The following is a 115,343-nucleotide window of genomic DNA, read 5'->3' as shown; positions in this document are numbered from 1 at the left end:
AGAAACAATTGAAAAGGAAACTTGACTATCGATTTCTATAATTTTCAACTTTTCTTTGATCTTATCTCTGATTTGACTGACCTCTTGTACGAAGTTCTGAACACTCTCCCTCAATATACTTATTTGAGATAAAGCTTCCCTCCTCTTTCTTATTCCATAGTAAATCAGAAACCCTATAGCAATTAAAGATAAAGGAACATCATAATAGATGAGACTACCCATCATGAAATAAAGGATAATATCTATTATAGCAATGGCTATAGAAATGATTGAAGTGAAATAAATTATTTGCACGTAAATACTCTCATTTCTTCTCAGCTCCCTATATAATCTCTTCTCTTCATCTTTTTTATAAGCCTCAGACTGATTTTTCAACCATCGTGCCCAATCCTTATCAGCTGTTACTAGGACTGTATTAACTCCACTCGCTGCTCTAGTCAGTATTTCGGAAGCGGCTTCTTGATCAATACCATATGTAACTATTAAAATAGAAGAAGTAGCAGAGGCTAGCATACTCTTTATAGTCTCTAACAATCTACTGCTTTCCTCGAATTTGACACTCATATAATATATTGTGTGCAAAGAGTTTTTAAGGTATGATCTCAGTTGAATCAAGTAACGGATTATAATACAAATCACTAAGTCTTATATTGCCATCTCTGATAAGCTTTTCAATTTCTGGTATTATTGAGAGTACCGTACGAAGATATTCCTTGTTAACTTCATCAACAACTTTAAATCCCTCCTCACCCCAGTATCTTTCCTTTTGTGCATATAAGCATCTCCCACCACAATATCGTTTAAACTCGCATCTCTTGCAATCATCTGGTAATGGATCCTCTAAGAGCCTATACCCTAAATTTACGTTACCCAATTCAGCCCATTTTTCCCTTACCGCTATTGGACAAGAAAGTATTCTCCCATCTGGAGTAACTGTAACTGAGGAATATCCTGCACCACATGGAGAACCCTTATACCCCTCAAAGAAATGAGCACTAATTACACCTAATATGGGTATTATTTTAACAACCCTTCCCTTCCTTAGTTCTGAAAGGAAATACTCAGTCAGCCGTTTTATCCCATGCAAGTACGAAAAAGACCAACTTTTAAAATCCCATTCCTCACTCCATATTACATCTAATTGCCAATGTACCTTATCAAATAAACCTAAATCTATTAAATGCATGACATCAGCAAAGATGTCAGTATCTTGTGTAACTGCCATTCTAGCTATAGTTTCAACGCCTAGATCCTTAAGGTATTTCGCTGATCGCAAAACCGCTTTATAAATACCCTTACCCCTATGTTTGTCAGTAGTTTCCTCTCTACCATCTATAGATAACAACGCAACATTAATTTTTCTCCAATATTTTTCAGGAAGAAGTCTTACTGCAATACCATTAGTTTGTATGCCATATCTCTTAGCTCTTACGTTATCTAAAACGGTCATTATAAATTTGTAATTAAGCAATGGCTCCCCACCGTAGAATATTATTGTGGACTCCATGTCATTCTCTACCAGTCTTTTAAGTAAATTGATATCATATTTAACACCATAAGGTACAACATTAGCCGGAAAAGAACCTCCACAATAATCACATTTAAGGTTACATTTTCCCGTAGTCATTACAAGCCATAGCATAGTATACCAAAAGTGGACACGTTTTTATATGCTTTTTATATAACTTAGAGTAATCTTAGATGCAATTTCCTCTTGTGCCTTTTTCACACTGTAGTATAATTTCAGCATATGATAAATCGCTCTGATATGAGAGTCCAATGAAGTATGATTTAAGGGTCTAGATATGCGTATTTTAATAATCAAGGAGTTATCATCTAATTGTGCATATTGGAAGCCGAAGCTGAATATCAACGAGTTTATAATATCTATTCCGGTTAAATAATCTAATATTAATGAAGGGACTTCTATACTATTATCGTTTATTCTTAAATCTAACCTATCAATCCATTTTTCTGGTGTGTAGAGAACTTCTTTAAGTTTGCCAACTGAGGGGAGCTGGATGGAAAATGAAGATAATATATCATCTTTAAGATCATAAACAGGATATATTAAAATACCGTAATCAGCAAACTCTTTTACAATATACTTTTCATTGGCTTTATCTTTTACGATTGACCACTCGTCCCTTTCCTCTTCTATGGTAAAGTGTTCTAGCTCATGCCTGAATGAATAAATATTTAGGTAAATTTCCACTGAGGTACTCTGCATATATTATATTATCAGAAGTGGTCCTTATATCATCTATCTATAGCACTCGACCTCATCATCTCAGCGTCACACCTCCAATCATCAATCTTTAGGGGTAGAACATCAGCATCATCTTTGTATCTTTCACTTCTCCCTTAAAGGTTTTACTATATATCTTTTACCCCTCCAATAGACCTCTCTCCTATTCCAGTTAAACACCACAAGAAATAACGCATAAGGTATTGCTACTATAGTCATAAGTGACGCAATTAGCGCTTGTTTAGGATATTTCGCTCCTCTAATTACATTCTTAACTATCCATAGTAAATAGGGGGTAAAGGTAATTATATTGAGATAAACGAGAGAGTAAATTAGAATTAAAGTGAAAAACGTTCCTGCTACCAAATACGCCTTTGCTCCTCTAGGCGAGTAAGCTAAAATAGTAATTATCTGTCGAGATGACCATCTTATGAGACTATCCTCGTCATAAACATTAAGGGGAATTGCGCTCATAACGAAACCTATTTTACCACCTCTTCTCTTAATTATCCTAGTCAATGTGCAATCGTCACACCATTCTTTAGAAAGCTCGTCTAGAACTTCATTATCAAAGAATTCCCTTCTTAGCGCCATTGAACCTCCCCATAAAAATCTAGAGCTCTGAAGTGATTGAGATTCAAAACCTAAGGTCCAAAATCCAGCTCTTATAAGATTGCTTAAGGTGATTCTAGAAGGGGAAGGCCAAGAAAACGTAGTAGTTGCTTCATATTTATCTAATGGTGAAATTAAGTTTCTAAGCCAATATCTAGGATACCATGTATCTGAATCTGCGAAAACTATAACATCATTAGAGGCCCTTAAAAGACCTGAAATCTGGGCCCTAATTTTCCCACTACATGAATCACAATTGAAATCTGAGTAAACGATCTTGACGTTGTACTTTTTTAGAACATTTTCCACCTCATCTCCCTTATCTACAACGTATATTACCTCATAAGGATATGGGTAATCTTGCGAAAGCAAAGACTCTATGTTCCTTTCTAATCCAGTATCTATGCCCTTTATTGGAACTATTATTGATACTTTACCTATGAAGCTTCCTTTCACTGTCTTCCACATTTTGATTTCGTTATATGTCTGCAGAATTATTAACATGTCAGCCCCAAATACAAGAAGGTAAAGTATTAAATCATAATATTCCATTAGTATCGAGTGATACAGTAAGGTATTTAAGCATTGAGGATAAGTAATACTGTGTACTCGGTACTACTGAATCCTAGCAATACGGAAATTTATTCCTTCTTAACAGAGAGAATTTATAGAGAACTCGTAGTAATCTTCGCTACATGTAAGGTGAATTATAAGGGAAGAGCTGAATCAGTAGCCTCGGAATCTCCTAGGTTAATAATATTGAAACCGGATGGCACAGTGATAATACATGAAAGTGTGAAAAGGGAACCGTTAAACTGGCAACCACCAGGGACTAAAATAGAGATAATGAATGATTATCCATTGAAGATAGTAGCTCAAAGAAAAAGACCAAAAGAAGTAATAGAGATAGATTTGAAAGAAGTATTTTACATAACGTCAGCTGAAGTAAAGGATGGAGATTTCGTGATTAAAGGAAGAGAGATTGACATAGTAAATACTATTATTCAAAATCCCAGTATGATCGAAGAAGGATTTATCCCATTAACCAGAGAGTATAATACACCTTATGGGAAAATAGATCTGGTGGGGTTAGATAAAAAAGGTAATTTCGTAATAATTGAAGTAAAGAGAAGTAAAGCTCAACTGAGTGCAGTCTCACAATTATATAGATACTACTTACACATAAGAGAAACAAAAGAAGAAAAGGTAAGAGGGATACTCGTAGCACCGGATTTAACTACTCATGCAAGAGAACTATTACAAAAATTAGGTCTTGAGTTTATCAGATACGACATACAGAAGTATTCTGGTTACTGAGATAATCGTTGTTTAAGATAATCTATAACTTCCGTATATTTTGCATTGAGCGTCCTATAATCCCTCAAGAATTTAGAGAATCCGTTCATGTCAACCTGAAAACTTATACAATCATTAGAAAACAAAAAAGAATCCGATTCGTAGGTGTTGGATAAGGCTAAAATAGCCTTAATACAGCCCTTTTCATTTCCTAGTATTAATTTCAACTTCTTTACTACATCAAATTGAGATGAATGCTTTGCAAAGTCATTAGTCAAATGGATTAGAAAATAATCTAAACCATAATCTAAACAGCTTAACAATGAGAAATTAAGATTAAATATTGCTTCTAGGTTATCATTTAGAATTTTCACTGGAATATTATACATTATAGCCAGGTTGTTTATCTCATTTGACATATTTCCCTTGATATTACTAATCGTATTAGAAATGTGCACTCTGGCATCATGATCCTTCAAAACTCTTAAGTTATGCATATCAATTAGCCTATTACCATCATATGATATTCTAATATTATCTGATGAAAATAACGATAAATTATATTTTCCGTTAAAGAGATTAAAGGACATGGAATAATTAGAAACATTAATTTCAATCTTTATGCTCCCATTCTTGACACACTCCATAAGAAAACTGGTATCTCTTATCCAGCTCATTTTTAGTACACCGTAGGGTCTTTCCTTAAAGAGGCCTCCCAGAAGCCTATCTCGAACCTTACAGAATCTACAAATATACTTAGAAGACCTTCAGTAATATTTACCTCGTTTAAGGCATCAAGAATAGCCTCAACTCTCTTCTTATATTCATTTGAAGCATAAAATGAGGCCCACGTTTTATAGAGCTGGTGAGGGGACTCAACTACATAATCACCAATTATACTGTATCCAAACATACATGGAGTCCATGCAACCAAAAATTTATTCCAATCTAGATTAGCATAGTAGTATAGATGTCTCGTATAGGCGTAATTTATTAGATTGTATCTAGTTTTAACTATCTCATCTCTAGAAATACTCAACTCAGAATAAAGCTTACTATGAATTTCTAACCCCTTATCCCGAGTGGAAAAAACTAAATTAAGTACCTTAGTAACTTTATCAATAGGACCTTTACTTGAGGCAATCAGCAATGCCCTTAGCATGTCCTCTACGTATTTTCCATCCTGTATTAGGTAATATCTAAAGATATCTAATGGAAGAGATCCATCTCTCATCTTAAGTACGAATTCGTGTTTAACATACCTATTCCATAATTCTCCTACGCTTTCAATCAAATTTTCAACATTACTCATTATAGACACCTATTTTAGCCTTGCACCACCGTGAGCTGGTATTACCACACCATCTACCCAATCTGATTCATCAGTTAAAAGCCAAATAATAATCCTAGCGAAATCCTCTGGAGGTGCCATATCATCACCCAATTTTCTAAACTTTTTCCAATTTCTTTCAGGTTCAAATTCTCCGCTTATGGTAGTTGGAGCAATACCGTTAACCCTAATTCCCCTCCCTAATAATTCAGAGGCTAAAATCTCGACCTCCTTAGCCAGGCCAGCTTTAGCTACTGCATAAGATAATTGATCAGGAGAAGCCTTGCCAATACCACTCATTGATGATACTAAGACTACACTAGAGCCTTCCTTAAGAAACCTTAGAGATGAATTGATCACATAAAGAGGAATCTTTATTTGATTAGTTAACATCTCTTCTAATCCGCTAAAATTATCTATTGTGTCCTCAACATACCCACCAACAGTAACCACTAAATGGTCTATTCCGTTAAGGAGAGATGCGCACTTATCTATGACATTCCTAGCACCGTCAGTACTAGAGACGTCACCAGCTACATAATGGATATTACCATACTTACTTAGAGTCTCTTTCATTCTCTTTAGCTTGTTCTCATTCCTCGAATTTATGCAAACTTGTGCACCCTCTTTTAATGCGAAATAGGCAGTGGCGTAACCTAAACCCTCGCTTACACCTATAATAGCTACTTTCTTATTGTCTAACCTTCCCATACATAAAAAATGTTAAAGCTTAGTTTTAAGTAATTGTTTAATCTTTTCCTCTTCACTTACTGGCATACTACACGTATTGCCTATACAAACATATGCTCTACTCTTTCCCGCATTATATTTTATCATAGCCCTTATTACTGAACTAACGTAATCAGTTCTACTGTCATCTACCCTTTCAACTAATTTAAAGGGATAATAGGTAAGTAACGCAGTTCTATGCAATCTTTCAGCTAGTCCGTCCTTTTCATCAACCACTACGATATGAGCCATACCATTAATGTAACTCGAGATAGTATTAACTATCCCAGCAATAAATTGAGAATTTTCAGCAGTTAGAGAGGGAATTAGAGGTTTAATTTTCCCTTCATCAACTTTAAACTCATCAGATAATAGAGATAATTTGAATAATGCCCTAATATACATTGAATTTGCAGACTCATTAGGCATGTCAGTGAAATTATTAGGCTTAATATCTCCAATATTCCTACCAAGTTCAATTGCCAAATCATAATACCTTTCTTCACTTAATACCTCGTATGCGGAGATACTTGCTAAAAGTGCTGCAGCATAATCTTCTGGTAATCCAGCTTTTCCACCATCTAACCTCCTGCTAACGCTTTTTCCTAACTTACTCAGAACAAGCTTAGCCTCCTCAATACCCTTGTTTAAAATTAATGAGGAAAACAGTATAGATTCAGTAAGCTTTGCGTTAGGATAAGTGTATGTACTATCATCTCTATATGGCATTTTCCTATTTTGCTCTCTATACGTCAATAGTTTGGCCCTTATCTCACTTACCTTCTCTATTATCTCATTTACTTGTAAACCAGTTACCTTAGATAGCTCCCTAAGTTCAGTTGTTCTCAATAGAACTTTCCTGCCCTCAACTTCTACAGTATTCTTTAGGTCGAATACCCTTATCGCAATACCGTAATCATTTCCTAACGCACCTTTAAGCTCATCCTCAGTCCACGTATAGTACTTACCCTCCATACCTTCACTATCTGCATCTAAGCTATTAGCAAAACCTTTCCCATCCATGTATAGTTCTCTTAAAACAAAATCTACTGAATTTCTTAAGGCATCGAGAATTTCTATGTCATTAGTTGCCGTATAATAAGTAAAATAATCGTAAATCAATTCGGCATTATCTATAAGTAGTTTCTCAAAATGAGGTAACTTCCATTCTCTATCAACAGTATATCTATGAAATCCTCCACCAACTTGATCAAAAATCCCGCCATAATACATTTTCCTTAAGGTGAATAGACCAAGTTTTTTACCTAAGTCATCTCCCCTAGTAGCACTGTAGTTAAGGAATAGTAAATCCACAAAAGGATGGGGAAATTTAGCGCCAAACCCTAATCCACCATATTCAATGTCAAAATAGGATGTTATATAGGAAAACGCGTCATCTAGAACACTTGAACTCAGAACTCCACCACTATTCCTAGCAATTAGCATATTAGGGTCTATTGAAGATGAGAATATTTGATTTCTGTCTTCTCTCCATATTCTCAAAATCTCTAACAATAATTTCTTAAAGCCTATTCTTCCATACTTATCTTCTGGAGGAAAGTAAGTTCCACCAAAGAAGACCTTTCCCTCGGGTGTCATGAATATGGTTAGAGGCCACCCAGACTCACCTGTTATGGCCATGGCTGCGTTTTGTAGAAGTCTATCCAGATCGGGCATTTCATCTCGATCAACCTTAACTGGAATGAAATTTTCATTAACTATCTTAACTATTTCTGGGTTTGAATAGGTATCTTCATCCATGACGTTACACCAATGGCACCAAGCAGCACCTACATCAATAAGTATCGGCTTATCCTCCCTTTTCGCAATTTCAAATATTTCGTTAGACCAGGTATACCAATTTATTGGATGATTTACCGCTTTCCTCAAATAACCGCTTTGAGAATTCCTTAATCTCTCATTCATTCTAATATTTTTAGTAACGAGTTCACATTTAAAAGTTGTTATCAAACATTAGTATCTTGGTCTTTTCTAGAATATATTTTATATAATACGAAAAATCCTATTGCAAACAAACTAAGTCCTACTTCTGTGTAATTTACTATAGGTTTAACAGAACCAGACTTTAGAAGAATACTAGAATTACCAAAAAACGCTGTAATTGTTGAGTTACCATTAACCGTGTACCAAATAGTCATGGTATTACCACCGTTTGACCAATTAAGAAGATCTCCACTAGCCTCAAGAAGAACGTTAGACCCATTATATAATTTAACCACAGAAGAGTTCCTAACTGCAATAATAGTACCATTATTTAATTCAATATAAACTGTACCCTTTCCAACTACATCAACTTTCAAAAAGGCATAACTAGGAATAACGATTACTGTGAGGTTGAATTCAGAGTAATTGGACAGATTAACGTTTAATTCATTAGTATTATTGCCATTAATAAGCATAGAATAGGAATAGGGGGCTAAAACAAAAGCTTGAATCCTTAAATTTGAACTATTTACGTTTAGAGTTTGATTGGAAGAAACCAATTTGACACCATGGGAGTCAGAAAACAGTAATGTAACCGGAAAGGGACTTAAAATTTTTACATTAACTACGTATGCGTTACTAATAATATTTAGCGTAAATACCAATACTGTAAACAATATAAGGATTTCTGCTCCTTTAGACACAATGATCCGGCGTTTAATATCTAACAGTCAGTGAAGCGTAACTGATAATAGTAACTAAAAATAATGATTATAATGTATGAGGAAACCAACCTTAACTGAAACGTGATGATGGGTTGTTTCCCTGATATACTATAATATGAACGTGAGATTTTCGTTAACTAAAATGTAGAGAAATAAACTTGCCAATAAGGTATTATTATAAATGAAGTTATAACCCGATAGTAATACCAATACCAGGAAAAATGAAGATAATACTAGGTATACCTGACTTGAAAATCCCAGTTTGGACGTTTAAACAACCATTAATGGTTAACCAATTAAACTGGAATAATCTATCTTGGGAAAATGAGACATGGGTAGACTCTGGAGGATATCAAATAATGGTAAAAGGTATAAAGGTTGAAATAGAAAAAGTGGTTGAGAAATATAAAATTTTAGATGCTACACAATACATGAGCCTCGATATACCGTCAAACCCTTGTCATAAACCTTCAGAATTAAATTACAAATACTTCGAGTATCTGTACGGGGTTTTTGATAAGAAAATAGTACCAGTTATACACGCTTATGATGTAGAATCAATAAAGAAGTCCATAGACTTCTATTCCAAATATACTGATCTAGTGGCATTCGGTGGAATTATACCTCCTACCCTCAATAAAAGTGGAAACAAAAAACTCGCAGTTACAATATATCATCTAGTGAGAAAATTATGGAAAGGAAAAATTCACGTATTGGGAGCTGGATCACCATTCATGAGAAAAGTCTACTTTAACGCTAATAGTGTAGATACCTCAACCTATAGAATCAAGGGAATACATGGCATGGTGATTATACCCGGCAAAGGAGAAAGATACGTTGGTGAAAGAAAAATAGTTTGGGGCACTAGGAGAGCGAGTGAAGAGGAATTAGAGAATTTATTATCATTCTTAGATAGGACAAACTATCCGTTTCCAATCAGACTTGATAATTGGGTAGATAGAAGTCTAATTAATGCTTGGGTACTCTTAAATTCAGAATATGAGATTAACAATCCATTAATAGAGTATTCTAAAAAGCTAGATAGTTTCCCAGAAGATGAGATAGAGGAAGAGGTAAATGAGCTCTGCATGCGAGCGACTATATGAATATCTAAAGCCTGATTTTACTAGAATATCTAAAAAAGATAATACGGATGATTTATTCAGACACCCGGTAGTAATGAGATGGCATCATTATTTCCTGGAAAATTGGAATTCGGACAAGGAAATTGGATTGCTATTGCCTTGTACAGTAGTTAAGCCTTATTCATTATCACCAACCCACAAAATAGCCTATGCTACATTAAACAAATATAATTTAGAAGAAAAAGTGCAAGTCTATTCAGTATCGGAACCAATGCTTTTAGTGCCTAAAGAATTAGAGGAATGCTATCCCTTTAATAATTACGATTACCCGCCGAGACTTATGAGTAAAGAGGAGAAAGAAGAGTTTATAATGTTATTAACGAAACCCCTCATAAAAGTAAGTATGTTACACAAGAGATTAATAGGTATACTACCTAGGCATCACTACGAAATAGTCAAAAGGGCAGCTGAAATCTCAAATTTAAAAGTAACAATTTACCCATATGGTAGATTAGCCTTCAAAACCATAGCTAATGTGATAACAAGCATTTCATCATAATTCCAGTAGCTTAATCGTTTAAAAACGTTCTTAAATAATGTTAAATGTTGATGGAAAAGGGAGAGATCATAGGAATAGTACTGCAGAAGAGCGAAGCAAATGAATTGCAAGGGCTAATTAGAGCTGACGAAGAAATAAACATAGGGCAATTGTTATTAATTGATGATTCTGAGAAACTTTCGCTAGTCAGGGTTGAGAATTATGAATTTCTGAACGAGTTCTTTGACGAAAGGGGGGATATAGCTAAGTCAATACTAAAAGAACCATCGATATACGAGATTCTAGATATGAATACAATAATAAAGGCTACTTTGCACTTAATAAAAAAATATGATCATAACACTACTCCTAAACCGGGTTCTTTCGTAAGAAGACTACCAGAAATAAAGAGTGAAAAAGACCTACTTTCATTTTATGGTATAAAAAACAAGAAAGGATTAATTGAGTACGGCGCTTTAGCGGGTTCTGAAATACCATTATTATTAGACCTTAATGCGATAACGATGCATGTAGGAGTTTTTGGAGAGACAGGGAGTGGAAAAAGCTATAATATGAGATATTTAATCAAGCTTCTATCCAACATAAAAATAGGAGATAAGATCACAGCCTTACCGATGATTGTAATTGATGCGAATGGAGACTATATAGATTTAGCTTCGACAAATCTAGACATCGTATCTAAGGGAAGGGGCTGGATAAAAAGGTATATACTAAAGGATCCTAAGGAACAAAATGACATTAAACTCACAATAGATTTGTCCATATTCACTCCTAGAGAATTATCAGAATTCATTATGTCTCTAAAATACGGAGAAGCTTCCTATAACACCTTGCAACTAAATTTCCTAGAGCAAGTGCTAGCAAATCACGATAGTAAGGAATACAATACCCTTCTAGGAACTGCAATAGGAATTGAGAACCTAAGAAATGAGATCCTTACTATGGCTCAAAATAAAGATATAGGAATAACAACAAGCACGGCCAGAGGAATTGCGAGTGCACTAGAAATATTCAAAAACAAGGTGATTAGCAGACTACAACTTGTCAACTCTTCTGCATCTTTAACTGAAAATACACTAGAAGTGATTTGGAGGAATAGAGGTTTAGCAATAATAGACTTCTCTGCTGAGGGTTCACCGGGTATAGACGTCCTTACAAAACAGCTTATCGTGAGTTACATAACCAGATTGATCTTCAATTATCTCACAAAATCCAAATATAACGGCAATCAAAGGTTCTTGGGATTTGTAATAGAAGAGGCACAAAACTACATACCTTCTGTTGATTATCCAGTAAACGCCAACTTGACAAAAGACGTATTAGTAACATTGGCAACCCAAGGAAGAAAATTTGGGGCTTCTTTAATTCTCGTAAGTCAAAGACCGGCATTTATAGATAAATACGTATTGTCGATGATTAACACCTTCTTCTTTCATAGAATATATCACGAAGATGTAAGATATGTGATGTCTGCTTCGGGAGGTTTACCAGAATCGTTGACTAGGAATTTGACATCATTAGAGACTGGACACATAATAATAAGTGGGCTTATGTCAATAATGAAAAGTCCAGCATTGGTAAGAATACCGTGGGATGCTAGGTTGGGATCATACGCTGGAAACGTGGAAAGAATTGATTTAATTTTAAGCGAAGGGTGAAAATGTGAGTTGTTACAAGAGAATAAGTGAGACTGCCTCTGACTCGTCTTACATCTATCAAATTTTCTCTTGCATTAGCGAAAACCCATTATACATTAATAGACTGAGATTTTTCAAGCAGGTTAAGGATGAGATAGACAGGATATCTAAGACTAAACAATCCCCAGAAATAATATCCCTTGTAGCCGATTGGGGTCAAGGAAAAAGCACATTCCTTGACATTATTGAGGAATACGCCAAAAGCAAAAATATTAACGTAATAAAAGTACCTTTTGTAGAACTTTTAAGTAAAACTGAGGACTTATTAACGTTCAGAAATAACGTATATCTTATTGATGAGGTAGAGAGTTCTGTAGATTACTTTGCAGAATATCAAAGCGAGATAAAGGATTTTTGGAGTAAGGTAAAGGAATTAGCTAACTCAACCGGAAATTCAATAGTATATCTTTCCATGACTCCTAGCGCATATTCTAAAATATTTGGAACTGGTGGATTAATTTATAACCTATTTTCAGAGACATACCCTTCGCTCTTAGAAAGAATAAGGAAAGTTAGTATAGAAAATCCATCTAAATTAGAGTTTCTATTGATGTTAAAATGCATGCTAAATATGGCTAACGTAAAGGACTTCAAAATACTCCAATACATGGATTTGCCGTACTGGGTAATAGACCAAGAAAGAAGAAAATACGTAAGGTTCTTCAACGATATATTGTGTGATAATCTTCCTAATATAGATAGAATTTTTAATGAACTAGCCAGATCAGAGAAAGGAATTAGCCTAAATTCAGAAGGGGAGACCATTAAGCTAGATACATTAACGAAAATAGAGAACGAATTGGACTCTCAAGAATCAAGTAAGTTATATAAAGTGCTAATGAGTAGAATATTCACTGACGAAAAACTAATCATAAAACAATTAGAAGGTCATGTAGCGAAGGGAGTACTAATACCATACCTAAAATGGATTGAGATATTCCCTAAAGGACAAGAATACGTAGAGGACTTCCTTTTAACATACTATCAAGATGACTTTCACGTATTTATATCTGATAATATAGAAAGTGTAGTGTACGAAAGTATAGATACAAGCAAATTAAAGGAGAATATTAAAAAACTAACACTATTCAGTAAAACTGAAGCCTATGCATTATCTTGGAACTTCTTTGAGAGCGTAGCGAATACGAATATAGGAGGACTAGTAGTAGAGTTCAAGTCTAGGGAAATACGAGATAAAGCTCTACAGTTCGTAAATACATATATTACAGATAGAGAGAAGGAACTTGAATCACTAGAATATTTTATGGAGGTTCTAGGAATAAAAATAGATAGTGTTAACAGAACCAGAGACTACATAAGGTTTTTAAAAATCGTCGAGAGAAATGACAAAATTACAATCATTTTAGCAAAACCGTCTAACGAGGATGAAATTAGGAGTCTAATAAAAGAGATTAAAGAAAGCGATGATATAATTCACGGACTTATTCTAATAGAGCCTCAAATAGGAAAGGAAGAATTGTCGAAAACTTTAGACGAACTATCAATACCTTTGATAGAACTAAAAATCACCACACCAAAGAAAAGACAGTTATTATATTTACTATTCTCTAAGATCTATGGGCAAAGTAGAATTAGGCTGGATTCCATAGAACTAAGACTAGGTGACTTGAAAAATTCGATATCCTCTCTACTGCTAAAAATAAGAGATAACCTTAATTTGAAACAACTTCCAATACCTAAAAATAAGAGATTAATACAATCGTTCAATTGGATAATATTTTACCCTTCAATTAAGATGGCAAACGCTGATGAAGTGTTCGACAAAGTAAATGACATCATTAATGAGAAATTCAGAATGTATGGAAGTAAGCAATTCCATTTAGAGGATATAGAAACATCAAACACATTTATTGAAGACGTTGTTACTTACTTCTATAATAATTATATAATAAAGATAAGAGCTAATTACATAGATTTCGAAGACTTAGCTGGAGACTCGTTATCCTCATTTTCTAAGCTATTTGCGGGACTTATTAGACAAAAATACAAACAAGAAGCGGAGGATGTTATATTTAATTATATAATGTACTATGTAAACCCACAGGATATAAAAAGAAAGGATAACAAAAATAATCCTTTAGCCTTCGCTTACCAAATTTTTAATCCTGATAAAAAAATTGGACAAAATCCCACTTTAGATTTCCTAGTTTATTCTTCAATAGTTAGTGGTGAAGTCGCCAAGTATTTAAATAAAGATTCAATTTATATGAAAATAAATGACCAGATACGAAAAATAAAGGAAAAACTAGATAATCCATACTCAACTTATGGATACTTCATAACTGCTAAAAAGAGGGGAGCAGCAGTAAGGAGTCTTGAAGAAATGAGAGAAGTTATAGAAACATATGAGAAATCTTGCACTGAAAATAAGGATATAAGGCTATGTTATGATTACCTCTACCTATCGAATATTTATCTGGAATTATTAAGAGAGACCGAGAAATCAGTAATTGAAACGGACAAGATCGTGGAGGAAATCTCTAAGAAATTAGAAGTTGTGGAAAAGGCTAAGAGATATGTTAAGATAAACGAGAAAATAGAGGAAATAGAGAAAGTACGTGAGATAGTTCGAGAACTTAAAGACAACTTCAAAATACACATGGATAAGTTGGCGAAAAGAATTCAAGAGATAAATGAAAGGGGAGAAACGGAATCTTTCAAAAGATACCTTGATTATTTACTTGCTACAATTCATGTTGAAGACAACTCGAATCTTTATTTCATATTATTCAAATTACTGAAAGAGACACTAAATGGCGTAGCAATCGTTGGGGAAGAGTTAAAAGGAACAATAGTAGATGAAATTACATCATTAAGTAAGGTAGGTATTCAATTAAATAATATTGAGACGATTGTAAATGAGTTGGAAAAGATAAGTCCAGAATTACCTAAGTTGAGGGAAAACGTGGAGAGAAACACGCAAAAGATAACGCAATTGATTCAAGAAATAAAGGAGGTTCTAGAAGAACATGGATTTAGCTGAGTTTATAGAAAAATTGACCCAATATAAGCAGAATTTGGACGTAGAAAAGCTTAGAGAAGAAGATAGAAAAATTACTGAGATGATAGAGGAATTAGAGGTATCTAAACAAAGTCTGAAGGAGTCTCTAAAGAAATTAAGGAGCTTAGAGAAGAAGATAAACGAATTAAATAAATATGAAGATAATCTTGAGGAAATTAAAGCAGATATAGAGAGGCTAGTTAAGCTCAATTCCGCCGAAGAGATAATCAGATACGTAGAGAAGGTAAAAGGGAAAATTGACAGCTTAGAAAAGGATGTAGAACAAGATCTGAATAAGATAATAGACGATAAGATTAAGAACATCGAGGAAATAAATGATAGACTAAAATTGTATGCGAAAATTTTGTATCACTTTCTTAAAATTCAGAAAGATGTAAAAACTTTTAGTATACCTAAGGAGAAATCACTTTCTAAGCTAAATGAAGTCGAAATACAAGCTAAACAACACCTCAATGAACTGTACGAGATTATCGTTAACGAGTTAGGAAAATTAAATCTAAACGAGAATGAGATTAACATACTGATAATACTAATAGACAAAGGCGAAATAAAGATTAGTAAAGATAATTTAGAAGAGGCTATTAAGGTTATGAAAATGCTTGTAGAGAGAAATATTTCGATAAAGGTGAAAGTTTGAATATTAATGAGATAATCAAAAAGGTAAATGAGCTAGCTACCAAGGATGTTGATGAGAGAGGAAAGATAAACATGGCAACTAACTTGATTTTTGACGATATTACATCAAATAATTCGGAATTAAAAATAGGAATACTTGACGAGATTATAAATTCTGACCACATAGCATGTGCAGTAGATGGAAGTAAATATGAAATAGAGCTAAGTGATGTAACTCTTATCCTAGCTAGAGCTGTGAAGATCTTAGGGAAAAAGAAGGATAAAAAGAGTGTTCCGTCTGAGATAGCTGAAGATTTCAAAATAATAGAGAATTACTACGATAAGAACGTAATATCCAATAAATCCATTCTATTTATGCTTAGTTTAGAAACTGGTTTAATTGAGAAGTGTGAGGATTGTGACGTGATATTTATCGATGGACCTATAGTGGATCCTCCCACATATTATGAAGAGGACGTTGAGATAGAAAATATCTTATCGCTGGATAAGTTAGCACTATATCGTTCCACAGTACTTAGAAGATTAAAGGGTAAGAACAAATTAATCATGGGAATAGTAAAGAACTTCTCCCATAGAATATTGATTAAGGAATTTTTAAATAGTTATCCGGCACTGATTAAAGCAAGGGAGAATTACATAATATCTAATATTATATATAAATATAGACTCGAAAAGTCTGAGTTTAATAAACCAATCTTTCTAGGATGGATAAATTGGGACTCGTTAATAAATAATCAGATAATATTAGATGATCTAAAGGGGATCTTAAAGGCTTATAATCAATATAAAAATGTGTTTAACGATTCACTCTCCATATACTCTATCTATTACCAGTATAACATAACATCACCAATAGCTAGAATAGATGTGTTAGTTGAAAAGGAACCTGACTTCACGCCAATTAAATATTTGAACACATGGGCTATGCAAGGTGTTAGAGAAGTTACGTTATTGAATAAATTAGCTGACGAACTTTCGGAAATAAATTCACAAGATGCAAAAAAATACGCATTACTATTTAACCTAGCTAGAGAAAACTATTTGGATATAAACGATAAGTTAGCGGAATTAATGATGAGAAAGACTTAGATGATAGATGAAGACTCCTAGTCCAGCTGACTATTTGGTTTCAGTTTGTAACTTTTTTGAAAGAGTTGATAAAGCAGCACTAGTACCTAGAGTAGGGTATATTTCATTTCCTGCAGGAACTACTATTATTAAACCTCCTCTTTGTGAAATGTCTGATAATGTTTCCAAAAACCTCAACTGTAATGCTGATGGATTATCCTTGTAATAAGCAGATGCATCAGCTAAAATACTTGCAGCTTGCCTTTCACCTTCACTTAGTATTACCTTTGCTCTTCTTAATCTCTCTGCCTCAGCTTGCTTCGCCATAGCAGATAGCAAATCTTGAGATAATCTAATATCTCTTATAGTTACAGCAGTGACTTTAATTCCCCACCCTTCAGTCGTAACATCTAAAATTTCTTGTATCCTCTTATTGATCTCTTCCCTTTTACTTAATAGCTCATCTAATTCCATTTGTCCAACAATATCCCTCAATGATGTCTGAGCTAAATTTAGTACTGCTACATTATAGTTGTAAACGCTTAATACTGCTTTTTGTGGGTCAACCACTTTATAATACACTACTGCGTCTACACTTACAGTAACGTTATCTCTAGTTAAGATAGTTTGAGGTGGAACCTCAACAGTATTTACTCTTAGATCTACTATCAATGGTCTATCAACAAATGGTATAAGGAATATGATTCCAGGGCCTTTTACTCTCAAAAATCTCCCTAATCTCAATACAACAGCTCTCTCCCATTCTCTGACTACTCTAAATGACATGGCAATAAATATAATTATTATAATGATTAGAAATACTATGCCTACTATGTCTCCTACATTAATTGCCAAATCTTACTACCTCCAAATATATAACTATAATTTGAACCTTATTAATATTGCTGAAATAACCATACCTATTACAAAAGCTAAGATGTAAAGTATAATATACAAGTTGACACCAAATTGGGGAGGGCTTGAAGTAGTGGAAGTTAACGTGGTAGTAGTTATGGAAGTCTCCTGCTTTGACAATATAGACTTTATACCCTTCTTAAAGGAATTTTGGGCAGAGTTAAGGAAATTCAATAAATCTTGGTAGTATGAATGAAACTTGCTAGAAAGCGAATTAAGGATTGGTGAGGAAAAATAATATGCCGAAGATAGCGTAAAGTTGCCCGGAAAATAAACTACGTAAAACGAGTAATTATTATTAGGAAATACCGCAATTCCAGAGGAGTTTGTTAGTGCAGAAGATACTACTGAAGGAGGAAATCCAGTTTCTAAATAAACCGCTTGCCCAGACAATGACTTATTACTTATTGACAATTTCACAGTTATTCTATCACTAGTCTGATTAACCAAAACGTGGGGAGGGATTGGCCATAATACTGAAGGAACGTTAAGCCCACTTGTCTCAATTGCCATAGGCGAGAATACACTAGGAAAAGTGGAGTATATCTTAACCCCAAATGCCGCCTCTGCAGTATCAAATCCAATAGAGTAAGCATTGGGTACAATACTTAAACTATTGCCATTGAAATAATACAAATTGGCTATGCTACTCACGTTCATAAAAACCACACTACCACCACCTGGTCCTCCCCAAACTAACTCTAGATCATTTGGCAACCCTAGTAATGAAAGACCGCCTAACTGGAATAAGCCTATTAGGGGATATCTGAAGTAAATCCCTCTTTCCCCATTTATATCATATCCAAAGTCTAATGTAGAATTAACTATTTCCATAAATAGACTTATGGAAAGGGGTAAGTTTACCTTGAACGTTGGACCTTGATAACAAATTACACCAAGGCCTTGATATACTATCGAATTTCCTGTGGTATTACTAAAGGGGCCGGAAAGATTCCAAAGATTTACTATCAGTGTAGCATAAAAGGTATTATTTGATATTTGATGAAATAGGATTACATTTTGTGCCCAATACTTTCCCAATACCATAGCGTTTAATTGAAGAGATGCGTTCCCCGTAGTGAAATATTCTCCTCCCGGTAAGTATGAGCTACCTATATTTAAATATGAAATATTGATCCTACCCATAACAAAATCTGTATAGATCACTGTATTCAAAGGATAACTGGTTACTCCAGAAGGAAAAGCCAGAGAAGAGGGTTGTGAAATGGTATGTATTGTCAAGGGCATTGATAATGGCAACAATAGAATTATTATGAGCAGAACCTTATACATCACAAATATATACCAATTAAGCTAATAAAAAATCTGTGGCACACCCAGTAGCAATCACCTTGATAATTATCGCAGTTTTAATCGCAATTTTAGTCGTTACTGGTTACATCTCTGACCCTATAATAGATATTCCTACGTTAGCCCTACTAGGTTTCTTAACATATCGGGTTATTAACGTTGTTATAAAAACTAGAGGAAGAAACTTATACTCCTATGAGGGAAAAATTGGAAAAGCAGTTGACGATATAAAATCTGGACAAGAAGGGTATGTAATAGTAGAGGGTGAGTATTGGCGAGCCTTAGCTCTAGAGGATATAAAGAAAAACGAAGATATAGTAGTTGTGAAAAGAGAGGGAATGAAACTAATGGTAAGAAAGAAGGTGAGTGACATTGAAACCAGTAGAGTATAAAAAATTGATAGATATGCTTACTAGAAGAGGTTTTGACGTTAGGGAAAACGGAGAAGAATTGCTAGCAATATTTTACCCCCCAACGATAGAAGAAGCAGGAGGGGAAGGAGAGATGCCAAACCAACGATACTATGTTATAAAGTTTAAGATAAGAAATGGATTAGCATACTACGATTCTACAACGCTTATGGAAAACGATAATCCCATAAAAGTTTTAAACATAGATGAAGTTGAACTTTGGTTAGAGTCATTTTTAGGTGAATAGTTATGTACCTATTCGTATATGGAAGTTTAAGATATGGTTTCGAGCTAAATCATCTAGTAGCTAAATCAAGGTTTATAGGCTTAGGTTATATAGAAGGTTATGAAATGTACGATTTAGGAAATTACCCAGGTGTAATTAAAGGTGATGGTATAGTTTGGGGAGAAGTTTATGAGATAGATGAAAATCTAATTAAATTACTTGATGAGGTAGAGGATTATAAAGGATCCGCAGATGACTTATATGTAAGAGAAAAAACTAGGGTATATTTTGATCAGAAAAGAAAATATTACTTAGATAATGTATATTTTTACAGATACAACAGAGAAATAGCTAACGATATGGAGAAAATAGAAGACGGTGATTACTCAGCGTGGAGCGGAATGCCCATAATTGTGAACTATTTTGCATATGCTGAAAATACTAATGAGAAGATTTTACGTCAGCGTGGAGTTGACATAATGTTAAGTGAAATTCCAGCCTATATGAAAGGCTATAGGCTGATATTTAACATACCTTGCAAATACGGTTATTGCGCAAACCTAATAGAAGACGAAAACGGCGTAATATGTGGATATTTGCAAAAGGTATTTCTTCATACTTTAAACTCCTTAGATAAAGCTGAACAACACCTAATAAAGTATATTAGAGAAGTTGTGAAAGTTTACGATAGAAATGGGAAGGAGTATTTTGCATATGCCTACGTCTCTAGCCACAAAGAGGATAGAGAGAAACCAAGCGAAGAGTACCTAAAAATAATTAGAGAAGGGCTAATGAGAGGATGGGGAAATGAGTGTGTAAGCACTGGATTATATGATGAGCCTGGCGTATCTTGACTGATGAAGAACGAACTCGGTTCTGATGATTACTTTCAGACTGTAGCCTAAGAGTAAATTCAATCTTAAGTTAAGAACGTACCAAACCTTTGTCTTATTACATGATTGTTTGTAACTGGTTAACCGTAATGAAGTGTGCAAGATCGTATAAAATGCTTATTTTACCAAAAAGATTAATTGATATATTAAGTGAGAGTATGAGCCTAAAAGAAGCTTATACCCAATATAAAAACAGGAACTTAAATTACGCATTAAAATTATTAGATGAGTTAATCACACAGGATCCAAATCTAAAGGAAGCTTACTCCCTAAAAGGGAAAATACTCTTTGAATTAGGGAAACTACAAGAGGCTTACGAGAATTTTCAGAAGGCCGAAGATAAAATTGGAATGGCAAAAGTACTCATAGCTCAAGGACTTTATAGAGATGCACTAACATATTTAGATGATAATTCGAAGGAGTCTAGTAAACTAAGAGGACTGATTTATTTAAAATTGGAAAATTACGAAAAAGCCCTAGATGAGATTAAGACTATAGAAGATGAGGATCCTTTAGTATATAAGATAAGGGGGATCTCGGAACTTAAATTAGGTAGATATAATGATGCAATAATTGACTTAAGTTTTGCAATTGAGAAATATCCTACTGACGCTGAATTGTACTTTTATAGGGCTTTGGCTCAAAGAGGATTAGGAAACTATAAGGAAGCAGAAAGTGATTTGGAAATGGCAATTAATCTAAACCCATACTATGCAGAAGTATACTTTAGTTTAGGAGAATTAAAGGAAAGTAGGGGATTATTACAAGAAGCAGTGGATATGTACTCTAAAACAATCAATATCAATCCATTATATAGAAGTGCATACGTAAGGAGAGCTAAATCTCTAATGAAATTAGGAAGGGAAGATGAAGCCTATGCTGATATTCGAAAAGCTAACGAGCTGGATAGCTCTTAAAGTTAAATACCTTAATAGTGTATAATATACACGATGAAGTGTTCAACGAAGTCAATAAGGGAAATAAGAGGTTTCTCATTTCTTGTACCTAACTGTGAGTCAAATCTCCTTCGAGAGAAATTCGAAAGTTTTAGAAAGTTAGCTAATGAAGAAAACAAAACCTATATTATAAGAATAGCTGATTCAAATTATTTCAAATTTGAAGTACTCATGCTTCCTAATTCACTTACATTACTCACAATATCCACTGTAAGAGGGACAAATAACATAAATCTAAGAGATTTTGAAATGGTAGATGAATTACAAACTCTGGCATGTTGTGCATATCAAAAAGAGGAATTGAAAACTGCTACATCAAACTTCTTGTCACCTACAGCACAGATTGCAGAGGCAGAGGTTGTAGACTTAATTAGTACAGATGAGGAATTTGAATGTCAAACTGAGTGCAATAACGTTTCTTGGAATGAAATAAAATTACCAGAATCCACTGAGGGAAAATGGACAACTACGGAATTAGCTTCTACGGGAAGACTCTACTTAAAGGCATTATCTGGACAAGCCAAATTCTTAACAATATCAACTGAAAGACCACAGAACTCGATAAAGTTTACAAGTATGGAGAGATTAGGAGCTCTATGCTGTTTCCTAACTGAGTTAAAACGAAAGTTAAATGAATGTCCAGCACTAAAAGAAGTTTTACAGCCCTATTTGCAAGCAGAGACAGGACGGAAAAGGAGGAAAAGATGAGCGAAAAAGTAACTCCGATATTCAGCTTAGGAAATTTCGTTATGGATAAGTTAGGTAACGTAACACAATACACTTTTTTCTATTATTATGACCCTGAAAATTATTACGCAAGTCTAACAAGAGAAATGGTGAATAAAGAAATAGAGGTAGTTAAGCGAAACATGCAGAGTTTTTTAGATGAGGAAAAGATAATAATAAACGATAGATTAACAAGAGCTAAAGTAGTTAGTACAGACATTTTCCTTTTAGATATAACCCATCCCGTTATTGAGTTTATAATAACATTTAGGGGAAAAGTAAGGAAAGGATTAAACGTTTATGAAAACTTCTATGAGGAGGAGGTTACGGAGTATCCATATGAAGTAATATGGAGATTTCCTGGAAAAATACTAAACGTTAAAATGAAAGGGCAGATCAGTATGTTAGAAAACTTCCTAAAAATCAAAGTAAATAAAGGAGTTAAGGTTGGCGGAAGAGAACGTATTGAGTTCTTTCTAACTTCTTGAAATCTTGATAAGTATGGTTAATGGACCAATGCACAAAAACGCTATTGTCATTTAACATGTCAATTCGTATTATAAATTGCTAGTTTTCATTTTGTAAAGTTCATCAATTTTTATAGCTAATTTATAGTCAAGATCTGTTAATCCTCCCACATCATGGGTTGTTAACTCCACTATTACTTTATTATAATAGACACAAACATCAGGGTGATGATCTAAAGCATCGGCTGATGGTTGTATATCTTTCAAGAAATCTATTGATTGCTTAAAATCCTTAAACTTGAATTCCTTCTTAATCTTCTTTTCATCCTCTAATATTAACCAGCCGTTACTTTTAAGTTCCTCTAGTTCTTTCGACGAAATCCCAACCATAAAAAATATAAGTAAATGAGAGTTAAAAAATAGCTTGTTATAAAGAATCACTTAATTTCTGCTAAGAATTTCTTTACTAAAGCTATAACTAGAGGAATTAATGCTATCGCAAAAGCTATCGCTAGACCCCATGATAAAGCGTATATTATTGATGTAACGTTTCCGAAGGGTTCAACTATTATGGCTATTGCAATTAGTAGTATAATTATATACAATATTAATCTGCCATAATTTGCCACATAGGCTAGGTCTGGATTAGAGTTCGCAAAGGGAACTAGCACTTTATCAATCAGGGCATATGCTGCGTATAATATTACTGCACCTAATATTACTGCATAAAAGACATAAGGATCAACATAGGGTATAACACTAAAAATTGCTAAGGCTGCAGCAACAGTTATGATTGCGGCATATAGACCAAACCTCAGAACGTTAAATATGGCAGTTATTAAGTCATCTTGAGATTTAGCTCCTATTTGCCTCTGCATGTAATCAACTAAAATATTAACTAGAGTTAAGCCTATGGTAAGGAGTACTATAGCCCCAGCTAACTTAGGCAAATAATTAGCTATCTGTTGAACATATCCAGAAGCTGCTCCTAGTTGTAGAAAAGAAAGAGCTATTGACAGTGCAATTAATATGATTAACGCCTTCACTGTACCTGCTATTATGTCAACGCTAGCTCTAACGTGTTCTTCTCTAAAAATCCTACCTAAGAATGCCCTAATGGAATACGATACTATATTAGCTATTATATAACCTATTAATAGTATTATTACAAACACTATTATAGAAGGTATTGCGTCAATAATACTAGTCGCTATCCCAGATAACGCTTGGGAAACCGATGTTTGAGCCGATACTATTATCACAGCTATCACTATTCTATATCTATAGAGAATAGTTTATTTAAGACTATCTTAAAGTAAAACGTACATATAAGGACATGTTTAATAATCAGTAATAATCTTTTCTATTTTGTCAATAATATTGGATAACTTCTTTTCTTCCTCTTTTAATTGTGTTAATCTTCTTCTTAATTCCTCTCCCCTTGAAAGTTTTTCCTTAATATCACTAGCAAATTTGCCAATGTATTTGCTTCTTAGTTTACCATCCTCCCAATACCTTAAGTAATAGTAGACATTTCCGTTAATCGTCTTTACCTCAAGATGTCCGTTTGGTAATTCTTCTAATTCTTTTTCAACTTCCTCAATTTCCTTTCTTAGTTCATACAATCTTTCTTCTAGCCTCTTAATTTTCTCCCACATCATCAAAATCACCAATACTTATACTATCTTCAAAAGTCTCATTAAGTGCCCTTAACACCTTCTCCTTATCTTCCACTAAAGCGTACTTCTTGACTCCACCAGCTCTACCCCTATTAACTATCCTTATCTTAACTATCCCAAACATATCCAATTCTGATATTATGTCTGAAAATCTTCTATACGACAAAGGTTTTTGTTTAAATTTATTACAAAGATCAGTATACATTTTGTGAGCAGACATCACGTCTTCTGACTCTATTAGACTTCTTAAAGCCAATTTATAATGAAAAGGAAGGGCTTTTACGGCCTCTATAAGCCTCTCTTGTTCATAATCTACGATCGCCTTATCTACGTGCTCTTTTTTAATCATGCCCCCACCAGAAGCTAGCTGAGCTGCTCTAAAAAGTAAATTGACTGCCTTTCTTGCATCACCATGTTCTTTAGCAGAGATAGCTGCGATATAACCTAGTATATCATCATCATAGGTACCTTTTATTAAACCATATTCTGCGTACTTTGAAAGGATAAATTTCAGTTGTTCTGCGTCATATGGTTTAAAGATAACTGAAGGACCTAAGGATGATAAAACTCTAGGCTCCATATAGTCACGAACATTTATGTCATTACTAATCATTATAACTGATATATTAGCATCAGACCTAAGCAGTTGATAAAGTACTATATCTCCCCCTCTTCTCTTAACCAGTGTGTCAACCTCGTCAAGATATATTATGGCCTTTATGTTCCTAGTACCATTTTTTATCTTATCAATGTACTCACCTAGATTAATACCATGCTTAGGGACTGAAAAACCAGTCAATTTGCCTGCTAAGGATGATAATACTGCCTGTGGTGTTCCACCGACTTCTCTACAATTAACATATGCTTGTTTTACATCCTTATATTCCTCATCCTCATTCTTAACCTCCTCAATCTCGTTATATATGTATTTACTCACGAAGGTCTTCCCAGTACCGGTTAAGCCAAGAAATAAGTTCGAAAACTTGACCTCATTCTTAACGAAATACCTAATGGCTATTGCAGCATCCCTTAATATATCCTCTCTGAACGGAATTTCCTTAAATACAGATAACGGATCGATAAAGACCTTAGGGTTTTTTATAACTTCACCCTTACCACCTTTCAGTGTTTCCCTTATCACATACACTTCTAATGTTTCTACTGTTAAACCTGTTTCCTATGACCGTATTGGTAATATCTAGAGCACAGGTTATATCAATATTACTTCAAAATCGAGGTTTTAACCATTTTGTATAATTTATAGAATGAAAATAACATGTAAGTAATCAATAAAATAAAAATAGCAAAAAGAAGCAATAAAATAGATTGGAAGAACAACGAAACAACTTGTAACGTAGGCAAGTACTCGATTAAAAAATAAGGATATAATTGTAGCAATGCTATGATAAATGCGAGTTTACCTGATCCGAAAGAGATCCTAGCAATAAGATACAGTAAATACGATGTTGAAAAAGAAACTGCCAGGGTAGACTTTATAAACGTACGCCTAATAACCGTGGCCACATACATAGGTTAAAAAAGTTACTTATTAATCTTTTCAAAACTGTTAGAATCTTAACAGTATAGAATCTAAAAATAATTTGCTCTCATTGCGAGGTAATATAACCGTATAGAAGCGATTAGCGTCATTTAGGTAGTCATTTTCTGGAAAATTTTAGTTAATAGTGATATTTAACTCCCCAGTTATACAGTAAATTTCTGACGTTCTCTGTACTCGACATACCCTATAAGCAACTCAAGTAATACGTTTGCATATAGTAGTACTATTTATAAAGAGACACACTGTTAATTTCCTCTGAATCATTGCGATCAAGGAAAAGAAAAAGAAAGATATTTGTATAATTTAGATTAAGCAAAAGGAAATGATTTTCATTGGAAACAGAGGAAATTCACAGAGAGACAAATAAAGAAATTAGGGTATGAAAGTGATGTAGAAACAGAGGAAATTTACTGTAAAAATTAAGATAATGTATCGATTATCGATATTAGTTCATCAGTATATTCAGTTGTCGATAATGCCTTTACACCCATAAATCTGGCCAGATCTTGTGTAACCTTCTTTTGCTTTATGGACTCCATAATTGCAGAATCTATTAAGTCAGCAGCTTTATCCCATCCCATAAATCTCAACATTAATTCTCCACCTTTTATTATTCCCGTGGGATTGGCAACGTTCTTACCAGCGTATTTGGGTGCTGTACCATGTATCGCCTCAAACATGCCTCCAGTATCACCTATATTTGCACCACCTAACATTCCAATATTTCCTACCAATGCTCCTGCTGCATCTGATATGTAATCTCCATTTACGTTGGGAGCCAATATTATGTCGTATTCGTCCGGCCTGATAATTATCTGTTGGAACATATTATCAGCTATCCTGTCATTTATTATAACTCTCCCAGAGGGAGGTACTCCATTATAGTTCTTTGTTATCTCTTCTTCAGTAATAACATAATCTCTGAACTCTTTTGTAGCGACTTCATATGACCATTCTCTAAATGCCCCTTCAGTGTATTTCATTACGTTACCTTTATGCATTATCGTAACTTTCTTTCGTTTATGGTCTATAGCGTACTTTATGGCCATTCTTGCAATTCTTTGTGTCTTAAACTTGCTGATAACTTTTATACCAATTCCAGTATCGTCTTCTACATCTACTCCTAGCTCTTTTTTGAGAAACTCTCTAATTTTTTTAGCTTGTTCACTATCGTAAGGATACTCTATTCCTCTGTATAAATCATCAGTATTTTCCCTAAATATTATCATGTCAATCTTATCTGCGTTCTTAATGGGGCTCTCTATTCCTGGAATGTATTTTACTGGTCTTATATTCGCGTAAAGGTCTAACATTAATCTGATTGCAACGTTGATAGATTTCCATCCCTTGCCTATTGGCGTTTCTAAGGGCCCCTTTAACAAGACCCTATACTTCTCTATCAATTCCTCCGTCTCTTTAGGAAATCTATTTCCAGTTAGTTTTTCCGCCTTGTCTCCAGCTAGAGCTTCTACCCACTTAATTTCCCTACTAGATCCATAAGCTTTTTCTACCGCTTTGTCTATGACCTTCATGGCAGCTTGTGTTATTTCTGGTCCTATTCCATCTCCTTCAACGTACAGAATTATTGGCTTGTTGGGTACAATCCATTTTCCATTTTCAAATTTAATTACTTCTCCATCTTCTGGTATCTTTTGCATCAAAGTCTAACTCTACTATAGAAATTTAAAATCATTGCTGACATTTCGGCATTAAAGGGTAGTTTATTCTGATCTTTCACCAACAGTTTCAAGGTTCCCATGAAGTGAGGTTTTCCAACTCATTCTTGGTTTTTAACCGGGGAGTTAAATAGCCTTTGCAGTTTGGAAAAAACTATATACACTCAGAAACCATCTTACTTTAATGACCTGGAGTATATTTTTAATAATTTTAGCCTTAAGTGGTATCGTTCTACCATTGACTATAACCAATGTAAATAATCAACAAATCTCCACATTATCTCCAAACTATTACTTAACTGTAGCTATAATTTTTCCACCTAATAATTTGCCCCTTTTACAACAGTACGTTCAAGAACATGTGGTATTAAATCAGAGCCAAGTTGAGAAGCTTTTCATTCCGTCTGAGGAAATATCAAAAACCTTATCTCAGTTAAGGCAATCAAACATATCTGCAGTAAGTTATATGAACGTAATATTAGCTAGCGGAACTGTTTCCCAATTAGAAAAAGTACTAAATGGAAAATTCTATGTTTATGAATTCAATGGAAAGAAATTCTATGAATTTTCGGGGTCGCCAGTTATTTCCAACGCTGTTGTAATAGGAACCAACGTTACTTCACTAATTCTAAATAAGCCCACAACGCTTTACAACACTACACAAGCAGTAGCATATAACGCCTTAGCGCCTAGTCAATTACTTAATGCCTATAACATTACTTGGTTACATATCCATAATATAACTGGAAAAGGCACTGCTATAGGAGTATTGGACTTTTACGGTGATCCGTACATTCAGCAACAATTAGAAGAATTTGATAAACAGTACAATATTTCTAATCCTCCATTCTTTAAAGTTGTTCCCATAGGGGCTTATAATCCTAATGATGGTATAACAACAGGTTGGGCAATGGAGATCTCATTAGATGTTGAGTATGCACATATTATAGCTCCCGATGCTGGAATTGTTTTATACGTTGCTAATCCAAATATTCCTCTTCCTGCCATTATAGCATATATAGTTCAACAAAATGAGGTAAATGTCGTATCACAAAGTTTTGGTATTCCAGAACTTTACGTAGATTTAGGGCTAATTCCTCTTTCATATGTCAACTCGTTAATGTACGAATATTGGCTGGGCGAAGTAGAGGGAATTACTTTCACGGCTGCGTCTGGTGATGGAGGTGGAAATGGTTATAATTACTTCTTAGCTCCTCAAGGTTCCGTAATATTTCCAGCTTCAATGCCTTACGTTTTAGCAGTAGGTGGTTCATCTGTTTACATCTCTGGAAATAAGAGTATTGAGACTGCGTGGAGCGGTGAAAGTGTTCTAGGGGCTTCTACTGGTGGATATAGTACACTGTTCCCAGCCCCCTGGTATCAAGGCGGTAGTGGTTTCAGATTAGTTCCTGATGTTGTAGCTGATGCCAATCCGTATACTGGCGCTTTTATCTTATATTACTATAACCAAACTTACCTAGTTGGAGGTACGTCGCTAGCTACGCCAATAGTTAGCGGAATTATTGACTTAATGACACAGGATTATGGTAGACTAGGATTTGTAAATCCTTATCTTTATGAGCTAAGAAATACAAGTGCATTAATACCTATAAGGTTTGGATATAATACGCCATATTATGTTAACTCCTCTGAGCTGAACCCTGTAACTGGTTTAGGGTCAATAAATGCTGGTTATTTATATCAATTATTACCTAAAGTAATGCACTCCCCTACTATCGCTGTTGCAGTTCATAATATTACATATTTAGATGGGGAAGTCGTTAAAATAGTTGCTAATATTACTGGAATAAGACCTTCAAGTGTAATTGGGATGGTTTATAATGGTAGTTCTATTGTTCAGCAGTTCTCATTGTCGTTTAATGGAACTTATTGGGTTGGTGAGTTTGTTGCAAGTGGAAGTGGTATACAAGAGGTAATAGTAAAAGCGGGTAATTTAGATGGTGCTACTTACGTTACTGTTGGTTATCAAGCTCAATTCATCTTTCCCCCAATTGCATTATTCCCAGAACCTGAATCCGTTCCTATAGTAGTTCAACTCATTTATCCTAATGGTTCTTTAGTGAAGAACCCTCCGAATCTTACTGCTATAATATATAAATATGATCAGATAGACAACAAGATGTCAATTGTTTCAAGCGTTCAACTGCAAAGAACTCCAGTGATAAACCTTTCCGTTTTAGGTATACAAGTAGAATTGGGTTATCTTACTGGGGTATATCAGTTACCAAGTACAACTATAAGTGGTGTCTACTTTATTAAAATACCGAATGTATTTGGTTTTGATGAATTCGTGAGCGGAATATATATTCTTGATGCAGTGTATCCCCCAATATTTACAAATCCAGTTGTAGTTTCTCCTGGTCAAAACGTTACCATACTTGCTGAAGCTTTAGCAATAGGATCTCCCAACGTTACGGTAAGTTTCTATAACGTATCCGGTGATGAAGTTTACTCCATACCCGTAAATGCAGTTACTTATCAAAATACACTAATATATATAACCCAAATTACCTTACCAAAATTGAAGCCGGGATATTATTATGTTGTAACTAAGGCAATTTACAACGCTTCTAACTTTACTGCAGAAGGCATAGGTGTGACTCAAATTTACATGTCCCCTTACTCACTTAATGTTAAGGTTAGAATAATACCTAATACTAGTATCGTATACCAAAATCAACGGATTTACGTAATAGCTAATATTACTTATCCTAACGGTACAGAAGTCAAGTATGGCTCATTTTCTGCGATTATTGTTCCTTCTTATCTTGCTAGCCAGTTTGATAACTTACAACTGCAATATAGCGTTCCTCTAACATACTTTAACGGCAGTTGGATTGGACAACTGCAAATCCCCAGCGGATCTTCTTCTAACTCTTTAGGGTATTCTACTTATGGGATATCTGGTTATTGGTATGTTTACGTGGAAGGGATATCAGCGGATGGGATTCCTACGAGTTTCCCTGCCACACTAAACGTTAATACCTTATCCATAAATCCAATATCACCTTCCGGTCAATTCGTTGTCTTGCCATATGTTTATGTACATGTATTCAATGGTACTATAGCCTTCAATGAGTTCATAGATAATGCTGTAATAGTTGGGCATAATGCCACGTTTGTTAATAGTATAATACGTAATCTAATAGTTGAAAATGGTTCGGTTACCTTAATCAATTCTAGGGCATTAAATGTAAGTTTAGTTAATTCTCAAATAATAAATATAAATAGCACTATAGGTAGTAACGTAAACTACATCACAACAATTGGTAATAATTTCGCCAAAGCAAGGTATCAAAGTTTAGGCAATAATTCAATTTTGGTTATAGGTGTTGTATTAGATATTATAACGATCTTCATTTTAATCCTAATAAGGGTAAGAAGAAAGAAATTCATTTAACTCCAGTTATCATTCCGGCCCATTGATTTTGATCATACATGAGATATTGAACATGAAGATAGATCTTTTTCCTCCCTGTCTTCGTCTTTAAGGTTATAGGATATATGAAATAGTAGACATCTCCTTCAGCCTCTATTTCAGCCTTTTCTGGAAATTCCACTGAGTATTTGTACTGGTTTGCAATATCCTCTATTTTTACCGTTAATCTAGCTATGATATCCTTTATTGATTCTCCATAAATTGGCTCAAAGCTCAGTGCTTTTAATTCTTTCTTGAACGCAGTGATACTTTCACTGTATCTTCTCTTTTTCTGTTGTTCTTTTCCTCTTGTTGTCACGTATTATCTTTATGCCGAAATAGTATATAAACCTAAAAGTAATTAAGTGTAGTAATAATAAGTTGGAAAAGTTCTCTTACTTTTCGTTGGTATTCACTGCTTACTTCTTGTTCTTTTATTGCCTTACTTCCTTCCTCTTCAACTATTTTTATTGTCTCTGAAATCGTATTACTTATGAGAGTATAATCAAAATGAAGTGTTTTTGACGCAGCTAAATAATATATATATGGTATAACATAGTCTACAAATTCATTTACTCTTTCAGATAACTGAAATGCCCTTACAGCGTTCTCTCTTTTGACGTTCTTAGCCCAAGGATATTTTACCTTTATTTCTTCCATTAATTTGCTATCATACGCAATATCATTAATTATTTCTGAATCACTAGCTTTCATCTCCTCTCTTCTTTTATTAGTTAAGTCATTTATGAATGGCGAAAAATCTACCTTAACAAAATCTAAACTCAACGCCGTGGGATAATCTGTAAAATTATTGGACAGAGAGTACTTTTTAATTTCTTCATATACGTACTCCACATTTTTCTCCAAAATATCATATTTGATTGGTCTATCAATTAATTTCGAAGACATCCCATAGATTGCTATTATATCTGACCATATTAGGGCTTCAAATGCTTGGTTTAATTGAATATTTCTTATTAATATAAGTTTTTTACTTAAATATTTTCTAGGCCATTCCCTAAGCTTATGAAGAATAGGAGGCTTTGAATAGTATAAACTTTCAAAGTAACCACCATTAAATAGTCTATAAACTTTTATCGCGGCCTCCCGATCAATTCCTAACTTCTCAGCAAATGTAATAAAATTCATAGAGTAGAATAAGAAAGTATAAGTAAAAAGAGTTACCTTTTATCAATATATCCTTTCTCGACCAAGAGTTCAGCTGCTAATATCCCTCCTCCAGCAGCCCCCCTTACAGTGTTGTGAATTACTGATACTAACCTAATAGTTCTCCTATTTATTTGGCTTAATCTTCCCACTACCACACTCATTCCAGGTGGATCCCCTGCCCACCTATCGAAATATACTTGAGGTCTCGCATCTTGATTAGTTAAAAGGATTGGTTTATCTGGGGCAGTTGGTAATTTTAATTTCTGCGGTTCTCCTCTGAACGAATCTAGGGTCTCTATGATGTTTTCTACACTAACATCTTCTTTAAAAGTGACGTAAATTACCTCATAGTGGCCATGAATTGTTGCTATTCTATGAGTTGTTGCACCTAATGACAGATCATTATCGTCATTCACCATCCTTTTCGTCTCACTTAAAATCCTACTAATCTCCTTAACCGTCTTATTATCGTAGTTGTCACCTAAAGGTAATACATTATCTACAACATCTAGCGAAGGTATTCCAGGGTAGCCAGCACCAGACAACGATTGAATAGTTGTTATCAAGCTACTATCTATTCTGAAGTTCATGTATATTGGTGCTAATGGAATTGCAGCTCCTTGGGCAGTACATAATGGTGTAGTAACTATAAATCCCCTCCAATCGCGCCTTTCCCTTTGCTTATCAATAAGTGATATCGTGTGGGGGTTTATTTCAGGTATCAACAATGGTACGTCAGGATCAAATCTATGGTCTGGAGAATTACTAATTACTGGGAACCCGTGCTTTGCGAATTCCTCTTCTACTGGGCCAGCAGCACCTTGCGGTAAGGGGGAAAATATAATATCCACATCATCCATTAATTTTGGGTCAGTTGGTTTTACTTCCATGTCAGCTATTTCCTTTGGAACTTGACCTACAGTTTGCCATCTTACAACTTCTTCATACGGTTTACCTACCGAACCTTTTCCGGCCAGATATCCCACTTTGATGTATGGATGACTCGCTAACATTCTAACGTATTCTATTCCAACTAACCCTGTTGACCCTAAAATTGCTGCTTTAAGTGTTCTCCTCATTTTTACTCATATAAAATATAGAGTTACTGGAATATAAGCTTATTTTAAAAGTATAAGTTATAGGATTTTGGAGCCAATTATATAATAAAATGAATGTGAATCTAAAGCAATTAAATATTTCGGTAGGGGCCATTCAAGTTTCCATTGCAAATTCACTATATTTCAAAAATTATGACGAATTTAATTGGGTAATAACGGTTTATAAAGGGAATACATGCTTAATCGTGTTAACACTTTTATATTTATATCACTCATAAATTACAATTCGCAATGTATCCTTGAATCGCCCTTCTTAAATCATTTTGAAGAACTTTAAAACAATTTCGAAGATCGATGCCACAGAATCTTCTCTCTTCTTTTTAGCTAACTCTGCGAACATTTCTGAAAAATAGTGTTCTATGAGCGGCATATCAGTAATCCTTAAAACCCCTACGGCCCTCTTATTGTAAAGGTTAGAGATTGTGTAAAAAGCACTGAGTTCCATGTCTATTGTAGAAACACCCACATTTTTCAAATAATTTAGAAATTCTATGGTCTCAGAATAGAAGAACATAACGGTCGCGTGAAGGCCAGAATGTACTTTAACCTTTGTCTTAGTAGCATAATCGTAAACCTCTTTCCAAATGTCTTCATCAGCTTTTGGTGTAGCTACCGATGGGTTTGCGTAAAAGGAACTCACGTTTTCAAACGGGATAAGATATTTAGGTATATTTATATCCCCCGTTATAATTTCCTCAGAAAGTGATCCAGCAAGCCCGGTAAATAATAGGTCTTTGATATTCTCTAAACTTATTAATAGTCTTAACCTATCTGTGAACTCTATCAACCCCCTACCAATAAAGGCTATTAATCCCTTATTCTTACCCTTCTCTAATAGTAAGTTTCCCCCAAAGGGTTTAAGCAGCATGTCTTTTGGTTCCAGTTTTCTAATCGAAATTCCGAGTTTCTTAAGGTTCTCTTCAAAGTCCTTTGGAAATAGCGTTATGAGAGGTAAAGGTGTAACAACTATCCTCTCTGGTACTTCCTCCTCTTCTTCTATCCCTATTTCTTCTCTTAAAGCCTTCTTTCTGAGCTCTTTATTTTCAAATATTTCACCATAAACCATTAACAAAATATAGGCTTTAAGTATTTAATAAAATTTACCATTATTTTTGAATTTTTATCGATTAAACTGAGGAGTTTAACAATAAGAAACGCTTCGTTATCTACTGATTACTATATCAATATATTTTTTATAAATTAGTTTCTTCTTCTTTCATGAACGTTTTACGTTTCTAAAAAATAATCCAGAAACGTTTTTGAGATCTGGTTGTCGGGGTTCAGATCTCCGCGGCGGCACTAATTCTTTATGAATAGATCACTTGAAGACGTAGAGAGCTTAATCCTAGTGCTGATTAAGAGCAGTCGCTGTTCAGCTATCACTTTCTCTTAAAATTATTTAGATATCATATTAAGTATTAACCATTGAATTTTGAATATAATATTATGATGTTATCTACTAGAACCTTTTAGATTGATCAAGAGTTAGAAAGGCGTTTAAGATAAGTATACTTAAAGAAATATGGTCGAAATATTTAAAGCCAATATTGTAGGATTACTAGATGTCGAAATAGTGTAGTCATTAAGCTATAAATTTGATAGAATAGTTAATTGCATATGATTTTTAGAGCTAGTATAACTTATTAGTTTATAAATCATAGTTTAGCAGGGCTTATACCCTCACCCCTTAAGACTTTTTACCCTCTCCGAAACGGTATCTATAAGTCTCAATCTTACTCTTCAAATTATCAACCAACATTTTAGTCTCAAAACTCACACTCTTTCCCTTCATAGCCTCTTCAGCCCTTGCCAAGTACTCCTTAGCCCTCAAGTAGAGATCCTTGTTGTTATAAGCTACAGCGTTTTGCAGATACATCATACCAAGCATGGCCAACTGTTTAATATATTCCTCGCCCTTTGTAAACTTAAGCCTAGCTTCAAAACTCTTAATGTACTTCTCGTCAATAGGTTGTCCACTATCCGGTAAGATTGTAATGGATACCCTCTTCATAAAGGGAGTAATAAGACCACGACTTTGGAGATATCGCTTAAAGTAAGTAGCCGAAACAATAGATACTAATATAGGAATAATCGTACTAAGAGTATTGGCCAGTGTTAAATTATGTAATATATAGTAAGGGATAGAAAACGATAGTACTACAGCAATTACTGTAGGCAAACATATAAATAGTAATGCTTAAACCGAGCCATTTAAAAAAGGATAATCTATCTCCTTCCATAACCTCTCCCTTAGTTAGCTTTGTTTATAATACTTAAAAATTCACTAACAACATAAACCAGCTTTCTGCACAGATATTCGCCACCTAGTCCACAAGCAGTTGCTACTCCTAATGAGATAATAAGTTGGAACAATTCATCACAAGAAGGCACACATATCACTACACAAACAACATAAATAATAGGATCCTCAATAAATATTAAGCAAGCTGATCCACAAGCTTCATCACATGCCACACTTTCAGCTACACCTTCAGCTAACATTCAGTACAATATTGAAACTAGTACTTGGTATATTTCACATTCTATCGGATTCGAATCTTTACCTTCTTCACTCTTTTGCTGTAAAGGGTAGGGTTGGTACAGCTTATCTGGTATTAGCACCTCCTTACTCTCTATCCTTTTAGTCTTGGTTCCACAACAGATATACCTTCCTTAATTAGAAGCCTATGTTTGTCCCCTCTTTCCTAAATACTTCACCTTAAAACTCCTCAAGTTACTCTCAGAACCATAATTTATTCTATAACTTATTCTCGTGTTCTCCAAAAGGATCACCCTCTATTAACTAGCTCCACTGAATTTTCTTTGATGGAGCGTTTTCATACTCTATTAACGTCACTCCTTGTCTAAAAATTCGCTTATCACCTTTCTTCTCTTCATAATGCAACAATTTAATACTCTTAGGCTTTAAACTCTGAGGTGTATTATAATTGAGAATTTTTAAAAAAGTTAACTATAATCAGACAATCACTAATTGCTTAATTTTTAATTTCAAACTAACTAGTAATTCTGAGAAGAGTATTAACATTTTATTCTTATGAAATTGGAATTTAATACAAGTGATTTCTTAACCCAACACAGAGATATTAGTGGCCTTGACAAGGACTCAAACTAAGAATACTCTAAGATAATAAAGAAGACTAAGCTGGATGCAAAGATCGTGATAATCAGCCACCTGAATAATAATTTAGGTTATTGAGGAATGGTAGTAGAAATTTTTTACGTAAGAAATTATAATTGAAAGCAGATAATAATAAAGAAATCTCCATATATCTAAAGAAAATTTGTGGTACTCTTACTAAGTTAAAGATCGTTAGCCTTAATAATTAATCTGACGTTTCTGTCGAAGCATATCGTCGTTCTTGAAAAAAGGTCTTCCCTACCTATAATTAGGCTGGGATATATACCCTCACCTAAGTTTACGAAGTCTAAAGGTGCTACTGGTATATGTATCGTGTAATTAAGTTCTTCGAAGCGAAATTTTATGCCATACCTTTCTTTTGGAGTAAGCAGATTGGAAATCATAACTTTATCAACTAAACAGCTTTTTAATGAGGATTTATCAAAGCACCTTAAGAAAGTATCATTTCTAATTATGGAAAACTTACTTCCAGAATCTGGAAGTGCATAAATTAAATAATCTTTACCCAGTTTTGGACACTCCATTTCCACCCTAAGTAAAGGTAAATACGTATCATTAACCTTAACAAATGGTACTTCTATCTCGTTAGGCATTGTTAACTCTCTACATACTTGATAGAAACTAAAATATCGTAAGTCCCTTTACTGTAACCCTTCTTCTCCATGATCCTATCAATCTCTTCTTCAGAATCAGCCTCAGCCACTATCCTCCTATTATAATCTATTGCGTAATATTTCCTCATAACCTTGATGGTAGTAGCCATGTTCTCACATTAAATACGAACTTGCAGAACTATAACTTTTTCTGCTATACTAAGCTCTAATGTTTCAAATTTTTGAACTAGAGATGCTTACGTGTCTGGTTGTTTAGTATTTAAAAGCTTAAATGTATTTTCACTTAGAGAAAGAGGAGAAAAATAAGTGTTAGGAAAAATAATAACAATATTAACTGTAAAAGTTAGTACAATATTGGTTATTTAATCTAAAAGCTCGAATATGACAAAAATCTGTATTTGGCGATATTTTCGAAAATCAAAAAGGAATAATATTTATGTTATAGATAAAATATTATGGTAAGAAGTTCAGAATTTATACGCTAAAAGGGAGGAGAATAAACAAATTAACTGAGGTGCTTAAGTATTTAACGTCTCATATTATGCATATTCTTCCATCATCTAAATTATATTATTAGAGTGAAAATTGACTCTTTAACGTAAAGATTTTAAATCAAACCTATTAATTTAACGAATTAGGCATCTGGTTGTCCGGGGTTCAAATCTCCGCGGTAGCACTAATTAAATTAGGTCATCCACCTTAACTTTTTCTCTAATTATAAAATTTTCAAGATAATAGATGATTATGCCATGAAATTATTTTTGTAAAATGAATTTAGGGTCTAGGGTAAAGGGTGAGGCTTTCAGTTGTAACCGTGTAGGTAAGCGGAAACAAGATTACTTTGAAGGGTTCCTATAGTTAGTTGAAGATTTTGAAACAAGAAAGGGAATTGCAACTGAGATCTTAGTCTTTTAAAGGAAGTCAGTTATCTAAGCTGGTGTAGCTATTATTGTCATTTCCGGATCCATTATGCTGAATTTCTTCCAGGAATATCCTGATAGTACTTCTACTGGCTGTAATCCAGCCTTTTTGAGTAGAGCTAAAATCTCATGAATACTATATAATCTTTGCTTGTAGGTTATCTCTCCTACCTCCTGGTCATTTATGTAATATTTTCTATATATCAATAACCTTGAAGTTTCTTGCTCAAAGTCCACTTTAGAGTAAACTAAATATGGCGGTATATAAGTGTAATATTCATTGGGTCTATTATATATTATATAGTCTCTATTATCTAGGTTAGTTACTAATATTTTCCTAGTACTATTTCTCAACGATTCTAAAATTTTTAGGTCATCTTCTTCAGAATAATACCCTAAACTATTATAGATATTTATCACAAGATCATATTTTTCGTCACCAAGTATTTCCTTTATTTTCCTCATATCTCCTACTATGAATTTTCCGTTTTGAATATTAGCTCTAGCCATCGATATCATTCTTTCTGAAATATCTATTCCAGTAACCTTATAACCCCTATTTGCGAGAAAATATGAAACTCTACCAATTCCACAAGGCACATCAAGAACCTTCTTTTCTAACTTGTACTTATTTACTACTTCATCTATCCAATTAGCCCACTTCTCTCCCTCGTCCCATACCTTTATCATCTCACGAACGTAAAAATCAGATTCAAAGATCTTAATCCATTCATCGCTCATAGGTTTTATAAAGTTAAAAGAGAGTTATTAATGTATGGTTTATCAATTAGCATTCATATTTCTTATATTATTAATTTCAATGCCCCTTTCTCCTCACCAATCCTTCTCTTATAACGTTCAAATAATTTATAATAATGCTTTATATTTATATACATACAATTATACTATATTATCGCTATCTCCTTTAACCTATAACTTTACAATCTATAATACTAATGGAAGCATAGTTTATAATAAGGTCTTCACAATCTCTAACTATTCCCTATTTCCTCCACAACTTCTCATAAACGGAAGCATAATTGAAAATTATACCTTAATTATGAACAAAACAGAAAATAATGTAAACGTCACCATATATAAGGGATTTTTAAATCTTCATGGAAGTGAAATAACATTAACTCTCACATATCATGACAATATACTTTATCAAGCTAATGGTACAAGTCAAAATGTACAATTATACATCTTTCGGACAAATTCTGAGAATGGATCACAGTCTTCAACAATATATAGTTACTTACCACTGATTGTACTTTTTATTGTAATAATCATTGCAGTACTCATCTTGATAAAAATAGGAAAGGTTTAGATTATTAGAGGTAAAATAATTGGTATTACGAGCGTTAGTATTACCCCTGTAATCATTGCGGATAGTGCATACTCTTTTCCCAGAACTTCTACATAAAGTGGAAGCGTGGTATCCATTGCTGTCGCACCTCCCACTGCAATTGCAGATCTAGGTTCAAATTTCAATTTGAGAAGAAAAGGTACTAAAACGTAAGTTAGTTGTTCCCTTAGGAAATTCACGAGAAAAGCTAAGGTACCTAAATATGGATCAGAGCTTACTGCTACCAGTGGTCCAACGTAACTATACCATCCACTAGCCAATGCAATAGCCAATGAAATTGTAAAGTTAGCTATATGTAACATATACATAACTAAGGCTAGTATGATATCTCCAAGAATTGTTATAAATAATGAGATTAAGGAATCTTTACTGCTACTTAGAATTACTTTACGGCTAATATCCTTTCCCATGATATAGCCCAATACTGAGGCTAAAGCATATAGCTCGTAATCTACCATGCTCACTATAGCAGTACCGTTAATATGAAACAATAATCCAAGTATCCATCCTATTACAAACGGTAGCATGTATTTTATTATCGTCTGCCTATTACTGTTGCCTATAATTATCTTTTCTCTATTAGCTTTCATTAGTGATTTCGTAGTATTGAAATGTCTTATGGCTACTCCAGAAAAGTACGTAATAATTATTGATAATATGCCTAGTATTAGTGAACTTATAAGTAAACCAAATATTTGGTTACTCGTAATCTCTTCCCCTGCCCAATATGAGATTGTTGATATTAGAAGTATAACTACGATGTCTACGATTTTCTCAACTCCTTTTACATATTTTATTTTACCTATAAGTAAAAAGATTAGATATAGTATTATGAAAAATATTGAACTACTGTTCAAAGTTTTCTCAGTTATCTTTTTGCTATTTCCTCCTCTAAATACTTTTCAACTATTTTATAATTCTTTGACACCGCATAAAAACATTTTGTTTTATCTCTATTAATGTTTACTAATCCGAATTTCTCTAAAATTTCTAAATGATATTTTACTGTAGAATAGTTCAATCCTAGTTTTTTAGACAATTCATAAGCTGTTTGGGGTTTATTTTTCAATTCATCTAATATCTTTTTCCTTGTATCCCATCCCTTGTTTTGGAAGATCTCGTCTAATCTTAGTAGCATATATTAAAAATTGAAGGGAGTGATAAAACCCTACGCCTTAGAACAAGTGTTCTAATCTCTTTTTACACCAGATAAAATGAATTTCGCTGTAAGTAAAACGAGAGGAATTACAAAAAGTTCTGATAGAGTGAGGGATAATATTAGATTTAGTATAAGCAATGCCTTTATTAAACTGTTCATATGTAAAATAACGTGATAGTGGTTAATAAATTTAAAATTTAAAACTAAGGTGCTTGGTAATACTTCTAATAAATAATAGAACCAATAATAGTATCATTGCTAGTGTACCAAATGCATAAAAATCATTATGAAGACCTAACAGGAATAATATTAATAACGGTATCGGTATAAAAATTCTTGCAAAAGGATATCCATCTATGAACGCGCCTGCTAAGGCTGCGGGAATAAGCGCTACTGGATAGAAAATGGCTACAATGAGCAGAATTATAATTATAAGTAAGAGTAAGAGATTTAGATTAAATCTTTGAGAAATCATACCCAATAATGAATATCGTTTATACAGTTATAAAAGTTATAGTTTATCAAGAATTGAATGAAACTCCCTTATATGATCCCTATAACTGCTAAAGAACCTAGCCCTAAGCAACTCATTCTCAGTGATCTCCACAACTCCCCTATCCTCATAAAATAGCTTTAGTTTAAGTTTTACATCACCTAATGGAGAAACTACTCTAGATCCTCCCCAAAAGTATTCCTCTTCTTGACTACCTACAACGTTTGTGAAAACAGTCCAAACAGTATTCATTAATGAGTGAGCCTTCAAAAGTGAATCCCAACTCTCCTCTATTGCCAAGTTTTCTCTTAGTTTTCGCATTGGTGATGCTGAGGGTATAAAAATTGCGTCAGCTCCCATAAGCGATAGTGCCTCTATTGGCTCTGGATGCCACGCATCTTCACAAATTACTACACCAAATTTTAAGTCTCTATACTCGAAAATTTTCAAATCTTTAAGTGGGTCTCCTCTTTGGAAGTATCTTCTCTCCTCAAATAATCCATATGTTGGAAGATAAAACTTATATATATAATCTAATTTCCCATTAATTATAACTGCCGCTGAGTTTCTTAATATTCCTTTCCTAACTTCCTTTATTGTTCCAAATACGGCACACTTGTTAACTTTCTCTGCTATTTTACGTGTAGCCTCCTCTGCATCCTTATATATCTCATATGTCAGATCTTTTATGATGTAACCAGTTAAGGAGAGTTCTGGAAAGATTACACAATCTGCAGTAGTGGTCTCTATGATCTCTAAATGTTTCTTATAGTTTCTATACACATCTCCGGGGTAAGATCTTATTTGAGCTAATTCCACTTTTATGCCCATCTTCTAGGAAACCTCCAATCCGAGTTTATGGCTCTTCCACTTAATCTAAATATCTCTGGGGGTAGTCTTTTGTGCTGAGAGATTTTAACTAGTCTATCAACTTTTTTAATAGTATCTATAGGAATTCCTAACATTTTCACTATTTCATCTTCACTTCTCATTTCGTCAAATCTTAAGTATAATATCGAATCTATTGTTTCGTAATCAATTCCTAATTCGCCTTCAGCGGTTTGTCCTTCCCATAAGGCTGGGGAGCTTGGTTTTGTGACTATCCTTTCCGGTAATTCCAAACATTTTCCTAACATTCTAACCTGTGTCTTGTACAAATCACCTATTGGTAAAACATCAACACCTCCATCCCCATACTTTGTGAAGTATCCCAATAATAGTTCGCTCTTATCTCCAGTTCCTACCACCAAGTAATCTAACATTTGCGCATATGCGTAAAGTATTATCATCCTAACTCTAGCTTTTATGTTGCCTATTATGTATTTGTTATCTGTTTCTATTTTATTTGAGAATAAGCTCACAATTTCGTCTATATTAATTAATTTGTACTTATTTTGTGCGTTGAGGAATTTTATCATTTCGAAGGAGTCTTCCAAATCTATCTTTGGCGTTGAAGAGGAAGGCATGAGAAGTATGAAGAAATTATCAGTAGCTTTAGCAAGAAGCGTTGCAGTTACTGCTGAGTCCACTCCTCCACTTACCCCTATTACTCCTCCTTTCTTATTGCTAAATTCAAGATACTCCCTTATCCTTTCCACAATATAGTTAGTAACAGCTTCACAATCTATTGTGAGCGATTTTCTGATATATTCATGCATTACCATTATGAGAATATTTGTTGAGCAAATATTTAACGTATAATACCATCTGAATTTAGAGAATTTAGAAAAGGCCATGGAAGAAGTTAATCTAGGCTACTTAATATGTAATTCAAAATCTCGTACTTTATCGAATCCCTATTTTCAACGGTAATTACGTAGGTTCTTCCTCCCATGGGTTTTTGTGTCCTATGTAACACTGCAATCAAAGGTTTTTGATTATTTAGAATAGTCTCAATTAATTTCTTTATTGTAGGTATTTTTAACTCCATTGGTCCAATTTCGTCTATCGCTAAAACATCTGCCTTATTAACGTTAGACAATGTAATCTCAGTTATTCTTTTAGCACTATCTTCTAAAACTGTATACTTCCCTATTTTTACTCTTCCAGGCGCGTTTTCTTTAGCCAACCAGTCTCCTTCATTGGTAGTTATATCTACTATTCTAAAACCTATTCTTCTTCCATTCTCTCTCACCTCTGGGCAATAAAATCCAGCAACTTTGTAATTATTCTCACTTAATTTATTAATTAAAAAGAGTAATATTGTAGTTTTCCCAACACCGGGGTTACCAGTTATAAATACCCTTAAAGCCTTCTTCGACTCTTCTGACATCAATTATATCAGCGACTCTACTGATTTATCTTTATTTATCACTTATTTTAGATATTCGTAATCCAGATAAAGTTATAGCTGGCTAATGCCTTACATTTAGATTTAAATGAATATATATGTCACTCTTAATCCTATCACATAGAACTTATGCGGGGGGACCTTTTAAGGTATGGAGAAGTTTTGAGCTAAATATCTCTCTATATGATGGGAGAACTGTTTTCGAATGACAACATTATTATAATGAGGTTTGGAGTAAAACTTACCTAAGAAATAGGGAGAATTAGCTGGTAGTGGATGAAGTATTGCTATTGAGCTTGGAAAAGGTTTTTCTACCATAATCCTAATAAAAGTATCTGTATTAACAAATTTAAGTAGGATGGGATAAGTGGGGCTATTAGAAGTATACTCAAATCCTGAAAAACCAGAGATTCTATGCTCTCTAATTGACGATAAGGGTAACAGAAAGGAGATAATGTTAATAAAACTACAAGATAATGGCGTCCATATATATAAGACTGAGGAACACTATATATTACCACCAATTCCTCAAATAGATTCTCTCATTAAGGATGTAATAGAGGAAGTAGCGGAGGAACTAAAGGTAGATTCAATAGTTTACAATTACGGAAATATTGACACCAATTCAGAGACTCTACGATTAAGTAAAGAATGGTTCGATATGGAAAGATTAGCCTTAGCTTCTTCAAAGCATGTAGCGCTATCTAGCGATGTTAATTCTAGAGTAATAGTGGGCGTTGTCAAATTTCCTAACAACGCTTACGCAGCCACTGTATTAAGGAGTGAGGATTCCTTTCCTATACTTCAAATATTTATTGACATGTCGTATAATCCTCCAATAATTAAGAAATACAACGAGTTAGGCCAAGTTGTTGAATCGAGGAGAGAAAAAATAGAGAACTTCGAAGACTACTTAAAGTCTTCGATAAACGAAGAGGAATATACTTTGATTTATAGGGAGTTTGTAGAATATAATCTATTACCAGCAGAAAATCCTATACAAAATGGTAAAACTATTTACGCAGGCTGTATCTTCAAATACCTTATAGGGTTTAACGTGGGAAAGAAGCCCAGCTCAGTCAAAAAACACAAATTAGCCAGCTTGCTTAGGGCAATAATGTACTTAGATAGAATTTCCAATAGTGTTGGGGTAGATATTATTGTTGGCAATCCATCTCCTATTTCTAACCTACCTTTATCCATAGATAAGTTGAAAAATAAGGTTGAAAGTAGAGTAACTAAGAAATATGGGTTAAGTTCTATTCACTATAGTGGAGTTAGCTCAGATGTAGTAAAGGATGTTAATGCTTCATCTAAGGATATATTAAGCATTATACCCATAGCTTTTATAATACTTGCTGATTCAAAGAAAAAATTTGAAGAGTATGTTGAAAGAATAATAAATGGTCCTACGGCAGATGGTTTAGATTTACTTGATGAATACGTTAGACAGAATTTATCCAACAACTTTATAGCTTATTTGGCAAATTTGGAAGAAGTATTAATATTGTATAATGACATTATTCAAGACTTAGAGGATAATGAGCCAAAATAGTTTAGCATACTTTTACATTTCCTCAATAAAGCTTTCAAATAGATGGTGGAGTAGTAGTAGAGAAGAGAGAAGGGATATAATAAATGAGATAGAATCTGTGGAATCACAGTTTAGGAATAATCTAATTTCACTAAAAAGATATATCTCTCTTAGGAATGATAGTGATATTATTTATTGGGTAACTTCCTCCGATACGTCAAAATTATTAGAATTTAAATATACTTTACTTTCTAAAATAAGGGATTTAGGTTATGAATCATTATCCTTATTTTCCATATATAGGTCGTCGCCATATACAAGAGGCAATTTTGACATTAAGAAGGTTCTCTCATTAGAGCCTTTAAGGTATTTTGTAGCATATCCAATGAAAAAGGACGTAGAATGGTATCTTCTACCTTTTGAAGAAAGGGAAAAAATCATGAAAGAGCATATTGAAACTGCTAGGACTCATCCAAAGAACAAGGGAATTAGGTCATATACCACTTACTCCTTTGGGGTAGGCGATTACGAGTTCGTTGTAGTTTATGAGATTCCTGAGCTAGAGAATTGGGTTGAAGTGGTAGAGGCTCTCAGAGAAGTCAAGGCAAGAAAATGGATAACAAAAGAAGAACCAATAATAGTTGGAGAACTGAAAGGCTTAGATCTATTTTTAATTTAAAATGTTAATATTTCATATCCTTTGTTAGCCATTTTTACTATAACATCAGCACCCCTACTTATCTCATCTACATATACTAGACTATCTTTATTCACATTATAATTTTTCATGGCCATTTCACATGTGAAAACTTTGACAGAATTTTTCTTAAGGGAATCAGCGTTCTTTTTAACTATCTCTGACAATCTATTTTTACTGTAGAGTGCTGTTATAGCTGGGCCTAAAAATACAATTTTTCACATCCTCTGCACCCATCATCTTTAATCCATTTGCCACGTTAACTGCAGTATTTACGTTCAATTCATCTTGCGATTTAATAACGATTAGGAACTTCGCCATAACATTTTATAGTATTAAATAATTTTAAATTTTTCTATGTTTTTCTTTTTTATTTTAAGAGTTCCTTTAACGCAAACACTCCTATTATCGTTTTTGCGTCTTCTATTTTCCTTTCCCTTATCATTTTTATTGCCTCATCTATATTTACCCTAATGGGTTCTATGATTTCATATGGTTCCGGTTTAGCTCCAACGTATATGAGATCTTCAGCTAAATATAACCTCATATACTCAGTAGTTATGCCAGGCGAAGCGTAGAAACCTATTATTTCTTTTATTTTCCCAGCTTCATATCCTATTTCCTCGATTAATTCTCTTTTAGCAGTATTTAATGGCTCTTCTCCTTCCTCAATCGTCCCTGCTGGCAACTCGTATATCCATTTACCTATTACAGGCCTAAATTGTCTTATCATTATTATTTCATTGTTTATTCTAGGTATTATTACGACAGAACCCCTATGCTTCACGAACTCTAATTCCCTTTCATATCCGTTAGGCAATTTCACCTTATCTATAAATACTTCAAATTTTTTACCACCAAAAATTTTCATAAATTAATTTTTAGTTTTTCTCTTAAGAATTTTTCTCCTTTCCTCAGAAGTTGTTCCCAATCTAATTTAAACAAGAGAATTCCTAATAAAACGAATACAAGAATGGAAATTAGGGAAAGTTCAAATGCGTTTATACCAAGTACTGAGGCTAGTAAAGATATTCCAGCTAGTTCTACGCTTATCTCAATTGCACTTTTTATAATCTTACTTATTATTGAAACCACTACCATCTTAAAGACGGAAAGCTTAGCTATTCCCCCTGCGAGAAATATATAGTCGTCTAATGGTAGAATTGGTAGTATGGATAATATTAATAACGCAATATAAAATCCGTAACTCTTACTGATTTTCTCTATAAAGAGGATATTCTTATTGTTTTTTAGAGGTTTTCTTATGGCTATTCCCAATGCGTACATTACTAACTTAGATAATGACGCTCCGAGCCCGCTTAATACTATGGCCAAGATTAGGGATAGAGGAGATACTCCACTCTTTATTAATATTGACGTAGTTATTAGGGTGTAAGGAGCTCCAAAGAACGGTGTTGCATTTGTTATGAACGAGATGACGAATATTACTATTAGTTCTTGGGTTGTTAACACTATTTTATAGCATAGCGTTATTACTTTTAAACATTATGCAAGGAAGTTTATAGATATGAAGGTTTGGCTGCAAACCGATAAGGTTTCTGGTAAGATTGTAGCGATCAGAGTAGATGGTAAGATGGCGTATAGCTATAATCCAGAGTATATACCCTATGGAGTTAAAAATATAGCAATAGAGATAAACGATTTTACCCCTATAAAGGGTGATCATATTATAGAATTAATAACTGAAAAAGGTGATTATATTAAAGCTAAGTTTAGTATCTGACTCAGTTTGATTTTACAAAAATTAGGAATACTTCTGTTATTATCTGCTTTTTTAAAACCTTAAAATCTAGGTGATTTATTAAAGTGGATTTTTATAATATGCTCTAAAGCAAGTTACCAAACCCAAATCGAAGACGGGAACTTCATTGATAAAGGAATCCAGTTATATAGTTTAAAAAGTAAGGGATTTTTCTGGCTTCCTCCCACCCTAAACGGTAGACCCAAAATCATTTTACAAAAATAATTCCGGTAAGGTACTATTAATTTTATAGAAAATAAATGGAATTTATAACTATATTAGGAGTTCAACAAATTGAAGAAAAGCTTAAGGTGAGGAAGACGGTATTATCACGAGGTGAACCAAGGTGATAACACCTTGTCTTCCCCACCAAAATAACATTCAACAAATAGGATATAAATTACTTTCCATGTTAGACTTCCAAGGAAAAAAGGCAGAGAACGTAGAAAAAACGCTAGTCTCCGCGTGTTTATGGAACGACTCCATAGAAAACAAGTCAAGCGCATACAACGTATCACCACAAACCGTGAGGAATTACGCGGAGGAGCAAGGTGTGGAAGTAGTTGAGAAACTCTTGGAACAAGTGAGGAAAATATCCTTGGAGACGCTAAAGGGAGAAAAGGAAATAGACATTTCAATAGACTGGACCACCAAAACTTGGTACGGGAAACCGGTGGAAGGACTCGGAAGCTCGGAAAAGGGAAACTCGTGGAACTACGCAACAGCAACGACTAAACATGATGGGAAAGTACTCCTACTGGCTTTCGTCACACATGTGAACGGGATGACCAAGGATGATATCGTGAAGATCCTCGTGGAGCAAGTTGTTGCAATGGGATTCAAGATAAGGTTAATAGCTCTTGATGCGGGTTTCTACACAGTTGATGTGCTTAACTTCATTTCGCAGTTCAATTATATAATCGGAGTTCCCGTTGGGGACGTGAAAGTCTATGAGGAGTTTGATGGAGAGTACATGACAAATAGTAAGAGGCATAGGAGGGATGAACAGGTTAAGTTCAGGCTGATCGTGTATCGCAGGGAGAAAATCAAGAGGAAGAAGAAGGTTGTTTACTTCGCTAGGGCGACTAATCTTGACCTACCGAAGAAGGAGGTGTTGAGGTTGTACAATAAGGTAAGGAGTCCCATAGAGACCTCTTACAGGAACATCAAGGCTTTCCTTCCCTTCACCAGTTCCACTAAGTTCGTCTTCCGCACGTTGATCTTCGTGCTGGCCATGGTTTTCTACTCCTTGTACACCATATTTAAGGGTGTGGTGAGGAGGGAAGAGTTCAGATTATTGCTTATCCTTTTGTTTCCTGGTGATTTATTCAATCTGGAAAATTTTCTATTTAAACTAATAAATATGCTTATTAATGTAATAGATTTATTTTTAGGGAGGTGATTTTGGGTCTACCGTAAAGTGCTAGGTTTTCAGCTGTAACTAAATTTATAATTTTGTAATAATGAGGGTTCAATACAGATGTGCATCTTCTGCAATATTGTTGAAGGAAGAGACCATGGGTATATCGTGTATAGTGACGATAGGGTAGTGGCGTTTCTGGATAAATTTCCAATTACGCCAGGACATACTTTGGTAGTACCTAGAACACATTATGAGAATTTTTTAGAGATTTCTGAAGACGTTATACCATATTTATGTACAGCTGTAAGAAAGATTTCAATTGCAGTAAAGAAAGCTTTAAACGCTGATGGTATAAGAATATTAACTAATATTGGAAAGAGCGCGGGACAAGTGGTATTTCACTCTCATTTTCATATAGTTCCAACGTGGTCCCAAGATCCAGATATAATGAAAGATTTCGTACCAAGAAGAGAACAGACGAGGGAGTATTACGAGTACGTACAAAAAACAATAATAGAGACTTTAAAGAATATATAAATGCTAGAATAATATATAACATTTAAGGGTATAGTAATATGGGTTTGGCAGAGGATTTGAAAAGTTTACTAGGGGATAATTTTCATGACGAATTAGTAGAGAGGTTATCCCATTCAGTAGATTTCGGCTTCGTCCCAGAACTAGTCTGGTCTGGAATAAAGATTAATATTGTCCCCGACTACGTTGTTTACCCTAGGTCGGTGGAAGATATAATTAACGTAGTTAGATTAGGACTCAAATATAAAATACCAATAGTGCCTTATGGCAGAGGTACAAATAGATATGGTAATGCAATACCAGCAGATGGTGGAATATTACTCGACTTTTCAAAGATGACCAACGTAACTATAGATGAGGCTAATAAGAATGCAATAGTGGAGCCTGGTGCTACTTGGAAGCTTGTTGATATCTATGCTCAGCAGAAGGGACTGCAATTAAGGACTTTCCCATCTTCATACGATTCCACTGTGGGAGGAGGGATAGCTAGTGATTCTTTAGGAATAGGTTCATATGAATATGGTTTTATTTCAGACAATGTAAGCTTCGTTGAAATGGTAAATCCAAAAGGGGATTTAGTTAGATTAGAGGGCAAGGATCTAGCGTTAGCTTGCGGAGCAGAAGGTACTACTGGTATAATAGTTAAAGCTGGGTTAAAGCTTAGGAATTTCGCTCCAACCGAAGCTATGGTAATATCGTTTGATAATTTAGATCAGATGATGCACGCAGTAGGAGAGTTTTATAGGGAAGTAATCCCAGCTTGGCACGTTCAGGTTAGAGGTCCATATATTTCCACGTATATGGCTGAGAAGTATAAGGCCCCATTAGAACCTCAAAAATGGAATATGGTAATACTTTACCCATCTCCTAGATCACCTCTAGTCGAACCTAAAATCTATAAGATTGCCCAGTCTTATGGAGGTAAAGTTTTTGAAGGAGAATGGACTGGTTGGTGGTCATTTAATCACGGTGTTGCAGCAGCATTAAGAACACAAGGCCTACTGATACATCAGCATGGCTTAATACATTATACTAGGCTTTTAGATTTATTAAAGAATCTAGAAAAGTCTATAGGCAAATTAGGTGAGCTATCCCCCGATGGTGGATTTGATGTAGATATAGCTTTAGAGAGGAGGGAGATTCTTTTAGTTAACGCATTTACTCAGATTTCAGTAAGTCCAGTTGATAAGAAGATATTGTATGATTTAGCTAAGAACACGCTGATGATGGACGAATTCGTAAAAGTTGATGGTTCCCTTTTATCAGTAGGTATCTTCGCTCACAAATACACCAAAAATAGATTGAACAGTATGGGGAAAACATTTAGTGATTTAGGAGTTGATAGATACGAAGTTATAAGGAAGTATAAGGAAGAGACTGATCCGAATGAAATTTTTAATCCCGGTAAGCTTTTTGATCCTAAGAATAGGGCTAAGGCTGTTCTAGAAATTCCAAGAAGGCAACAAGAGGCCTTAAACTTTAGGTTTGCGATTGGCTTTGTTAAAAGATTATCTCCCGGTGGCGAGGTTGAGGGTTTTAAGCATGTGAGGAGGTATTTGGAGGATTTCGCTGATTATAGCCTTATGTGCATAGATTGTGCAATGTGTGTTACTGTTTGCCCACAATATAGGCTAATTCCTCAATGGCCTTATGCTCCAAAGGGTATGTTTGATTTCGTTAGGGGTGCAATAGCTTATTATGAATTAAACGGTTCCATTGACATACCGGATAGTGTAATAGCTGAGGTTTCAGGTTGCCATAAATGTGGTCTTTGTGATGGTGTATGTCCAGCACGAATTCCGATTTCCACACTATTGATCAAATTAAACAGTCTAGTTGCTAAGAAATTACCAGAGGAACCAACGGTAGAGCTATCCATCTTTTCTGATTCAGAGCTAGCATCAGTAAATGATCCAAGTAGTCAATTAGTGTTATGGGTTGGCAAGAATGTTGTAAGTAATCCTGCAGTGGCAATCACAGCGTTAAAAATACTTAAAAAGATGGGATTAAAGGTTAAAGTAGTAGGTACATCAGCCGATAGTGGATTTCTAGATTATATAAGTGGAAACGGAAATAGGTTCTTGGAGAAAATGAAACAAAATTTAGATACAGTTAACAATTCACTAGAAATAATTACTATAACGCCCGAAGATTATAGAACATTCTCCACAGCATATAAGGACTACTCTAAATTGGCTGGAGCAGAAGTGTTTTTCGAGGTAGTGCCATTAGAGCTTAGGCTACTAAAGTCTATTGTTATTGACGGAAGTAATGAGAATATAAACCTACATGTAGCTTGTTTCTCCTCTGAGTATTCCGATGAGGTAATTAAAAGGCTAGGCGAAAAGGGATTTAGAGTTAAGAAGATTGAGGGTTGTTCTGGTGCAATCCTAGAAAAGAGTTTAGGGAAGAGAGCTGACTTAATGGCCAGAGCTATAGGAGAAAGATATGGAAAAGTAGTTACACTATGCCCATTAGCTGCGGCTAAGTTCAGAAGTGTAGGAATAAATGCTGTAACACTAATAGAATTCTTAGCAGAGAAATTAGGAATACAAAGTGTGCAATATCAAGTAGTGTCTTTCCAACTAGATGAGAATAGTAAAGAATACATAAAGAAAGAGCTAATTGCAAGTATACTATCATCTCTTAATTCTCAAGTCAACCTAATAGCTGATACAGCATCATTTTCCACTTCCGGTGTTGACGAATATAAGAAAATTATTGAACCTATTATAGTCCAATTAGTGGATAATGTAGGCAAAACCATTGCATCTAAACTATCTGGTAGTATAAGGCAAAAATCCTCTGAGTCTTCAATAGATAAGGCAATCGTGTTAGCTGAGTATGTAAAAGAAATATCGAATACTCTATCAACTATTGAATTAGATAAAGTTATGCAACCCTTTACTTCGTTATTGAAAAGTAGGGTCACAGAAGAATATGATGAGAACGTAGTGATCTCCGCCATCATACAGTTACTAAGGGATAATACTGACAAATTAAAAACTATAATTGCAACTGAAATAAGCAAAACCTTGAGTTAGATTTATAATTTTTAAATAATCCTAACCAACACTATATAATCATCGAAACTTTTTAATTCTAGAGCAGAGATAATATATATATTGAAAATTGCAGTTACAGATGAAGGAGAGATTGCAAGAGCCTTTGCCAGATTTCTTGGTAGTAATAGTAATGAGATTATAATAGTGGATAGCCCTTCTAAGGTTATAAGAGAAAAACCAGATGTGATACTGCATACCTTTGAAATACCAATTTTTGAAAGTAACACGAATCCCCCCTTAGCTTGGTCATTTAACACGTGGTATGCTATTAACATAGCTAGGGCTGGTTCTAAGGTAGGAAGCGTAAATGTATTTCTTTCTTCTTTTCTAATTTATGATGGAAAGAGAGGTTTTTACAAAGAGCATAATACTCCTAATCCATTGAATTATTACGGATTAACCAAACTAGTTGGAGAAAGTAGTATTATCACTTTAGGTAATTACTTGGTTTTAAGAGTTGGAGCGTTATTTTCACTATCATATAGGGGTTTTCTATTTCCATTTATTAAAGCTTCTACAAGGGGAAAAATCTTGAAATGTAATAAAAACTTTTATATGTCCATTATTGATTTGAATACATTAGCTAAGGTAAGTAAATTACTTATTGATAAAGAGGCTAGAGGTGTAATAAACGTAGGAAGTAACAGAGTATCTCTTTTTGAAATATGTAGTTATCTTTCAGATATCTTCGGAAATGAAGTTATTGAAATTGATAATCACCAGAGGGATTTTTCTCTAGATGATTGGCTACTGAGAGCATATAATATTAAAATCGACGCAAAAGAGAGTATATTGAGCTTAATTGAATACAGACTTCTTAACAACTAGAGAAAAAATATTCCTCTTGCTATCTTATTCAGATGAACCATTAAGTGCTAGGGAGATAATGAGGAGATTAGATATTAGGAAGGAAAAAGAAATTTACGATCATATAGAGCATTTGGCGAGGTCGAGCAAAAGGAAAGGTTATACGCTTATAATAATACCAGCTAGGTGTAAGAGTTGTGGTTACACATTCAATTCTGAGAAAATAAAAAGGCCTAGTAGATGCCCAATTTGCAAGTCAGAGAAAATTGAAATGCCAAAATTTTTAATTAGGAACAAGTAAAGCGAATATATATGAAGGCAATATTTGTAGACTTAGGAGAGACGCTAGTACACTTTAAGCCTAGATATCACGAAAATATCGCCTATGCCCTTAAGGAAATTGGTTATAATGTAGACGAAAAGAGAGTTTTCAAGGCAGTTGCAAAGATTCTAGGAAAACATCACTACCCTAGCCCAGAATATGGAGGTCTTTCGGCTTTCGATTTTAGGGAACTGTTTTATGAACTTAATATATATCCTGATCAAGAATCAATAGCTAGATTAAATAGTAGAAACTTGCTATCTGGGGAATATGAACTCTATGACGATTCAATTACGTTCCTAGAGGAAGCCAAAAAACTCGGATTTAAAGTCGTTTTAGTTAGTAACGCAACCAGAAATATCTATAAAATAATAGAAGATCTGGGGATTAAGAAGTACTTTGATGGTATAGTAGCATCTTGTGATTTAAACATTATGAAACCTCACCCTAAGATCTTTTCCTATGCCATGGAAATCGCTAAAAGTGATGGTATTCATATAGGCGACATTTACGAAATAGATGTAATTGGCGCGAAAAGAGCGGGTCTTGAGGCAATACTTTTAGATAGATTAGGGTTCTACCCTGAAATAAAGGAAAATAGGGTGAATAATTTATTGGAAGCTCTAGAATTAATAAAAGAGAGATTGAAAAATTCCTAGAGAAATATTCAAGACCACATCCAAACCCTAAGTATGAACTAGAACAGTATGTAACACCCTCACCAATAGTAGCCCAAATAGTTTGGCACGCATATATATCTGGGCATATAAGTAATAAGAAGGTCGTTGATTTAGGTTGTGGGACTGGTGTTTTCTGCTTTGTGGCTTCACTTTTAGGTGCTTATTGCACTTGTGTCGAGATTGATCTAGAATCATTAGAGACTGCAAGAGATATGAAGAGCGAATTAAAGTTAGACATAGAGCTATTAAATGCTGATGTAACTCAATTTCATGGTAGATTTAATACTGTAATTCAAAATCCACCATTTGGAGTAGTAAATAGAGGAATGGATATTAAGTTTTTACAAACAGCTTTTAGCGTTGCTGATACAGTCTATTCTATACATAAGTCTAATGAAAGATCAAGGGAAATTATAATCAAAATGGCCAAAGAGTATGGATTTTCTGCTGAAATATTATCTGAGAAGTATAAGCTAAAACCATATTACCCTTGGCATATGAAAAGAGTTCATGAGTTCTTAGTGGATATCTATTTCTTTTCCAAAGTTACCAGATAATATCTTATCTAAAATTTCCACTACTCCTAAACCATTAGGATTTTCAGTCACTATATCGGCAATTTCCTTTATTTGAGGTATTGCATTTGCAACTGCCACTTTAATATCGGCAACTCTAAATAACGCATAATCGTTTTCACTATCTCCTAAAGCTACTATCTTTCCCTTGAACCCAGTTAATTCCTTAAACTTCAAAACTCCTATACCCTTATCAACACCTTTAGGTAGAACCATGGCATCGTTTCTATTCACCTCTATTCTCCCATACTTTTCTATCTCCTTTAGCATATTCAGTTTAGATCCATAACCATCAACATATATTATAACTCTACCTATAGAATACCTAGCCTTAAGACTATCTAATATTTCGATTATCTTCTTCCTATCTCTTTCAAACCAACTCTTTTCACAAAGCACAAACTCCTTATTATCGAAAAGTATTAGGGAACCATTCTCCAATATCCACGCAGTAGGTCTCAAACCAACAGCCAACTTGTCCATAAATTTCTTTTCCCTACCAGTAACTACAACAAACTTATACTTTTTTGAAAATTCGTTTACCTTTTGTGTAACAATTGGTGATATTACAAAATTATTTTCTTCATTGGCTAATGTCCTATCATAGTCAGAAGCTACCAGTATTTCATTCGAGTCTATATCCAAGTCTCTCCAATACCTCCTTCATTTTTAACGCATCTCTTTCCAATTCTGGACTTTCGCATATCAATGATATTGAAATATCCCTTTTAAGCAATTCCTTAGCTAATGGTTCAAATGGTGGGGCGTTAGCATCTATGGGAATATGTTCATCCACATATTTTCCTTTTCTAGAAACTAGAGATTCAAAGTGAGAATTTATATGGGTCAAACCCAATTCCTTAATTAGCCTATCAATAATCTTCCCATAATCTATCTCCCCTCCCTGCCTAGCAAAAGTATGAGCCCAATCTATGTAAGGTATTACGCCCTTTAGTTCCTTGGATATCGAAATAACTTCATCTAAAGTCCCAAAAGCAGTTTCCTTAGCCATGGTTTCAACACCGAACTTAACGTTCTTTATCCCCATTTCCTTAGCCTTGTCTATTACTTCTGCCAATCCTTCCTTAACGTTCTGGTAGCATTCCTCTGGACTCATTTTACCGTAAAATGCAATATGAATAGCAATAGCATCTGCTCCCATTAGCTCAGCCCTATCCGCAGTATCCAAAATCCTCTGTTTTGAAGCCTCAATTTTGTCTTTTTCTTCAGAACATAAATTGATGAAATAAGGGGCGTGAACTGATAGTCTAACTCCCAATTCCTTAGCAACCTTACCAGCTTCCTCAGCGGTTTCCCTGCTCATCCTTACGCCTTGTACGAACTCCACTTCCATTGCGTTTAAGCCTAATTCCTTAACAGTCCTTATACCATCAATCGTATTTTTCTTTTTAGAGGAGTGAGGTACTCCTGCGGGTCCTAAATAAATCTTTACCATCAATCTAACTTCTTATACAAAAACTTATTTAAGCATCGACTGACATTGTGAGATGCTTCTCCTCATCTTCTAAAATTTTCCTTACCTCCTCATTGTTCTCATCAAAGTTATTCTTGTAAAAATCAATAGCGTTTCTTTCTACGATCTCATTAACCTTTTTAACAGCCATTATTCCAAATAATGAAATTATAAAACCAAGGATTGAAAAAGCGTAATATACCGGTTTCTCCAATAACGATCTACTATATTTTTGAAAATACTTCCAGTGAGACATCTCGTTTAGGTAGGATTCACGAAAAACCTTATATCTAATTGAAAATCCCCTATCTAATCCGGCAGCACCAGCTTCACCTAATAAAGCTAGTTTGTACTTATCCATAATATTTAATATTTGGAGAAGGTAAAAGGCAGATGTTAAAAAACCTTTATCACTTTAACCTCGAATAAGCCTTAAGCAACTCCAAACCTGTCCTTATTCCCCTCTCTCCTTCAGGCATTTTAAGATTATTAAAGAACTGCTCAGTTTCTTTTTCCGCCCCTATTCCAATCAGTGGAATAACCTCTGCAAGTCTCCTCCCAAGGATCCCAGTACCCTTATAGGCCTCTCTCATGAAGTTCATATGCATCTTAATCCAGCTTAGCACTGCACTCTTTGCGTAAGGATTGTAAGATACTACGCTTAAAGTATAGGGAATGTCTTGCTTCTTAATCTCACCGCTCAGTATTAAACTTAAAGTGTTTCCCACAAGGTAAGGTTTCCTAAAGAATAACATACTGGTTAGATATCTAAGTTTTTCCTCATCAAAACTTTCCTTCCTATATCTTTCCAACAGTTCGTCAACAGCGTCCTCTTCATAAGTAATAGCATATGCCACAGCTACTCCTTGTCTCGTATCAGAATCTAGAGAATCGTAGAATCTGAACATCTCCGAGAGACCTAAAGAGAATTCATCATCCATTGCAGCAAGTCTATAAAGAATATTTGAATACGTCAGTCTTCCTAACTCCTCCTTTGAATTTCTCCAGTTCTTCAGCTGAATTCTATGAAATTCCTTTGAAATACCTTGATACTTGTCAAGGTTTATCGCATAAAGGGTAAATAATTCATTAGAAAGCTCATTAACCGGTAAGAAATCCTTATCATTAAAGAATTTAGCTATTACACTTTCATATTCCTTAAAGTCTATTTTACCAGCCAATAGGAAAGCCCAATAGTCGTTTATAATACCCCACTTATCAAGCTCTGATAACTTGGCATTAAAAACTAGATCAGTGTTGTAAAGAACTCTATAAAATCCAGTCCTATTTACATTAGCCTTAAAGCTCTTTATATCTTCCTCAAAAGCTATAGTCTCTCTCTCCTTTTCTAGTAAATGAGTTACAATCTTACCGTTAACCTCCATGGTAAGAGGAATCTTATAAGTCAAGTTCTCGACATTTCCTAATACCGAAAATCTCTCCTGCTCTAAGTTCACGCGATTTCCAGAAACACTAACCCTAATCATGGGATAGCCAGGCTTAGTTATCCAATCAGCCATTATTGGAGAAATATTAGAACCGAAAACTTCAGATATTGAGTTCCATAAATCAGAACCTTGAGCGTTTGAATACGAGAACTTCTTTAAGTAATTAACTACACCCCTTCTGAAATTCTCCTCACCAACGTAAGCCTCAATCATCCTTAAAATACTAGCCCCCTTACCGTAACTAATATCATCGAACATTTGCTCTACTTCATTGGGGTCCCTTACATGTGCCTCTATCGGGTGTGTAGTTGACACAGAGTCCTTCTCCAATGCCCTTGAAGTCTGGTTTAAAACGAAATAACCCCAGAAGTTCCATGACGGGAATAGTTGCGAAATAGCCTTATGGCTCATGAACGTTGCGAAACTCTCGTTTAACCATAAATCATCCCACCACTTCAAAGTAACCAAATTACCAAACCATTGGTGAGCTAACTCATGAGCAACAACCTCAGCAACCCTAAACTTCTGATAAACAGAAGAAGAATCATCAGCCAATAAAGCAGTCTCCCTAAAAGTAATTGCCCCCCAATTCTCCATAGCCCCATATGCGAATTCCGGTATTGCGATTAAATGAACCTTAGGCAATTGGTAGGGAATTTCAAAATACTTTCCATAGAACTCTATAGAATTTCTTGAGATCTGCATAGAGAATCTTCCCTTTTGCACCTTGCCCGGTATTGTGGCTACTATAATTGTCGGAATCTTACCTTCGTCTTTAATTTCCTCAAAGTTTCCAATTCCTAGGTATAGTAAATAGGTAGACATTCTAGGCGTTTCATCAAATTCATATGCTACTTTCCCATTCTCTTCCTTTTCTTTCACTACTGGCATATTGGATATTACCTTAAGCCCCTTTTCCACTTTAACAGTTAACTTAAACTTGGCCTTCATTGCAGGATGATCGAAACAAGGAATAAAGTCCCTAGCATGTGTTGCCTCAAACTGCGTACTAATAACGTATCCATCTTTATAAGAGGCCTTATAAATACCCACCAACTTCCTCTCAGCAACCTTTCCCTCAAATTCTACCTCTAAAATGCCGGAAAAGGATCCGCTCTTCACGTTGACTCTACTCTCATCTTGAGAGAATTCAATCTCTTTTCCGTTTACCTTGACCTTTACTATCTTCAAACCTACAGCGTCCAGTACTACTGTTTCTTCATCGCTTTCCATTTCAATTTTCTCATATCCCTTATAATTTCCAGTTTGAAAGCTAAAATCAAGAAAAATCTCGTATCTATTAACCTTAATCATGTGTTTTTATGATATAATAAGGTTTAAAGTGTTTTCTATTAACTCGAAATATCGTTATCGGGGGGATTTTAGGAGTTCAAAGGACATATATACGAATCTCTTAGTTTTGGTCAAAAAAATTTGGTATTTGTCATATCCCAAAGGGTCGGGTAATTCATCTCCTTCGTTATAGGAAAAGAATATCAAATCTTTCTATTCTATATAAACCTTTTTCACTATACTCGTATAACTATATATAAAAATCAGTATAAAAAATCTATATAAAACTGTCTAATTTATATTCATCCAAAACTAAATAATACATATGAGAAAAGGTTTAAGCGATTCCGTTACAATGATGATAGTGTTACTAGCCTCAGTAATCTTAGCAATAACAGTAGTTTCCATATTGTTCACATATCTAGGGTATTTTGGAAGCAATTATGGAGACGTAAGGCAAATAGGTACAGCTCTCATAACACAAGACGGTAAACTTAACATCACCTTGGAGAATTCCTTTAGTAACGCCAAGATAGTAGGGGTAATTTACGACGCAACTTTACATAACGTTAACTATACACTATTGCTAGGTCAAAATAAATATACCATTAACACTGGATTTACCTTTCCTAATGGGTTACAAACAGTAGCTTTGACTTTAGTAGTAGTGACCAACCAAAATACTATTTACGTTCCAGTGGAGGCTCAGCTTGTTAATAGTTGAATTTCTTTTCTAGAATCTTTTGCCATAGTAATCCATTTTCATCCATCCCACTTTCAACTTCGTAACCCAAAGACATCCATAATGCCATTCCACCAATCATGTAGTAAGCTCTTTTCTTATAAAGATGAGGCATACCGTATGTGGCGTAGCTAGCCCTATTTCCGTGTTCACATACAACAGCGACTTCCTTATCTTCGAAAAGTTCAGTTAAATGCTCTAAATAATCTAAAGGTGCTAAGATTGCCCCCGGTATGTGATGATCCTCATATTCTTGTGGTGTTCTAATATCGAGTATCATTATCTTTCCATTTTTCCATAGTTTCCTTACCATTGATGGAGGTAAGTCGATTATGTTTTTATAAAAGGGTGAGGAATAGGATTCTATTACTTGAGTCATGCTACTTTAACAGTGTTTATTTTTACTTAAATAGTTTTCTATCTATACTACTGTCAAAAGAATTTTAAGTTATTTTACAAAAAAGGGAAATTTCATAGGGATAGCAATAAGTGTGAGATCTTGCTTTAGTTTGTGATTGTTACCTTTTAAAACCTAAAGTCAAGTAATGAGATAAATCAAGGGTAAATATAATAAGAGGTGTCGAAGTTCAATCTAGATTTTATTTTCAGTGTGTATAAATAAAAAATTCATATCAAATCCTCTAACCTACCTGGCAATCTGGTCAACTTCTTACCTATTGCCTTTTCTATTGCCCTTATCAACGCTGGTGGAGTACCAATAGTTGCACCCTCCCCAATTCCCTTAGCTGGTAAAGGAGCATCGGATTTCCCCTCTTCCATGTACTCCCATTTAATATTAAATGCCTCAACGGCAGTAGGTATTGCGTAATCGAATAGGTTTCCAGTTAGTAAATTGCCATTTTCATCGTATACAATCTCCTCCAAAACACTCTCACCAAAGCCTTGAATCACTCCTCCTATAACTTGAGCCTCAGCTAGCATTGGATTAACAACAGTACCTATATCATCGATAGCGTAATAATCTAAAACCTTAACCTTACCGGAATTATCAACCTCAGCTAAAACAACATGTGAACCATAGGGATAAGTTAAATTATCAAATCCGAAATAACCCGTGGCCTCTAACCCAGGTTCCTCCTTATATTCCCAAATACCTCCTAAACTAGCCATATTACGTGAGGCAACTTCTTTCAAACTCATTGTCTTACCAGTCTTAGGATTAATTACCTTACCATCCTTATACTGTAACTCTTGAACATCGGACTTCATGAATTGCGCAGTTAGCCTCAAGACCTTATCCTTAACTCTTCTAGCTGCTAATAACGCAGCATTACCAGCTAAGGTCAAACTTCTACTGCCATAAGTACCAAAACCCTCACCTATGAGAGCAGTATCACCCCAGATCACTTCAACGTCGTCTACACTTATCCCTAACTCATCAGCAACGATTTGTGCAATACCAGTTTCTGCACCTTGACCATGTGGACTGGCACCAATTATGACTTGAACTTTACCATCAGCCTTAATTCTGACTGAAGCGCTCTCCCAGGGACCAAAATTATTCTGCTCTAGATAAAATGATAAACCAGCACCAACCCTTCTACCTTGCTTTCTCAACTTGTTAGCCCTCTCCTCGAATTCCCTATAAACCTTCTCAGCTTTCTCCAGTAATTTTAAGTAATTACCAGAATCATACTTTAGACCTAAAGGATTAGTGTAAGGCAATTCAGTTATCAAGTTCTTTTTCCTAACGGCTATAGGGTCTAATTTCAACTCATCAGAAATAATATCCATTATTCTTTCATAAACAAAAGCAGCCTCTGGCCTACCAGCTCCTCTGTATTGGTCTAAAGGAGTCTTATTTGTGTAGACGCCATATGCATTAATTCTTAGATCCCTAACCTTATATGGCCCAGCCAACATTGTAGCTGCTATATCCACTAGGTAAGTTCCATGAGAAGCAGCACCTAAGTCAATAATCGCATCACCTATTACTGCAGTTAAAGTACCATCCTTTTTAGCTCCAAACTTAACCTTGTGTATCTGTCCCCTACCATGATACATGCCCCTCATATCTTCACTCCTTAAAGCAACCCACTTTACAGGTTTCTTGTATTGCAAACTAGCGTAAACAGTTATGAAATCCTCAGCATATGGGAATAACTTAGCCCCAAAAGCACCTCCAACATCAGCTTGAATAACTCTTATATCCCTTATCTTATTACCAAAGGCTGATAGCAAATATCTCCTCATGTAATGGGCGGATTGTGTAGACGCGTAAACTAACAAACTACCCTCTTGATATACTGAAAGCAATCCCCTAGTTTCCATCGGCGAGGGATAAACCCTAGAAATTTCAAACTTCTCCTCTAATACAATATCTGAATTTGAAAGGGCTTTATCTGGGTCACCCGCGTTATAAACTTTCTTATAAGCAATATTACTTCTACCCTCAACGGCTTTTACATCGTCTTTCAAAGCCTTTTCTGGGTCAATAACTGCAGGTAACTCCTCGTAGTCTATTTGAACTGAATCCGCTGCATCAGCAGCTGTATATCTATCAGTAGCCAAAATTGCTGCAATAGGGTGGCCAACGTATAATATTTCATCCTTAGCCATTGGCCAATTATTAGGCCTATTCTCAAAAGGGATTGTCAAACCAGTGATAACTCCAACAACACCGTTTGTTTTCAAAGCGTCGCTAACGTCAATCTTCTTAATTTTGGCGTGAGCAACGTTACTCCTAATGATGTAAAGGTACAAAGTTCCAGGGTACTCAATATCGTCAATATATCTCCCAGAACCGGTAATGAACTTTAAATCCTCTTTCCTTTTTACGCTTTGACCAACGTACATAGGGAATTGTTAAGAGATTAAATAAATAAAATTAACGTAAACTTAGAATATCCTCATAACCAGTTAACCTCTTTCTTCCCCTAAAACCCTCGTCAATGTAGTGCCAATACGTTATCTCGTCTTCGTCTATTTTCCAACAAAAGAATGCAGGCTTATTGTTTATTATTGCAGGGAAGTCAACTAAGCCTATATCTATGTCTCGTAGTATAATACCCTTTGAAATGATTTCGTCGATAATTTTCTTAGTCTCGCTAGCGTATTGTTGCAAAGCGTATTTATCACCGTTAACTAAGAGGAGCTCGATCTCATTCTTTATCTTTCTCAATTGGAGTAAACGATCCCTAAGCCAAGGTAACAATTGCTTAGCGGTCTCCAAGTCGAAATATGGATATTCCACAATTATAAGTATTCGCAAAGGCTTAAATAATAATGTTTATATGAATTAGGATTAAAAAGTTTTATAAAAGTAGAAAAGTATTAAAAAAAACTTTTCATTTTGTTCACTTCCGCTTTTTTAGCTTGTTACTATTGCACTTACTGTTACTGTTTGTCCATTAGAAAGTTGTAACGTTAGTGAAATAGTAGAACCAACCAAATTACTTAAACTACTAGTAATACCAGATAATGCAATTGAGTATGTATTCACACCAGCAGATATAGTAGTTTGTCCGGATACAGTCGCTGAGCTTCCTTGTACGAGTGCTCCAGTAACTTGTGTATTAGCTCCAGTATTCTTTAAAGTAACTATTAGATAGTTACCACTAGCACTTAGTGTTGCTGTTCCTACTTGTGATACTGTACCTTGCCCACTAAATGCTCCAAATAGTCCGAAGGCAAATCCTACAACCACTAATGCTATTATTACTGATGCTATTACTAGTATTAATGCAGTTACAGCACCTGATAATGCTTTGGCATTCTTTCTCCTACTAACCATCTTCATACCTAATATACAATAAATTACAGTTCTATATAAATCTTTCTTTCAAGATATACTTAAATCTTGTAGGATCTTTCCATGGTGTCCTAATATGAGGGCGATTCATGTTTCCATTGCGAATCGTAATATTCTCTATGAATTAGAATAATTTTATGAAGAAATTATTGTATAAATTTCTGGTAAAGTGAGAAGAATAAAGGATACTGCAATATTATTACAATAACGAGAAAATAAGTTAATAGGTTGTAGTAGAGGGCTATGACACGCGCGATCTGGAGTATCCTCCAAGGGGAGTGAAACTTACCGAACCTCCTCCTCTCCAAGAGGGAGTTGAAAGACTCGATCAAGTTATTGGATTTGAGCCACTTCCAGAGTTTCTTGGGAGCGGAGAGATAACTCAAGAGCCTCGGACAAGTCTCGGGCTTAATCTCTCCGCTCTCGGCAGATGAGATGATAACATTCAAGGCCTCCCTCTCCTCCTTAGTCGCGTTACGCTTAAGGTGGACCAAACATCCTTGCCTTCTTACTTGAAGTTCAGAGAGAGATTGCCTTGTCCAAGGCCTTGATCCCATCAGCTACTATAAGAATGAAGCTCGACTTCTTCCAGACCTCAACCAAGAGCCTCCAATAAGCCATGGCGTCCTCCTCTACGCTTAAGATTATGTCCAGAACGGCCCTCTTGCCTTCCTCTGTCACGCCAATCGCCGAGAGAAGGACCCCCTTTCCTCCCTTGAGCTTCACGTACTTCCCGTCAACTATTACATACTTGAACTCACCGCTCGCTTCGATCTGAGGCATCCAGAGCTTGGCGTTCAACTTACCTCCCTTAACCTAGCAGACTAACATCAGAGCCGCGAAGACCTTTCTCTCCTCCTTAAGCAGGGTCTCTTCAACCTTGGTCTTCACCTTCCCTTATCCCCGTAAAGTACAAGTAGCTTCACCGAGATCCACTCCAACTCGTACTTAACCTCCCTCCCAACCATCACTATACGAAAGCCCTTGAGGAACTTGCATCTCGCGTAACCCTTCCTCCTTATCTCCTTACCTCTTTGGTGCTTTGGGCTAGTCCTCTCGGCTTCTTCTAAGGCCATTTTCTCGATCTCCTTGACCGATTTGTTTAATAGTGCGTTTTCCGGAAGTATATTGGGGACGAGTGTGAGGTTCGATCCGAGCTCCTTCACGGCCTCACTTAGTGGAGTGCCGTAGAGGGCTTTCTCGTCGATAGTTATGAGTTCCATGATATTACCTCACGCTCGTCCCTTATTAGTGTTACCGAAAATGTAGAATCAATTATTCTTATCTAGTTTTAGAGAAACAAATTGAATTCGCAATGAACCCGTGAATCGCCCATATGAGATTAGATAATGGAGACTGCTTATATTTTGATTAATATTCTTAATCTCATATTGACTCTCTAAATTCTTAGCAAGTCAGAATAGCTCTTTTGGATAAAATTTACTAATCTCCCATATAAACAAAAAGATAGTCACTTTAATTTATATTTCAGCCTAAATTGCTTTATTACTAACCAATACTAATTTTGCCTTAGACGTATTAAGTAAATCTTTTAGAGTTTCTTTAAACTCCTCTAAATGAACTTCATGTTGCTCGATAACTATAATATTATTATCGCTTGAATTTTTGATGAAATGGACTATAGGAAATAAACTTAACACAGAAGGGTCTGCATTATATAGTATATTGTCATCACAGTAAACTTCATCGTCTTTAATGTAGATTTTATGTCCTAGAACCTCTTCAGAATACCCTTGTGGTAATACCATTGAGTTTATGAAATCAGAAATTATGCCGAGCGTCTTTGGAATACCCGGAGCTCCCTCAAACTTAATGGGAAGAAATTTATAAAATGAGGCTACCAACCCAGCCCTAATTGCAGGTATAATGTATGGTCTCTTCTTATTAATATCTGAAAAGTAAAAGGAGTCTATCTTAACTAAAATTCTAATCTTATCTTCTTGCTGCTCTAACTCAGGTAAAGCTTTCAACTCTACTTTGGCTTCAACCTTACCATTCTGAATACTTCCTATGATAGACATTTTAGGTGAGGTTATTCTGAAGTGTAATTCTAATGTTAATAACTTAGCTAAAGTTAACTCATTTGTTAAAATATGCGTGAATTGTTTTTCAAACTCGTTTTTCCAATCTACTAGTGGTTCTTTGGCTGTTATTCCATAAAGTCTAGGAATTAGGAATATGGTCTTAGTTAGATAGTAGTAAACTCTACCTATTATAATTCTATCCTTTCCGTTAATCATTTCAGTTTGTTTGTTATCATTATTAATTTTAACAGTAGTAGAAGGAGTTTTTATCTCTATTTCCATAAACACTATTTGAATTTTAAAAATAAAAAGAGTTTTAGAAACTTCTCTTTCTGGAGATACATTTATACAAGGCGAGATAACTAGCACTGCAATTTTTAGTGATAAAAACATATCTCATGAAAGGAGTAAAAGGCACTTATGGAGACTTCAAGAGCGTTTTTACTTTACTTCAATTAAATCAATCTTCAATCTCTTAAAGAAATAGATATTTTAGGCTAAATATGAGCTAAGAATTAATATTACGAGAGCTACAGTGAAATGTTTTCAATGTTTTGGAGCTCTTTTGTAGTCAACAAGGATAAGGTCTAAATTATAATTGAAGAACCTTTTAAGTGTGAAAATAAACTCACGCTAAACCTAAACATCATAAGACAAATTTTGGGCGATTTAAGTTTACATTGCTAATTCATTATGTTTCAAAAAATATGATGAATTTAGCTGAGTGAAAACGGTGGATAAAGGGAATATGTGCTTAATCGTATTAACACTTCTATATTTATATTATTTGCAAATTACAATTCGCAATGGATCTGTGAATCACTACAAACTTTTGGGAGTTAAAATCAAAGAGATAATAGAGAGTTATTTTGTTTATTATTTATTTTATGAACCCTTATAAAACTGAGCAAAAGTACTGTTAAGGTAAGTTAAGCCTATTGAATATATAATGGAGATTCATTGAGTTACTCTTAGAAAGATTTATATAGAACTGTAATTTATTGTATATTAGGTATGAAGATGGTTAGTAGGAGAAAGAATGCCAAAGCATTATCAGGTGCTGTAACTGCATTAATACTAGTAATAGCATCAGTAATAATAGCATTAGTGGTTGTAGGATTTGCCTTCGGACTATTTGGAGCATTTAGTGGGCAAGGTACAGTATCACAAGTAGGAACAGCAACACTAAGTGCTAGTGGTAACTATCTAATAGTTACTTTAAAGAATACTGGAGCTAATACACAAGTTACTGGAGCACTCGTACAAGGAAGCTCAGCGACTGTATCCGGACAAACTACTATATCTGCTGGTGTGAATACATACTCAATTGCATTATCTGGTATTACTAGTAGTTTAAGTAATTTGGTTGGTTCTACTATTTCACTAACGTTACAACTTTCTAATGGACAAACAGTAACAGTAAGTGCAATAGTAACAAGCTAAAAAAGCGGAAGTGAACAAAATGAAAAGTTTTTTTTAATACTTTTGCTGTTTCTTCTTCTTTTCCCATTAGCCCTTTCCTTAACTTTAATAACGTCCTCTCAACCTTCTCTAACTTCTGGAACATTCGCAATTTATAATGGAACCTCAACTTATTATCGTGAAAATGGGTCCATGTTGTTTCAGAAATTCTCTATAATTCAAGTGATAAACAAGACCTTTAACAACGGGACAGTTTTAGTTGGTATAAGTATAATATCATGGAATACGTCAATGCAAAGTAAGTTTTCATATTCAATAGCGAACTCTACTCTTCCATTACCATTTTATTATGTTTCACCCTTATTGCTAGGAGAAAAAAACATTAGTGTAAGTGGAGTGAACCTCCTTTACGTTAATAGTACTAACTCTTATTACGTTTATCTCGGAAAAAGTAATGTAGAAGGTGTAGTTATAGAAACTTACTTTTATTTTAACCTTAATGGTCTAGCAGACAAGGTTATTAACTTACAGATAGGTTCAAATGGGAAAATATCTAGTGAAACTACATTGGATTTATGGATGACGAACTTTAATAATACGGGTATTGGAATACCTCACTTTAAGGGAATTACGACTGCAAGTAGTGAAATAACTTCTAGTCTATTTCCTCAATATTCTAAAATTATGGAGTACATTATATTAGTTGGAGCACTTCTTGTTATGGTAATCCTTTTATTTAGGGGAACTAAATGGGTAAGATAGTTATGCCTTCTCCTCTTTTGTTTCTCCTAATAATAGCCTTATTTCCTCACGCCTTTGTAGAGTACTCACTTCATATTCAAATAAATTATAATAATCAAGTTTACCATCTATCGGAGCTTCTTTTTGAAAATGTTACAAGAATTTATTACAATAATGCATCTTTCGCCTATAATCTGACTGTTTATGTTCTCAATTTCTCTCAGATTCTAACTTCTTCCACAATTCTAGATAATGCCTCTCTTCCCAAAACTTTTTTCTATATTTCTAATCCGGGAGAGCCAGTAATTGAAAGAGGTGTTATTTTGTCTTTACTATCTTCGAATGATTCCAACTATATATATTATGGCAGGACTTTTATAGGTTATATCGAGCTTGAGTACTTTTATTACGTTAATTCTACTGGAGTCCCATATAAAATCGTTATCCTTCAAATAGGGGAGAGTGGACAGTTAGTCAGCAATACAACTTATACTTTAGTGAGCTCAAATCTTGTAAATCCTAACGAACAACCAACACTTCCAGATGGCTTTAAATTTACAAATGATAGTAAGATCGTTAATTTACCTATTTCTTTAGATTTAAACTCCGCTCTTGATCAAACAGTTGGTAAATATATAAGTTTTGTAACTCTTTTGCTCATTTTTGTACTCTTAACGGTGAAAATTTATGCATCGAGAAAGAAGACTTCAAGTAATTGAAATAATTGTTGTAATAGTCCTTTCAATACTAACTCCCATGATAGCCTTATGGAAGGTTTTCTTTCATGTTGGATACATTTATCAAAGAGATTCTTACCCAGCTTTTTATTTAGACTCCAAGCAGACAGCACTATCTTATCTTAATTTTCCCATGATCATGGATAATGTTTGGATGCCTCTAGTGATTATATTGTTTTTTAATCTTATCTCACCAGTTATAGCAGAATGGTTAACGTACCTTTTATTCCCTTACGCTGTATCAATTCCATCTATGTATTTCTCGTCTAGGTACTTTTTAAATAGATATGCAAAAGAAACTAAAGTATGGGTTAAAATTTTAATATCCGCTACTATTGCTTTCCTTTACGCGATAACGCCTACAGCTTACTATTTCAGTCACTGGTCCAATTACGCGGCTTTTTACGCTCTTTTACCGGCGTTGATTGCTGGCACTTTTTACTCCCTAGAAAAAGGAGGCTCTTTAGGTGCCATACTTCTCTCGCTCTTTGCCTCTCTCACTACAACTGATCCAAGAGGTTTCGTTTACACGTTATTTATAGTTCTTTCAATTCTTCTTTATAGGCATAAATTGAACGATCTAAAAGTCTTCCTCTACTCGATACCTTTTTACCTCTTGTTAAATTCTAGACTGTTCGTGATATTGTTTTACAACTTTCACTCATACACTTCAATAAGTTTCACAATATCTAATCAACAGTTGTGGTTAAACTACTTAACTTTCCCCCTCCTGGATTCATTAAGGGGTTTATCACTATTTAGGCCATTAGTGTCTTACTTGTCGTTTGGAAATCCCGTTTTAATATACGTAATGTCATTCACGTTCGTTGAAACTGGAATTTTAGGTTATATCTTTCTGAAGAAAAAGGGCTCACCAGCTAACTATTTCTTAGCACTTTACTTGTTCTTGGTATTACTAGTCTCCTCTTATGTAAACGTGTTAGGGTATAACTTAACGTTGAACTTAACATATCCCTTGTTGGATATCTTATCCCAAACTTTTGTATATAATTACCTTTGGATCTTTTTGCCAACTTATTTAACTGAGATGGTATTAGCACCACTTTTTCTTTTAGTATCCCTAGTAATGGCTAAGATTCTTTCAAAACAATACTTATTAATTCCTTTATTTATTCTCATAGTTTTATCTCAATTCGCTTTCTCCTCCTCAATGGTAATTAGTGGGAATTACCTAGGAAATTATAATCCCGTAAATCCCCCTCCCTTACTAGTAAGTTTAGCAAAATTTTTAGAGAATAATACCATAGGTAATGTTCTCGTTGATGCTGTAGTTCCCTCAAATTGGACTACATTTATTGGAGTATTGCCCAATGTAACCTCTGCTCCCCTAGTTAATACCTCTAGTGTAGGGACTATTTTAAACGAGTATGGTGTACAATACGTTGTTACTACTGTTAATGATAATTACACCTTGAGCATAATTAATTCTCACAAAAACGTCTTCACTCTAGTTTATAACGACTCTTACTTTTTAGTATACAAAAACAATGATTTCACATACAATATTAATTCCCCAATTTTCATAAATTTTGAATATCCAAAGGTTCCCAACACTAATAGTTCACTTAACGTGGTTCCCTCTTATCTCATGTTCGATATTCCTCCAAAGTATATAGGGGGTTATGTTGGAAACGCTACATATGCTGAGCTTTTAGCCCTTTCAGCGTATAAACAAGGTATCTCACCTATTAAATTAAACGTTAAGCACTTACCATATCCTACTAATTTCACAGATACAATAAACGTAAACGTTTACGATGAGGAAGTTTTGTCGGAATTTCCCGGCATTTTATTTATTTCCGTTAGTAGTACATCATCTCTTAATTTGTATGTAAAACCAGGTTTTTACAAGGTTGTGTTAGCTTACGTCTCTATCCCAGGAGGAGGCGTTTTCGGTGTTACTAACGGTTCATATTCGCTTTCCGTTTCAACTTCATCTCCAAACACTTCTATTATATTTTCCTATTTAGGTAATATTTACGTCTCTAGCAGTGTAAAGCTGTTCTTTATTGGAAATTCTCTATCATATCTAATAGGTGTGATGTTTATCCCTTACAACATGTCCATACAGCACGAATTTACGGGCGATAACATTTCCTCTTATCCCTATCCACAATTGGGTAGGGCATTTGGATATCCCTATAATGATACTAATGTTGTCTCTTTTTCAATAATGATCAATTTAATTACTCTCTTAATCACTGTAATTTTATTTATATCTCTACGACTTAGCCGAACATATTTTCGTAAGATAAATTTAAAAATAATTCGTCGCAATTGAGATTATGGCTAAACTGTTTGTTAGGGAAACCTCCGGTCTCACTAAAAACGTCTCTTTGCTAGATGCAACAATGTTAAATGTAGCTAACATGGGTGCTGGTTTAGCGATCTTTATCGGCATAAGTCCTTACATAGTCAAGGGTGGGGTATTATGGATAGCTTCATTGCTAACTTTCCTATTCACCTTACCCCTTGTATTTCTTTACACTTACTTTATTTCTAGGATCCCTAGGACTGGAGGTGATTATATTTGGCTATCTAGAAAGCTTAATGGTCCTTTAGGCGCTATAATGGGCGTTGCGTTAGCCTTTAATATGCCTCCGTTCTTCGCATTATCAGCGTTCTTTTCTGTTTCAGCAATAAATACTGTACTGTTAACCATAGGTACTTTGAATTCCCAGCCCTATCTGGTTAATCTAGCTAATAACGTGTTTACAACTAGTAATGCTATTCTAGCTTATGGTTTAGCAGCACTTGCTTTTCTAATAATAATTCTCATTAATATTATCAGACCAAGATGGGGTTATACTTTAACGTCAGCACTTGGGGTGCTCTCGCTTTTAGGCACTCTAGTTGCAATTCTTGTATTAGCGCTTAATGTTTCAGACTTTCATAATGCGATTCAGCCCTTCTTGAAGAACTTTAATTTAACTGTTCAACCGTATTCTGGACCAACATTTAGTTTATCTTCAACGTTCTATATGATTCCTTACTTTGCATCATTTGCTTACATCTGGTTATATGCCGGACCAGCTGTCGCTTCTGAGATAAAGAACAAGAGCGGCATAAGATACAATTTAATTTTAGGTAGTTTGTTGACTCTTCTCTTTATAACTGTCCCATTCCTGTTAATGGATATTGCTGCAGGATATGGATTTAATTACTCTTTGTATCCATCAGGAACTTATAATTTCTGGACTGTTGCTATTGCTTTATCTCATAATTACGCTTTGGAGTGGTTTATAGGGATTAGTTTGATAGCTTGGGAGTTCTTTGTCATGGCTTTCGGTGTTGTTGTTTTCGCTAGGTACGTGTTTGCCTTTTCCTTTGATAGGTTATTCCCAGAGGTGTTTTCAAGGTTAAATAGGCAAGGTTCACCTGCTTATGCTCATCTCTTAGATTTTGCGGTAACTTTAGTGTTCTTAGCAGTACCAGTAATAAGTCCTAACGGATACGAGGCCTTATACAGTTATACTCCTTTGGCTATTGCTTATTTAGTTTTAGTCTCGATAGCTGGTATTAGACAAGCTTTAAGTGAGGGAAATGTGGGTATGCTAATATCTGCTATATTTTCTATTGGGTTTTTGGGTTTTATGGGATACGAGGCTTTTACTAATCCTTACTTCGGTGTTATATCTTATAACGGTGCACCTTACTGGCCGGGAATAGCCTATATAGCTAGCTTAATAGGATTAGGCGTTATTACTTTTATATCATCATACTATTATAGGAAGAAGAGTGGTATAGATTTAAGGTTAGTGTATAAGGAGATACCACCGGATTAATTTCTTATACTTAATTTATGCTCTCTGAAAACGTGAGTGTAAAAGTCATATGCTGACGGGAATGTTCTTCCACATACGCAATAGTATTTATCCTTAGCGTACTTTAATAGGTATTTTTTGCTTTCACTATACAACTTGTCTAGGTAATAGTTTAGTTCTCTTTTTCTTTTTAGCATTATGTCTAGTTCTGGTACGTTATCCTTTACTGCCAGCAAGAAGGGGTAATAGGATAGTTTTAAAGTGGTTGTTCTGTTTTTCATGATCTTGTTCAGTGCTTCAGCCATTGTCATAGTTTTCACTAGCTAAAGTGTTTTTCTTATGACTTATATTTTTTTCTACAAAATGACACGTAATATTTTCTTATGACCTAATGTTTAAATTACAGGTAATGTAAATGATATCAATATAAAACAATAAGTAAATATATTATGTAGATGCAACGTGTGTTTTTCCCTTATAGATAGCTTTATTTTCATTATGGGCTAAGGTAATAACTTTAGTTTGCGCTAAGGATTTCCTTTAAGTTGTACTATTGTTAATAGCGTAAAGTTTATTTATGTGAAACCTTTAAGAATAACTTGGAGATATAAATGGTAACAGTAAAGTTCAAGTACAAGGGAGAAGAGAAGGAAGTAGACACAAGTAAGATAAAGAAGGTATGGAGAGTTGGCAAGATGATAAGCTTCACCTATGACGAGGGTGGAGGAAAGACCGGTAGAGGAGCAGTAAGCGAGAAAGACGCTCCAAAAGAGCTATTACAAATGTTAGAGAAACAAAAGAAATAAGTGAATAAGACTTAAATATAAAGTGAGAAGTTTTTATTTTTATTTTCCACTTAATAAAGTAATCTCTTTTTTATGAAGGAATCTCTTGATGATTTGATTTTAAAGTAATACTTTTATACGTGTGAAAGTTTATTAATTATATGGAAAGGAGAATAATACAAGTTATAGTTATATCTACTTTTTTGTTAATATCCGTTTTATTCCCCTTACTATCTTTAGCCTATTCCACAACCTCTGTAAACCCCAGCTATCCTCAGTCTAGCATTATCTCATCTCTACCCTCAAATACTAACATTATTCTTTCTTTTTTTATTCCCCCAAAGAATCTTAATGAGCTTTATTTAGTGACACAAGAAGTAGCTAACCATCAAATTAAGCCACTAAGTAACGCTCAGCTTATCTCCATGTTTAGTAATCAAGAGAAGGTTAACGAGACTATAGAATACCTTGAGAGTAAGGGTTTCGCAATAGTGTATAAGAGTCCCTTCGAAGTCATGGCTGAAGCACCAATTTCCCTTGTTTCATCAGTTTTCGAGACTAGTTTCGTAGTAGCCAAATCGGCTAGTGGTGAGATATATTATAAACCAGCTGGTAACGTTAAAATACCTTCTGTTCTCGACAACGTACTAATAGGTGGTTTAACAAACTTTACCAACGTATCGTTACCTTTAATTCAGTTAGGTAAATTGGAAAATGGGAATTTAATACCTAATAAACAAGTTTATTCCTCATTTGTCTATACTTTCCAATTCTCCGCTACATGGTATACTCCTAAAGTTATTGAGGGGGCTTACAATATAACTCCACTGCTAAATTCAACTGCTGATAAAAAAGTTACAATTGCAGTAATAGATGCCTACGGTGATCCAGAGATATATCAGGATGTAAATCTGTTTGACGCTAAGTTCGGTTTACCATCAATAAACTTGACCGTATTACCGGTCGGTCCTTACAATCCAGAAAATGGATTGTTTACTGGTTGGTTCCAAGAAGTTGCGTTAGATGTTGAGGCAGCTCACGCAGCTGCTCCATATTCCAATATTCTATTAGTTGTTGCCCCATCAGCAACCTTAGAAGGATTATTTTCGGCAATTGATATTGTTGTAAGCGAGGATTTAGCACAAGTAGTTTCCATGAGCTGGGGTCTTCCCGGGATACTATTTGGTGCTTCAGGTTTCTATGCCGTATTCAATGGTATAGCATTTCCCAACTATCCCTATTACGATTATTACTTTGAGCTAGGTTCAGCTGAGGGTATTACGTTTTTAGCGTCATCTGGAGATTTAGGTGCTTATAATGATTTACCAACTGTTTACGGCTCAGCGAATTATCCTGCATCATCTCCTTTCGTTACAGCTGTAGGTGGTACTTCCCTTTTTGCTAATATTATTAACGGTTACATTTCCACTTATAATGCTACAGGGGATTATGGTACTGAGATTGCGTGGAGTGTTAATCCATTGTATTTTGGTGTTGTCCAAGGTACTGTGAGTTCTGGGGGTGGATATAGTCAGTTGTTCCCAGCTCCTTGGTATCAGCGTTATGTTACTCATTCGAATTATAGGGCTATTCCAGATGTTGCGGCAGACGCTAATCCATATACTGGGTTTGTAATTTATGCTTTAGGTCAAGAAGCGGTAATTGGTGGAACTAGTCTTTCTGCCCCATTGTGGGCTGGAATCATTGCTGATATAGATGGAATTGTCGGCCATCCATTAGGTTTGGTAAATCCAGTACTTTATGAAATTTACCAAAATACTACTTTGTATCATGAGGCTTTTCATCCAATAAGTCTAGGATATAATGGCTATTATTATGCTAATTCCTCTTACAATCTAGTTACTGGCTTAGGAAGTCCTAATGCTGGTATGTTAGGAATTATCATAAAGCATTTACTATCCAAGAGTTTAGCAATATCTGTAAGTACTTTTGAGCTTGGAGTTTTTCAACCTTGGTATTTCTACGGCTCTACTTTTACAATAGATGCGTACATAACTTATCCTAACAATACAATTGTTAGTCAAGGTAGTTTTAACGCATATATATACACTGATGAGGGATATTTGTCAACAGTCCCCTTATCCTTTAATGGTACTTATTGGGTTGGTAATTATACCATAACTCCTAATGACCCGCCAAATATCTGGGAAATAGTAATTAACGGTAGTTCTGGTCAGTTTACTGGAGTTGGAACTGTAGAAGTTGATGTTGGTGAATCAATCAATATCGTATCTCCCATTCCTTATCCCTTTAACTTCCCTATTCCATATAACTCACCATTTGGCATTGAGGCTTGGATATACTATCCTAATGGTACTCCAGTGGTTAATCAAAGTGTTACAGCATATTTAGTTAGTAGTAGCGGTAAGCTATTGGCTTCTATACCCTTATTGATGATGGCTCCAGGGTTATATGAGGGTAATTACGCCCTACTTCCTCCATTACCACAAGGTACTTATTTACTAATAATAAACGACTCATATGGTAGCGCTTTCTCTTACGTATATTTTGGTGAGTATAATTTTGGTGCAATTTTAACTCCAATAAACGATGGATTTCCAGCTGCGTCCCCCGGGCAAAACATAACTATAATTGACGAGGTGCTTACGCCAGAACTTACTGGCATATTTACGTCTAATGTCACTGCATACATTTATAATCAGAATGGTAACCCTATAGGGCAAGTTAAACTTACTCCAGCTCCAGATATAATACAATTCGGCGTTTATTTGCTCTTCTTCCTCTATTACGCTAACTTCACAATACCTTTCGATGCTTCTCCTGGATTCTATAATGTTGTAATACAATCTGTGAGTAATACTTCTACTGGATTAGTTAAAGCCAACTTCGTTACATCGTTTTACGTTTCCCCAGCTAACCTGACACTAAATGTAAAGGTGAATAGTGTAGTCTATGAGGGTGAGGTTTTGAAGATTTACGCTAACATAACTTATCCTAATGGTACTCCAGTTAAGTATGGGATGTTCACTGCAACAGTATTACCGACTTCCCTTAATTATGAACAGTTAATCATAGGATTCCAAGCTGGAATACCACTACAGTATAATTCTACTTTGGGAGAATGGGTTGGTATTTATGAGATTCCCTCCATATTTTACGGTTCCATATTCCAAGGGTCCTCTGTATATTCCTTAGCTGGTCCTTGGAATGTTATAGTTTCTGGTGTGTCTTGGGATGGTTATAATTTATATTCTACTCCAAGTTCCTTTAACTTCGTTAATGTTATGCCTTATACTTTCATCAATAATATTATAATAAACAGTAAATCCCTAGATTCACCCCTATTATTGAAAATCAACTCTACAACATATATGTTATCTAATGTTAAATCAAATAATGTAACAATAAACGGAATGAACGTTATTTTAGATAACGTTATAGCTAATACGATAACTGTTAAGAACTCTAATGTGATGATATCATCATCGAGTATTAACCAGTTAGTATTAGAGAATTCTTCAGTCTCAATTATAGAATCTAAAGTAGGAGGGAATAATATTGCTGTAGTTGCTAATGATTCCAATGTGACTATAGCCTCATCGATAATACAAAATTCAAGATATGCGTTTCTACAACCCAATTCAGTAATTATCCTAAGTGGTGTTAGTATGTATAACGTAACTGACTTGTCTGCAATACCTGCTCCTAAGATAACGTACTTATCAACAACTAATGTTACTGTATCTAAAGAATCAATAATTGTTAGCATAACTGGGGAATACCTAAGACTTCTAGGAGTTTCAATGAACAACAAGCCAGTAAGTTATAGTGTAGTTTCATCTTCACCTTCGTCAATAAGTCTAAGCATACCGTTTAATGCTTCTCAATTTTCTGATGGTCAATATGTATTTACGGTAAGCGTATCTGATGGGTTACCTTATAATTTGACCTTTAACATCTTAAATAATTATCATCTAGTAACTGTACAAGGTCGTATTATAACATTACAAGGATCAGTGAATTTATTAACTGCAATAGCAATAATATCCTTAATAATAGCAATAATAGCTATTATTCTATTGTTCGTATTCATGAGAAGGAGGTGAAAATTATGAGAAAGAGTATTGCTTTTATTCTATTATTTTCACTATTAGCTGGAATTATTATGGTGCCTATAGCTACTTCACAAGCAGTCTCCGGTATCTCACGTCCATTAATATTAGGGAATATTACTGTCTTAAACAGTGGAAAAATACCGTATGATCCTCCATATTATTCATTTGAAGCTTATCAGATTCATCCTCCTAACGTTACTCCAGTAGTGGTAAGAATAGCCACTAATGTTGTTTTTAACAATAGTGGCTTAACTCCTTATATTGTTCACGTAAATATACCTAAGGGTAATTATAGCATGTTAATATTAAACGTTAGCATAAACGAGTCTAATGGAGCTCAGTACGATAGGCCAGTTTACATATTTGCGAATGGCGTTCCAATATTCTGGGGTTCCACTCAAGAATTTCTAAATTCGACAGCAGAGATTGATCTTACAATGTTTGAAAACTTATTAAGCGGTAATGTGACTTTCCAATTAGTTTTAGAGAACTTCTATGATGCTAAGATTGGGATAACTGGGATATATAAGATGAATGTAATACTTTATTTATATCCCGGTACTCCGCCTAAAGGGTTGCCTAATTACTTTATGCCACTATTCCTAAATAAGTATAATTACTCTTACATAATATTGAATCCGTTAAACGACTACATATCACAAAATTTAACGATACCCAATGGTGCTTATAAGATGGCCTTACTATTATATGAAGAGGGTGGAGGACTAGATGAGTTCTGGTACGCCAATGAGCCCGCCACCAGGGAGATTCAAGTGTTTTACGACAATAGACTAGTTGGCATTGTTAATCCTTATCAGACAATATATACTGGTGGTATAGATTTGTTCTGGTGGAAGCCAGTAACGTCAATAAATACCTTATCTTTCCATAGTCCTTATATTATAGACCTAACACCATTATTGGCAATAAGTTCGCCAAATAATGCTATAGCAGTTACGGTAACTAACCTAGAAACAGCTTTACAATTAACTGGTACTGCAGCTTATGATTGGGATATAGCTGGAGTATTAATGTTATGGGTTAATGGGTCAAATCCACTAATTTCAGCTAAATTGCTAACGGCTTATAGTAGATTTATGGATTCTTCACCAATTTTCAACCCTGGTCTAGTTGGAGAGTATTATCAAGAAGGAGGAGCATATTTACTTAACTACTCTGCAATATTACAGTTTAGAGATGGAATTGAATACTCTGATGTTGTTCAAGAAGGAAGATTTTACGCTTATCAGACATTTAATCAATTATACGAGAAGGCATATTTAGGAGAGAACTTCATGGAATATGCTATTGAGAAGGGCTCACTTTACAACTCTACACTATATTATGACGTATATTACCCTATATTTATGCAATTTTCCGTGTTTGCTTCTCCTATATCCAATCCTCACGTTATACCTTATAACTTATCATATGAACAAAATGGCACTTTAAACCTAGGACTATACTATTATTATACTAACATATTTGATAACCAGAATTTGACTATTAAGACTACGGAAAACGTTACTACGGTTGGTGGATTTAGTGGTATTATAGAAGTTATAAATCGTTATGGTGGTGCAGTACTTGTCTCAATAACTTCTAATAATGCTTTAACTACTAAGAGCTTAGTTAATTATATACTGCTTAATGGATCTGGTTATAAGGAGATATTCTCTGCCCAAGGTTTGCAGAATTCCACTACCAACTTTGTAGGGTATTATGTTTATCAAAAAATCCAATTCATTCCCATTAACAATAGTGATCCTCCTAATTTAGATGAAATGTTTCTAGTCAAACCCATATATTTCCTTAGAGTTATAGTATAAGAACCTCTCAACCAGTTCTTTAGCGTCTTTTTCATTTAATATATTTTTTTCAATCATCATTTCTGTAGTTTTATGTATAGCCTTTTTAGCTAACTTAGCTGCAAGCCAAGCTATTTCTGGAATGTGAAACGCATCAGAACCGTGCATCACCTTATTTAATGGGGCTACCTCAAAAACCTCATTTAGTATAGTATAAGCTGCTAAGGGAGCAAATGGTATTACTTGTGAGGTGTCTAGGTATACTGAGGGAAAAAGGTAGGACATCCAGGCAGTCTCTCTATGATAAGGATAACCAGCGTGTACGAAAATTACCTTTCCTTCATACTTCCTAACAATATTAGTTAGGTATGAGGGTCTTGATAGTTCTAGCTTAATATCTCTATCTCCAGCCCCGGTGTGAATTTGTACGGGAACTTTCAACTCTCTAGCTATTCTTAAGGTTTCGCAAAGTAGATAATCTCTAAACCCCTTTGCAATTTTGCCAAACCAGTCTGTATCTTTGCTATAAAAATCTCTTCTAGCTTGTTCTATATTACAATTCACTTGTAGTCCAGTTCTATAGGCTATTATACTCTTAAAACCAGTATACCCTTCTTTTCTTATTTTTCCCCTTAAGGTTTCCTCAAAGTACTCCAAGGCCTTATCGAAAGACATTTGAAAAATGTTATCATTAATAATGCTCTCTATTCTGAATAGTAACTTTAATTTAGCCGGTATTTCCATTTCCTTATTACCAAATCCAGTATCTATTACAAATCCCTCTATTCCAGCGTCATTAAATAGGAATCGCATGTACTTCACTGGATCGTCCTTAATCAACTTGCTTCTTTCTTCTATGAAGTTCTCACCTAATAGTCTTCTAAGTTCATTCCTTAAATATAGATAGAATGGTCTCAATTGATTCATTGTAAACGTATCTGCACTTATTTCGTTTTCAAGCCAAGATTCAGCTGAAGCCATTATAAATTCCTTCTCACTCATTATCTTTGCAGAGAACCAATGGGCATGGGAATCTATTATAATCTCCTATACACCTCGTATTCCCAATCTGTTACTAGGCTTTCATATTCCTCTACCTCAGCTAACTTGACCTTTATGAATTCATCAATAATCTCTTTACCAATTCTTTCCACTAATCTGGTATCTTTTCTTAGTTCATTTAGTGCTTCTCTGAGATTTCTTGGTATCTCATCAATATCTTTTCTATAATAAGCATTTTCATTTACAGCTTCTGGAGGCTTCAATCCTCTTTCTATTCCATCCAATCCCGCCTCTATTACTGCTGTTAAGAGAAGATATGGATTTGTTGAAGGATCGGGAACTCTATATTCTATTCTCCTATCTAATTGTGACATTCCGGGATACGGTGTTGGTATTCTTATCATAGCAGACTTATTGTTATATCCATAGGTTATTTTGGTTGGCGCCCAAGATCCTGGAACTAGTCTCTTATAGGAGTTAATGGTAGGTGAGGCTATTGCAGTTAAGGCTTTAGCATGTTCCAATAAACCAGCTATGAAGTTATAAGCTAAGTTACTGAGTCCATACTTATCGTTTGAGTTATAGAACAAATTCTGATTGTCTTTCCATACGCTAATGTTCAAGTGTAACCCAGATCCAGCCATTTTATTAAATGGTTTTGGCATGAAGTTTGCCTCAACTCCGTATTTACTTGCTACTTGTCTTGCAACTTCCTTAAATATAATAACCTCATCAGCACTTCTCAACGTATCTTTATGCATTATATCGAATTCGTATTGCCCCGGTCCATATTCCTTTATTATCCTTATTGGTTCTATGTTGATTTGCCTTAACGTTTTGGCAATTTCTGGAATTATTTGATTGTTATAAAATGCAGAAGGATCGAAACACCTAGCATTATCAAATGGCTTTCTATCCTTTGTTAAGTAGAACTCTATTTCGAAGGCCGATTTGAAGTCGAAATCGTATTGTTCTTTCGCCTTTTCTATTGTTTTGATTAACGTATTTCTAGGATCGTAATTCCACGGATTACCATGCTTATATAAATTACATAATACTATGGCTGATGGTGGAAAAATTGATAGTGTGCTAAGGTCTGGAGTCAAGAATACATCCTCATCTTGTGGCCCAAATGTCCCGTAGGGGCTTATATAATCCATTGGGGTAAAGCTCATCATTGCCATTGTTAAGCCTATACCAGTTTTTAGTAATTCATCTATGTGATCAATATACGCTCCCTTTGATCTAATGTAACCATCTAACCCTACCCAAGTGAACCTTAAAATTTCTACACCCTTTTCTCTGAGTTCTTTCTCTACGTTCATTAATAATAAAAATAAACTTGCTAGTTTATTAATAATTATTATTGTTGAGTGAAGTTAGTATTTACTTCTTCTGGTTCTTCGTACCACTTTACTTTTTCCCCAATCTTCGCCCTCATTTTCCACTTAATGCTCTTAGGATGTTTCTCAATTATTTCTCTTAATTTTAATAGTTTAGGTTCAATTATTTCTCTATTTTTATCATTTCTTAAGAATTCTAATATTTTATCATGATTTATTGTATAAGTCTTATAGAACCCCCAGTCTTCAGAAAGGATTTTCGCAATATAGTTATAGTCCATAGTCCTCTCGTCATCCCTCTCTCCTAATTCAACGTCGTAAAGTAGTGCAGTTATATCTTTTTTATCGTTTTCGGTAAGTTGTATTATCTGCATCTTTGTTAGAAATAAGTCTGACGTTGGGATAGTGTATTTCATTATTCTTAATCTATCCTTTAACACAAGTTTGTGGCACATTATAAACTCGTCTAAAAAGACATCAACTGTTGAGTTAATTATAGGATCAAAGAACATTAATCTAGTATGCCCATGCAAGGCGTTAAACCTCTTATTTGGGATTAGTCCTATGCCTTCTAAGAATTTAGATATCTTACTACTTTGAGATGAAAGTCCAAAATAATCTATATCCTTGTATACTCTCGGATATAATTCTGATCCTTTTTTGGCTATCAGTGCGATTGCTGCACCCCCAATTGCTCTTAGAGTTATTCCTTCATTATCAGCCTTATCTATTACTTCTATTGCTCTATTCAGCAGTTGTTCCTTAGTTACTGTCATAATAATTATTTAGTTTAACCTCAATATAAATCCTAACATCGAGGGTATTTAGGACCTTTTTGACAATAATTAATAAAACTTCGTTAGGGTGATTGAGTGTGGACAACAATTTTGTTAATTCAAAATAAATTATATGAACTGTTCGTGTTCTATTAATAGAATGCGACGTAATACCTTTTTAGGGTGAGCACGGGAGTATTAATTGGGTGATACTACGGGAACTAGGTGGAAAGTTCCCGTGCTCACCCAAGTGATATTAGTTTTAATGGAGTATATTAATCTTAAGCCTAGGTTTTACACTAGTGAGGTAATAGCCTCGGCTTTGGCTAGTTACCTCTCGGGTTTATCTTCTTGGAGGACTTCTTTGCCTCATTCTACCTTGTTGTACTACTTGAGGAGGTTGAGCTGCATTAAGTACGTAGTGCCAATTAGTGGTTTTTATGCGGTAGACGAGACTAAAATTATGGTAATTAAGGGGCAGTATTATTACGTGTGGATTGTGAGGGATGTAAAGACGGGTGCGATACCCTTCTTCATGGTGACGAGCTTGAGGAGTGGAGTGCACGTAATAATAGTCTTGACGAACGTGAAGAATGCGGAAAAGGAGGCTGAGAAAGTGCTGAAAACGAGGATAGACAAGGTAATCTATCTACACGATGGGGCAACAATCTATAATGCATTCACTTGGCTAAACGTGGAGCACAAGAGGGTAACGTTCAACGAGAGGGACTACGCAGAACAAGGATTCAGGAGCTTAAAACACAGGATATCCTCAATGGATTTTCACTTCCCGTGGAACACTAATAGGTTCACGCTCACGAGGTGGTTATCAGTGTTCTTCCTAGCTTATAACGCGCTTTACGCTCCAGTATATTTGCCAGACAGGGGAGTGATAATAAATGTAAATATTTCAAATGAATGAAATTGTTGTCCACACTCGGGTGATTAGGCAAAAAGTTTATAAGTATAGTTAAAAGTGTGTGACTATGGAACCTCTAATAGCTATAGATCTAAATTCCAATATGAGTATTTCTCAATTAGAGAGTTCAGTCAAGAAGCTCTTTGAAACATTTGGGGCCTTAGATGTAGTTTTCATCATAGATGACGATAGTATAGTGGAATTAGATGGAAATTTAGTTTTGACATTCTATACTGTGAAGGATTTATTGGAAACCTATAAGGTGTTGAAGAAACTCTCAGAAGTTAAATCCAATAGGTTAAGGGTTACTAGTGTGATAAGGCTAGAGAGGGATCTGAAGAGGTTTCCATTAGTTGTAATAACGGATAGGAAAATCATTGGCTTAAACAAGAACTTAATCTTTGTATATAATGGAGAGAAAGTGAGAGCAAGATATTAAGTAATCCCTTTTTAAATACTTAATAATGAATGAAGTGGACATATTCTTAGATTTTCTTAAAAGACATTAGTTGTCATATAGTAAACTATTTTCAAACATGTCAGTTGGATTCAATAAAAATATTTCGTGCAATACTGTTTATGTTTAGCTGTTTGTATTTTTAGGAGATAATTTTTTAGTGTAATTTTAAGAGTTAGAGTCCATGAAGGCTGAAAATTGGAGCAACATAATTGGGGGTTACATTTCTTGGATAATGGATGGTTACGATTTAGGCGCTGTCGTTATTACATCAACTATATTAGGCAAATTATTCTATCCTGGAATAGGTTTATTAGGTGCAGTTTTGCCCATAGTATTTACCGTAATCTCAAGGCCTTTAGGTGGTTTTGTATTTGGTTATATTGGAGATAAATATGGTAGAAGAGTTAGCTTGTTAATTACAGTCTTAGGCTACTCTTTATCTATAGGCCTAACTTCTATATTACCTACTTACGCTCAAATAGGAATCTTAGCAGCTATTATAATCTCGATGCTCAGATTCATACAAGGCATTTTTATTGGTGGAGACGTCGCTGGAAGTTTTACCATAGTTATGGAAAGTCTAAACAATTATAGAGGTATATTTTCTGGTATAATGCAATCTGGAGTACTGGTGGGTTTTGTTGGAGTAGACTCCTTGTTCACTTATCTAGCTTCTGTTACTGGGGCGGAGTTCATAACATTTTATTGGAGGCTGATTTTCGCAATTGGAGTAATACCAGCAGTGTTAGCAGTATTAATCAGATTTAAGATGACAGAGCCAAGTATTTGGCTCAAGGTGAAGCATTCTGCAAACCCCTTGAAAGGTTTAAGAGAACTTCCACAACCTTTTCTAGTCATGGTAGGCTTCTGGTTAGCAATATATGCTGGACCTCAATTAGTACCTACACTATTTGGCCAAGTTATGAAGTTGCCTCCCTCATACTATGGTCCCCTAGTTCTCTATATGAATCTAATAGGAATACCATCAATGATAATTGCAGGATTACTCTCAGATTATATAGGGAGAAGAGCGATGGGTATAATAGGTTCGATAATTGCTGCAATAGGCTCATTTACTTTTTACCACTTTATTCAAATACACAACATTAATTTACTATATCTTATATTACTTTTCGGTTTTCTGATAAATTTGCCCTCCTCTATAACTCCTGCATTTCTATCAGAGAGATTTAAGACGTTTACAAGAGCTTTAGGAGTTGGTACTGCATATAATGGAGCGTATATAATAGCGGGCTTTGCACCAATTTACGTTTCAATTCTTTCGACTTTTATGAACCCATTTAACGCAGCTACAACTATAGCAGTCATTGGCTTTATTATAGCCATAATTGGACTTGTCGCTGGACCAGAGACATATAAGATAAGTCTAGAACAGTGATTTGCTTTTAAATGCCAAGTCAATTATTTACTTATGAAGGTTGCGGTTATAGGTTCGGGCCCAGCCGGAATATATGCCTCGTTAGAATTAGCTAAAAATAACAAGGTAATATTGGTGGAAAAAGAGGAAAGGCTTGGAGGAACATGTGTACTATACGGCTGTATTCCATCTAAGGCTATGTTGCATCCCATACATCTGGCTTCTGAGCTCGAAAAGTTAGGTAAAAGTATAGTTTTTGATTTGGGAGAGTTAAGAAAACTAGGTCAAGAGGCGTCATTTAGGTTATCCAAGGGAGTCGAATACATGCTGGAGGATAATGGAGTAGAAGTTATTCATGGGGTCGCGTCCCTTAGATCTGGGCAGTTGAACGTAAATAATGAGACTCTTCAAGCAGATTATATTGTTTTAGCTACAGGTACTTATAGAGAAGTGGTTAAGGGTATAATATATTCAGAGGATTTGCCTTATCTAGATAAGGATTTCCAGAGCGTTATAATCGTTGGAGGAGATGTGGGAGGTGTTGAATTTGGATGGATGCTAAGAAAACTTGGAAAGGAAGTAGTTCTAATTGATAAACAGTCTTCACTATTGCCATATCTGGATAAGGAGGTTAGTAATGCTATAACCAACTACTTCTCAAAGATAGGTGTGAAATTGTATTTGAATCGTTCAGTTAAGGAGATGAAAGAAAGAGAGGTAGTATTAGAGAACGGGGAGAAGTTAACTGCAGATGTTGTATACATGACTTTTGGTAGGAAACCATCAATCCAAGGATTTGAGGAGGTTAATCACAATCCTTTTGTGACTGTCGATGAATACTTAAGGACCAGTATAAGTAACGTTTTTGCAGCTGGTGATATAATTGGTACTCACACTGCTCATGAAGCAATGTACGCAGGGAAAGTAGCCGCAATTAACGTTATGGGTGGAAAGAAATTATTTAATAAACAAGGTATACCTAAAGTCGTATATACTCATCCTACAATAGCTTATGTAGGAAACATGGAAGGAAAGTGTGCCAAGATTAATTTGACTGAAATAGGTCGTGCGATTACTGAAAAAGAGACTGATGGATTCCTTAAGATTTGCGTTAAAGACGATAAGATTGTGGGAGCTCAAGCTTTTATGAAGGATGCTGAAGAAGTGATATCTTTAATTTCATTCTTAATTAGGTATAATATTAAGGTTAGTGAGATTAAGGATTACGTAGCTCCACATCCCTCCTATATCGAGGCTATAACTGAACTTCTAAGTAGAGTTCAGCTTTCATCGTAACTAGTAGTTACTTTTCGTGACTACTAGTTACTCAGCCTCATCACTCCTTCTCCCTCCCCGTGCCGTCTACGGGACTAACTCCCTTCGAGAACACGAGGAGTTTCATAGAGTACCTTCCTCCCCCTCGCAACTGCTCATAGAGTTCATAGTGGCACCCTCTAATTAGATTTTTATAAGTAAAGCTTATAAATTTTACTTTAAATAATAATATATGGTTCAAGTTACATTCCACTCAAAAATATTCTCAATGGGACACGACAAGTACGGAGACCCAAAATACGCAATATACGTACCAAAAGCAATACACAACAAAATCAAAGAAATGCTAGACAGAGAGGTGATAGTAATCGTCATCCTACCGGATGACGAATAAACTCATTGCTTCTAGAGAAGCACTAGAAAACTTCGAATTTATAACAATAAACGGTAAGGTTGAGTTTAACGACGTGAACAAGGTTGTTAAAATTGCCTACTATTACTCAAAAGCTGTTAGGGCTGGGGTAAACCTAGCGTTAAGGGGAGTAAACTTGAATGATGCTGTAAAGTCTCTCTATAAAATAATTCCTTACGCTTTTTATGCGGAAACTGCTTATAAGCAAGCCTTAACACTACTTGGTAACGGAGGGAGTAAGGTTGAGGTTAGGAGGAGGTGGTTTGCTTGTAGGGGTAATAAGAGCGATAAGGGGAATAGGGGTATAAGGTTTCACGTTGAGGATGATCACGTTCTGGTTAAGGTTAAGGATCCTTGGGGTAAGTGGGTTGTTGGTAGGGCTTACTTTGGTAAAAACTACTTGCTATTGCTCAGGGAGTTGGAGGAGTTATCGAGTGAGAGGGAGGAGGGTTATGGTGCTGTAATAAGTTTTAAGGATGGGGTAAAGATTCATTTGCAAGTCCCTCTTTGGTTGTATTTGAAGTTTTTTCGACTCCTAAAATGCAAGGTTATGGTTTTGTTGCTAGTTTTGATTTGAATAGTGATAGGCTTAACGTGGTTGTAATTGATAGGCAAGGTAGGGTTGTTACGACTAGGACTTATTGGTACTTAGAGGTGACTAGGCCGGGTTACCCCCATGGAGAAGGCTAGGGCATTAAGGTTAAGTGCTCTATCTCAGTCGCTAAAGTTCCTTGCAAGAATTGGAGTTGATTACGTAGTGTTTGAGGACTTGTTTGTTATAAAGAGGAGGAGTTTTACTAAAAACAAGAGTGCGAATAGGAAGATTGGTAAATTTGCTAAGAAGCAGATGCTTATTCACGGTGGTATTAAGGCGTTAAGGTTGGGTTTTAACGTAATCCTAGTTAATCCTAAGGGTACTACTAGCTCTGATAACCACGAGAGGGTAATGAGGTTGAGGGGTTTTGATAGGCATATGGCTTCAGCTTATTTGATAGCTTTAAGGGGATTAGAAGTGATTAAAAATAACTAAAAATTACGTAAATATGTTACAGACTCTGAGATAGATATCTAGACACCGTCACTCAGCAAGTTAAGTATATATATCTGGATAGTCTATCCATAAGTATGAATGTATATGAAGCAATACGAAAGAGGAGGGATATAAGAAGTTATTATAAACCAGACCCTATCCCTGATGAGGTTTTAGCCAGAATTCTTTCTGCAGCTCATCTTGCTCCTTCAGTTGGCTATTCACAGCCTTGGAATTTCATTATAATTAGAGATACGGAAATTAGGAAGAAGATTAAGCAATTAGTAGAGGAAGAACGGAAAAGATTTGAAAACATTTTAGATGAGGAACGCAGAGCAATATTTTCTAAGATAAAGGTAGAAGCAATATTAGATTCCCCTATCAATATAGCCGTGACCTATGATCCTAATCGATTTGGCCCTAATATTTTAGGTAGGACTACTATGCCAGAGACCTCACTATATAGTACTGTACTTGCAATAGGTAATTTATGGTTAGCGGCTACTGCAGAGGGAATAGGTGTTGGATTCGTGTCCTTTTTCAATAAGGAGAGAGTCAAGGAGATATTGAAAATTCCCAAGGAGATAGAACTGGTAGGTTACCTAACCTTAGGATATGTAAAGGAGTTTCCTAAAATACCAGAACTAGAGGAGAAGGGATGGAATAGAAGGCTAATGTTATCAGATCTAGTATTTGAAGATATTTTTGGTAATAAACTTGGTGAACATTTTAGACTATTACTAGATAGAACCTTTGAGAACATATTTAGTAGTTTCTGAGGTTTTCAAATTTAGCCCTAACTCTTAGGGCTCTACCCATTTTTATCACTTCGTAATTTATTTGTAAATTATTGCACGATCGTGTAATCTCAATTTGATCCTCCGATATGAACCTAATATTTGGCTTACTACAAAGACTTACATCAAGATATTGTGATAGTATTTCGTCTATTTCATTCATATTATCTACTGTAAATTCTAATTCTATGGTATTTCTCATCATTCTTGCGAATGTACCGTGCCGGCTTGACATATATGCAGTTGCTATACATGTTATGCTTCCAAGTGCATTGAATGCCAATACTAAATAATAAAATGGATATCCCAAAATAGTAATCTTCACTATATAAAATACATATGTAGTTAAGGCAGATAGAAAAACTGAATATGCTATAGAAGAGATTATTGAAAGCCTATAATTTGTTTTGAAATGATAACTTAGTAGTAACCCAGTGAAAAATGGCCCTATAATTGGAACCCACCATAATAAAAATGGAAATAAAAATACTGCCCTGCTTAGAGTGAAATTTTTCAATGCGGATTAACTTCTCACTCTATACTTTATTAATTTTTATTTAAGTTCAATAACGTTTCCTTCTGTATCCTCAAAGTACACTATTCCATCCTCACCAATTACCACATATCCAACTCTCCCTCTGCACTTATATGGAAACGCAAGTAATCCCCTTGTCTTTAATCCGGAAACTGCGTATATTGGCAATAAGGAGTCATCTAAGTTCAATGCTAGACAGTCCGGTATTAACTTAAATAAGTCATTGAGCAAACTATTGAGCAAATTTTCATATTCGTCTCCTAGATTTTTCAGCTTTTTCGCCTTTTCAAATATATCCATGTTTTATATTCTCCTTTTTGGAGCTAAAAATCTCCCTTCTTAGTTAAAGTAACTATTAATTCGTAATAACTATAAGTTAATCTTAAATTCTACTCTGTATAGAATATTATAAAGAGTGGTAAAGTTGGAGGATATTATACTTAAGAATTACGAAGAAGAGTTATTTGACCATAAGGTCTACAGTAAGTTAGCAGAAGTAGAGAGAAATCCAGAATTAAAGAAGACATTATTTAAATTAGCAGAAATGGAGAAGAAACATTCTGAATTTTGGAGAGAGGTCGCTGAGAAAAGAGGACTTAAGATTAAAGGAAAACTAACAACTTTAAATAGAATCAAGGTAAACTTTTACACTCTATTGCGAAAAATTTTGGGTCTAGATATTACAATTAAAGTTCTAGAGAGCAGTGAGGAGGATGACATAGAGAAGTACAGGAAACTGTCCGAAATGGAGATCTTCTCTTCCGATGAGAAACAAAGGTTAAAGGATATTATGGTAGATGAGGCAGTCCATGAAAAAGTTTTAGGAAATGTTGAAGCTAAAAGTGTAGGTGATTTTGTATATGGCATAAGTGACGGTCTGGTAGAGGTTTTAGCTGCGGTATCGGGATTATCTGGGGCCATATCTTCACCACTATTTGTTGCCGTGGGAGGATTAATAGTTGGAGTATCTGGAACGCTTTCAATGGCAATAGGTGCATACCTATCTACTAAGTCAGAAAAAGACGTAAAGATCCAAGAAAGAAAGAGATTGGAGTTAGAGAAGAATGTTGATCAACACTCAGTTCAATTAAGACTGGTGAATTTCTTTACAGAACTTGGAGTAAATCTAAATCTAGCCAAGAAGGTCTCGTCAAGTTTAGTAAACGTTGCTGAAGATATTCTATACCCAGAAGTTAAGGAAAATCCAGTTAAAAGTGCCTTAATTACGGGTTTGTCATACATTACTGGGGCTATAATACCCATTTTGCCATATTTAGTTGGATTATCTGGACTTACTGGCGTGATAACGTCTTATGTAGTTGCAGGATTAGCCACATTTATAGTTGGTTCTATCATAGGGATATTAAGTGGAATAAACCCATTTAGGAAAGGTGCTCAAATGGCTTCTTTGGCGCTGTTAGCAGCTTTAGGTACTCATGCTTTAGGATATTTAGCGTCAAGATTTCTAAATGTCAGCATTTAATATGAAAGGCTTTAAATTTTATTACCTCAATTATAACACGTGCCTAGCTTATTTGGTAGGAAAGTCAAGGTAATACATCATATAGATCACTTACATCCAACAATGAAGTTAGCAATAAAGACTATACTAGATTCTTATCTCCCAGATATTGTGAGAGGTTATGGTTTTAAGTATGCGGATCCTAAATGGGGAGAGCCTATTTTCATTCCCTATGGCTATCTAGATGGAGAGTATAAGGATACGATTAGTGCGTTTAAAAAAATTATGGAAGAGGTTAATGAAAGAAAAGATGATGGTTTAGCGAAATTTAAGGAATGGTATCCAGAGGGGAAATTTTTTGATATTTACAGATTTATTCAATACTCAATTCCTGGGACTGAGGAAGGATATACGCCCGGTATTGCAGCTGATCCCTTAATACCCTATAATTATTTCAAAGATAGTTTAAATGAGGTTAAGGATGAAATTAATGGGAGTGTTATTGTTGCATCTCCATCACTTTCATCTTTTACTGAGTTTAAGTTTTACGACCCAATAATAGGTAGAAGAAATGAAATAGTCGATGCCTATATTTGGGTCAATAAGTTATTCCATGAACAATATGATAAGGATAAGATGTATGATGAGAACTTGGGAAGATATTATATGAATATTATACTTGACTTCTTAGAAGGATATGCTAAAAACAAAAGAGTTAACGAGATAGAAAGCGGTGATGTATTATTAATTCCAATGTTTGTGTGGGGTAAGGATAAGGTCTTTGATGACAGTAGTAACATAGTTTCAGCATGGCAGAACTCTAACTTATTTAGCAGTTCAATGTTCCACGAGATCGAAGCATTGCCAGTTATACTTAATAAACAATACTTTGACTCCGTAATTGCTAGATATTCTAACATGTTTACTAAAATTATTCTATTGAGTAATAAGAAACTCCCCCAAATTGACAAATGTAGTGAGTGTCCCTCCTCTTTAAGAACACTAAAAGTACAAAAAGAGGGTAACTTCTCAAAGGTATTTATAGCAAAATGATTTTTTAGGCTAAAGCCTCGTTTATAGCATTTGTTATTTCGCTTGAAGCATTGAGAATTTGATTGTATGCTCGCAAGTACTGTGCAGAAGGAGTAGCTTTGTGCAGTATTATATTGTATAGTACTGTGGAATTTAAGGCGGCTAATGTGGACGGAGAGATTGAATTGGGATATCCCAAATCAACCCAGGTACCGCCGGGTCCGGTTATGATTAATATTGAAATTATGTGGGGATAATTGCCGAAATATGCTGGAGCTATATTATTAAGTTGAGTATATGTTTGATTCACCTCATAGTACACTACCAGATTATACGCCCAACTGGGTAACTCACTTTTCAGCTCTTTCAATCCAAAGGTCACATCGTCAGTGTTTATTGGCGTACCATTTGTTGTTTCGTTCAAATATTGGCCGTAAATGTAAATTGGATGAAAGTACACTCTAGAATTTGGAAGTGGCGTATAGTTAAGGAACAGTAACCCTGGTATTTCTCCTCCAAAATTACTCTCATATACTGAATAATGTGGGACTACGCTTAGATTTCCATATTTTGTAAGTGCTAAATATAAGGGCCACGATGTTGTAGCACCGTTTGGACAACCATACCAACTTATGAAGTAAATTTCGACAGAATTGTTAGGTGCGTAATTGGTATTACTGACCTTATATAAATTAAAGAGAGGAGTATTGGCGTTGGCTGTAATTGGTGAAGATGAAGAGGGATGGCCAAAGTATGGCACTGCTACTAAGATTACAATTACCACAACTAGCACAACAAAAGGTATATAAAGTAACTTATTCTCATTTTGTTGCGATTTTTTCCTTTTAGCCATCATATATACAACACAACATTAAGTTAAATTTGTTTTGCAAAGTGGAATATCTCCAACGTAAACTATCTTATTTCCAACTAATTTAAAAGTCTTTATATTTAATTTTAACCCCTCCTTTATTGAATTCCAGAATTCAATCGAGAATTTAGGATCAGTTTTCTCATTAGGTAAGAAACATTTTGCATCATCTCTCATTACTAAAATTAGTAACATTGCGTTGAATCCCTTCCTCATTAGCTCCCTTAATTCTTTAAGATGTCTTCTCCCTCTTTCAGTTGGAGCATCGGGGAAATAAGCTATATCGTTCTCCACTAACGTACATCCTTTTACTTCCAAGAAGGTATTATCGTATTTGAAGTCAATTCTACTGTTTCCTACCTTAATCTCTTTTTCGTAAGTTTCCGGTAGGAACTTTGAGGCTATAATGTTGTGTAATCTACTATCTAGCACTACAAATCTTGAATTAGAGTAAGCTGCAGTTATTGAAAATTTTGTTTTATAACCCTTTGTTTCCCTAATCAGTACTAAGTTTCCTGGATAAATTAAATCTTTTAATCTTCCAGGGTCATGCAAGTGGGCAAGGAATTCTTCCCCGTTAAAAGTCACTTTAACCAAGAATCTATTTATCCGTTCTACTACGTGTGCTTCATATAATTGTTCGATGAACTCGTATACGCTAAAGCCCTCCTTAACACGAAAGGGTAAGTCTCCAATTTGGTTTCGGGAATCTCTTTCCTTCATGAAATCTACTCAACTATAATTTATTGTATTTAAGGATATAGAGCTTTCCTCAAGATATTGATTAATCTCACTCAGAGGAAGTTTACGACCTACGAACATATTAATGTCTTCTAATGCGTTTAGTAACGTTCTTTGCCTAGAAATTTTCATAATTATTCGTACATATTTATAAATACTTTAAATTTATTTATTTCTGGTATGTAACGTCTTCTTCTTACTTTTATGTCTACAAATAGGAGGATTTCTCTATTACGTAAAAAGCATCTTTATTCCTTAAACTTTCAGATTAAATTTTAGGAGTTAAAAGATAACGCATAACTATTCAGTATTACCGCAGAGGGGAGCATCATCTTCCATTTATTATATTTAAGTTTTTTATCCATTTCTCCATGAATTAAGTGATGATGAGTTTGCCGAGTGTTGACGTTGTGAAATGAACTCACTTTCTGATTAAGAAGGATTAAGACATATTCTGGTGTTATACTCCTCTTGTATTTCACTACATTCCATTCTATCGGAGTTTACAAATGATTTTTCTATTTTCTTTAATTGTGAATCTACAAATGCTACCTTATATCCCGTAACCACGTACCAAATATTATTCTTATTCTGAATGACTATTAGCCTAGGTGAGAGTTCGAGTAACATTTTTCTAATATGGTCTGTATTGCTACCAGTTCCGCTGACTCTGAACTCTTTAACTACTACATCTCCTTGATTCCCTTCTATCTCATATCCATCAACGTAAATAGTTAATAATGCTCCTAATCTCAGTACTGTTGAGAACTCTTTAGGTTCTAATTCCATTTTATATTTTGAAATATATCTTAACCACCTTTCCCTTTTCCTTCCTCTGGTTTTCATCTTAATTAAGCCTTGTAAACTCATGGAACTTAGTATGTCATTTACTGTAAAAGCAATAAAGTCAGGATCTCTATAAATTTCCATACCTTTGCATTTCATGTCAGTTATTATCCCATTACATAAGTATGAGTATTCTTGAAGTGGTGGGATAAATAGATCTTCAATACTAGTAATCTTAAGTCTCACATAACTCTTATATGCACACTATTAGATTTAAGCGTTTAATATCCAAATATGTCAAATAGCGTTAAATCTTCTAATAGCATCATGTCTAAAAGCGACAAAGTGATTAATAATGGAAGAACATCAATGTACTCTTGAGGTAACTGAGAAGGATCCACATTACCACTAGCAAGTAATTCTTGTAATTGTCTCGATTTTTCTTGTAAAGATTTATAAATCTTCTTGGCTTCCTCTAAACCGGATGCAGTAAGATCGTAAACAGTCTTTTTAAATATAATGCCTTTGGTTCTCTTTATAACTAATCCCTCTCGTTCTAAATACTTCAACGTTGCATCAACTTCATATTTATCTTCCTTAAGTCCCTCTGCTATTTCTTCCAAAGTGGAGTCCCTATTCTGATATAAATAAGCAAGAATTTTCTCTCTGAGATTCATCTAACTGTACTCTTATTTTACTCAGATTTAAATATTTTGGCTAGCCTAATTTGCATCATTATATACTGTAATGGTTTAGTTACCTTAATAAAGCAATATATAATATTAATAAGCAAAGATGAGAAAAGATTCCCGAACTCGTTAGGGATTATTTTAATTAATGATTCGGTAGAATAGGATAATGGTGAAAAAATGGGTATAGATCCTAACTACAGGACGAATTTTCCGGTATCTGGTGAGCATTCTGGGCATAAGATATATGGTACAGTAGAACCACCGGCAAAGCTAGGTATACATGGAACCATTGTTGGTGTAGATTTCGATCTATGTATTGCAGATGGTTCATGTATAAACGCATGTCCAGTTAATGTCTTCCAATGGTATGATACACCTGGTCATCCTGCATCAGAAAAGAAGGCAGATCCAGTAAATGAGCAAGCTTGTATATTCTGTATGGCATGTGTTAACGTCTGTCCAGTTGCAGCAATTGACGTAAAACCACCATAAAATTTTTTATTATCCTTTCCATTTGTTTTCGAAAATGAAATTTTATATAAATTCTCGGAATAAGTACATTGAGGTTTTTGCAGAAGGAAAAGAGGGTATAATTATTTTTCCAACATGGATTCCTGGTTCTTATGTTATCAGAGATACAGAGAGATATGTCGTAGAAATAGAAGGAATTAGAATAGGAAAGAATAGGTTCTTTGTTAAAGATAAGTTCAGATATGTGATCCAATCTCTAAGTAAAGATCAAAGAGAAGCGATCTCAACTAGTGACTATTTATTCATTAATCCCCCATCAGTATTTCCGTTTCAGACAATTGAAGAGGAATATTGTGTAAAAATTAACACTACGTGGCCTATCCATACTACGTTAAAAAAGGTCGGAGATTGGTTTTGTGCCGATAACTATAATGAATTTGCGGATTCACCCATTCAAGCTTCACCTAAATTAAAGCTGATTGAGATTGATAAAAAGCATAAAATTTCTACTATTGATGAACTTGATAAATCGTTTATAGAATCATTAGAAAAATGTATATTTGAAATAGATCAGAAGATCTTTTCTAATTCCTCTACAGATGAATATATATTCTTCTTTAGGAGGTCTGATATTGATTTAGGTGGGATTGAACACGAGAGATCTTCTTCCATTGTAGTCTCATGGAACTACAAAGATCTTATCCGCTTGTTTATTCATGAATATTTCCATAGGTACAATGTAAAGAAAATTAGGCCTAAGGATTTAAAGATTAATTACGAAAGCGAAACTTATACTGAGTTACTGTGGGTTGCGGAGGGTCTTACAGAGTATATTGCAGCAGTAGTTCCTTTAAGAACAAGAGTAGTGAAAGTGGAGGAAACTCTGAATTACATTGCAAACACATTAGCGTGGCTTACCTTTCCGGGGATAAGGAGAATGAGCTTAGCAGAATCTTCCTATACCACATGGATAAAGTATTACCACCGTGACAATAATTTCTTCAACGTGGGCATTTCCTATTATCAGCTAGGTCTAATTGTTGGTCTTATAATGGATCTAGAGATGATTGAGAACGGTAACTCAATTTATAATTTCTTTAGAGAATTATACAAATTAGGGGAATATACGTATGGTAATGTTAGGGACATAGCAGAAAGATTAGGAGTTAGGAATTTAGACGAGTTAGTGTTTTCAAAAGATCCACCAATATTTAATAGACTGTCAAGATATTTTGAACTAAGTTTCGTAGATAAAGGTTCTCCATATTGTGGGTTAATGTTAGATAACAAGAAGGTGACTTTTGTTGAAGATGATTCACCCGCAGATAAAGCTGGAATTATTCAAGGTGACGAAATAATTGGCATAAATGGAATTTCTTCCAATAATTTAGAATGTAAAGGTACACTAGCGTTGGTTATTAATAGAGAGGGAAGACTTATGGAGTTTACACTTAAGCCAAGTGAAAATCCTGGACACAATTTGGCTATAAAAGGAAGTGGACAGGTATTCAAGAAATGGTCTAATGGTATAGAATATGGAGAAGGGAAGTCAAACATAAGGATCATTTAATATATTTTCTTCTAAATAAAATTCCAGCTTCTAAGGGGAAAGAATCCAACTAGGTGCTTAAAAGTCAGCCTAATTAAGGAAGATTCTCTTTTACTACCCTCAATGAATGAAAGATGTTTTCATTTAGATTGTAATAGAGGTTAAGTCAAATAGGAAAATCTAAAAGAACTTAAGCATGGCTTTAACTAGAAGGATGAAGTTTTCCCTTATCTTTTTTAAAATAATCTCTAACACTTCATATAATCTCTTTGGTATTACGCAGAAATCCTTATAAACTCTTTCTAAGGAAGTTCGGGATATATGGAGCCATTCTATTTTAAGTCATATAATAGAACAGTAGGAATAGCACACGACGTGAATGAACTAGAAAGGGAAATCGAAAGACTAGGAAAGGAAGATCCAGCTTGTGTTGAATGGCATCTTAAAGAGGGGCATATTGTGTCTTGGTTAAACTATATTGGTGAGAGAGGTTTGGCTGAGATGTTAAGGGGAGTTAGTAATGTGAAAGAAGCATTGACTAGAATTAGGGAGTTTAAAACATTGAAGGGTAGACAGAGAAAGAGAGCAAAATACTATAACAGATAACTCATTATTACAGGTTTAGTAGAACTTCTAACATTTTTGCTTGAGTGTTTCTTTTTTAGTCTCACTTTAAACAGAAATGTTTAGTTTCTGTAGTGGACTATGGAGAGTGAAAGACAAAACCAGATATTTTTCTTGTCACATCTACCACTAGAGGAAAGACGGAAACAAGTTGAACGCTTTTGCTAAAGGCAAGAAAATCAGCAATCTAAAATAGTTCTGTCACAAGCATAAGAGCATAGTATCTAGTGGGTATGAAATTTCCTCTAAGGAATTGCTTCTTGAGATCTGGGAGAAATAGTCTTGGAGATAAAGAGAATCATTTGAAAAAGTTATTTCTTCTTTGGTAAAGGAAATAGTAAAATGAATAAGAAAGAAGTAAGGCCTAGGCTTAAGATTATACTCCATATAAAACTAATATCACTTGGGTGAGCACGGGGACTTTCCACCTAGTTCCCGTAGTATCACCCAAGTAATACTCCCGTGCTCACCCTAAAAAGGTATTACGTCGCATTCTATTTATAGAACACGAGCAGTTCATATAATTTGTTTTGAATTAACAAAATTGTTGTCCACACTCTGTTCATATTACATTTATCAATAAAAATGATCCCTCATGCCGAGTGGGCTATGCCCAAAAGGGTGAGGGTGAGAAGTACGGAGATGTGAGTTCCGTGTCGTTGGGATCAAAGGAGCCTCATGGCTCACTTGCTAGTAGGTGGTTGAGGGCTAAAGTCTCTACGCTTGATCACGATTGAAGATAAAAAGAGTGAAATGAAAGTGTAGGGACAAACGGTAAACCGTAGTTGCATCCGGTCGCGAGTTGGCAGAAAAACGGCAAAAGATTATGATGTCGAATTTATACCTCTAGAATAATTTCAGTAAAATGAAGATATAGCCTTAGGGCGATTCAGGTTTCCATTGCAAATTCACTATATTTCAAAAACTATGACGAATTTAATTGGGTAATAACGGTTAATAAAGGGAATACGTGCTTAATCATGTTAATACTTTTATATTTATATTATTCATAAATTACAATTCGCAATGGATCCATGAATCGCCCTAGCCTTATCTGGTATAAGACATCTTACAGTTTCAAATTAAAAACTGAAACCTTTCTAATTAATAGTCCTTAGTGTTACATATTTTTGCTTTGACTGCTAGAGTGAAAACTAAGCCTAAATGTATCAAGCTGATCCGTCACTATCTCATTGTTGTAATAACCAAGAAGATCCAGCTTGTGTTGAATGGCATCTTAAAGAGGGGCATATTGTGTTCTGGTTAAACTATATTGGTGAGAGAGGTTTAGAATACTATAGCAAAAACGCTTTTATAAAAATTCGTATTTTGTCGTTATCATTATTTCCGCATCCTTATCGTATTCTCTCTTAAACTTTAACGCTAGGTCTCTAGCTTCATCCATACTATCAACCACATTTACAAATATTCCAGCTTTATCATCCTCTATTTCAGTGAAAGCGTACTTTACAAAGAATTTTTTCCCATCTTCTACCTTGGATGTAAATACTGCAAATATGGATATCTCAGCCCTATTTAAATCTATAATAGGGATCAGTCGGATGAATTTTTTGCTATACAAGTATCTTAGATGTCTTCTGATTGTTTTGGATGATACTCCTAACTCTTCAGCTAGCTCAATTGGTTTTATCAAGGGTTTCTCCTTAAGTATGCCTACTACTTTCAAGTCAAACTTGGAGGGGCTATAAGGCATTTGATTTGGTATATATATCATTTTTGGTTCTCCCAACTTCTCGCTCATTTTTCGTATTTTTTCATCAAGTTCAAATCTACTCTTGGAATCAATTTCATAAATGTTAGTCTCTTCTAGACACTCGATTTTGGCTATGTAATCTCCATCCCAATCGTATAAATTGTTAAAGGCTACATAACCATGATATCTGCCTAGGAAATTTGGATTAACGTAAAGTGTAAATCTTTTGATTATATCTCCAAACAACTTCTCCATTCTGTAGCTAACGGCTGGTGGAGATATGCCTAGCATCATTGCAATTCTTCTTTGTGGTGTTCTAGCATCTTTTAGAAGTATCTTTAATATTCCCTTATCTATTGAATCCATAATTACCTATCTCATTTATGTTTTATATCCTTTTCTTACAATAGTGTTTTAAAAGTTTTCACAATATTTCTTCTCTTTCACTTATCTTTTTGAGACCTTCGAATAAGGAGTTTATGTTTCTTTCATTGAAAGGTAGTCTTATTATAGTATATTCCCCGGTATATATTCCATACATAAAAAGTATTACATCTCTCTCGTATAAATAAGTGTATATAAGTGCTTGCATTAAGTCGACCTTTTTAAGTTCAGGTTTACTTTTTATTTCTATCACTAAGTCGTCGGAGCAAATATCGGCTTGTCCAATTAGTTTAACATTTCCTATTTTCTCTATTTTCTTATCGCAATAGTACAACTTCCTCTCATCAACTATCCCTGAAAGAAGCTCTAGAGCTTTATTCAAGTTATAGTAGAATGGAAGATATTTCTCATTAATTCTGTTGATTCCATTTATTAGATATTCTTGCAGGTACTCATGAAGTAATTGGCCTAGCTTACCGTTACTGGGCATTCTTAACTCAAACACATAATATTGGGAAAGTACTTCATATTCTACATCACTATAATTTATGAAATAGCCTAATTTCTTCTTTAGACTATTTTCCAACAAGCTATTTTTCTTGTGAGGGTTTAAATAGATTTTTCCAAAAAACTGAGATACATCTACTACGAATTTTGTCTGAATATTACTTTACAGACTGTAGTTTTACGGTTAAGAGTAATCAAGTTCTTCCTTTTCTCCAATCAGTCTTAGGTAGTATTACATGTTTAAATGATTCTAGCCTATTCTTGTAAGGAATCAAATCCTCTATTATGTTCTTTATTTCTTCCTTCATGTTCTTTTTAGGACTAAATCCCAACGATGGCAATATTCTAGTTTCAACCCTATAATAGTGTTCCTCTTTTTCTACTCTAGGGTTCTTTACATTTTGTATAGTAACTCTCAATCCCATAAACTCAGCAACTTCTTTGACCATTTGAGCTATTTGAGCGACACTATATACCTCATGAATTTGGTTAACGACCCTATATTCTCCTTGATTAGGAGGATGTTCAAGTAAAATAGTTAGCGCTTGCATGCTATCCTCAAGTGAAATGAATCCTCTGGTTTGGCCTCCTTTTCCATAAGGTGTTAACGGAATACCCAATACTGCTTCCACGCAATATCTATTAACAACCGTCCCCCAAACTTCATCAAAATCGAATCTCGTCCTTAACTTCTCATCTATAATCTCTTCAGTTCTCGTACCATATACTGGGCCTTGCATAATATCGGTGATGGTTAAATTCCATACCTTATTTGCCCATAACAAGTTGTAACTATCGTAAACTTTACTCCAATGATACCAACTGCTAGCCCATTTGGGAAATGGAATCGTATCCTTTTTGCCGTTTATTTCAACTTCTACAAATGGTGACTCTAGTATATCATAATTAGGTGTTCCATATTCTCCCATTGTTCCCATCTTTAGAATATGGATACTCGGATCCACCTTTATTATTGAATAAATGAGATTTATCGTACTAGTAAGATTATTTATGAAGGTGTAATTAGCGTGATTCACATCAATCATCGAGTATGGAGCAGATCTTTGTTCGGCGAAATGAACTACTGCATCTGGTTTATGTTTTTGAATAATCTCATGTAATTTATCAAAATCCTTAACATCAGCTCTGTGAAAGGTTATATTGACATCAAGTAATTTCCTTGCTGCTGTGATCCTTTCCTCTGGATCTGGTAATGGAAATGCGGAATCTGATCCTACTTCCCTTACTGCATTTCTAGTGTATAAGTTATCTACTCCAATAACTTCATGTCCTCTCTTAGCCAATCGTAGTGCTAGTGACCATCCTAGATAGCCATCAGCACCTAAGATAAGTATTTTCATCAATAATGTAAAGATTAAGGGAATAAAAAAGCTTATGGTAAGTTAATGTGTATTTATGGGAAAAAGCTAAATCTGTATTTGAGAGATCAAGAATTATTGTTTAATTACTTGCAATAAATGATCTAAATTCTCCTTATAGACCTTGTAAAAGTCCTCAACAGATTTGTTTAACCTCTCCTTGTCACTCTCTGGTAATACGCCCTCCAAACTTGGTCCTATTTCAGCTCCTACAACTATTGGGACGCTTATGTGTATTATCTCATCTTTATAAGTTCTAGGAGTTGCTATACTCATCACTCTTCCTTCATTTAAGACTATTGCTCTAACAATGTCCTTTATTATAGTTGCCGGTCCCCAGGTTGTTCCACCCATTACTCTTATTATCTCCCCTGGTATTGACTTAACGTAATTTTCAACCTCCTCTTTAGTTACTCCTTTAGCTACTTCCTCAAAGGGTTTCCCGTTGACTTTGACTGTGCTCCACAAAACTACTGCGTCTTCTCCATGCTCTCCCGCTACATACCCAGTTACCTTAGTTACTGGGACTTTAAGTTTCTTACTTATATATGATCTCATTCTCATTGTCTCTACCGTGTCTCCAGTGCTTATTGTGAGTTGTTTAGAGAATCTCATGAATACTGAGGCCATCATGTCAACTGGATTTGCAACCATTATGTATAATGCCCCGGGATTTCTAGGAGGAAGCTGTTTTGCAAGATCTATTTGTATTTTTGCATTATCAACAAATAGATCCCTTCTGCTCATCCCTGGTTTCCTTGGCTTACCCGCCATAATAAGTATGATATCGGCATTGGCTACATCATCAAGAGAGTTAGTACCTATTACTTCAGTGGAAAGACCTCTAGTAGCCATTGCATGTCTTAATTCATGTTCGAACTTTTCTGGTAATTCTGGAATAATATCGTATAATATAACTTCACTTGCTAAACCGTCAAAAATTACAGAATAAGCTATTGTCTGACCTATTTTTCCTACTCCTATAAAAGCTATTTTTACCATACTATCACGAGTATAAATATGCATTCTAAAGTATATTAAGCTTTTTTCAATGTTCATTATAGTTCGACTTTTATACTCCCTTTAACTCTACTCTATTATGGAAATAGCTGAAAAGATTGCTGAATTTGTGAATTCAGTCAATTATCAAAAGTTAAGTGAAAAGATTATACATGAGGCAAAAAGGAGGATAATTGATGCAATAGCAGTGGCCCGTGGAGCATTAAATTCCCCACCTCATTTAGTTAACAAAAACGTGGTAACGCATTTCCAAGGTTCTGTTCCCCTACTTTTCGGAGGAAATGCGACTCCAGACTTCGCAGCATTCTACAACACTTTTTTGATTAGATATCTAGACTTCAATGATACTTACCTTTCAAAGGAACCTCTTCATCCCAGTGATATGATAGGCGCTTTCTTGTCCTTAGGCTCACTATTCGATCTTAAAGGGAGGGATATAATAGAAGCAATTGCTATAGGCTATGAAGTTGGGATAAAACTATGTGACGCAACATCATTGAGAAAGAAAGGCTTTGATCACGTAACTTTCCTTCAAGTAGGAGCAGCTGCAGGTTTAGCTAAAATGTTGAAATTAGACGAGAAATCTACTATTAACGCTATTTCGTTAACAATAGTGCCAAACATTGCACTTAGGGAGACTAGGTCTGGGGAGTTATCGATGTGGAAGGCTGGTGCAGCAGCTGATGCTTCAAGAAAAGCGGCTTTCTCAGCACTTTTGGCGAAATTTGGTATGACCGGTCCTTCAAAGCCTTTTTCAGGTAGATTAGGTTTTATCAATGTTGTAGCTAAAGACTTTGACTCTTCGGTGTTTAACCATCTAGAGTCTGATGGTGTACTTAGGACTAGTTTAAAGAAATATCCAGTGGAGTATCACGCTGAAGCGGTTGTTGAGGCTGGAAAGAGTTTTAACGTTAACGTTGATGATATTGTTAAGATTGAAGTTGAAACCTATGAGGCAGCCAAGACGATAATAGCTGATGAAGAGAAATGGAATCCCACTAATAAGGAGACTGCAGACCACAGTTTGCCTTATATTCTGGCATATACCCTAATTAAGAAGGATTTCTGGCTCGACGCCTATGATCAAGAAATGATATTTAATGAAAAAATAAGGAGTTTGATGAAGAAGATTACTGTTATTGAAGACGAGAAATATACTAGTATATATCCTAAGGAGTTACCCGTTAAAGTAACAGTTTATACCAGTAAGGGTAGAGAGATGGTTGAGGTTAGAAATCCAAGAGGTTATTATAATAATCCAATGACTGATGAAGAAGTTGAGGAGAAGTACTTGAGGTTAAAAGGTAGGAAGGAAGAGTTAAATATTTTGTGGAATATGGAAGAATTAAAGGTGAAGGAAATTGTCTCAAGTATTAAAGGAATCTGACTTCTTGATAGTACCGGGAGTATTTAATCCATTTACTGCAATTCTGGCAAAGAAGGTAGGTTTTAAGGCAGTGTATTTATCAGGTGCAGCTCTTACCTCATCTTATGGTCTACCAGATATAGGTTTAATAACATTAGATGAGGTTGCTGAGATGATAAGAAGGATAAAGGAAGTTGCTGATATTCCGATAATAGTCGATTCAGATACTGGGTTTGGTGAGGCAATAAATGTCTATAGAACGGTAAGGGTTTTAGAAAAAGCTGGTGCTGACGCTATTCAAATAGAGGATCAGAGAATGCCAAAGAAGTGCGGCCATTTAGAGGGTAAAGAGGTTGTAGAGCCTTTAGAAATGGTTCAGAAGATAAAGGCTGCATTAAAGGCTAGAAGAGATGCCTTAATAATTGCAAGAGTCGATTCTCGCGGTGTAATAGGGTTAGACGATGCAATAGAAAGGGCCAAGATTTATTTAGAGGCAGGTGCTGATATAATATTTCCAGAGGCTCTCACTAGTAAGGAGGAGTTCGCCAAGTTCGCTAAAGAGGTAAAAGCTCCGTTACTGGCTAATATGACTGAGTTTGGTAAAACTCCTTACATTAAAGCCCAGGAGTTTAAAGAGATGGGTTATAAATACGTAATATTTCCCGTTACTATATTTAGAGTAGCTGCCAAGGCAATGAAAGATGCCTTAGAAGTACTATTGAAAGAGGGAACTCAAGTTAATTTATTAGATAAGATGATTACTAGGCAACAACAGTATGAGATAATTGATTACTTCTTCTATGAGAGATTAGATAGGGAATTAGGTAGTATAAAACTCGTTAGAAAGCTTTAAATTTTTATATACGAAATTTAAATTATGGCAGTAACTTCTAGAAGCTTAATTAAGAGATCCCCTGTGATTGTTAAGGTAGGTACTAAGGCTATTGAGGCCTGTAAGATTATGTATCAAAATAATATAGGATCTGTGGTAATTGTTGACGAAAAAGGCTATCCAGTCGGAATATTTACGGAGAGGGACGTGTTACGTGCGGTAGCGTGTGGAAAGAATTTAAATGACAATATAGAGAACCTAGGAACTTTTGGGAAATTAATAACAGTTAAGCCTAATTCTCCTATTGGAGAAATAGCAGAGAAAATGGTTAAAAACAATATAAGGCATGTAGTTGTAGTGGATGAAGAAGGTAAGCTTGTTGGTGTTGTATCCATAAAGGATATAGTTAATGAGAAACATGTTCTAGATTTTTTAGTTAGGTCTGAGTTAAGTTGGGAAGGGGGTACTGACTAATGAGTGTTGTAAGTAAAGGTTTGGAGAATGTTATTATAAAAGTTACGAATTTAACATTTATAGATGGAGAAAAGGGAATATTGAAGTATAGGGGGTATAATATTGAAGACCTAGTTAATTACGGCAGTTATGAAGAGACTATCTATTTAATGCTCTATGGAAAGTTACCTACGAAGAAAGAGTTAAACGATTTAAGGGAGAAACTTAATGAGGAGTATGAGGTACCTCAAGAAGTATTAGATTCAATATACTTAATGCCTAGAGATGCTGATGCTATAGGTCTTTTAGAAGTGGGAACAGCAGCCCTAGCCTCTATCGATAAGAATTTCAAATGGAAGGAGAATGATAAGGAAAAAGCAATTAGTATCATTGCTAAAATGGCTACTCTAGTATCAAATGTATATAGGAGAAAGGAGGGTAACAAACCAAGAATACCAGAACCTTCAGATAGTTTTGCTAAAAGCTTTCTCCTAGCCAGTTTAGCTAGGGAACCCACTGCAGAGGAAATTAACGCAATGGATAAGGCTCTAATACTCTATACAGACCACGAGGTACCAGCATCGACAACTGCAGCACTTGTAGCTGCATCTACTTTATCAGATATGTATTCCTCTCTTACTGCAGCATTAGCAGCGTTAAAAGGTCCGTTACATGGTGGAGCAGCTGAAGAAGCTTTTAAACAATTCGTTGAGATAGGAGATCCAAATAGAGTAGAAATGTGGTTTAATGATAAGATAATAAATCAAAAGAATAGACTAATGGGATTTGGTCATAGGGTTTACAAGACTTATGATCCTAGAGCAAAAATATTCAAGAAACTAGCCTCAACTCTGATTGAAAGAAATAGTGAGGCTAAGAAATATTTCGAGATAGCTCAAAAACTTGAGGAGTTAGGAATAAAGCAATTTTCTAGCAAGGAAATCTATCCTAATACCGATTTCTATTCTGGAATAGTCTTCTACGCTTTAGGATTTCCAGTATACATGTTTACCGCATTATTTGCTTTATCGAGAACTTTAGGCTGGTTAGCACATATAATAGAATACGTAGAGGAGCAACACAGACTAATTAGGCCGAGAGCTTTGTATGTTGGACCAGAACATCAAGAGTATGTTCCTATAGACAAGAGATAAGCTTTTTTTAAACTTTTTACCTAAGATATATACACATGCCTTCAATATTAGGTTCGATAGGTGCTATTATCGCTTTTATAATAGCTTGGATAGTGATTTCCATACCTACATGGTTAGCTGGAAAAGTAGTTGCACCACGAACTACCACGTTTGGTAGGGCTATGTTAGCGACGTTGATTGGAGTAATAGTTTATGCAATTTTTACAGCGTTATTCTCACTCATTTCGCCAATAATTGGAGTAATAATAGGATTTATAGCATTTCTAGGAGTATATAAGGTTGTCTTTAACACCGGCTGGGTACAAGCTTTAGGTATAGCAATTTTGGCAATAATAGTTGCGATCATAATACTATTCATCCTAGGGCTAATAGGGATTACCTTGCCTCATTTCTTTCCAATTCTATAATAGATTAGCTGATATTTTATTAATTTCTTCTAATATCCTTATTCTTTACTTATAAGCTTTGCATGAACGTATTGAACGGGCATGGCTACTTCTACGTTCCACTCTTGCGGAGAGGAAATGAATCAACTAAACTAGATTTGCAATGGAGTCCTAAATTGCCCTTTGCCTCATTTAGGTCCTTTAAGATAAAACTCAAAGTAATTTTTCCTTTTTATCTCATAAGGAAATTTTGTTGATAGTAGGTAAATTGTACCATCATCAGCCTTTATTTCCTCAGCATACCCTAAATCATAAGCCATCGCAGTCATGGCACATAACGCAGCATCAACGTAATCCTTAATCTCATGCAATTCTCTCCAATTTAAACCAATCAACTTCATGGAAGACGTTGGATGAGTCTCGATTACATTATGTAATCTGTCCTTCAATTGGATAGCTCTTTCTACAAGTGTTTTCATAAAGGATGGTGGTAATACTTTCAGCTTTCTCTTTATCAACTCCTTGTCAACGTTTCTGAAACCGTTATGATGAGAAAGAGGTGAATCTATCGCGGTAATTTTTGCTCTATTACAACTTTCTATAATTTCCTCATTTGTTGTTAGTTCAATGATTTTTATCTCGTTGTTTATGAGGATACCCACTGCAGTCTTCCTTCTTACTGCTAGATCGATTCCACAATACATATTTATTTCCCTTATTATCTTCTTATTGTGAAACCCCCTATTATTGTAATAAACTTTAAGGCCTACGAAAACTCCTTTGGTAATAAAGCAATTGAGTTAGGTAAAAAGATAGAAAAAATAAGTAAGGAGCATTCAGTTGAAATAATATTGTCAGTACCAGCTACCATGATCTACAGAATGGTCCAAGAGGTAGATTTACCAATTTATGCTGAACATGTAGATCCAGTGCCTTTAGGTGCGTATACGGGAGCCATATTACCAGAAATGATAAAAGATGTAGGTGCTAAAGGGACATTGATAAATCACAGTGAGAGACGTCTAAGGGCTGATGAAATAGATGATGTATTAAAAAGAACTAAGAAATTAGGTTTGAGTAGCATACTATGCGTTGACAGATATGAGTTAGTCTATCCCTTTAGTTTACTAAGGCCTGATGCAATTTTGATAGAGCCCCCAGAATTGATAGGAACCGGTATCTCAGTATCTAAGGCAAAACCCGAGGTAATAACTAAAGCCGTGGATGAGATAAGAAAGTCTGAGGGAATCTATCTAATAGCGGGTGCTGGAATTACGACTAGTGAGGACGTTTATAAGGCGTTAAAACTTGGAGCTCATGGAATAGGTGTAGCAAGTGCTGTCATGAAGGCTAAGGAGCCTGAGAAAGTTGTTGAAGATTTTATCACAAGTGCATTGAAGGCTATCTCCTCTTAGCTACTTTTAATAAATATATGTTCTGGAAAATTATAGCTATATATGTTTTTATTTCATTCTCCTCAAAACCAATTAACGAGAAATAGGTGTAAAGATATATTGATGCAGAAAACAAAATACATTCTTTTATTTCCACAAAAACTCTTCTAATGCTATTAAATTAATTAACAGAATTTTATTAATCAATCTTAGCAATCTATTACCATTGAAGCCTAAATAGAGTTTAATGGGGAAGAGGGGCAAAAGTTTCCTTCTGTGAGGTCTGTTCACTATTCAACTCTAATTCTCGACTATAATTTTCTTTTATAAATTGTAACTTTATTTAAATAATATCTCATAGAGTTTATATATGGGTGATTCTTTTCCGTACTCATTTTTAACTATTTCCTCCATTCGTTTTATTCCAACCAAAGAATATAAGGATGATAAAATAAGAAATGCCGATACTATTTCACTTTCTCCTGAAACCTCATTTACTATTTCATCATACTTCAACACATTAATGAATATTTTGTTATTCCTATAAATTGCAAGTTCATTTATATTTTCCAATGCTATTTCCATAACATTTTTTCCCACACCATATTTGTTAAGGAGTACATTTAGAGTATCTTTAACACAAGAAGTATCTTTGCAGCCTATCATTATTTCTAACCAACATGTGATATCACTCTCTACGTTTATAGCTTTTTCTTTCCAACCATATTAATGTCCTCTTAGTGATATGATAATTGCTATGGTGCTTAAGATGATACCTAAGATTGATAAGGAGATCGCTATATAAGATATAAGTTGAATCTTGTTCACTAAATATAAATCAGTAACTTTACTTAATAAGTACTCCTCTTTGGTATTATTACGTAATTAAAGAAGTTGTTGTGTAAGGCAATGCTTTTTATCAAGTGTTTAGTAAATCTTATATTCTTAAAATACTATTGCATTCTGTGACCTACTGGTTAGTACCAATACAAGAGGACATGTGGGATGTAATTAGAGATAAGGGAGTTTATGGTTACAAAGAAAATCTAGAGGAATACATAAAAGAAGGCGACTACATTATTATATACGTTAGTAAGTACTATGCTAAAAGATATGGGGGAAAGATTGTAGGTATAGTAAAAGTGCTTTCAAACTGGTATGAGGATCAGACACCAATATATCCAGAGGAGACAGTAAGGAATAAGGGAATATACGTTTATAGAGTTAAAGTAGAACCTGTTGTAATTGGAGAATGTGATATGAAAAAAATTTTAGATAAGATTAGATTTATTGAAGATAAAGGGCAAATAGCTAAATACCTTAGAAATGCCCCAGCAAACCTCAAGAGGCCTATTCCAGAAAGCGATGCTAAAATAGTGGAAGAGTGTCTTAAGGAATCATTACTTAATATCTGACAACGTTGCTTACTTCTTCTAATAACGTTCTGATAGATTCGTAAAGTCTAGATACTAAAGTATTAACTAATACTTTATAGATAAAGAATATTACGTACCTTATATTTATGATTAAGAGCAGCCTTTTAGCCAATTTCTGCTGATATTGAATCATTCTTCTTAATCTTTTATCTAATATATTATTCTTTATATCTCTCACGAAGTTTAATAATTCTCTTAATCCCTCTTTTAATGACTTTAAATTTCTAGAATTAAGCTTCGTTATAATATTTTGGTAAGTCTTTTTGATAATCTCGTATTGCAGTATATCGTTAAATGTAACATTGTTACTCTTAACATCAGTCATATTTATAATATTATATGGTATTATCTTAAAAACTGAGAGTGATGATATTTTCGGGGATTTAGATTTGATGATATACTTTCAGCGGGCTGATGACAAGACTTCTTCTACAGCCTTTACCCCTTCACCAAACCTTATTGGTTCACCTAATTTCCTTAGGGTTCTCTCAATAACACTTATTGCTACTATGGCATCATTAGGGGTAACCCAGCCCATATGACCTATTCTAAAATATTTAAATGCTGGATGAACACCTGGGGCAAACTCTACACCCTCATTAACAGTCTCCGCTAGAATCTTTTGTGGTTCAATAGTCTTTAGAAGTACTCCAGTTACAGTATTACTATAGGACTCTGGTCTCCTAGCTACTATCTCTAATTCTAATGCTTCTAAACCAGCTCTAATTGCACTAGCTACTGTTGCGTGTCTTTTTATTCTATTTTCTATACCTTCCTTCTCTATCAGTCTAAAGGCTTCAGCTAACTGTAAAATTACATGAACTGGTGGGGTAGCAAAGTATGCAGCTTTACCCTCTTCAACCGCTCTCATAACTGGTAACCAATTCTTTAAATTCAAATAATATCCAGCAATTGAGTCTTGTGAATCTAATATTGATACGGCCTTAGGAGAAAGTAATAATAAGCCTAAACCAGCTGAGGAACCTAACGCCTTTTGACTGGCTGACAAGTAAACGTCGACGTTCCATTCTTCAGCTTTAACTTCCTCAGCCCCAACACTTGATACTCCATCTACTGCTATCAATTCCACATATCTTCTAATCTTATTTATTACATCTTTTACGGGTTCTCTCACTCCAGTACTGGTCTCTACGTGAGTTAGTGTTACTAACTTATAGTTGTCTTTTCTAACCTCTTCCTCTACCTCCTCTGGTTTAACGTAATCTCCGGGAGAAGGTCTTAATACCTTTACATTAACTGGATATCTCTTGAATATTTGCTCCCACCTATCACCAAAGACACCATTAGAAACTACTAGTATTTTATCATTAGGTTTGAGTAATGACGTGATGCTTTCCATAGCAGAGGTACCGCCTCCGGGGATTATTAATGGCTGATAACTCTTGCTTGCCCCCATTACGTATCTTAATCCTTTTAACGAGTATGAGAGTGCCTCTACAAATTCTTTAGACGTAAAACCAACGTTGTTTTCAAGCCCTGCTATTAAAACATCCTCCTTGATAGTAGTAGGACCTACATGCAGTAACAGTTTATCCATAAAATGTGAGTTAGTTACACTCCTTTATTTTTTTCTGTAGGAAAAGGAAACCTCTCTAATCTATACGCAGAGTCCCAGAACATATATTCGTATATAGATGCAGTTCTAAAATGAGTTTTCATCTTATTAAATTCCTCTTCACTAACTTTCATACTATTCACAATACCTAATACTGCCCTAACTCCCCTTTCGTACTCCTCTCCACCATAAGTTTCTATCCATTTCTGATAATATTTATCCTTGGATCCTTTTTTGAGCAATTCCTTTCCAACCTCCATATATATCCAATAGCAAGGCAATACTGCAGATATTGCTTCATAAAAAGGCTTGGAATAAGCCACGGCAAGTAGGTAAGATGTATAAGCTAGATTAGTTGGACTCATTTCATAATCTTCCACATTTAAATTGAATTCACTTATGTAAAATTTATGTAACGCCTTTTCTACCTTTATGGCATCTTGTATGTGTGTTGCAAACAATAAAGCTTGTTCCTCATCTTCAGCCTTTGCTGATAATAAAGCCAAGGCCTTAGAGAACTCCCTCAAATACAGATAATCTTGAATGATATAGTACTCGAATTTATTTCTACTTAGGGTTCCTTCAACCAGTTCAAGAATAAATGGGTGTTTAAGGATTGAAGAGTAAATATCTTGGATAGAATTCCACAACTTTTCACTATTTTCCATCATAAAGGAAATAGCACATGGCTGTTATTTAAATTTTCGAGGGTCGTGAACTATCTTCTTTTAGGTCGAAGGTATATCGTCATCTTTATTAAAAAATATCTTCAAATAATTAATAAGTATGAGTGCAAAAGAAGACATATTAAGATCTATAAAAAATTCGAAGTTGGCTAATGCATTTATCAAGGTTAATAGGGAAGACTTTTTGCCACAACTATTGAAAAAATATGCATATGATCCTAATTATATAGACAAACCCTTTTACGTCACACCTAATATCACGACTACAGCACTAAGTTTAGGCATATACATGCTTGATATTCTTAATTTAGGAGAAAATCAGAAGGTTTTAGAAATAGGTACTGGTATAGGTTATTACACAGCATTAATAGCTGAAATAGTTGGTGAGAATAATGTTGTATCCATTGAAATCGATGATACGATGTTTGAGTATGCTAAAAACGTTCTTCTGCCTAGATATCCTCTAATTAAATTAATTAAGATGGATGGAAGTTTAGGATATGAGAAAGAGGCTCCTTACGATCGAATCGTAATATGGGCTGCTGCACCGACTATACCTTGTAAGCTATATGATCAACTTAAGGAAAACGGGATCATGGTAGTACCAATAGGTAGTGAAAAAGCCCAAGGTCTTTATAGGATTACTAGAATTGGCTACGAGCCTAAGATAGAAAGAATTGGGGATGTAATATTTATGAAAATGAGAGGCTTATTTGGATTTTACGAGGATGACGATCCAAATGAGAGGAGAATAAAGAAAATAGAAGAAAAGGTAAATAAGTTGCTGTCCAAATTCATGAATCAAAGCTAGCTTAAAGATTAAAGGTTAATAATAGTGTGATACGTGTATTTATATAATGCTCTTAAATGTTAGAAACCTTACAGTGAAATATGGTTCTTTTATCGCAGTTAATTCGTTAAGCTTTTCAGTAAACTCAGAAGTCTATTGTCTTTTAGGTCCCAATGGAGCGGGAAAAAGCAGTACGTTGAAGGCTATAATGAATATGGTACCTTTTGAGGGTGAGATAGAGATCTTAGGAATTAGTAATAAGGATAAAATTGTGAAAAATTACGTTGGTTATGTTCCTGAACAACCAGCCCTTTACGAATATATGACGCCAGCTGAGATAATAAGTTTCGTATCAAGTTTAAGAGGAATTAAAGATCTAAACAGAATAAACGCGCTAATTAGGGCGTTCTCCTTAGATATGTTCATGAACACACCTATAGCCTCCTTATCTATGGGAAATAAGCAAAAAGTTTCGATATTATTGTCCTTGATTCATGAACCTAAATTACTAATCCTTGATGAGCCTTTTAACGCATTAGACGTTCTATCAGTTAAAGTCCTTAAGGAACTAATTCAAAATCATATTAAGAACGGAGGTGGAGTGTTGTTCTCCACGCACATAATGGAGGTTGCAGAAAAAATCTGCACTAGGATAGGTATAATGAATAGGGGAATAATGGTAATGGAGACTTCTTCAGATAACATTAGAGAAGCTGGTAGATCCCTTGAAGACGTTTTTCTCTCCGTCACTGGTCTAGATGAGGAGATAAAGGATATACTAAAGGGATTGGAATGAGTAACGTGAAGATTCACGATGTAGTTTACAAGCAAATAATCTATCTAATGTACACAAGCAGATCTTTTGGCTTATCACCTAAGCCGGATGCTATTAGCAAAATTAAAAGAAATGCGGTTACAATTAAGATAAGTAATATTATTGCATATACAATAGCAACAATAGTTTCGGCGTCTATCTCGATAATAAATAAAGACGCTCCTTTTTCCTTTATATTTCTAGACTTAATTATACTCGCCAATATTTTCACTACTGGACTGAATGTAATTTTCTTCGTAACAAATTATGATCTAAAAACTTTCTTACTATCGCTTCCTCTTACTGAGAGAGATATAAATATGGCTGTATTTAGAGGTATATTTGAATTTTTCTACTATGGTTTTTTGACATCGATAGTAATTGCTCCTATCTCCACTTATATGATAACTATGTCTATTTTGCAAGCCCTTATGGCAGAATTTGAGATAATATTTTTCTTTTCACTTTCCTTTGCGTTGGTAATACTATTGGGGAAGAGAATAAGATTAGGGATAACTTCTGCACTATTTAGGGTAGGAACATCACTAATTTGGATAATATTTATAATACTACCTTATGGTTTTACCTTCAGATACGTAATTCTCCCCTTCTACATCTTACCCATCTTTCCTTTCGGTTTCTTAAATGTTGAGGGTCTCTTACTTTCACTAGTTTACACTGGTCTTTCCATAATCTTTGCCTATAATCAGGCCTTGAAATTCCTATCGTTCAGGGTTACTTCTCATTATGCTACAAAATATAACATAAAATTACGGACTCCATTAATAACGTATCTTTATAAAGATATTAAGGGTCTTCTTAGAGTTCCTCAAGCTAGTTTCTTACTAACCATACCCGTATTCGCACTGATTTTCTCATTTTTTGCACCAGTTTACGCTATCTTTTATACAATCTTTATGATAACGACGTCCTCAATAATGCTAATATTACTAGAAGCCTCTGGAATGCAACTATTATTATCCTTACCATCGGGATTGAGGAGTTCTTATATTTCGAAATTATTAATTATTTTGATAATCTATCTGATAGATGTTCTAATCTTCTCATTTTTTAATCACGCTTATTTAAGTCTGATTATGTTACCGTCATCAATAGCTAGTGTGGAACTTAGTCTTTTCATATCATACAATAACGTTATTAAAGGAAAAGGAATAAGAATTGCGGATCCATTATCGCTACTAATAAGGGAAATAGAAATAAACTCAATTGTAGGCGTAGCTGCCTTATTGGTATTCTTTGCTAACGTATATTACTCTCTAATTTTCTCAATTATCTCACTAATTATAATAAATATAGCAATATACAAAAAAATTAAATAACTTAGAACTTTGGTCTGGATCTCCTTATAGTTAAGAGCAATATTCCTAAAATGACAATTGCAATTACTATCACGATACCTCCTATGAAAGTCCCATTTACAGTCTTTACCAAAGTCTCAGTTATTGGTTCATTTACAGTTATTGTCATACCATTAGTAACGTTATAAGTGCCTATCCATTTGCCTTGTTCGTATATCGGTATAGAGTGGGTTAACGTTATCACACTTCCACTTGGGAGCCATTCTGAACTCCCATTTATAGTTACCAAATATTCCTTTACTGGCTTAACATTAATATTAGTTGGTTGGGTTACGTTTATTAGGTATGAAGTAGTGTTATAAAATATCCTTACATTATTGCTAATATTGACGTACTTAGATATTGATATAATTTGTCCAGCTGGTACCCATATTTCGCTTGTATTTACGGTTCTATTTAATATTGTAATCAATACGGGTGTATTCACAGTAACTAAGTATTCCTTTATCGTGGTTACCTTTACAGTTATGCTTCTATTTACTGTAAAGTTAAATGGTACTATAGATAATATTACATATCTCGTATTGTTGGAAACATAATATGACATATTTACGAAAGAAATAGGCGTTCCGGTATTATACCACCCTGGACTAAAAGTAACTAAGGTTGAATTGATTAAGGCTTTAATTGGTATATTGGAAATTAAGTCTATATAATATTGTAGCACGTATTGTAGTTTTAATGAGATTGGCTCATTAATTATTATAACAGCAACGGAAGTCGACTTTCCATTTAGACTAATGCTGACTAAGTGTTGTCTTTCAGTTTGATTGATATACCAGGTCGGATATAGTTCAATTTCAGTACCGTTATTATACCATCCGTTACTTAGGGTAGCATTTTTACCGTTGAAGAATATGTAAACGGGATAGTTACTACTAACATTTAAGAAATACTGAGGTAGTG

Annotated in this window: 123 protein-coding genes and 4 pseudogenes (2 of these 127 only partly in view); 57 read left to right on the top strand and 70 right to left on the bottom strand. The window is 34.7% G+C overall.

Annotated elements, in window-relative coordinates:
• The 4 genes from J5U23_RS05220 to J5U23_RS05205 all read right to left on the bottom strand — a co-directional run.
• Positions 1-564: the 5' portion of a hypothetical protein gene (locus J5U23_RS05220; protein ID WP_218259762.1), read on the bottom strand. 132 nt of this gene lie to the left of the window's left edge; only the first 564 of its 696 coding nucleotides appear in the window; it begins with the start codon at positions 562-564; its stop codon lies off the left edge, out of view.
• A gap of 25 nt (positions 565-589) precedes the next feature.
• Positions 590-1,642 (bottom strand): radical SAM/SPASM domain-containing protein, encoded by a 1,053-nt coding sequence (locus J5U23_RS05215; protein ID WP_218267178.1) that lies wholly within the window; start codon positions 1,640-1,642, stop codon positions 590-592.
• A gap of 24 nt (positions 1,643-1,666) precedes the next feature.
• A complete protein-coding gene (locus J5U23_RS05210; RefSeq protein ID WP_218267177.1) occupies positions 1,667-2,230 on the bottom strand; it encodes a hypothetical protein in 564 nt (187 codons plus the stop codon).
• Positions 2,231-2,353: 123 nt separating this feature from the next.
• Positions 2,354-3,412 (bottom strand): glycosyltransferase, encoded by a 1,059-nt coding sequence (locus J5U23_RS05205; protein WP_218267175.1) that lies wholly within the window; start codon positions 3,410-3,412, stop codon positions 2,354-2,356.
• A gap of 51 nt (positions 3,413-3,463) precedes the next feature.
• Between J5U23_RS05205 and nucS the strand changes: the two genes are divergently transcribed.
• Positions 3,464-4,177: an endonuclease NucS gene (nucS, locus tag J5U23_RS05200; RefSeq protein WP_218260224.1), complete on the top strand. Its 714-nt coding sequence runs from the start codon at positions 3,464-3,466 to the stop codon at positions 4,175-4,177.
• On the opposite strand, the gene J5U23_RS05195 is transcribed toward nucS, so the two are convergent.
• The 5 genes from J5U23_RS05195 to J5U23_RS05175 are packed head-to-tail and all read right to left on the bottom strand — an operon-like array spanning position 4,171 to position 8,863.
• Positions 4,171-4,833 (bottom strand): hypothetical protein, encoded by a 663-nt coding sequence (locus J5U23_RS05195; protein WP_218267174.1) that lies wholly within the window; start codon positions 4,831-4,833, stop codon positions 4,171-4,173. The two genes, nucS and J5U23_RS05195, sit on opposite strands and share 7 nt — an antisense overlap.
• A 2-nt stretch (positions 4,834-4,835) precedes the next feature.
• Positions 4,836-5,477, bottom strand: coding sequence for a TenA family protein (locus J5U23_RS05190; protein WP_218267173.1), 642 nt, complete (start codon positions 5,475-5,477; stop codon positions 4,836-4,838).
• On the bottom strand, positions 5,478-6,197 hold the full coding sequence (locus J5U23_RS05185) for an SDR family NAD(P)-dependent oxidoreductase (RefSeq protein WP_218267172.1): 720 nt from the start codon (positions 6,195-6,197) through the stop codon (positions 5,478-5,480). It abuts the gene before it with no gap.
• 12 nt (positions 6,198-6,209) lie between these two features.
• Positions 6,210-8,141 carry a thioredoxin domain-containing protein gene (locus J5U23_RS05180; protein ID WP_218267171.1) on the bottom strand — a complete coding sequence of 644 codons (1,932 nt, stop codon included), beginning with the start codon at positions 8,139-8,141 and terminating at the stop codon, positions 6,210-6,212.
• 41 nt (positions 8,142-8,182) lie between these two features.
• Positions 8,183-8,863 carry a hypothetical protein gene (locus J5U23_RS05175; protein ID WP_218267170.1) on the bottom strand — a complete coding sequence of 227 codons (681 nt, stop codon included), beginning with the start codon at positions 8,861-8,863 and terminating at the stop codon, positions 8,183-8,185.
• A gap of 242 nt (positions 8,864-9,105) precedes the next feature.
• On the opposite strand from J5U23_RS05175, the gene J5U23_RS05170 reads away from it, so the two are divergent.
• From J5U23_RS05170 to J5U23_RS05145, 6 genes are read left to right on the top strand one after another with little or no spacing between them, the layout of a single operon-like run.
• Positions 9,106-9,990: a tRNA guanosine transglycosylase family protein gene (locus tag J5U23_RS05170; RefSeq protein WP_218261347.1), complete on the top strand. Its 885-nt coding sequence runs from the start codon at positions 9,106-9,108 to the stop codon at positions 9,988-9,990.
• Complete coding sequence (locus J5U23_RS05165; RefSeq protein ID WP_218267169.1) at positions 9,962-10,528, top strand: DUF5591 domain-containing protein; 567 nt, start codon at positions 9,962-9,964, stop codon at positions 10,526-10,528. The genes J5U23_RS05170 and J5U23_RS05165 overlap by 29 nt, the downstream gene beginning before the upstream one ends.
• A 44-nt stretch (positions 10,529-10,572) precedes the next feature.
• Positions 10,573-12,186, top strand: coding sequence for an ATP-binding protein (locus J5U23_RS05160; protein ID WP_218267168.1), 1,614 nt, complete (start codon positions 10,573-10,575; stop codon positions 12,184-12,186).
• A gap of 4 nt (positions 12,187-12,190) precedes the next feature.
• Positions 12,191-15,229, top strand: a complete 3,039-nt coding sequence (locus tag J5U23_RS05155) for a P-loop NTPase fold protein (RefSeq protein ID WP_218267167.1) — start codon at positions 12,191-12,193, stop codon at positions 15,227-15,229.
• Positions 15,216-15,905, top strand: a complete 690-nt coding sequence (locus J5U23_RS05150; RefSeq protein WP_218259749.1) for a V-type ATP synthase subunit I domain-containing protein — start codon at positions 15,216-15,218, stop codon at positions 15,903-15,905. Before J5U23_RS05155 ends, J5U23_RS05150 begins: the two co-directional genes overlap by 14 nt.
• Entirely contained in the window at positions 15,902-16,993 is a 1,092-nt protein-coding gene (locus J5U23_RS05145; RefSeq protein ID WP_218267166.1) for a DNA double-strand break repair nuclease NurA, read from the top strand. Before J5U23_RS05150 ends, J5U23_RS05145 begins: the two co-directional genes overlap by 4 nt.
• A gap of 30 nt (positions 16,994-17,023) precedes the next feature.
• Here the strand turns inward: J5U23_RS05145 and J5U23_RS05140 are convergent, their stop codons facing one another.
• Both J5U23_RS05140 and J5U23_RS05135 read right to left on the bottom strand, forming a co-directional pair.
• Complete coding sequence (locus J5U23_RS05140; protein ID WP_218259747.1) at positions 17,024-17,827, bottom strand: slipin family protein; 804 nt, start codon at positions 17,825-17,827, stop codon at positions 17,024-17,026.
• Between the two features lie 24 nt (positions 17,828-17,851).
• Complete coding sequence (locus tag J5U23_RS05135; protein WP_218261343.1) at positions 17,852-19,180, bottom strand: thermopsin family protease; 1,329 nt, start codon at positions 19,178-19,180, stop codon at positions 17,852-17,854.
• A gap of 35 nt (positions 19,181-19,215) precedes the next feature.
• Here J5U23_RS05135 and J5U23_RS05130 point away from each other — a divergent pair, with 35 nt between their 5' ends.
• From J5U23_RS05130 to J5U23_RS05105, 6 genes are all read left to right on the top strand, one after another.
• A complete protein-coding gene (locus tag J5U23_RS05130; RefSeq protein WP_218259745.1) occupies positions 19,216-19,590 on the top strand; it encodes an NfeD family protein in 375 nt (124 codons plus the stop codon).
• Between the two features lie 13 nt (positions 19,591-19,603).
• Positions 19,604-19,855: a hypothetical protein gene (locus J5U23_RS05125; RefSeq protein WP_218261556.1), complete on the top strand. Its 252-nt coding sequence runs from the start codon at positions 19,604-19,606 to the stop codon at positions 19,853-19,855.
• A gap of 2 nt (positions 19,856-19,857) precedes the next feature.
• Positions 19,858-20,688 carry a gamma-glutamylcyclotransferase gene (locus J5U23_RS05120; RefSeq protein ID WP_218261342.1) on the top strand — a complete coding sequence of 277 codons (831 nt, stop codon included), beginning with the start codon at positions 19,858-19,860 and terminating at the stop codon, positions 20,686-20,688.
• A 128-nt stretch (positions 20,689-20,816) separates the two neighbouring features.
• Positions 20,817-21,644 carry a tetratricopeptide repeat protein gene (locus J5U23_RS05115; protein WP_218267165.1) on the top strand — a complete coding sequence of 276 codons (828 nt, stop codon included), beginning with the start codon at positions 20,817-20,819 and terminating at the stop codon, positions 21,642-21,644.
• A gap of 33 nt (positions 21,645-21,677) precedes the next feature.
• Positions 21,678-22,391: a hypothetical protein gene (locus J5U23_RS05110; protein WP_218267164.1), complete on the top strand. Its 714-nt coding sequence runs from the start codon at positions 21,678-21,680 to the stop codon at positions 22,389-22,391.
• Positions 22,388-22,897: a hypothetical protein gene (locus tag J5U23_RS05105; protein WP_218267163.1), complete on the top strand. Its 510-nt coding sequence runs from the start codon at positions 22,388-22,390 to the stop codon at positions 22,895-22,897. The genes J5U23_RS05110 and J5U23_RS05105 overlap by 4 nt, the downstream gene beginning before the upstream one ends.
• Positions 22,898-22,966: 69 nt before the next feature.
• Here the strand turns inward: J5U23_RS05105 and J5U23_RS05100 are convergent, their stop codons facing one another.
• From J5U23_RS05100 to J5U23_RS05080, 6 genes are all read right to left on the bottom strand, one after another.
• Positions 22,967-23,266 (bottom strand): 4a-hydroxytetrahydrobiopterin dehydratase, encoded by a 300-nt coding sequence (locus J5U23_RS05100; RefSeq protein WP_218259740.1) that lies wholly within the window; start codon positions 23,264-23,266, stop codon positions 22,967-22,969.
• Positions 23,267-23,313: 47 nt separating this feature from the next.
• Positions 23,314-24,147, bottom strand: a complete 834-nt coding sequence (locus tag J5U23_RS05095; protein ID WP_218267162.1) for a mechanosensitive ion channel family protein — start codon at positions 24,145-24,147, stop codon at positions 23,314-23,316.
• A gap of 69 nt (positions 24,148-24,216) precedes the next feature.
• On the bottom strand, positions 24,217-24,537 hold the full coding sequence (locus J5U23_RS05090; protein ID WP_218267161.1) for a hypothetical protein: 321 nt from the start codon (positions 24,535-24,537) through the stop codon (positions 24,217-24,219).
• Positions 24,518-25,702 carry a Cdc6/Cdc18 family protein gene (locus J5U23_RS05085; protein ID WP_218267160.1) on the bottom strand — a complete coding sequence of 395 codons (1,185 nt, stop codon included), beginning with the start codon at positions 25,700-25,702 and terminating at the stop codon, positions 24,518-24,520. The genes J5U23_RS05090 and J5U23_RS05085 overlap by 20 nt, the downstream gene beginning before the upstream one ends.
• Before the next feature lie 74 nt (positions 25,703-25,776).
• Positions 25,777-26,085 carry a hypothetical protein gene (locus J5U23_RS15690; RefSeq protein WP_244988826.1) on the bottom strand — a complete coding sequence of 103 codons (309 nt, stop codon included), beginning with the start codon at positions 26,083-26,085 and terminating at the stop codon, positions 25,777-25,779.
• A 450-nt stretch (positions 26,086-26,535) separates the two neighbouring features.
• Entirely contained in the window at positions 26,536-27,774 is a 1,239-nt protein-coding gene (locus J5U23_RS05080; protein ID WP_218267159.1) for an NADP-dependent isocitrate dehydrogenase, read from the bottom strand.
• A 202-nt stretch (positions 27,775-27,976) separates the two neighbouring features.
• Here J5U23_RS05080 and J5U23_RS05075 point away from each other — a divergent pair, with 202 nt between their 5' ends.
• Positions 27,977-31,213, top strand: a complete 3,237-nt coding sequence (locus J5U23_RS05075; protein WP_218267158.1) for a S53 family peptidase — start codon at positions 27,977-27,979, stop codon at positions 31,211-31,213.
• Here the strand turns inward: J5U23_RS05075 and J5U23_RS05070 are convergent.
• The 9 genes and pseudogenes from J5U23_RS05070 to J5U23_RS05025 all read right to left on the bottom strand — a co-directional run bounded on the left by J5U23_RS05070 (position 31,206) and on the right by J5U23_RS05025 (position 38,954).
• The gene (locus J5U23_RS05070) at positions 31,206-31,550 is read right to left on the bottom strand and encodes a hypothetical protein (RefSeq protein WP_218259734.1); all 345 of its coding nucleotides are present in this window, start codon (positions 31,548-31,550) and stop codon (positions 31,206-31,208) included. The genes J5U23_RS05075 and J5U23_RS05070 overlap by 8 nt on opposite strands.
• Positions 31,551-31,582: 32 nt before the next feature.
• Positions 31,583-32,380, bottom strand: coding sequence for a hypothetical protein (locus J5U23_RS05065; RefSeq protein ID WP_218267157.1), 798 nt, complete (start codon positions 32,378-32,380; stop codon positions 31,583-31,585).
• A gap of 32 nt (positions 32,381-32,412) precedes the next feature.
• On the bottom strand, positions 32,413-33,480 hold the full coding sequence (gene asd, locus J5U23_RS05060) for an aspartate-semialdehyde dehydrogenase (protein WP_218267156.1): 1,068 nt from the start codon (positions 33,478-33,480) through the stop codon (positions 32,413-32,415).
• Between the two features lie 292 nt (positions 33,481-33,772).
• A complete protein-coding gene (locus J5U23_RS05055; protein ID WP_218267155.1) occupies positions 33,773-34,585 on the bottom strand; it encodes a phosphorylase family protein in 813 nt (270 codons plus the stop codon).
• A 621-nt stretch (positions 34,586-35,206) separates the two neighbouring features.
• A pseudogene (locus tag J5U23_RS05050) lies at positions 35,207-35,759 on the bottom strand (hypothetical protein).
• A 10-nt stretch (positions 35,760-35,769) separates the two neighbouring features.
• Entirely contained in the window at positions 35,770-36,021 is a 252-nt protein-coding gene (locus J5U23_RS05045) for a hypothetical protein (RefSeq protein ID WP_218267154.1), read from the bottom strand.
• 819 nt (positions 36,022-36,840) lie between these two features.
• The gene (locus tag J5U23_RS05035) at positions 36,841-37,272 is read right to left on the bottom strand and encodes a conjugal transfer protein (protein WP_218267153.1); all 432 of its coding nucleotides are present in this window, start codon (positions 37,270-37,272) and stop codon (positions 36,841-36,843) included.
• 2 nt (positions 37,273-37,274) lie between these two features.
• Positions 37,275-37,442, bottom strand: a complete 168-nt coding sequence (locus J5U23_RS05030) for a hypothetical protein (RefSeq protein ID WP_218267152.1) — start codon at positions 37,440-37,442, stop codon at positions 37,275-37,277.
• Positions 37,443-38,222: 780 nt separating this feature from the next.
• Positions 38,223-38,954 (bottom strand): class I SAM-dependent methyltransferase, encoded by a 732-nt coding sequence (locus J5U23_RS05025; protein WP_218267151.1) that lies wholly within the window; start codon positions 38,952-38,954, stop codon positions 38,223-38,225.
• Between the two features lie 34 nt (positions 38,955-38,988).
• Between J5U23_RS05025 and J5U23_RS05020 the strand changes: the two genes are divergently transcribed.
• The gene (locus tag J5U23_RS05020) at positions 38,989-39,543 is read left to right on the top strand and encodes a hypothetical protein (RefSeq protein ID WP_218267150.1); all 555 of its coding nucleotides are present in this window, start codon (positions 38,989-38,991) and stop codon (positions 39,541-39,543) included.
• Here J5U23_RS05020 and J5U23_RS05015 read toward each other — a convergent pair.
• The 8 genes from J5U23_RS05015 to J5U23_RS04990 form a co-directional block, all read right to left on the bottom strand.
• Positions 39,540-40,439, bottom strand: coding sequence for a lysine exporter LysO family protein (locus J5U23_RS05015; RefSeq protein WP_218267149.1), 900 nt, complete (start codon positions 40,437-40,439; stop codon positions 39,540-39,542). The two genes, J5U23_RS05020 and J5U23_RS05015, sit on opposite strands and share 4 nt — an antisense overlap.
• An 11-nt stretch (positions 40,440-40,450) precedes the next feature.
• Positions 40,451-40,720 (bottom strand): ArsR/SmtB family transcription factor, encoded by a 270-nt coding sequence (locus J5U23_RS05010; RefSeq protein ID WP_218259716.1) that lies wholly within the window; start codon positions 40,718-40,720, stop codon positions 40,451-40,453.
• A gap of 51 nt (positions 40,721-40,771) precedes the next feature.
• Positions 40,772-40,900 carry a hypothetical protein gene (locus J5U23_RS15980; RefSeq protein ID WP_258164970.1) on the bottom strand — a complete coding sequence of 43 codons (129 nt, stop codon included), beginning with the start codon at positions 40,898-40,900 and terminating at the stop codon, positions 40,772-40,774.
• A 31-nt stretch (positions 40,901-40,931) separates the two neighbouring features.
• On the bottom strand, positions 40,932-41,222 hold the full coding sequence (locus tag J5U23_RS15685) for a hypothetical protein (protein ID WP_012712688.1): 291 nt from the start codon (positions 41,220-41,222) through the stop codon (positions 40,932-40,934).
• A gap of 30 nt (positions 41,223-41,252) precedes the next feature.
• Positions 41,253-42,065, bottom strand: a complete 813-nt coding sequence (locus J5U23_RS05005) for a nitrilase-related carbon-nitrogen hydrolase (RefSeq protein ID WP_218267148.1) — start codon at positions 42,063-42,065, stop codon at positions 41,253-41,255.
• Positions 42,056-42,970: an NAD+ synthase gene (locus J5U23_RS05000; protein WP_218267147.1), complete on the bottom strand. Its 915-nt coding sequence runs from the start codon at positions 42,968-42,970 to the stop codon at positions 42,056-42,058. Before J5U23_RS05000 ends, J5U23_RS05005 begins: the two co-directional genes overlap by 10 nt.
• A gap of 8 nt (positions 42,971-42,978) precedes the next feature.
• Complete coding sequence (locus tag J5U23_RS04995; protein ID WP_218267146.1) at positions 42,979-43,506, bottom strand: NTPase; 528 nt, start codon at positions 43,504-43,506, stop codon at positions 42,979-42,981.
• Between the two features lie 162 nt (positions 43,507-43,668).
• Positions 43,669-43,842: a hypothetical protein gene (locus tag J5U23_RS04990; protein ID WP_218267145.1), complete on the bottom strand. Its 174-nt coding sequence runs from the start codon at positions 43,840-43,842 to the stop codon at positions 43,669-43,671.
• Positions 43,843-43,891: 49 nt separating this feature from the next.
• Here J5U23_RS04990 and J5U23_RS04985 point away from each other — a divergent pair, with 49 nt between their 5' ends.
• Both J5U23_RS04985 and J5U23_RS04980 read left to right on the top strand, forming a co-directional pair.
• The gene (locus J5U23_RS04985) at positions 43,892-45,079 is read left to right on the top strand and encodes a hypothetical protein (protein ID WP_218259711.1); all 1,188 of its coding nucleotides are present in this window, start codon (positions 43,892-43,894) and stop codon (positions 45,077-45,079) included.
• Positions 45,066-45,737: a chlorite dismutase family protein gene (locus J5U23_RS04980; protein ID WP_218259710.1), complete on the top strand. Its 672-nt coding sequence runs from the start codon at positions 45,066-45,068 to the stop codon at positions 45,735-45,737. The genes J5U23_RS04985 and J5U23_RS04980 overlap by 14 nt, the downstream gene beginning before the upstream one ends.
• Here J5U23_RS04980 and J5U23_RS15680 read toward each other — a convergent pair.
• Genes J5U23_RS15680 through J5U23_RS04965 form a run of 4 tightly spaced genes read right to left on the bottom strand, consistent with a single transcriptional unit; the run spans position 45,734 to position 47,228 of the window.
• On the bottom strand, positions 45,734-45,922 hold the full coding sequence (locus tag J5U23_RS15680; protein ID WP_244988825.1) for a DsrE family protein: 189 nt from the start codon (positions 45,920-45,922) through the stop codon (positions 45,734-45,736). The genes J5U23_RS04980 and J5U23_RS15680 overlap by 4 nt on opposite strands.
• Positions 45,923-45,929: 7 nt before the next feature.
• Positions 45,930-46,076, bottom strand: coding sequence for a hypothetical protein (locus J5U23_RS15675; protein ID WP_240781326.1), 147 nt, complete (start codon positions 46,074-46,076; stop codon positions 45,930-45,932).
• Between the two features lie 49 nt (positions 46,077-46,125).
• Entirely contained in the window at positions 46,126-46,626 is a 501-nt protein-coding gene (locus J5U23_RS04970) for an NUDIX hydrolase (RefSeq protein ID WP_218259709.1), read from the bottom strand.
• Complete coding sequence (locus tag J5U23_RS04965; RefSeq protein WP_218267144.1) at positions 46,623-47,228, bottom strand: hypothetical protein; 606 nt, start codon at positions 47,226-47,228, stop codon at positions 46,623-46,625. Before J5U23_RS04965 ends, J5U23_RS04970 begins: the two co-directional genes overlap by 4 nt.
• A gap of 55 nt (positions 47,229-47,283) precedes the next feature.
• On the opposite strand from J5U23_RS04965, the gene J5U23_RS04960 reads away from it, so the two are divergent.
• The 8 genes from J5U23_RS04960 to J5U23_RS04925 all read left to right on the top strand — a co-directional run bounded on the left by J5U23_RS04960 (position 47,284) and on the right by J5U23_RS04925 (position 54,845).
• A complete protein-coding gene (locus tag J5U23_RS04960; RefSeq protein WP_218259707.1) occupies positions 47,284-47,499 on the top strand; it encodes a hypothetical protein in 216 nt (71 codons plus the stop codon).
• Between the two features lie 364 nt (positions 47,500-47,863).
• On the top strand, positions 47,864-48,919 hold the full coding sequence (locus tag J5U23_RS04955; RefSeq protein WP_218267143.1) for an ISH3 family transposase: 1,056 nt from the start codon (positions 47,864-47,866) through the stop codon (positions 48,917-48,919).
• A gap of 78 nt (positions 48,920-48,997) precedes the next feature.
• Entirely contained in the window at positions 48,998-49,417 is a 420-nt protein-coding gene (locus tag J5U23_RS04950; protein WP_218259706.1) for an HIT family protein, read from the top strand.
• A 38-nt stretch (positions 49,418-49,455) separates the two neighbouring features.
• Positions 49,456-52,458: an FAD-binding and (Fe-S)-binding domain-containing protein gene (locus J5U23_RS04945; protein ID WP_218267142.1), complete on the top strand. Its 3,003-nt coding sequence runs from the start codon at positions 49,456-49,458 to the stop codon at positions 52,456-52,458.
• An 81-nt stretch (positions 52,459-52,539) separates the two neighbouring features.
• A complete protein-coding gene (locus J5U23_RS04940; protein WP_218267141.1) occupies positions 52,540-53,307 on the top strand; it encodes a sugar nucleotide-binding protein in 768 nt (255 codons plus the stop codon).
• On the top strand, positions 53,282-53,587 hold the full coding sequence (locus J5U23_RS04935) for a transcriptional regulator (RefSeq protein ID WP_218267140.1): 306 nt from the start codon (positions 53,282-53,284) through the stop codon (positions 53,585-53,587). The genes J5U23_RS04940 and J5U23_RS04935 overlap by 26 nt, the downstream gene beginning before the upstream one ends.
• 11 nt (positions 53,588-53,598) lie before the next feature.
• Positions 53,599-54,267, top strand: a complete 669-nt coding sequence (locus J5U23_RS04930; protein WP_218267139.1) for an HAD family hydrolase — start codon at positions 53,599-53,601, stop codon at positions 54,265-54,267.
• Between the two features lie 107 nt (positions 54,268-54,374).
• A complete protein-coding gene (locus J5U23_RS04925; RefSeq protein ID WP_218261555.1) occupies positions 54,375-54,845 on the top strand; it encodes an METTL5 family protein in 471 nt (156 codons plus the stop codon).
• On the opposite strand, the gene J5U23_RS04920 is transcribed toward J5U23_RS04925, so the two are convergent.
• From J5U23_RS04920 to J5U23_RS04905, 4 genes are read right to left on the bottom strand one after another with little or no spacing between them, the layout of a single operon-like run.
• The gene (locus tag J5U23_RS04920) at positions 54,807-55,508 is read right to left on the bottom strand and encodes a phosphoglycolate phosphatase (RefSeq protein ID WP_218267138.1); all 702 of its coding nucleotides are present in this window, start codon (positions 55,506-55,508) and stop codon (positions 54,807-54,809) included. The genes J5U23_RS04925 and J5U23_RS04920 overlap by 39 nt on opposite strands.
• Positions 55,489-56,319, bottom strand: a complete 831-nt coding sequence (locus J5U23_RS04915; protein ID WP_218267137.1) for a deoxyribonuclease IV — start codon at positions 56,317-56,319, stop codon at positions 55,489-55,491. Before J5U23_RS04915 ends, J5U23_RS04920 begins: the two co-directional genes overlap by 20 nt.
• Before the next feature lie 28 nt (positions 56,320-56,347).
• Complete coding sequence (locus J5U23_RS04910; protein ID WP_218267136.1) at positions 56,348-56,698, bottom strand: ferritin family protein; 351 nt, start codon at positions 56,696-56,698, stop codon at positions 56,348-56,350.
• A gap of 49 nt (positions 56,699-56,747) precedes the next feature.
• Complete coding sequence (locus tag J5U23_RS04905; protein ID WP_218267135.1) at positions 56,748-59,099, bottom strand: M1 family metallopeptidase; 2,352 nt, start codon at positions 59,097-59,099, stop codon at positions 56,748-56,750.
• A 304-nt stretch (positions 59,100-59,403) separates the two neighbouring features.
• Here J5U23_RS04905 and J5U23_RS04900 point away from each other — a divergent pair, with 304 nt between their 5' ends.
• Positions 59,404-59,802 (top strand): hypothetical protein, encoded by a 399-nt coding sequence (locus J5U23_RS04900; protein ID WP_218259697.1) that lies wholly within the window; start codon positions 59,404-59,406, stop codon positions 59,800-59,802.
• Here J5U23_RS04900 and J5U23_RS04895 read toward each other — a convergent pair.
• The 6 genes and pseudogenes from J5U23_RS04895 to J5U23_RS04870 all read right to left on the bottom strand — a co-directional run bounded on the left by J5U23_RS04895 (position 59,792) and on the right by J5U23_RS04870 (position 65,919).
• Positions 59,792-60,199, bottom strand: coding sequence for a rhodanese-like domain-containing protein (locus J5U23_RS04895; protein ID WP_218261318.1), 408 nt, complete (start codon positions 60,197-60,199; stop codon positions 59,792-59,794). The genes J5U23_RS04900 and J5U23_RS04895 overlap by 11 nt on opposite strands.
• A 248-nt stretch (positions 60,200-60,447) precedes the next feature.
• Positions 60,448-62,637, bottom strand: a complete 2,190-nt coding sequence (gene cutA / locus J5U23_RS04890; protein ID WP_218267134.1) for a glyceraldehyde dehydrogenase subunit alpha — start codon at positions 62,635-62,637, stop codon at positions 60,448-60,450.
• Positions 62,638-62,668: 31 nt separating this feature from the next.
• Positions 62,669-63,034 carry a DUF2203 domain-containing protein gene (locus tag J5U23_RS04885; RefSeq protein ID WP_218267133.1) on the bottom strand — a complete coding sequence of 122 codons (366 nt, stop codon included), beginning with the start codon at positions 63,032-63,034 and terminating at the stop codon, positions 62,669-62,671.
• A 117-nt stretch (positions 63,035-63,151) separates the two neighbouring features.
• Positions 63,152-63,580, bottom strand: coding sequence for a hypothetical protein (locus J5U23_RS04880; RefSeq protein WP_218267131.1), 429 nt, complete (start codon positions 63,578-63,580; stop codon positions 63,152-63,154).
• 158 nt (positions 63,581-63,738) lie between these two features.
• Positions 63,739-64,815 (bottom strand): annotated as a pseudogene (locus J5U23_RS04875) (transposase).
• A 270-nt stretch (positions 64,816-65,085) separates the two neighbouring features.
• Entirely contained in the window at positions 65,086-65,919 is an 834-nt protein-coding gene (locus tag J5U23_RS04870) for a hypothetical protein (protein WP_218267132.1), read from the bottom strand.
• 732 nt (positions 65,920-66,651) lie between these two features.
• Between J5U23_RS04870 and J5U23_RS04865 the strand changes: the two genes are divergently transcribed.
• Genes J5U23_RS04865 through J5U23_RS04845 form a run of 5 tightly spaced genes read left to right on the top strand, consistent with a single transcriptional unit; the run spans position 66,652 to position 72,343 of the window.
• Positions 66,652-67,080, top strand: a complete 429-nt coding sequence (locus tag J5U23_RS04865; RefSeq protein WP_218267131.1) for a hypothetical protein — start codon at positions 66,652-66,654, stop codon at positions 67,078-67,080.
• Between the two features lie 42 nt (positions 67,081-67,122).
• Positions 67,123-67,821 (top strand): hypothetical protein, encoded by a 699-nt coding sequence (locus J5U23_RS04860; RefSeq protein WP_244988824.1) that lies wholly within the window; start codon positions 67,123-67,125, stop codon positions 67,819-67,821.
• Positions 67,809-68,519, top strand: coding sequence for a hypothetical protein (locus J5U23_RS04855; protein WP_218259688.1), 711 nt, complete (start codon positions 67,809-67,811; stop codon positions 68,517-68,519). The genes J5U23_RS04860 and J5U23_RS04855 overlap by 13 nt, the downstream gene beginning before the upstream one ends.
• Complete coding sequence (locus J5U23_RS04850) at positions 68,488-70,839, top strand: hypothetical protein (RefSeq protein WP_218267130.1); 2,352 nt, start codon at positions 68,488-68,490, stop codon at positions 70,837-70,839. Before J5U23_RS04855 ends, J5U23_RS04850 begins: the two co-directional genes overlap by 32 nt.
• Positions 70,840-70,843: 4 nt before the next feature.
• Positions 70,844-72,343, top strand: a complete 1,500-nt coding sequence (locus tag J5U23_RS04845) for an amino acid permease (protein ID WP_218267129.1) — start codon at positions 70,844-70,846, stop codon at positions 72,341-72,343.
• Here the strand turns inward: J5U23_RS04845 and J5U23_RS04840 are convergent.
• On the bottom strand, positions 72,340-72,642 hold the full coding sequence (locus J5U23_RS04840) for a hypothetical protein (protein ID WP_010923918.1): 303 nt from the start codon (positions 72,640-72,642) through the stop codon (positions 72,340-72,342). The two genes, J5U23_RS04845 and J5U23_RS04840, sit on opposite strands and share 4 nt — an antisense overlap.
• A gap of 291 nt (positions 72,643-72,933) precedes the next feature.
• Between J5U23_RS04840 and ssh7b the strand changes: the two genes are divergently transcribed.
• The 3 genes from ssh7b to J5U23_RS04825 all read left to right on the top strand — a co-directional run bounded on the left by ssh7b (position 72,934) and on the right by J5U23_RS04825 (position 79,033).
• A complete protein-coding gene (ssh7b, locus tag J5U23_RS04835; protein WP_012712662.1) occupies positions 72,934-73,128 on the top strand; it encodes a chromatin protein Ssh7b in 195 nt (64 codons plus the stop codon).
• A 140-nt stretch (positions 73,129-73,268) separates the two neighbouring features.
• Positions 73,269-77,195 (top strand): S53 family peptidase, encoded by a 3,927-nt coding sequence (locus tag J5U23_RS04830; RefSeq protein ID WP_218267128.1) that lies wholly within the window; start codon positions 73,269-73,271, stop codon positions 77,193-77,195.
• A gap of 5 nt (positions 77,196-77,200) precedes the next feature.
• Positions 77,201-79,033, top strand: a complete 1,833-nt coding sequence (locus tag J5U23_RS04825) for a peptide-N4-asparagine amidase (RefSeq protein ID WP_218267127.1) — start codon at positions 77,201-77,203, stop codon at positions 79,031-79,033.
• Here the strand turns inward: J5U23_RS04825 and J5U23_RS04820 are convergent.
• From J5U23_RS04820 to J5U23_RS04810, 3 genes are read right to left on the bottom strand one after another with little or no spacing between them, the layout of a single operon-like run.
• A complete protein-coding gene (locus tag J5U23_RS04820) occupies positions 78,995-80,014 on the bottom strand; it encodes an amidohydrolase family protein (protein WP_218267126.1) in 1,020 nt (339 codons plus the stop codon). The two genes, J5U23_RS04825 and J5U23_RS04820, sit on opposite strands and share 39 nt — an antisense overlap.
• A 35-nt stretch (positions 80,015-80,049) precedes the next feature.
• Entirely contained in the window at positions 80,050-81,339 is a 1,290-nt protein-coding gene (locus J5U23_RS04815) for a glutamine synthetase family protein (RefSeq protein ID WP_218261308.1), read from the bottom strand.
• Between the two features lie 38 nt (positions 81,340-81,377).
• Positions 81,378-82,133 (bottom strand): hypothetical protein, encoded by a 756-nt coding sequence (locus tag J5U23_RS04810; RefSeq protein WP_218267125.1) that lies wholly within the window; start codon positions 82,131-82,133, stop codon positions 81,378-81,380.
• Positions 82,134-82,398: 265 nt separating this feature from the next.
• Between J5U23_RS04810 and J5U23_RS04805 the strand changes: the two genes are divergently transcribed.
• The 7 genes and pseudogenes from J5U23_RS04805 to bluB all read left to right on the top strand — a co-directional run bounded on the left by J5U23_RS04805 (position 82,399) and on the right by bluB (position 88,386).
• Positions 82,399-83,055 (top strand): IS6 family transposase, encoded by a 657-nt coding sequence (locus J5U23_RS04805; protein WP_218267498.1) that lies wholly within the window; start codon positions 82,399-82,401, stop codon positions 83,053-83,055.
• A gap of 64 nt (positions 83,056-83,119) precedes the next feature.
• Positions 83,120-83,491, top strand: a complete 372-nt coding sequence (locus J5U23_RS04800) for a hypothetical protein (RefSeq protein WP_218261307.1) — start codon at positions 83,120-83,122, stop codon at positions 83,489-83,491.
• 202 nt (positions 83,492-83,693) lie between these two features.
• Entirely contained in the window at positions 83,694-84,911 is a 1,218-nt protein-coding gene (locus J5U23_RS04795; protein ID WP_218267124.1) for an MFS transporter, read from the top strand.
• Between the two features lie 33 nt (positions 84,912-84,944).
• The gene (locus J5U23_RS04790) at positions 84,945-86,186 is read left to right on the top strand and encodes a dihydrolipoyl dehydrogenase family protein (RefSeq protein ID WP_218267123.1); all 1,242 of its coding nucleotides are present in this window, start codon (positions 84,945-84,947) and stop codon (positions 86,184-86,186) included.
• 211 nt (positions 86,187-86,397) lie between these two features.
• Positions 86,398-86,559: a hypothetical protein gene (locus J5U23_RS04785; RefSeq protein ID WP_218267122.1), complete on the top strand. Its 162-nt coding sequence runs from the start codon at positions 86,398-86,400 to the stop codon at positions 86,557-86,559.
• Positions 86,549-87,607, top strand: a pseudogene (locus tag J5U23_RS04780) (hypothetical protein). Before J5U23_RS04785 ends, J5U23_RS04780 begins: the two are co-directional and overlap by 11 nt.
• Before the next feature lie 95 nt (positions 87,608-87,702).
• Positions 87,703-88,386, top strand: a complete 684-nt coding sequence (bluB, locus tag J5U23_RS04775; protein ID WP_218267121.1) for a 5,6-dimethylbenzimidazole synthase — start codon at positions 87,703-87,705, stop codon at positions 88,384-88,386.
• Here the strand turns inward: bluB and J5U23_RS04770 are convergent.
• Together J5U23_RS04770 and J5U23_RS04765 are read right to left on the bottom strand one after the other, a co-directional pair.
• Positions 88,373-88,921: a hypothetical protein gene (locus J5U23_RS04770; RefSeq protein WP_218267120.1), complete on the bottom strand. Its 549-nt coding sequence runs from the start codon at positions 88,919-88,921 to the stop codon at positions 88,373-88,375. The genes bluB and J5U23_RS04770 overlap by 14 nt on opposite strands.
• A 36-nt stretch (positions 88,922-88,957) precedes the next feature.
• Positions 88,958-89,239 (bottom strand): hypothetical protein, encoded by a 282-nt coding sequence (locus J5U23_RS04765; RefSeq protein ID WP_218259674.1) that lies wholly within the window; start codon positions 89,237-89,239, stop codon positions 88,958-88,960.
• A 115-nt stretch (positions 89,240-89,354) separates the two neighbouring features.
• Here J5U23_RS04765 and J5U23_RS04760 point away from each other — a divergent pair, with 115 nt between their 5' ends.
• Positions 89,355-90,422 (top strand): VIT1/CCC1 transporter family protein, encoded by a 1,068-nt coding sequence (locus J5U23_RS04760; RefSeq protein ID WP_218267119.1) that lies wholly within the window; start codon positions 89,355-89,357, stop codon positions 90,420-90,422.
• Between the two features lie 39 nt (positions 90,423-90,461).
• On the top strand, positions 90,462-91,454 hold the full coding sequence (locus tag J5U23_RS04755) for a hypothetical protein (RefSeq protein ID WP_218267118.1): 993 nt from the start codon (positions 90,462-90,464) through the stop codon (positions 91,452-91,454).
• A gap of 4 nt (positions 91,455-91,458) precedes the next feature.
• Here J5U23_RS04755 and J5U23_RS04750 read toward each other — a convergent pair whose 3' ends face one another.
• From J5U23_RS04750 to J5U23_RS04735, 4 genes are all read right to left on the bottom strand, one after another.
• Entirely contained in the window at positions 91,459-92,289 is an 831-nt protein-coding gene (locus tag J5U23_RS04750; protein WP_218267117.1) for a DUF929 domain-containing protein, read from the bottom strand.
• Between the two features lie 15 nt (positions 92,290-92,304).
• Positions 92,305-93,027, bottom strand: a complete 723-nt coding sequence (gene sfsA / locus J5U23_RS04745) for a DNA/RNA nuclease SfsA (RefSeq protein WP_218267116.1) — start codon at positions 93,025-93,027, stop codon at positions 92,305-92,307.
• Between the two features lie 450 nt (positions 93,028-93,477).
• The gene (locus J5U23_RS04740) at positions 93,478-94,077 is read right to left on the bottom strand and encodes a hypothetical protein (protein ID WP_218267115.1); all 600 of its coding nucleotides are present in this window, start codon (positions 94,075-94,077) and stop codon (positions 93,478-93,480) included.
• Between the two features lie 35 nt (positions 94,078-94,112).
• Positions 94,113-94,508 carry a MarR family transcriptional regulator gene (locus J5U23_RS04735; RefSeq protein ID WP_218267114.1) on the bottom strand — a complete coding sequence of 132 codons (396 nt, stop codon included), beginning with the start codon at positions 94,506-94,508 and terminating at the stop codon, positions 94,113-94,115.
• 192 nt (positions 94,509-94,700) lie between these two features.
• Between J5U23_RS04735 and J5U23_RS04730 the strand changes: the two genes are divergently transcribed.
• The 3 genes from J5U23_RS04730 (at position 94,701) to J5U23_RS04720 (ending at position 97,149) form a co-directional block, all read left to right on the top strand.
• Entirely contained in the window at positions 94,701-95,015 is a 315-nt protein-coding gene (locus tag J5U23_RS04730; protein WP_012712645.1) for a 4Fe-4S dicluster domain-containing protein, read from the top strand.
• Positions 95,016-95,049: 34 nt separating this feature from the next.
• Positions 95,050-96,564 (top strand): M61 family metallopeptidase, encoded by a 1,515-nt coding sequence (locus J5U23_RS04725; protein ID WP_218267113.1) that lies wholly within the window; start codon positions 95,050-95,052, stop codon positions 96,562-96,564.
• A 300-nt stretch (positions 96,565-96,864) separates the two neighbouring features.
• Positions 96,865-97,149, top strand: a complete 285-nt coding sequence (locus J5U23_RS04720; RefSeq protein WP_218267112.1) for a hypothetical protein — start codon at positions 96,865-96,867, stop codon at positions 97,147-97,149.
• A gap of 375 nt (positions 97,150-97,524) precedes the next feature.
• Here J5U23_RS04720 and J5U23_RS16140 read toward each other — a convergent pair.
• A pseudogene (locus J5U23_RS16140) lies at positions 97,525-97,618 on the bottom strand (IS6 family transposase); the annotation flags it as partial.
• A gap of 151 nt (positions 97,619-97,769) precedes the next feature.
• Between J5U23_RS16140 and J5U23_RS15975 the strand changes: the two are divergent.
• Entirely contained in the window at positions 97,770-97,904 is a 135-nt protein-coding gene (locus J5U23_RS15975) for a hypothetical protein (protein WP_280638399.1), read from the top strand.
• Between the two features lie 575 nt (positions 97,905-98,479).
• Here J5U23_RS15975 and J5U23_RS04715 read toward each other — a convergent pair.
• The 4 genes from J5U23_RS04715 to J5U23_RS04700 form a co-directional block, all read right to left on the bottom strand.
• Positions 98,480-99,247 (bottom strand): winged helix-turn-helix transcriptional regulator, encoded by a 768-nt coding sequence (locus tag J5U23_RS04715; protein WP_218259666.1) that lies wholly within the window; start codon positions 99,245-99,247, stop codon positions 98,480-98,482.
• Between the two features lie 58 nt (positions 99,248-99,305).
• The gene (locus tag J5U23_RS04710) at positions 99,306-99,854 is read right to left on the bottom strand and encodes a hypothetical protein (protein WP_218259665.1); all 549 of its coding nucleotides are present in this window, start codon (positions 99,852-99,854) and stop codon (positions 99,306-99,308) included.
• Between the two features lie 112 nt (positions 99,855-99,966).
• Entirely contained in the window at positions 99,967-101,133 is a 1,167-nt protein-coding gene (gene agl3 / locus J5U23_RS04705) for a UDP-sulfoquinovose synthase (RefSeq protein ID WP_218261296.1), read from the bottom strand.
• A 93-nt stretch (positions 101,134-101,226) separates the two neighbouring features.
• Positions 101,227-102,210: a lactate/malate dehydrogenase family protein gene (locus tag J5U23_RS04700; RefSeq protein ID WP_280638398.1), complete on the bottom strand. Its 984-nt coding sequence runs from the start codon at positions 102,208-102,210 to the stop codon at positions 101,227-101,229.
• A 40-nt stretch (positions 102,211-102,250) separates the two neighbouring features.
• Between J5U23_RS04700 and J5U23_RS04695 the strand changes: the two genes are divergently transcribed.
• The 5 genes from J5U23_RS04695 to J5U23_RS04675 are packed head-to-tail and all read left to right on the top strand — an operon-like array spanning position 102,251 to position 106,383.
• Positions 102,251-103,558 carry an MmgE/PrpD family protein gene (locus J5U23_RS04695; protein ID WP_218261295.1) on the top strand — a complete coding sequence of 436 codons (1,308 nt, stop codon included), beginning with the start codon at positions 102,251-102,253 and terminating at the stop codon, positions 103,556-103,558.
• On the top strand, positions 103,533-104,390 hold the full coding sequence (prpB, locus tag J5U23_RS04690; RefSeq protein ID WP_218261294.1) for a methylisocitrate lyase: 858 nt from the start codon (positions 103,533-103,535) through the stop codon (positions 104,388-104,390). The genes J5U23_RS04695 and prpB overlap by 26 nt, the downstream gene beginning before the upstream one ends.
• Positions 104,391-104,414: 24 nt before the next feature.
• The gene (locus J5U23_RS04685) at positions 104,415-104,843 is read left to right on the top strand and encodes a CBS domain-containing protein (protein WP_218259660.1); all 429 of its coding nucleotides are present in this window, start codon (positions 104,415-104,417) and stop codon (positions 104,841-104,843) included.
• Positions 104,843-105,976, top strand: a complete 1,134-nt coding sequence (gltA, locus tag J5U23_RS04680) for a citrate synthase (RefSeq protein WP_218259659.1) — start codon at positions 104,843-104,845, stop codon at positions 105,974-105,976. The genes J5U23_RS04685 and gltA overlap by 1 nt, the downstream gene beginning before the upstream one ends.
• Before the next feature lie 35 nt (positions 105,977-106,011).
• A complete protein-coding gene (locus J5U23_RS04675; protein WP_218259658.1) occupies positions 106,012-106,383 on the top strand; it encodes a hypothetical protein in 372 nt (123 codons plus the stop codon).
• Positions 106,384-106,550: 167 nt separating this feature from the next.
• Here J5U23_RS04675 and J5U23_RS04670 read toward each other — a convergent pair whose 3' ends face one another.
• Positions 106,551-107,066, bottom strand: a complete 516-nt coding sequence (locus tag J5U23_RS04670) for a DUF429 domain-containing protein (RefSeq protein WP_218261293.1) — start codon at positions 107,064-107,066, stop codon at positions 106,551-106,553.
• 27 nt (positions 107,067-107,093) lie between these two features.
• Between J5U23_RS04670 and tpiA the strand changes: the two genes are divergently transcribed.
• Complete coding sequence (tpiA, locus tag J5U23_RS04665; RefSeq protein WP_218259656.1) at positions 107,094-107,777, top strand: triose-phosphate isomerase; 684 nt, start codon at positions 107,094-107,096, stop codon at positions 107,775-107,777.
• Here the strand turns inward: tpiA and J5U23_RS15670 are convergent.
• Together J5U23_RS15670 and J5U23_RS04655 are read right to left on the bottom strand one after the other, a co-directional pair.
• Complete coding sequence (locus J5U23_RS15670) at positions 107,764-107,913, bottom strand: hypothetical protein (protein WP_244988823.1); 150 nt, start codon at positions 107,911-107,913, stop codon at positions 107,764-107,766. The two genes, tpiA and J5U23_RS15670, sit on opposite strands and share 14 nt — an antisense overlap.
• 182 nt (positions 107,914-108,095) lie before the next feature.
• A complete protein-coding gene (locus J5U23_RS04655) occupies positions 108,096-108,422 on the bottom strand; it encodes a hypothetical protein (protein WP_218259655.1) in 327 nt (108 codons plus the stop codon).
• Between the two features lie 257 nt (positions 108,423-108,679).
• Here J5U23_RS04655 and J5U23_RS04650 point away from each other — a divergent pair, with 257 nt between their 5' ends.
• Positions 108,680-109,171, top strand: coding sequence for an EVE domain-containing protein (locus J5U23_RS04650; protein WP_218259654.1), 492 nt, complete (start codon positions 108,680-108,682; stop codon positions 109,169-109,171).
• On the opposite strand, the gene J5U23_RS04645 is transcribed toward J5U23_RS04650, so the two are convergent.
• The 3 genes from J5U23_RS04645 to tenA all read right to left on the bottom strand — a co-directional run bounded on the left by J5U23_RS04645 (position 109,161) and on the right by tenA (position 111,439).
• The gene (locus J5U23_RS04645; protein ID WP_218259653.1) at positions 109,161-109,517 is read right to left on the bottom strand and encodes a hypothetical protein; all 357 of its coding nucleotides are present in this window, start codon (positions 109,515-109,517) and stop codon (positions 109,161-109,163) included. The two genes, J5U23_RS04650 and J5U23_RS04645, sit on opposite strands and share 11 nt — an antisense overlap.
• Positions 109,518-109,595: 78 nt before the next feature.
• Positions 109,596-110,750 (bottom strand): pyridoxal-phosphate-dependent aminotransferase family protein, encoded by a 1,155-nt coding sequence (locus J5U23_RS04640; protein WP_218259652.1) that lies wholly within the window; start codon positions 110,748-110,750, stop codon positions 109,596-109,598.
• A gap of 14 nt (positions 110,751-110,764) precedes the next feature.
• A complete protein-coding gene (gene tenA / locus J5U23_RS04635; protein ID WP_218259651.1) occupies positions 110,765-111,439 on the bottom strand; it encodes a thiaminase II in 675 nt (224 codons plus the stop codon).
• Between the two features lie 115 nt (positions 111,440-111,554).
• Between tenA and J5U23_RS04630 the strand changes: the two genes are divergently transcribed.
• The 3 genes from J5U23_RS04630 to J5U23_RS04620 are packed head-to-tail and all read left to right on the top strand — an operon-like array spanning position 111,555 to position 114,398.
• Positions 111,555-112,265, top strand: a complete 711-nt coding sequence (locus J5U23_RS04630) for a protein-L-isoaspartate O-methyltransferase family protein (RefSeq protein WP_218267111.1) — start codon at positions 111,555-111,557, stop codon at positions 112,263-112,265.
• A gap of 46 nt (positions 112,266-112,311) precedes the next feature.
• Entirely contained in the window at positions 112,312-113,040 is a 729-nt protein-coding gene (locus J5U23_RS04625; protein WP_218259649.1) for an ABC transporter ATP-binding protein, read from the top strand.
• Positions 113,037-114,398 (top strand): permease, encoded by a 1,362-nt coding sequence (locus J5U23_RS04620; protein ID WP_218259648.1) that lies wholly within the window; start codon positions 113,037-113,039, stop codon positions 114,396-114,398. Before J5U23_RS04625 ends, J5U23_RS04620 begins: the two co-directional genes overlap by 4 nt.
• 1 nt (position 114,399) lies before the next feature.
• On the opposite strand, the gene J5U23_RS04615 is transcribed toward J5U23_RS04620, so the two are convergent.
• Positions 114,400-115,343, bottom strand: partial view of a hypothetical protein gene (locus J5U23_RS04615; protein ID WP_218267110.1) — the 3' end only. It continues 2,017 nt past the right edge of the window; only the last 944 of its 2,961 coding nucleotides appear in the window; its start codon lies off the right edge, out of view; it ends in the stop codon at positions 114,400-114,402.

Source organism: Saccharolobus shibatae B12 (assembly GCF_019175345.1).
In the GTDB taxonomy this organism is placed as follows: Archaea; Thermoproteota; Thermoprotei_A; order Sulfolobales; family Sulfolobaceae; genus Saccharolobus; species Saccharolobus shibatae.
Note: the sequence above shows the minus strand (reverse complement) of the source record. Positions and strands in the feature narration are given on the sequence as shown.

Coding starts and splice junctions, on each gene's coding strand:
- J5U23_RS05215 (WP_218267178.1), bottom strand. CDS start 1,642: ATGCTATGGCTTGTAATGACTACGGGAAAATGTAACCTTAAATGTGAT.
- J5U23_RS05210 (WP_218267177.1), bottom strand. CDS start 2,230: ATGCAGAGTACCTCAGTGGAAATTTACCTAAATATTTATTCATTCAGG.
- J5U23_RS05205 (WP_218267175.1), bottom strand. CDS start 3,412: ATGGAATATTATGATTTAATACTTTACCTTCTTGTATTTGGGGCTGAC.
- J5U23_RS05195 (WP_218267174.1), bottom strand. CDS start 4,833: ATGAGCTGGATAAGAGATACCAGTTTTCTTATGGAGTGTGTCAAGAAT.
- J5U23_RS05185 (WP_218267172.1), bottom strand. CDS start 6,197: ATGGGAAGGTTAGACAATAAGAAAGTAGCTATTATAGGTGTAAGCGAG.
- J5U23_RS05180 (WP_218267171.1), bottom strand. CDS start 8,141: ATGAATGAGAGATTAAGGAATTCTCAAAGCGGTTATTTGAGGAAAGCG.
- J5U23_RS05170 (WP_218261347.1), top strand. CDS start 9,106: ATGAAGATAATACTAGGTATACCTGACTTGAAAATCCCAGTTTGGACG.
- J5U23_RS05165 (WP_218267169.1), top strand. CDS start 9,962: ATGAGCTCTGCATGCGAGCGACTATATGAATATCTAAAGCCTGATTTT.
- J5U23_RS05160 (WP_218267168.1), top strand. CDS start 10,573: ATGTTGATGGAAAAGGGAGAGATCATAGGAATAGTACTGCAGAAGAGC.
- J5U23_RS05150 (WP_218259749.1), top strand. CDS start 15,216: ATGGATTTAGCTGAGTTTATAGAAAAATTGACCCAATATAAGCAGAAT.
- J5U23_RS05135 (WP_218261343.1), bottom strand. CDS start 19,180: ATGTATAAGGTTCTGCTCATAATAATTCTATTGTTGCCATTATCAATG.
- J5U23_RS05125 (WP_218261556.1), top strand. CDS start 19,604: ATGCTTACTAGAAGAGGTTTTGACGTTAGGGAAAACGGAGAAGAATTG.
- J5U23_RS05120 (WP_218261342.1), top strand. CDS start 19,858: ATGTACCTATTCGTATATGGAAGTTTAAGATATGGTTTCGAGCTAAAT.
- J5U23_RS05115 (WP_218267165.1), top strand. CDS start 20,817: ATGAAGTGTGCAAGATCGTATAAAATGCTTATTTTACCAAAAAGATTA.
- J5U23_RS05110 (WP_218267164.1), top strand. CDS start 21,678: ATGAAGTGTTCAACGAAGTCAATAAGGGAAATAAGAGGTTTCTCATTT.
- J5U23_RS05105 (WP_218267163.1), top strand. CDS start 22,388: ATGAGCGAAAAAGTAACTCCGATATTCAGCTTAGGAAATTTCGTTATG.
- J5U23_RS05100 (WP_218259740.1), bottom strand. CDS start 23,266: ATGGTTGGGATTTCGTCGAAAGAACTAGAGGAACTTAAAAGTAACGGC.
- J5U23_RS05090 (WP_218267161.1), bottom strand. CDS start 24,537: ATGATGTGGGAGAAAATTAAGAGGCTAGAAGAAAGATTGTATGAACTA.
- J5U23_RS15690 (WP_244988826.1), bottom strand. CDS start 26,085: ATGTATGTGGCCACGGTTATTAGGCGTACGTTTATAAAGTCTACCCTG.
- J5U23_RS05080 (WP_218267159.1), bottom strand. CDS start 27,774: ATGCAAAAGATACCAGAAGATGGAGAAGTAATTAAATTTGAAAATGGA.
- J5U23_RS05075 (WP_218267158.1), top strand. CDS start 27,977: ATGACCTGGAGTATATTTTTAATAATTTTAGCCTTAAGTGGTATCGTT.
- J5U23_RS05065 (WP_218267157.1), bottom strand. CDS start 32,380: ATGAATTTTATTACATTTGCTGAGAAGTTAGGAATTGATCGGGAGGCC.
- asd (WP_218267156.1), bottom strand. CDS start 33,480: ATGAGGAGAACACTTAAAGCAGCAATTTTAGGGTCAACAGGGTTAGTT.
- J5U23_RS05055 (WP_218267155.1), bottom strand. CDS start 34,585: ATGGTTTATGGTGAAATATTTGAAAATAAAGAGCTCAGAAAGAAGGCT.
- J5U23_RS05045 (WP_218267154.1), bottom strand. CDS start 36,021: ATGTTAGCTGAAGGTGTAGCTGAAAGTGTGGCATGTGATGAAGCTTGT.
- J5U23_RS05035 (WP_218267153.1), bottom strand. CDS start 37,272: ATGCCTAACGAGATAGAAGTACCATTTGTTAAGGTTAATGATACGTAT.
- J5U23_RS05030 (WP_218267152.1), bottom strand. CDS start 37,442: ATGGCTACTACCATCAAGGTTATGAGGAAATATTACGCAATAGATTAT.
- J5U23_RS05025 (WP_218267151.1), bottom strand. CDS start 38,954: ATGAGCGATGAATGGATTAAGATCTTTGAATCTGATTTTTACGTTCGT.
- J5U23_RS05020 (WP_218267150.1), top strand. CDS start 38,989: ATGGTTTATCAATTAGCATTCATATTTCTTATATTATTAATTTCAATG.
- J5U23_RS05010 (WP_218259716.1), bottom strand. CDS start 40,720: ATGCTACTAAGATTAGACGAGATCTTCCAAAACAAGGGATGGGATACA.
- J5U23_RS15980 (WP_258164970.1), bottom strand. CDS start 40,900: ATGAACAGTTTAATAAAGGCATTGCTTATACTAAATCTAATATTATCC.
- J5U23_RS05005 (WP_218267148.1), bottom strand. CDS start 42,065: ATGGGCATAAAAGTGGAATTAGCTCAAATAAGATCTTACCCCGGAGAT.
- J5U23_RS05000 (WP_218267147.1), bottom strand. CDS start 42,970: ATGGCCTTTTCTAAATTCTCTAAATTCAGATGGTATTATACGTTAAAT.
- J5U23_RS04995 (WP_218267146.1), bottom strand. CDS start 43,506: ATGTCAGAAGAGTCGAAGAAGGCTTTAAGGGTATTTATAACTGGTAAC.
- J5U23_RS04990 (WP_218267145.1), bottom strand. CDS start 43,842: ATGGTAGAAAAACCTTTTCCAAGCTCAATAGCAATACTTCATCCACTA.
- J5U23_RS04980 (WP_218259710.1), top strand. CDS start 45,066: ATGAGCCAAAATAGTTTAGCATACTTTTACATTTCCTCAATAAAGCTT.
- J5U23_RS15675 (WP_240781326.1), bottom strand. CDS start 46,076: ATGGCGAAGTTCCTAATCGTTATTAAATCGCAAGATGAATTGAACGTA.
- J5U23_RS04970 (WP_218259709.1), bottom strand. CDS start 46,626: ATGAAAATTTTTGGTGGTAAAAAATTTGAAGTATTTATAGATAAGGTG.
- J5U23_RS04960 (WP_218259707.1), top strand. CDS start 47,284: ATGAAGGTTTGGCTGCAAACCGATAAGGTTTCTGGTAAGATTGTAGCG.
- J5U23_RS04950 (WP_218259706.1), top strand. CDS start 48,998: ATGTGCATCTTCTGCAATATTGTTGAAGGAAGAGACCATGGGTATATC.
- J5U23_RS04945 (WP_218267142.1), top strand. CDS start 49,456: ATGGGTTTGGCAGAGGATTTGAAAAGTTTACTAGGGGATAATTTTCAT.
- J5U23_RS04930 (WP_218267139.1), top strand. CDS start 53,599: ATGAAGGCAATATTTGTAGACTTAGGAGAGACGCTAGTACACTTTAAG.
- J5U23_RS04915 (WP_218267137.1), bottom strand. CDS start 56,319: ATGGTAAAGATTTATTTAGGACCCGCAGGAGTACCTCACTCCTCTAAA.
- J5U23_RS04910 (WP_218267136.1), bottom strand. CDS start 56,698: ATGGATAAGTACAAACTAGCTTTATTAGGTGAAGCTGGTGCTGCCGGA.
- J5U23_RS04905 (WP_218267135.1), bottom strand. CDS start 59,099: ATGATTAAGGTTAATAGATACGAGATTTTTCTTGATTTTAGCTTTCAA.
- J5U23_RS04900 (WP_218259697.1), top strand. CDS start 59,404: ATGAGAAAAGGTTTAAGCGATTCCGTTACAATGATGATAGTGTTACTA.
- J5U23_RS04895 (WP_218261318.1), bottom strand. CDS start 60,199: ATGACTCAAGTAATAGAATCCTATTCCTCACCCTTTTATAAAAACATA.
- cutA (WP_218267134.1), bottom strand. CDS start 62,637: ATGTACGTTGGTCAAAGCGTAAAAAGGAAAGAGGATTTAAAGTTCATT.
- J5U23_RS04880 (WP_218267131.1), bottom strand. CDS start 63,580: ATGAAGATGGTTAGTAGGAGAAAGAATGCCAAAGCATTATCAGGTGCT.
- J5U23_RS04870 (WP_218267132.1), bottom strand. CDS start 65,919: ATGGAAATAGAGATAAAAACTCCTTCTACTACTGTTAAAATTAATAAT.
- J5U23_RS04865 (WP_218267131.1), top strand. CDS start 66,652: ATGAAGATGGTTAGTAGGAGAAAGAATGCCAAAGCATTATCAGGTGCT.
- J5U23_RS04855 (WP_218259688.1), top strand. CDS start 67,809: ATGGGTAAGATAGTTATGCCTTCTCCTCTTTTGTTTCTCCTAATAATA.
- J5U23_RS04850 (WP_218267130.1), top strand. CDS start 68,488: ATGCATCGAGAAAGAAGACTTCAAGTAATTGAAATAATTGTTGTAATA.
- J5U23_RS04845 (WP_218267129.1), top strand. CDS start 70,844: ATGGCTAAACTGTTTGTTAGGGAAACCTCCGGTCTCACTAAAAACGTC.
- ssh7b (WP_012712662.1), top strand. CDS start 72,934: ATGGTAACAGTAAAGTTCAAGTACAAGGGAGAAGAGAAGGAAGTAGAC.
- J5U23_RS04830 (WP_218267128.1), top strand. CDS start 73,269: ATGGAAAGGAGAATAATACAAGTTATAGTTATATCTACTTTTTTGTTA.
- J5U23_RS04825 (WP_218267127.1), top strand. CDS start 77,201: ATGAGAAAGAGTATTGCTTTTATTCTATTATTTTCACTATTAGCTGGA.
- J5U23_RS04820 (WP_218267126.1), bottom strand. CDS start 80,014: ATGAGTGAGAAGGAATTTATAATGGCTTCAGCTGAATCTTGGCTTGAA.
- J5U23_RS04815 (WP_218261308.1), bottom strand. CDS start 81,339: ATGAACGTAGAGAAAGAACTCAGAGAAAAGGGTGTAGAAATTTTAAGG.
- J5U23_RS04810 (WP_218267125.1), bottom strand. CDS start 82,133: ATGACAGTAACTAAGGAACAACTGCTGAATAGAGCAATAGAAGTAATA.
- J5U23_RS04805 (WP_218267498.1), top strand. CDS start 82,399: ATGGAGTATATTAATCTTAAGCCTAGGTTTTACACTAGTGAGGTAATA.
- J5U23_RS04800 (WP_218261307.1), top strand. CDS start 83,120: ATGGAACCTCTAATAGCTATAGATCTAAATTCCAATATGAGTATTTCT.
- J5U23_RS04795 (WP_218267124.1), top strand. CDS start 83,694: ATGAAGGCTGAAAATTGGAGCAACATAATTGGGGGTTACATTTCTTGG.
- J5U23_RS04790 (WP_218267123.1), top strand. CDS start 84,945: ATGAAGGTTGCGGTTATAGGTTCGGGCCCAGCCGGAATATATGCCTCG.
- J5U23_RS04785 (WP_218267122.1), top strand. CDS start 86,398: ATGGTTCAAGTTACATTCCACTCAAAAATATTCTCAATGGGACACGAC.
- bluB (WP_218267121.1), top strand. CDS start 87,703: ATGAATGTATATGAAGCAATACGAAAGAGGAGGGATATAAGAAGTTAT.
- J5U23_RS04765 (WP_218259674.1), bottom strand. CDS start 89,239: ATGGATATATTTGAAAAGGCGAAAAAGCTGAAAAATCTAGGAGACGAA.
- J5U23_RS04750 (WP_218267117.1), bottom strand. CDS start 92,289: ATGATGGCTAAAAGGAAAAAATCGCAACAAAATGAGAATAAGTTACTT.
- sfsA (WP_218267116.1), bottom strand. CDS start 93,027: ATGAAGGAAAGAGATTCCCGAAACCAAATTGGAGACTTACCCTTTCGT.
- J5U23_RS04735 (WP_218267114.1), bottom strand. CDS start 94,508: ATGAATCTCAGAGAGAAAATTCTTGCTTATTTATATCAGAATAGGGAC.
- J5U23_RS04730 (WP_012712645.1), top strand. CDS start 94,701: ATGGGTATAGATCCTAACTACAGGACGAATTTTCCGGTATCTGGTGAG.
- J5U23_RS04725 (WP_218267113.1), top strand. CDS start 95,050: ATGAAATTTTATATAAATTCTCGGAATAAGTACATTGAGGTTTTTGCA.
- J5U23_RS04720 (WP_218267112.1), top strand. CDS start 96,865: ATGGAGCCATTCTATTTTAAGTCATATAATAGAACAGTAGGAATAGCA.
- J5U23_RS04715 (WP_218259666.1), bottom strand. CDS start 99,247: ATGGATTCAATAGATAAGGGAATATTAAAGATACTTCTAAAAGATGCT.
- agl3 (WP_218261296.1), bottom strand. CDS start 101,133: ATGAAAATACTTATCTTAGGTGCTGATGGCTATCTAGGATGGTCACTA.
- J5U23_RS04700 (WP_280638398.1), bottom strand. CDS start 102,210: ATGAACATTGAAAAAAGCTTAATATACTTTAGAATGCATATTTATACT.
- J5U23_RS04695 (WP_218261295.1), top strand. CDS start 102,251: ATGGAAATAGCTGAAAAGATTGCTGAATTTGTGAATTCAGTCAATTAT.
- J5U23_RS04685 (WP_218259660.1), top strand. CDS start 104,415: ATGGCAGTAACTTCTAGAAGCTTAATTAAGAGATCCCCTGTGATTGTT.
- gltA (WP_218259659.1), top strand. CDS start 104,843: ATGAGTGTTGTAAGTAAAGGTTTGGAGAATGTTATTATAAAAGTTACG.
- J5U23_RS04675 (WP_218259658.1), top strand. CDS start 106,012: ATGCCTTCAATATTAGGTTCGATAGGTGCTATTATCGCTTTTATAATA.
- J5U23_RS04670 (WP_218261293.1), bottom strand. CDS start 107,066: ATGTATTGTGGAATCGATCTAGCAGTAAGAAGGAAGACTGCAGTGGGT.
- J5U23_RS04655 (WP_218259655.1), bottom strand. CDS start 108,422: ATGATAGGCTGCAAAGATACTTCTTGTGTTAAAGATACTCTAAATGTA.
- J5U23_RS04645 (WP_218259653.1), bottom strand. CDS start 109,517: ATGACTGATGTTAAGAGTAACAATGTTACATTTAACGATATACTGCAA.
- J5U23_RS04640 (WP_218259652.1), bottom strand. CDS start 110,750: ATGGATAAACTGTTACTGCATGTAGGTCCTACTACTATCAAGGAGGAT.
- tenA (WP_218259651.1), bottom strand. CDS start 111,439: ATGATGGAAAATAGTGAAAAGTTGTGGAATTCTATCCAAGATATTTAC.
- J5U23_RS04630 (WP_218267111.1), top strand. CDS start 111,555: ATGAGTGCAAAAGAAGACATATTAAGATCTATAAAAAATTCGAAGTTG.
- J5U23_RS04625 (WP_218259649.1), top strand. CDS start 112,312: ATGCTCTTAAATGTTAGAAACCTTACAGTGAAATATGGTTCTTTTATC.
- J5U23_RS04620 (WP_218259648.1), top strand. CDS start 113,037: ATGAGTAACGTGAAGATTCACGATGTAGTTTACAAGCAAATAATCTAT.